A 115,343-nucleotide genomic window follows, 5' to 3' on the forward strand; every position below is an offset into this window, starting at 1 on the left:
AGCCAGGAGATGGCGTCGACCTTGTGATGTTCGAGATGGAATTTGGGCATGAGCGCTGAGCCAGGTAGCATTGAATGGCGCAGATTCTAGGGCGTGGGCGCGGGCAAAGCCACGACAATTAGCAAAAATGAAGACAATTCGCATTAAACCGGGCTCATCTTCAGTGATCCTTGCAGCGCTGACAGCGCTGTAGCCGTCCTCGGCGCGGGCTTGTCTGATGGCGCGGCGTGTGGCAGGCGGCTAGGCTGGGACGCTTTGACCCGAGGAGCGCGCCATGACTATCCGACTCAAACCCATCGCCGACCAGACCATCGTCATCACCGGCGCCAGCAGTGGCATCGGGCTGGCCACGGCGCGCCTGGCGGCGGCCCGGCAGGCGCGTCTGGTGCTGGTGGCGCGCGATGCGCAGGCGCTCGAGCGCGTGGCCGCCGAGCTGGACCCCAGCGGCCGCCGCGTCATGCACCTGGCCGCCGACGTGGCCGACCTGGTCGCACTGCAGGCGGTCGCGGCGCAGGCCGTGGAGCGCTTCGGCGGAATCGACACCTGGATCAACAATGCCGGCATTTCCATCTTTGGCCGCCACGAGGAGGTCAGCCTGGAAGACCATCGACGCCTCTTCGAGACCAACTACTGGGGCGTGGTCAACGGCAGCCTGGCGGCGCTGCCGCATCTCAAGGCCAATCCCGAGGGGGCGGTCCTGATCAACCTCGGCAGCGAATTGTCGGACGTGGCGGTGCCCTTGCAAGGCGCCTATTCGGCCTCCAAGCATGCGGTCAAGGGCTTCACCGATTCCTTGCGGGTGGAACTGGCCGAGCAGGGCGCGCGGGTCTCGGTGACGCTGGTGAAACCCGCCGCCATCGATACCCCCTTCACGCGCCACGCCAAGAACTACATGGACGTGCAGCCCAAGCTGCCGCCGCCGGTCTATGCACCGGCCATCGCCGCCGAGGCCATCCTGGTGGCGGCCTGCGCGGTGCGCCGTGACATCTACGTGGGAGCCGCCTCCAGGCTCTTTTCCTCGGCCAACAAATGCGCGCCCGCGCTGGTGGACCAGTACCTGCAATCCTGCATGTTCGCCCAGCAGCGCAGCGACCAGCCGCGCAGCAGCGAGCCCGACCATCTGCATGCCAGCGCAGCCCGCGGGGCGCTGGCCGAACGCGGCGGCGAGCGCTACGTGATGCCGTGCTCGCCCTATACCTGGGCCAGTTCGCGCGCGCCCATGCTGACCCGGCTGGCGCTGCTGGGCACGGTCTGCCTGGCGCTGGGCCGGATGGGCCGGCGCCAGGGACGCTGAATGGCGTCAGCGCGGCGGCAGGCTTTCCAGCAGGCGCAGCGTCTGGAGGATGGAATGCTGGGCCGCCTGCTCCCTGACTGCCTGGCGGTCTCCGGCGAACTGACGGCGGGCGGTGCGCAGGGTCTTGCCCTGGGGGTGATGGATGATCCAGGCGAAGCAGACCGTGCCGGCCGGCGTGCCGTCAGGGGCGTCATCGGGCCCGGCCACGCCGGTATTGGCAATGGCGACGCGGGCGGCGCTGCCCTCCAGGGCGCCCTGGGCCATGCGCTCGGCGATCTCTTCGCTGGTCAGGCCGTAGCGTTGCATATCCGCCCGCGCTACCCGCAACATCACTTCCTTGGCCTGCTCGGTGTAGGTCACGAACGCGCCTTCGAGCCACTGGCCGCAGCCTTCGACATCGCCCAGGGCGGCCGCCACCATGCCGGCCGTGCAGGATTCCGCCGTCACCAGCCGCATGTCTTGCTGACAGAGCAGTTGGCCCAGCCTTGCGTAGTCTTGTTTCATCTGTGTTTTCCCTTGTGTGTTGTGTTCAGTTCCGCTGGTAGTGCTTTTTCCCCTCGTCTCCCTCCCGAAGGAGTGTTCGCCATGTCAGATCGCAAGCCCAAGCCCGCCATCGCCATCGTTGCCGGCATCATCGCCCTGGCCATCATCGGCGGCATGTTCCTGCTCGGCGTGTTCCATTTCTCCAGTCATAGCTGAACGACCTGCCCCTCAGGGCGGGTTGCCACGATCGGCATCGCGCAGGTAAGCAGCCATGTCGGCTGCGTCCTGCGCGCTCACGCCAAGTTCGGGCATGGCGCCGCCGGGCTTGTAGCGCTTGGGGTGCATGATCCAGCGGGCCAGGTTGCCGGCGGTATTGGGCAGGGCGCCGGAGACGTAGTGCTGGCTGGCCAGGTGCGCCAGGGCGGGCCCGACCTGAGTGTCGGGGCCCACCACGCCAGGGATGCGGTGGCAGGACTGGCAGGCGTACTGGGTGAGCGCGATGCGGCCGCGTTCGATATCGCCGGCCAGCTGCGTTGGATCAGCGTCGTTACCGCTCACCGTCTGTGAGGCCGGCGTCAAGTCCGGCATGGCGCGCAGATAGGCGACGATGTCCCAGCGCTGGGCTTCACTCAGATGGTTCTGCCAGGCGGGCATGCCAGTCATCTTGACGCCGTTGCTGACAATCCAGTACAGCTCCCGATCCTCCCATTTGTGCTCGGCGTCGGCCAAGGGCCCGGGAACCGGCTGCATGCTCAGCCCGGCGGTAGCGGGCGGCAAGCCGGGAGCGCCATGGCAGCTCAGACAGTGCTGACGGTACAGCGCCGCGCCACGCACCGACATGGCGGCATCCTGGGGCGGGGCAACGATGGCGCGGGCGTGATGCCGCACCGATTGCCGCATCGCATATTCCATCAGCTTGAACACGGGCGACCAGTGCTGCGCCACCGCGCTTACGTTGTACCAGCCGCTCCAGACCAGCAAGCCGGCGGCCAGCGTCAACAAGGCCGCTGCGACACCGGTCAGCGCCAGCAAGCGCAAGGGCTGTCTCATCGCTGCCCCCGCTTGGGCGAGACCTGGTAGAGGTAGGCGGCCATGTCGGCGGCTTCCTGTTCGGACAGGCCCAGTTCCGGCATGGCCGACTGCGGGTGGAAATGGCGCGGATGCATGATCCAGCGCGCCAGGTTGGCCTGGCTGTTGGGCAGGATGCCGGCCACATAGCTGGCCTTGGCGACCTGGTCCAGCGGCGGGCCGACCAGCGTCTGCCCCGGCGCAATACCGGGGATGCTGTGGCAGGCCGCGCAGCCGTGTGTGGCCAGCAAGCGTCGCCCCTGCTGGGCGTTGGCGGGCTCGGCCGCCGGGCAGGCGGGCGCGGCCAGGCAGGTCGTCAGCAAGAGCAGTTCAGGCAGGATGGACGGCTTCATCGTCTCCTCCTTTGAGCCAGCGCGCGCACAGCACGAGCGCCACGATCACATAGCTGAGCGCGCCCGGTATCCACATGATCAGCCCGCCCAACTGCTGGTCTTCCAGCGGCGAGATGCCATAGCTCCAGGGCAGCTCCCCGTAGGCCGGATACCACAGCCGCGAGGACAGGGCCAGCAGCGCACCCAGGGCGCTGGTATGCATCATGGTCGAGAACAGGTAGAGCAATGCGCCGTGGTCCGGTTGCGTGCGTCGCCAGCTGGCCAGCACGCTCCACCAGAACAGCAGCGCCGAGACGAAGAAGCTCAGGTGCTGCGTCATATGCAGCGCCTCATGCCTGAGCGCCGCTTCGAAACAGGCCGGCACATGCCAGCCCCAGACGGCGGCGAAATGGATCAGCCAGGCCGGCAGCGGTCGGCTGAGCTGGCGTATCCAGGACAGCCACGCCCGCCGGCCGAACCAGCGACCCACCGGCTTGCGCCAGCCCGCCGGCAGCGCCCACAGCCAGGCTTTCACGGGCCGTCCCGCGATGAGCAACGGGGCCGCCGCGATCATCAGCAATTCGTGCTGCACCATGTGGGCCGCGAAGGAGGCAGCGCCGGCGGTATCGATGGGCGAGAGCAGCGCCGCCGCCAGGCACAGCCAGCCGCTGCCGAAGCAGGCCAGTTGCGCGCTGCTGGCCACGCGCCGCGCCCGCAGGCGCCCATGGCCGCGCAGGTACAGCAGCAAGGACAGCAGCACCGTGCCGATCAGCCAGGGCTCATCGTTCCAGCGCGTCGTATCGGCGGCAGCGATACCCAGCGTATGGGCGGCGCCGGGAAGCGGGCAGGCCACCAGCAGCAGGGAGACGGACCAGGGCAGGCGATAGCGCATGATGTTGCGCGGTTCAGAACCGCGGCCCCCAGTAGATGACGGCATAGATGGCCAGCCAGCTGATGACCACGAAGTACCAGTAGTCGCCATTCTCGCTGACATCGACATAGCGCTTGCTCTCCACCGGCCCGGTGAAGAAGAGCACGGTCAGCACCAGCGTGTCGAAGGTATCGGTGATCAGGTGGACCGTATGCAAGCCCAGCAGCATCCAGGTGATGGAGCCGTAGGCGTTGTGGCTCCAGTTGACATTGAGACTGGCGAACTCGCCGATGCGGCCCCCCAGGAACAGCAGTGAAAACAGCAGGCACAGCACCAGCCCCAGGCGTACGCGCTGGAGGTCGAAGCGGTGCGCGGCCTGGCTGGCCAGATAGTTGGGCAGGCAGGACAGCAGCATGATCACGGTATTGAGACTGCCCCAGAGCAGATCCGGTGGCGCTGAATCCGGTGGCCAGGCCGGCGCTTGACCGCGCAGGTAGAAATAGCTGGCGATGCCCAGCGCAAACACCGTGCTTTCGATGAAGATCAGGCCCAGCGTGGCCCACCAGGTCGTGCTGGCCGGGCCGAAGCCGAAGGTGGGCAGGCCGCTGACATCCAGGGTTGCCGCTGGCTGCTTCATCGTCATGGCCGCACCTCGCTGGCGATGCGCGCCTGGCTGCGCTGGCGGCGCGGCCAGAACCAGATCGCCGTGGCCAGGCCAACGGGCAAGGCGCCCCACACCACCGCCCAGGGACTGAAGATGGAGCCGATGAACAGCGCCGTGGTCGCCAGCGCCGACAAGAGCGGCCAGGGCGAGGGCGTGGGCAACCAGAAGCGATGTTGCGGATGGGCCTCGATGACGCTGGTGATGAGCACTTCGCGCTGGCCATTGTCCAGCCCGCTGACATGGCTGGGCAGGCGCGGCGCTTGCCACAGCGGGTCAGCCGCATGCACCACCGGCACCTCCAGGAAATTGCCCGCCGGCGGCGGCGAAGGCAGGCTCCATTCCAGCGTAGCCGCGCCCCAGGGATTGTCGCCCGCCGCGGCACCCCGCCACAGGCTGTGCACCACGTTGAGCAGGAATAGCAGCACGCTCAGGCCGATCAGGAAAGCGCCGATGGTGGCCGTCAGGTTCAGGCCCTCCCAGCCCATCTGCGCCGCGTAGGTATAGACCCGCCGCGTCATGCCCTGCAGGCCCAGCACATGCATGGGGAAGAAGCAGACGTTGAAACCGACGAAGAACAGCCAGAAATTCCAGCGCCCCAGCCGCTCGTCCAGCATGCGCCCGGTGAACTTGGGGAACCAGTAGTAGAAACCGCCGAAGAGCGGAAAGATGGCCCCACCCAGCAGCACGTAGTGCAGGTGCGCGACCACGAAATAGGTGTCGTGCAATTGCAGGTCCAGCGGCACCGAGGCCAGCATCAGCCCGGTCAGGCCGCCCATGACCAGGATGAAGAAGAAGGCCAGCACGAACAGCAAAGGCGTCTTGAACACCGGCCGTCCCAGCCAGATCGTGCTGATCCAGCAAAAGATCTGCAAGGCCGTGGGCAGGGCGATGAGCAGGCTGGCCGCGGTGAAGAAGAGCTTGCCGGCCTCGGGCAGGGTGGTGGCGAACATGTGATGCACCCATAGGCCGAAGGCGAGGAAGGCTGTGGCGATCAGGGCCAGCACCATGGCCGGATAGCCCACCATGGAGCGACGCGCGAAGGTGGGAATGATGGTCGAGATCATCCCCAGCGGCGGCAGGAAGATGAGATAGACCTCCGGATGCCCAAAGAACCAGAACAGGTGCTGCCACAGCAACGCATCGCCGCCGTTCTGGTGGCTGTAGAACTGGGTGTTGACCAGCCTGTCGGTGATGAGTCCGGTGCTGGCCAGCATCACCGCCGGCATGGCGAAGAGCACCATCACCGAGGTCACCAGCATGGCCCAGGCGAACAGCGGCATGCGGCGCAGGCTCATGCCGGGCGCGCGCAGCTTCATCACCGTGGTAATGATGACGATGGCCTCGATCAGGGCCGAGAGCTCGGTAAAGGTGATCATCTGCGCCCAGATATCCACGCCCTTGCCCGAGGCATAGGGATTCAAGGCCAGTGGCACGTAGGCGAACCAGCCCACGTCCGGCCCGCTGCCGGCCAAGAAGGCGCCATACAGCAGCAGTCCGCCAAAGAGGAAGATCCAGTAGGCAAAGGCGTTCAGGCGCGGGAAAGCGACACTGCGCGCGCCGATCATGAGCGGCAGCAGATAGGCCGCCACGGCCTGCATCACCGGCACGGCAAAGAGGAACATCATGGTCGTGCCATGCATGGTGAAGAGCTGGTTGTAGAGCCTTGCGCCGATCAGCTCAGCGTCGGGGCGCGCCAGTTGCAGCCGCATGGCCAGCGCCAGCATGCCGCCCAGCAGGAAGAACACGAAGGTGGTCACCATGAAGCGGCGCGCAATGGCCTTGTGGTTGACCGCGCAAAGCCAGCCCCATAGTCCGGGCGGGTCCGACCAGGTCTGTTCCAGGCGGCGCGCTTCTTCGGCGCGTGGGTCCGGGGTCATTGCAGGGTCTCCAGATAGTCGAGCAGGGCGTTGAGCTCATCGGGCGGCAGTTGCGCGGGCGGCATGATGACGCCGGTCTTGAGCGAGCGTGCATCGGTGATCCAGCCCGCCAGGAAGCCGCGCTGGTTGGGGAAGATGCCGGCGGCCAGCGTGCTGCGGCTGGCCAGGTGGGTGAGGTCCGGCCCGTTCTGGCCAGCGGCGTCGGTCCCCCGGATGGCGTGGCACTGTGCGCAGCCGCGCTCCATGAAGACCGCGCGGCCGCGGGCCACCGTGGCGGCGGCGTCGGCAACCGGCGCTGCCGCACGTGCCTGGCCGCTCGCCCAGCGGGCATAGTCGGCGGGGGATTCGGCGGTCACCAGCAGGGCCATGCGGGCATGTTCCAGACCACAGAATTCAGCACACTGCCCCCGGTAAGTCCCTGCCTGGTCGGCGCGCAGCCGCAGTTGGGCAGGTTTGCCGGGGATCAGGTCGAGCTTGCCATGCAGATTGGGCAACCAGAGGGAATGGATGACGTCTTCGCTATCGAGATCGATGATGACGGCGCGACCCACCGGCAGATGCAGCTCATTGGCCGTAGTGAAGCCTTGTCCGGTCAGGGGATCGTGGTACTGCGCCTGCCACCACCATTGGCGTGCGGTGAGCTTCACCTGCAACGCCCCGGCGGTGGGCAACTGGTCCAGCGCCCGGCTGGCCACCACATCAGCGGCGAACAGCGCCAGCAGCCCGGTGGCCGACAGGCCCAGCGCCCAGCCTATCGCCCAGGTCAGGCGTGGCGTGGCGGCAGCAGCCTCAGCGCTGTAGCGGCGCCGGCGGAACAGGGCGACGGCACAGGCCAGCAGGGTCAGCAGGAAGACGACGGTGCACAGGCCCAGCGTGACATGCCACAGGCTGGCGATGGTAGCGGCCTGCGGCCCAGCGGGTTGCAGCACATCCTGCCATTGCGCTCGCGCCTGCGCGACTGGGACGGCGCAACAGGCGCTTGCTGCAAGCAGGCGCAACAACAAGGAAGAGGTGGTGGGCATCGCGGCCATCGCTGGTTCACCGGAACATCGGGATGAGCGATTATGGAAAGCCTGAGCCTGCGCACGGAATAGGCGCACGCGGCGATGCGATGTAGGAATGTTGCACCCGGGCCGCTGCCGAGCTGGCGCGGCCCGAGGGCCTTAGAACGCGTTGAGCGGAATCTTGAGGTAGCGCACGCCATTGTCCTCGGCCGGCGGCAATTGCCCGGCGCGCATGTTGACCTGCACCGAGGGCAGCAGCAGGACCGGCATGTCCAGCGTGGCGTCGCGGGCCTTGCGCATGGTCACGAAGCTCTCTTCGCTCACCCCTTCATGCACGTGGATGTTGTGCCGGCGTTCTTCGGCCACCGTCGTGACGTAGCGCAACTCTCGTCCATTGGGGCGGTAGTCATGGCACATGTAGAGCTGGGCATGGTCGGGCAGGGACAGCACCGCCTGGATGGAACGGAACAGGGTCCGCGCATCGCCGCCCGGGAAGTCGCAACGCGCCGTCCCGTAGTCGGGCATGAAGAGCGTGTCGCCGACGAAGGCGGCGATATGCCCGGCCTCTTCCACCACATAGGTGAGGCAGGCCGGCGTGTGGCCCGGCGTATGCATGACGCGCGCCTGCAACTGGCCGATCTGGAAGCGCGCGCCATCGGCGAAGAGCTGGTCGAACTGGCTACCGTCGTGGGCGAAGGCGGCGCCGGCGTTGAACAGCTTGCCGAACACCGCCTGCACCTGGGTGATGTGCTCGCCGATGGCGATGCGGCCGCCCAGTTGCTGCTTCAGGTAAGGCGCCGCTGACAGGTGGTCGGCGTGGGCGTGGGTTTCCAGTATCCATTGCACCTGGGCGCCCAGTTCGCGCACGCGGGCAATGAGCTGGTCGGCGCTGGTGGTGGCGGTGCGGCCGGATTTGGGATCGTAGTCCAGCACCGTATCGATCAGCGCGCATTGGCCGCTGGCGCGGTCCAGCACCAGATAGCTGACGGTGCTCGTGGTGGTATCGAAATGGCCTTCAATGTGCAGCTTGTCCATCATGCATCCTCGTCTTCATCAACCCATGCCGTCGCCGCATGTTATCGCGATCGACGGCGTTCCAGCAGTGCAAAGAGCAGCATGCCGGCCAGCATGGCCAGCACGAATACCAGGCCCTTGAACTGGCCCGCGCCCACCAGTACCAGAGCCGGACCCGGACAGATGCCGGCCATGCCCCAGCCCACGCCAAAGACCAGGCTGCCCAGCACCAGGCGGCGGTCGATCTGGCGCGCAGCAGGCAGTTGCATGGGCTGGCCCAGCAAGGAAGCCTTCATCCTGCGGGCGTGCGCAAAGGCGGGCACGCCCACGGCAATCGCTGCGGCCATGACCAGCATCAGCGAAGGGTCCCAGGCCCCGGCCAGGTCGAGGAAGGCCAATACCTTGGCCGGATCGGCCATGCCGGAGAGCAGCAGGCCGAATCCGAACACCAGTCCGGACAGCAAGGCAGTCAGTGCAGTCATGCGTTTGTCCCTCATTCAGAGGCCCGCCACGTGGCGCAGCAGATAGACGCTCACGAAACCGGCCATCATAAAGCAGACCGTGGCCACCGCCGAGCGCAGCGAAAAGCGCGACAGCCCGCACACCCCATGGCCGCTGGTGCAGCCCGCGCCATATCGCGTACCCAGGCCGACCAGCAGGCCCGCCAGGACGATCTGGCCCAGGCCGGCGTCGATGTGGATGGGCGGCAGGCTTGCGCCCAGGCGCATGAGCAGGGGCGCTGCCAGCAGGCCCAGCAGGAACATCGCGCGCCAGGCGCGATCGCCCGCGCGCGGCTGCAGCAGGCCGCCCAGGATGCCGCTGACGCCAGCCACACGGCCATTGGCCAGGATCAGGATGGCGGCGGCCAGGCCGATCAGCGCACCGCCAGCCAGCGCGGTGACGGGGGTAAAGGCAGTCCAGTCCACTTGCATGTTCACTCCTTGGGGCAGTAAAGGCGATACATCAGGTCCAGCATTTCCAGCAGCCGCGCATCCGCCACCCGATAGTAGATCCGCTTGCCATCGCGCCGCGTGCTGACCACGCCCTCGTTGCGCAGCACGCCCAACTGCTGTGACAGGGTGGGCTGGCGGATATCCAGTTGCTCTTCCAGCTCGCTCACGCACATTTCCTGCTGCGACAGCTGGCACAGCAACAACAGACGGTCTTCATTGGCCAGCACCTTGAGGGCGCCAACGGCCTCGCCTGCGGCCTGGCGCATGCGTTCTGCCGGCAGGGCGAGTGAGGGAACGGGAGCGCGAGCAGTCATCAATATGTGAATTAATAATATATTTAAATATATATTAATGCAGAGACGTCGGGCTGACAAGCCTGGCGTGAGGCGCAAGGGGCAGGGGCGATGGGTGCGGGCGAGCTCAGGAAGCGTGCAGCAAATCGATCATACGGCAGCTGGCCTGGCGCGCAGCGGCCATGGCTTCTTCGGCAAAGGCGAAGGGAGCATCCTGGCCGCAGAACTGCAATTGGCCATTGATATACAAATCCCAGGTCCAGCCCTGGGCGTTGGGACACTTGAGTTCTATCCTGACCAGCTCATCGCGATACCTGAATAGCGCCTTTCTCATCGTTTCCTCGGTCTTGTTCTGGTCGGCCGCTCATTGCCGGGCTGCTGCCGGGCTGAAGGGGGCCGCCTAGAGTGCAAGATTGTCATGCGATTGTCATTTTTTATTTGCTGATTTCTTGCATTGTACCGATTAGTAGAATTTATTGCTGATGAGTAACGCCCGTTTCCCGGGCGGTGGCGGCCGATCCGTTGAGCAGGCGCTCCACCAGTCCGCCGTAATGGTGCTGAGGTGTGGTGATGGCATAGAAGTTCTCGACCAGTTCGGTGGTCTGGCCCACCGTCACCAGGACCCCGTTGCGCAGCTCATCCTGCACCACCACTTCGGGCAGCACGCTGAGCCAGCCGCTGTCGCGCGCAATCAGACGCAGCATGGCCATGTCATCGACTTCGGCGCGCAGCCGCGGGCGCACATCGGCCGATACGCACAGCGCGTCAAAGCGCATGCGCAGCGCATGACGCGGGCCGGGCAGGGCCATGTCGATGCCTTCCAGGTCTTCCGGAATGCGCAGGCTGCCGGCTTCCCAGCGATGCGCCGGGCCCACCACCGAGACCGCCTGGCTGCCCAGGAAGCGGCAGTGCAGGGGACGATCAGGATCAGCCGGGACGGTTTCGTTGGCCAGCACCACATCCAGCTGGTGCTGCACCAGCCGCTCCAGCAAGCCCTCCAGTTGGCCCGACTCCAGCGTGAGCGCCACGCTCGGATCGGACAGCATGGGCCGCAACCAGTTTTCCTGATAGTTACGCGAGAGTGTGGCCACACTGCCCACCCGCAAGCGCGTCACGCCCGCCGAGCGGCCCTCCAGGCGGCCCAGCATTTCCTGGCTGAGTCCAAAGATGTTGTCGGCATAGGTGAACACCAGTTGCCCCGTGTCGCTGAGGCTGAGCCGACGGCCTTCGCGGATGAATAGATCTTCACCTAGATGTTTCTCCAGCTGACGAATCTGAGCGGATACCGCCGATTGCGAGGTATGCAATTCCTCCGCCGCCCGGGTCAAATGGCCGAGCTTGGCCACGCGCCAGAAATAACGAAGATGGTGGAAATTGAGCTGTTCTAGGCGCATCGTTCTGATTTATCAATGAATATGTTCTGATAAATGTAATTTACAGAACGATCGCGCGCAAGCATCATGCGGCCATCCAACCACACGCTGTTCTCTGGCGCTTACATCATGTTCACGCTTTCCCACTTGACTTCGCTGCTTCCCTGGGCGCCACCGGCGGCCATGTTCGTCACGGCGCTGGCGCTGATGCTGGCGCGTCCCACGCCCCAGGGGCTGTGGCGCCTGTTCCAGGCCACCTCCATGCTGGCCCTGACGCTGGCCGTGCTCTCACTGTGCCTGGCACGTGGCGCGACGCCCTGGCCGGGCGTCTTGCAGGTCTCGGTGATCGGGCTGGTGCTGGCCGTGCTGGTGCAAGGACTGGGCGCCGTCATCGGCGCGTTCTCGGCGCGCTATCTGCAAGGCGAGGGCGGCCAGCGCCAGTACGCCGTGGCGCTGGCGGCCGTGCTCACCGCCGTCCACCTGCTGCTGCTGGCTGACCACTGGCTGGTGCTCATCGCCGCCTGGGCGGCGGTCGGGCTGGCGCTGGAGCATCTGCTGTGCTTCTACCCGGAGCGGCCTTTCGCCCGGCTGGCCGCCTACAAGAAGCGCATCGCCGACCGCCTGGCCGATCTGCTGTTGGGCGTCGCCGCGCTGCTGGCCTGGTCGGCCACGGGCAGCGGCAGCCTGTCGGCACTGTGGCAGCACCTGGCCGCGCATGGCATGTCTGCGGGCTTGCAGGTCAGCGCCTTGTGCGTGGTGCTGGCGGTGATCCTGCGCACCGCCTTGCTGCCGGTGCATGGCTGGCTGATCCAGGTGATGGAAGCGCCCACGCCGGTGTCGGCGCTGCTGCATGCGGGGGTGGTCAACCTGGGCGGCTTCGTGCTGATCCGCTTTGCGCCGCTGTTGCAGCAGGCCATCCCGGCGCGCAGCGTGCTGCTGCTCATGGCCGTGGCCACGGTGCTCCTGGCCGGCATGGTGATGCTCACCCGCATCAGCATCAAGGTGCGGCTGGCCTGGTCAACGGTGGCGCAGATGGGCTTCATGCTGCTGGAATGCGCAGCCGGGCTCTACACCTTCGCCGCGCTGCACCTGATCGGACATTCGCTGTACAAGGCGCACGCCTTCCTCTCGGCCTCCTCGGTGGTGCGCGAGACCCGCTTGCAGGCCTTGCACGACAAGGCCCAGCCTTCGGCGGCCAGCGTCATCGTCGCCCCCCTGGCCAGCAGCGCCGTCGTGCTGGCCCTGCAGACGCTGCATGCACACACCGGCTGGCCCTGGTGGTGGAGCGTCGTGCTGGGGCTGGCCTGGGCGCCGCTGCTTTGGCTGCCCCAGGCGAGCACCGTGTCGACTGCGATGCGGCTGCGCAGCTGGCTGCTGGGCCTGACCGGCGCCGCCGGCTTGACGGTGGCGGCCATGCTCCTGCACCTGCTGCCGCTGGGCCTGGATGACTTCGCCCAGCCACTCTTTGGCATGGCCACGCTGGCCGGGATGCTGGCCCTGTATGGCTGCGTGGCGCTGTTGCTGGTGCGCCCGCAGGCCATGACGGCCTGGCGTCGGCGCAGCTATGCCGGCTTCTACCTGGACGAAGCCTATACCCGGCTGGCGCTGCAACTGTGGCCGGCACGCTGGGCGCCGCAGGCGCGCCGAGCGCCACACCGCGCCCCCCCGTCCACCCTGGCCAGCGATACCCAAGGCTGAACCCAATCTCAGGAGAGCAGCATGAACGCCACCACCCAACACACCCAATCGGCCTTGGCCGCCACCCCTGACGCCGCCTGGGAGAGCGCACTGGATCAAGCCTGTGCGCAGGCCTGCGCGGCCATCGCACCGGCCTGGCCGCTGGATCGCGCTATCGCGGTCAACCCGCACTGGTCGCGCATCGGCATGCCCTTGCGCGAGGTCGCGGCGCGCATGGCGCTGCTGGGCGGCATCCAGGTGCTGCCAGCGCGCGCGCAATTGCGCCAGGCGTGGGCCGAGGGCCGCATCAGCGCGGCCGATCTGCACCTTGCGCTAGGCCGCTTGCCCGCGGCGCGCGCGGCAGGACTGGACGCTGCCCATTGTCAGGCCGTGCTGGCATCGGATAGCCGCCCAGCGCAGCTTCCTCTGCTCATCGATGTCCTCGACAACGATCCCCAGCGCCATACCCGGCTGTCCTGGCGCCAGGCCATCACGCACCAGGTCAGCCAGACCTGCGCCGCCTACTTCGACCGCCACCAGGCCGACTGGCAACCCGAGCGCGACAACGGCCTCTACGCCTTCTGGCGCGAGACGCTGGAGCACGACCACGGCATCGGCCTGTTGATGGGCCTGCCGCACATCGCCCATGGCATCCAGGCGCTACCGGCCTGTGCGCGCGAGGCCGAGCGCTGGGTCATGCAGCGGCTGGGGCTGCCCGCCGAGGTCTGGGCGGACTACCTGGAAGCGGTGCTGCTGACCGTCAATGGCTGGGCCTCGTGGTGCGCCTACCTGGGCTGGCAGGCGCGCCTGCAGGGACAGGACGATCCGCACCTGCGCGAACTGCTGGCCATCCGCATGGCCTGGGGCGCCTTGCTGCTGGAGTGCAAGGACGACGACGCCGCCACCCAGGCCTTCAGCACCGTGCAGCAAGCCTGGGGCAGGGCGCGGGAACGCCTGCAGCAGGTCCGCGACGAACTGGTGGTGGATGAAGTCTGGCAACTGGCGCTGGAAGTCGGCTATCAGCGCCAGCTGGCGCAAGCCTTGTTGCAGGATCGCACTGCCGCTGGCGCAGCCATCGAGGTGCAGGCGGCGTTCTGCATCGACGTGCGCAGCGAGCCAATGCGGCGGGCGCTGGAGCGCCTCCATCCGGGCGTGCAGACGCTGGGCGTGGCCGGCTTCTTCGGCCTGCCGGTGGCCTATACGCCGCTGGGCACGCAGGCGGCGCGGCCGCAATTGCCGGGCCTGCTGGCCCCGGCCTATCAGGTGCAGGAACAGATCATTCCCGCCGCAGGCGCAGGGGCAGGGGCCGCGGACAGCACCGTGCTGGCCAGCGCCGCCGCCCGGGCGCGCCACCGGCAACTGGCCGGCAAGGCGCAGTGGCAGGGCAATACGCGCTGGCCGGGCTCGGCCTTCTCCTTTGTGGAAGTGGCCGGGGTGAGCGCGCTGGGCGGCTTGTGGAACTGGCTGCGGCCGGGTCGCGGCGCACGCGCGCGCGATGACCTGGCCGGCTTGCCCACGCGCTACCGCGCGCTGTGCCGCCCGCAACTGAGCGGCGTGAGCGAGGCCGACAAGGTGGCGCTGGCCGCCCGCATCCTGCACGCCATGGGACTGGACCGCGCCGTCGCGCCGCTGGTGCTGCTGGTGGGACATGGCAGCCAGTCCGCCAACAACGCCCACGCCGCCGCCCTGGATTGCGGCGCCTGCTGCGGCCAGACCGGCGAAGTCAATGCGCGCACCCTGGCGCAGTTGCTCAACGAGCACAGCGTGCGTCGCGGCCTGCTGGCGCAGGGCGTCGACTTGCCCGAGGAGACCGCTTTCCTGGCCCTGCTGCACAACACCACCACCGATGAAGTGGAGGCCTTCGACCTGGACCTGCTGCCCGCCCCAGCGCAGCAGCGCTGGGCCGCCATGCGCGAGGTCTTTGCCCGCGCCGGCGAGCAGGTGCGGCGCGAACGCGCAGCACGACTGGGACTGGACGGCGAGCAACCCGCAGCGCGGCTGCTGCAGGCCCTGCGCCGTCGCGCCAACGACGGCGCCCAGACGCGGCCGGAATGGGGTCTCACCGGCAACGCAGCCTTCCTCATCGCCCCGCGTGCGCGCAGCCGCGGCATCGACCTGGGCGGGCGCTGCTTCCTGCATGACTATGACCCTACCGAGGATGGCGAGGGCGCGCTGCTGGAGCAACTGATGACTGCGCCCATGCTGGTGACGCACTGGATCAACTGGCAGTACCACGCCTCCACCAGCGACCCGCAACGGCTGGGCAGCGGCAACAAGCTGCTGCACAACGTCGTTGGCGGCGCCATCGGCGTGTTCGAAGGCAACGGCGGCGACCTGCGCATCGGCCTGGCGCGCCAGTCCCTGCATGACGGCCAGCGCTGGCTGCACGAGCCGCTGCGGTTGACGGTGGTGATCGACGCCCCCGAGGCCGCCATCGAACGCGTCATCGCCGCGCACGCCGTGGTGCGGCAGTTGCTGGAGAATGGCTGGTTGCATCTGTGGCGCTTTGGCGAGGCTGGCTTGCTGGAGCGCGGGGAGCAGGGCTGGGTGGCGGTGTGAGGGCCAAAAGGCGCGCCAGGCCATCGTGAACAGGCCCTAAGCGCGGCCGGTCGCCAGGACGACCGGGCCGCCAACTACGGCGCCGCGCTTATTCCGGGAACCGCACCAGCCGCTTGGCGTCCTTGGGCGCCTGGTACTGCGCCGCATTCATCTGCATGGCCAGCAGCGTGTAGTAGGAATTGACCCCGGTCAGGTCCACCACGCCTTTCTTGCCGAAGCGCTTTTCCGCCCGGGCGAAGGTCTGGTCCGAGACCCGCTTGTTGCGGTGCAGTTCGATCGAAAAATCATAGACGATCGTTTCCTCCTCACTCATCCCCTCCGGACGGCGGCCATCGGCGATGGCTGCCGCAATCTCCGGCTTGATCCCGGCCTTGATGGCGATGGGATAGTGCACATACCACTCGTAATCCTGGGTCCACTCGCGGGCGGTGATGAGGATCACCAGTTCGCTCAAGGTGTTGCCGATCGCCGAGTGATAGCGCAGGTAATCGCCCATGGCGCGTGCCTGCGTCATGACCTGGGGACTATGCATCAGCGGCTCGAAGGGGCCGAATACCGGCACCTTGCGCGCAGCCAGGAATTCATCGGCGGCCTGTTTCTGTTCCGGCGTGTACTGCTCCGGCGGGATGACCGGCAGGCGGTCAGCGGCTTGGGCCAGCGAGCCGGCCAGTAAGGTGGATGCAATGGTCATGGTCAGGGCCTTGTTCATGGGGTTCTTGTCTCCTGGATTATTGGTCTATTGGTGGGGTTGTTGCCTGGTCGGCCTGTGCTCGCTGGTCCGCCTGGATGACCGGACGCCAGCACATCCCCCCGCCTGGCGCGGCAGGGCAAGTCAGGATAGTGCAGGATGAGCTGGCCGTGTTGTTGGCGTCGCACAGCGTGGCGATATGGCTGCCCGAGCTTCATGAGAAAAGCGGATATCGAAGCATGTTTTACTTTGTGGCTCTGCGTGACGGTCTCGCCCACAATCGGGGCTTGGCGGCAGCGACGCAGCATGTGTCTGCCGGACCGCTTCCTCTTTCCCCTTCTCGTCACGGAGTGTTGCATGAAGTTTTCCCATCTGGTGTTCTTGTCGTTGACCGTTCTGTCTCTGCAGGCCGCCCAGGCCGCTGACAAGCTGCGCATTGGCGTGGTGCCGGGCGCCTATGGCGACTCCGTCGCCGTGGCCGCCAAGGAGGCAAAGCGCCAGGGCATCGATGTGCAGGTGGTGGAATTCACCGACTGGACCACGCCCAACGTGGCGCTCGACGCCGGCGACCTCGATCTGAACTACTTCCAGCACCAGCCCTTCCTCGACAACGCCATCCAGAAGAACGGCTACAAGCTGGCCAGCGCCGGCACCGGCATCCTCTCCAATGTCGGCCTGTATTCGCTCAAGTACAAGTCCCTGACTGCGCTGCCCCAGGGGGCCAAGGTCGGCATTGCCAACGACCCGGTCAACCAGGGGCGGGCGCTGCTGTTGCTGCAGAATGTGGGCCTGATCAAGCTCAAGCCCAAGGTCGGCTACCTGGGCAGCATCGATGACATCATCGACAACCCGCGCAAGCTCAGTTTCGTCGAAGTGGAAGGGCCGCAACTGGTGCGCATCACGCCCGATGTCGACCTGGCCCAGGGTTACCCGCACTTCATCGTGGCCGCCAAGGCCTTCGATCCTTCTTCCGGACTGGCCTATTCCGGCATCGAGGACGCGCGCTTCGCCATCCAGTTCGTGACCCGGGCCAATCGCGTCAATGATCCGGTGGTGCAGAAGTTCATCCAGATCTACCAGAATTCGGCCGCCGTCAGGGCCGATATCGGTCGCGCCTTCAACCACGACAGCCGTCTCTATACGCTGGCCTGGCTCAAGAAGTAAGACCTCGCGCCCCCATCCTTCTGGAGACCGCATGGAACTCTCGATCACCGCCCGCCAATCGCTGACTGCCCCCAGCCGCCCCGAGCACGTGCGTGAACCCACCGTGGCCCTGGCCACCCCCGCCCGCGGCGGCCCGCACGGCAAGGTGGCGCTGCGTGGCGTCGGCAAGACCTATGTGTCGGCAGCCGGCCCGGTGCAGGCGCTGCAGGATATCGACCTGGAGATCGCACCAGGCAGCATCTTCGGCATCATCGGCCGCAGCGGCGCGGGCAAGTCCAGCCTGCTGCGCACCATCAATCGCCTGGAACGGCCCACCAGTGGCCGCGTCGAGGTCGATGACGTGGACCTGGCCACGCTCGACGAGACGCAACTGGTGGCGCTGCGTCGTCGCATCGGCATGATCTTCCAGCATTTCAACCTGCTGGCGGCCAAGACTGTCTTCGACAACATCGCCTTGCCTCTGCGCGTGGCCGGTGTGCCGCGTGCGCAGATCACCCAGCGGGTGCATGAACTGCTGGCCCTGGTCGGCCTGCAAGACAAGGCCGACAGTTATCCGCGCCGGCTCTCCGGCGGTCAGAAGCAGCGCGTGGGCATTGCCCGCGCCTTGGCCAGCGGCCCCGAAATCCTGCTCTGCGACGAAGCGACGTCGGCGCTCGATCCCGAGACCACGCAGTCCATCCTGCAACTGCTGCGCGATATCAATCGCAAGCTGGGCATCACCATCATCCTGATCACCCATGAGATGAGCGTCATCCGTGAGATCGCCGACCGCGTGCTGGTGCTGGAACAGGGCCGCGTGGCCGAGCTGGGCGAAGTCTGGCAAGTGTTCGGCAAGCCGCAACATGCCGCCACCCGGGCCTTGCTGGCGCCCCTGCAGCACGGCCTGCCGCAAGAGCTGCAGCAGGCGCTGCAGCCGCAGGCCCCGGCGGGGCGGCATGAACGGGTGCTGCAACTGGAATTCCATGGCGGCGACGGCCTCCAGCCAGACCTGCAGCGCATTGCCGCCGTGCTCGGTGGCAGGGTGCGGGTACTGCAGGCTGGCGTCGATCACATCCAGGGACATACCCATGGCCAGCTCGTGCTGGCGGTGGCCGATGCCCCGGCTTCCCATGACTGGCTGGCGCTGACCCAGGGCGCGCAGGCCATCGCCCATCACATCAAGGAGCTAGGTTATGTCGCTGACCCTGTCCATTCCCATTGAGCGCTATGGCAATGCGCTGCTCGATACGCTGCAGATGGTCAGCGTGTCCGGGGCGCTGGCCTTGGTGGCGGGCGTACCGCTGGCGGTCTTGCTGATCGTCTCGGCGCCGGGCGGTTTTCTCGACTGGCCGCGCCTGCATCGGGTGCTGGGCAGCGTGATCAACGGATTTCGCGCCACCCCCTTCATCGTCCTGCTGGTGGCGCTGATTCCCTTGACCCGCCTGGTGGCCGGCACCACCATCGGCGTCTGGGCCGCCATCGTTCCGCTGGCCATCAGCGCCACGCCGTTCTTTGCCCGCATCGTCGAGGTCAGCCTGCGCGAAGTCGATCCCGGCCTGGTGGAAGCCGCCCAGGCGCTGGGTTGCCGCAAGTGGGACATCGTCTGGCATGTCTACCTGCCCGAAGCCTTGCCGGGCATCGTCGGCGGCTTCACCATCACCCTGGTGGCGCTGATCAGCTCATCGGCCATGGCGGGAGCGGTGGGGGCGGGCGGCTTGGGTGACCTGGCCATCCGCTATGGTTACCAGCGCTTTGATACCCAGGTGATGGTGATCGTGATTGCCATGCTGATCGTGCTGGTATCGCTGGTGCAAAGGACCGGCGACAGCTACGTGCGGCGTCTGCGTAACCGCTGATGGGCTTGATGAAGATGTAGATCCCTCGTCGAGCAAGATGATCCAGGCCGGCCACATAGTCAGACTATGTGGCCGGTTTCTTTTTGACAGCTGAGCTCCAGCAATGACGAAGGGAGGTCCGGAGGCGCCATCCTACAAGGGTATGAGTTGCTGTCCGATGTCTGCGCAGCGCGGCTATTGCTAACTTGAATCAAGCTGGATGTTCGGATACTCCAAAGAACAAGAACCATCCGATCGCCGACTTGATTGCAGATGGCGCGGGTATGCGCACTGACCTCACGCACTCACCTCAAAGAGAGAATAGGCATTGGAAAATCTTCCCCTCACCGATTTTTCTCCACGCATCTATTGCGTCGATCCTTCCCTGGTGGCGTCCCCCGATTGGGATGATCTGCTGGGCCGGTGCGCGGCAATGGGGTTCGATCATGTGCTGCTGTGCGGTGACCTAGTGGATGCCTCGTTTGCAGAAGTCGCCAAGCTCTGCAAGGGCCACCGCTTGCGCCTGCTGGCGGACCTGTCGCTCACGCGCTTCTACGCCGGCGATCCGGTGCTGACCAGTCATGCAGACTGGTTCGCACCGCAGAGCAGCGCCGCGGTAGGCCTGTCGAGCCAGGACCTCGCTTCCGATCCCTTGCCTGATCCCCGCTACCCCAGCGTCATGGATGAGCGTGACGACGAGCTCGTCACGCGCAGAGCGCGCTTCGACGATCCCGTCGCCGCCGACGCCATGCTCGACTGGTGGCGCGCGCGCTTGATGACCCTGGTGGACGCCGGCGTGGCCGGCTTCCGTTGCCAGGAGCCGGCCAGCATCCCGGCGGATTTCTGGCGTCGCCTTATTGCAGGCATACGCCAGCAGCAGGCGGACTGCCGCTTCCTCGCCTGGACGCCAGGCTGCACGCATGATCAGCTTGATGGACTGGCCGGTATCGGTTTTGACGCCGTTTTTTCTTCCGGGGCATGGTGGGACTTCCGGGATCCCTGGTATTTCCGCGAATACCGCAAGCTCGCCGCGATCGCGCCGGTGCTGGCCTTCCCGGAAGATCCATCGGGTCCCCGGCTGGCGCGTGTGCACGGTTTTCGCGATCCGCAGACGCGACGCCTGGGCGCGCTGCGGGCCTTGCAATTCGCCACCCTCAGCGCGGAGGGGTGGATGATGCCGATGGGCTTCGAATTCGGCCTTACCGCGGCGCTGAGGGTCGCGCATCGGGCAGGCAGCGCCACCCGATTGAGCGATCCGGAAGCCTTCAAGCGGGCCTGTGCCGACGCCGATCTTGATTTCACCCGCGAGATCACGGAAGCCAACCGCACCCTCGCGCAACGACGCCAGTCACCCCCCAAATCCTTGGCGCTGCGCTTGACGCCGCTGAGCGCCCCCGATTCGCCATGGCTGCTCATGGAACGTCACGGCGTCAATGTAGAAGATGGTCTGCTCATTGCCGTCAATCCCGCGCTGGATAGACCGGTACGCATCACGGATGACGGTTGGCAGCAGCGGCTGCAAGAGAGCGTCGCGCCATGGCAGGAAGACGGACTTGTGCTGGAACCCGGCGCTGTGAAGGTACTGCCTCTGAAGCCGCTGCAAGGCGTCTCTGGTGAGCTTGATCAGGCCACCCCTGCGCTAGGCGACATGCGTTCCCGCCGTATTGCCATTGAACGTGTTTCACCCGCCGTAGACGACGGCGCTTTCGCCGCCAAGCGCATCGTTGGCGAACATTTCGTGATCGCTGCCGATATCTTCATGGATGGACACGACCATCTTGCCGCCGAGGTGTTGGTGCGGGCTGCCGATGAAGCCCAGTGGCGTCGCATTCCCATGCATCCCGATGTTAATGACCGGTGGCAGGCCCGGGTATCCCTCACGCGCCTGGGACGACATTACTTCTGTATCGAAGCCTGGAGCGATGTCTTCGACACCTTCCGCGATGGCCTGCAAAAGAAGCTGATGGCGGGACAGGATGTGTCCCTGGAGATGGAAGAAGGGCGCTTGCTCATCGCCCGCCTGGTCCAACGCGCGGTGGAACAGGAGCTCGAACCCAGCGTGCTGGAATCCAGCAGGGCCCTGCTCAAGGCGCTCGGAGGCCCGCCCTCGAAAACGCGACGAAGTGCAGCGGGCAAGCAGGCCGACACCGATAAACGGCTGGCCTTCCTGTGTGCGGAAGAGACCCGCCAACTGGTGGAACAACTGACCGGGCTGGCGGGGGAGCGGGCGTTTCTTTCCCGTACCGATGCCGAATATCCATTGGAAGCGGAGCGCAGGTCCGCCGCGTTCTCCAGCTGGTACGAACTGTTTCCGCGCTCCCAGAGCGGGAGCGCCGATGTGCACGGAAATTTCGATGACGTCATCGCCCGCCTGCCGGCGATCCGCGCCATGGGTTTCGATACGCTCTATTTCCCGCCCATCCATCCGATCGGCAAGAAGCACCGCAAGGGAAAAAACAATAGCGTCACCGCCGGACCCGACGATCCCGGCAGCCCTTACGCCATCGGCAGCGAAGAAGGCGGGCATGACGCGATCCACCCGCAGTTGGGGACCTTCGAAGACTTTGCGCGCCTGCGTGACGCGGCGGCGGCCCACGGCCTGGAGCTGGCGCTGGATTTTGCGATTCAGTGCTCGCCAGACCATCCCTGGCTGAAGACGCATCCAGGCTGGTTCGCCTGGCGTCCCGACGGGTCGATGCGCTATGCGGAGAATCCTCCCAAGAAATACCAGGATATCGTCAATGTTGATTTCTATGCCGAGGACGCCATCCCCGAGCTCTGGCTGGCCCTGCGCGACATCGTGGTGTTCTGGGTGCAGCAGGGTGTGTCCGTATTTCGCGTCGATAACCCGCATACCAAGCCGTTCCCATTCTGGGAATGGATGATTGCGTCCGTGCGCAGCCGCTATCCGCAGGTGATCTTCCTGTCCGAAGCCTTTACCCGCCCCAAGCCGATGTACCGGCTGGCCAAGGTGGGTTTCTCGCAGTCCTACACCTATTTCACCTGGCGTCACGGCAAGCAGGAGCTGATCGACTACCTGACCGAGTTGACGACCGACACTGGCCACGCGGCCCAACCGCGCGACTTCTTCCGGCCGCATTTCTTTGTCAATACGCCCGACATCAATCCCTATTTCCTGCAGCGCTCAGGACGCGCAGGTTTCCAGATACGCGCCGCGCTCGCGGCCACCTTGTCGGGATTATGGGGCGTGTACAGCGGCTTCGAGCTAGGCGAGGCCAACGCGGTGCCGGGCAAGGAGGAATACCTCGATTCCGAGAAATACGAAATCCGCAGCTGGGACTGGCAACGCCCCGGCAACATCATCGAGGACATCACCCGCCTCAATCGCATACGTACCGAAAACCCCGCCTTGCAGACGCATCTGGGCGTGCGTTTCCTGCCGGTCAGCAATGATCAGATCCTGTACTTCGTCAAATCCACGCCAGCCGCGCCGTCGGGCAGAGCGGCTGTCGAGGGCGGCCTGCGATTCGGCGACAACACCATCCTGGTGGCAATCAACCTGGATCCTTTCCAATCGCAACAAGGCGAGATCGAACTACCGCTGGCCGGCTTTGGCCTGCCCGAGGGTGCTGAGCCAGCGCATCTGGAGGTGGTGGATCTGCTTGGTGAAGATCGTTTCAAGTGGTATGGCAGACATCAGTCGATCACTCTTGATCCGCGTGAACGCCCGTACCGTATCTGGCGCATTCGCGCAGGGGAGACCTGAGATGGAAAACATCCAAGAGAGCGGCGCTGCCTACCAGGGAGACCCGCTGGCGCAACAGCCCGGCAGCAGCAACGCCTACGCCCGCAACGCCAAGAGCGGCAATCGCAAGCGTCCCAGACAGGCGAAGCAGAGTCGGCCCGGCATGCAGTTTACCCGCGATCCGCTCTGGTACAAGGACGCGGTCATCTACCAGATCCACGTCAAGTCCTATTTCGACGCCAACGATGACGGCATCGGCGACTTCGCAGGGCTGATCCAGAAGCTGGACTACATCACGGGGCTGGGCGTGAACACCATCTGGCTGCTGCCTTTCTATCCCTCGCCGCGGCGCGACGATGGCTACGATATCTCGGAATACAAGAACGTCCACCCCGACTACGGCAACATGAGCGATGTGCGCCGCTTCATCGCTGCGGCCCATGAACATGGCCTGCGCGTGATCACCGAACTGGTCATCAACCACACCTCGGACCAGCACCCCTGGTTCCAGCGCGCACGGCGCGCGCGTCCCGGCTCGGTGGCGCGCAATTTCTACGTATGGTCGGACGACGACAAGAGCTACGCCGACACCCGCATCATCTTTGTCGATACCGAAAAATCCAACTGGACCTGGGACCCGGTCGCCAAGGCCTATTTCTGGCACCGCTTCTATTCGCATCAGCCCGATCTCAATTTCGATAATCCGCACGTCCTCAAGGCGGTGCTCAATGTGATGTCGTTCTGGCTCGATCTCGGCATCGATGGCCTGCGCCTGGACGCCGTGCCCTACCTGATCGAGCGCGAAGGCACCTCCAACGAAAACCTGCCGGAGACGCACGCCATCCTCAAACGGATACGCGCCGAGATGGACAGCAAGTATCCCGACCGGATGCTGCTGGCCGAAGCCAATATGTGGCCGGAAGACGTGCAGCAGTATTTTGGCGACAGTGACGAATGCCATATGGCCTTCCATTTTCCGCTGATGCCGCGCATGTACATGGCGCTGGCCAGCCAGGATCGCTTTCCCATTACGGACATCCTGCGCCAGACCCCGGATATACCGGCGGACTGCCAATGGGCCATCTTCCTGCGCAACCACGATGAGCTGACGCTGGAAATGGTGACCGATGCCGAGCGCGACTACCTGTGGAACCACTATGCCCCCGACCGCCGCGCTCGCATCAACCTCGGCATCCGCCGTCGCCTGGCGCCGCTGGTGGAGCGGGACTGGCGCCGCATCCAGCTGCTCAACAGCTTCCTGCTCTCGATGCCCGGTACGCCCGTGATCTACTACGGCGACGAGATCGGCATGGGCGACAACATCCACCTGGGTGACCGCGACGGCGTGCGCACGCCCATGCAATGGACGCCGGACCGTAACGGCGGCTTTTCGCGGGTGGACCCGGCCCGGCTGGTCTTGCCGCTGCTGATGGACCCGCAATACGGCTACCAGACCATCAATGTCGAGGCCCAAAGCGCAGACCGCCACTCCATGCTCAACTGGATGCGCCGCCTGCTCAACGTACGCAAGCAGCACCAGGCCTTCGGGCGGGGGAGCCTGGCACTGGTCTATCCCAGCAACCGGAAGATCTTCGCCTATCTGAGGGAATTCACCGATCCCAGGCCGGGCGGCGCGACCGAGACCATCCTGTGCGTGGCCAATGTGTCGCAGTCGGCCCAGGCGGTGGAGCTGGACCTGTCGGCCTTCGCCGGGCGCATTCCGATAGAGATGATGGGCGGCGCGGCCTTCCCGCCGATCGGGCAGCTCAACTACCTGCTGACCTTGCCGCCCTTTGGTTTCTACTGGTTCCTGCTGGCGCCGGAGGCCAACATGCCATCGTGGCGCGCCCCCACGCCCGAGCCGCTGCCCGAATACGTGACCCTGGTATTGCGCAAGGGTGTGCAGGAAATCATGGAGCCGCCCGCGCGCAAGCTGCTGGAGCAGGAAGTGCTTCCGCACTATCTGCTCAAACGCCGCTGGTATGCAGGCAAGCAACGGCAGATCGACAAGGTGGAGATGAGGGAAGCGACCACCTTGCCCATGTCCAGGACCCGGCCCGGCGCGCTGCCTATCGTGCTCACCGAGATCGACGTCCACAGCAGCGGGACCGAGGGTGATGCGGGAGCAGGGAGCGTGCAGCGCTATCTGTTGCCCCTGGGTTTCATCCGCGAAGAAGACACGGTCTCCGCATTGCCTCACCAGTTGGCCCTGTCACGCGTGCGACGCGGGCGCAATGTGGGTTTCCTGACCGACGCCTTTGCGCTCGACTCGTTCATCGTCGCCGTGCTGGAGTTGCTGGCCGACAGCGCCAGCATCAAGACCCGTTCCGGGCAATTGCGCTGCATTCCCACGGCAGCGTTCGACCCCGCCATCCTCACCACAGCGCTGGAATTGCGCCGCATCACCCAGGAGCAATCCAACAGCTCGGTGGTCATCAACAACGTGATGATGATGAAGGTGCTCAGGCAGGTCAATCCAGGCATCCATCCCGAAATCGAGATGGGCCGCTACCTGACCGAGCGCGGTTTCGCCAACGTGGCGGCCACCTTGGGCGAGGTGGTGCGCGTGGCCGACGATGGCACGCCCTACGCCTTGATCGTCCTACAGCGCTACGTCGATAACCAGGGCGACGCCTGGCAGTGGAGCATGGACACGCTGGAGCGCGCCATCCAGAGCGAAGCACTGGATGAATCCCAGCGCCAGCCCAACACCCGCCCGCAGGACGCCCAGGGGATCGATGACAATTCCGCCCTGGTCGAGCTGGTGACGTTTTCGCGCTTGCTGGGGCAGCGGCTGGGCGAGATGCATAGCCTGCTGGGCCAGCCCAGCGACGACCCCGCCTTCGATCCGCAGACGATAGGGGAGCCCGTCTGGAGGAGCTGGGCGCAAGGCGCGGCCCAGCAGCTCGAGGCCGCCCTCGACATCCTGCGCCAGAAAGAGGAGTGGCCCGATGCAGCCGAGGCGCACCATGCCGCCCGCTTGCTGGCGCAGCGCGAGCGCTTGCTGGAACGCATCCATCCGCTGGCGCAAGCCGCTGAAGGCTCTCTGGCCATGCGCCTGCACGGCGATCTGCATCTGGGCCAGGTGCTCATTGCCTTCAACGATGTCTATATCGTCGATTTCGAAGGCGAACCGGCGCGTCCACTGGAACAGCGCCGCGCCAAGGGAAGTCCGCTGCGCGATGTGGCGGGCCTGCTGCGTTCCTTCGACTATGCCGCCGCCTTTGGCCACACCATGGGACCCACTGATCTCGATGAGGCAGCGCTGGCCAGCAAGAAGCAGATCCTGCAACGCTTCGCCCCGGCCTGCCAGGCCGCGTTGCTGGAGGGTTATCGCCTGGGCAATCCATTGCTGGAGCAGAGCCTGCCGCTGGACGCACAGGCTCTGCTGCTGGATCTGTTCACGCTGGAAAAGGCCGCCTATGAAATCTGTTATGAAGCGGCCAACCGGCCAACGTGGATGCACGTGCCGCTGCGGGGACTGTACCTCATAGCGAACCGGATACTGGGCGAGGAAGATGGCGCATAGCGACCCGACACGACTGATCGACAAAGGAGCAGCAATGCCAGCGTCACGACGAAAAAGCCTCACTGAAGCCCCAGGCGCGCCGCCATCGGAGGTGGTGCTGGATGAGTCCCTGGTCGCGCGCCTGATGCAGGGACGACTGGGAGACCCCTTTGCCTTGCTGGGACCGCGCGAGATCGCCGACGCGCCGGAGGCGACGCAGAAGGCCAAGGCCAAGCGGCTGCGGCTTTGCTGCTATTTCCCCGGCGCCAGCGCGGTGCAGGTCTATGCCCGTACGTCCGCCGCACCTGACGAGCTTCACGCGCCGGACTCGACGGGTTCGCTGTTGGGCAGCCTGCATGAGTGGTCGCCCGCCACTGGCCAGGGCGAGTCGGATCATGACCAGGAAGCGCCGCGCCAGCGCAGCGGCGTCTTCTTTGGCGAGGTCAAGCTGCCCAGACGTGCAGTGCAGCCCCCGATTCCCTATGTCTTCCACGTCACCTGGCGCGGCGCTGACGGCAGGGAAACGCTGCAGATCACCGAAGACGCCTACGCTTTCGGCCTCTTGCTGAGCGATTTCGATCTGCATCTCTTCCGCGAAGGCCGGCACCGGCAGCTGGCGCGCTGCTTAGGATCGCAAGTCATGCAGATCGACGGCGTAGAAGGGGTGCGCTTTGCGGTCTGGGCGCCCAATGCGCAGCGCGTCTCCGTGATCGGCGACTTCAATCAATGGGATGGCCGACGCAATCCCATGCGCCTGCGTCAGAGCGCCGGTGTGTGGGAACTGTTCGTCCCGCGCCTGGGCGATGGTGCGCTCTACAAGTATGAAATCATCGGCCCCCACGGCGAGCTGTTGCCCGGCAAAGCCGACCCGATGGCGCGGGCGACGGAAGTCCCGCCGGCCACGGCCTCCCGCGTCATCGACGACAGCAAGCTGGTCAGCGGCCGCCGCTGGCAGGATGCGCACTGGCTGCAGCAACGTGCGCAAGGGCAGACCCGGCAAGCGCCGATGTCGATCTATGAAGTCCATGCCGCCTCGTGGCTGCGGCTGCCGGGGGAGGGCAACCGCAACCTCGACTGGAATGAACTGGCGGACCGCCTGATCCCCTACGTCAAAGGCATGGGCTTCACGCATGTGGAATTGCTGCCGGTGATGGAGCATCCCTTTGGCGGCTCATGGGGTTACCAGCCCTTGTCGCAGTTCGCGCCCAGCGCGCGCTTCGGTCCGCCGGCCGAGTTTGCCACGTTCGTGGATGCCTGCCATCGCGCCGGGATAGGCGTGCTGCTCGACTGGGTGCCGGCGCACTTCCCATCCGATCCGCATGGGCTGGCCTATTTTGATGGCACGCCCTTGTACGAGCATGGCGATCCCCGCGAAGGCATCCATCAGGACTGGAACACCCACATCTACAACCTCGGACGCCACGAAGTACGCGGATTTCTGATCGCCAGCGCGCTGGAATGGCTGGAGCATTTCCATGTCGATGGGCTGCGCGTGGACGCGGTCGCGTCCATGCTCTATCGCGACTACAGCCGCAGCAGCGGCCAATGGGTGCCCAACATCCATGGCGGCCGGGAAAACCTGGAGGCCGTGGATTTCCTGCGCGAGCTCAACCAGACCGTCGCCGAGCGCTGCCCCGGGGCGCTGATGATCGCCGAGGAATCCACCGCCTGGCCCGGCGTGACAGCGCCGGTGTCTGAGGGCGGCCTGGGATTCACCTACAAGTGGAACATGGGCTGGATGCACGACACGCTACGTTATGTGGAGCTCGACAGCATCTACCGCCGCTACCATCATCACGACATCACCTTCGGCATGATCTATGCGTTTTCGGAATCCTTCGTGCTGCCGATTTCCCACGATGAAGTGGTGCATGGGAAGGGCACGCTGCTGCAAAAGATGGCCGGTGACGCCTGGCAGCGTTTCGCCAATCTGCGCGCCTATCTCGGCTTCATGTGGACGCATCCCGGCAAGAAGCTGCTCTTCATGGGCTGCGAGTTTGCCGAAACCAGGGAATTCGACCCCGACCGGTCACCGCACTGGGACCTGCTCGACGACGCCCACCACCGTGGCGTCCAGCGGCTGGTGCGAGACCTGAACCGGCTGTACGCAGGCACGCCGGCCCTGTATCGGCATGACACGGAAGCCAAGGGCTTTTCCTGGGTGGTCGGCAATGACGAGCTCAATAGCGTCTTCGCCTATCTCCGCCAGACGGACGATGAAGCGCCGGTCCTGGTGGTGATCAACATGACCCCGGTGCCGCGCCACCACTACCGGATAGGCGTGCCCCCTGGCCAGACCCAGCAGGATCGATGGGAGGAAATCCTCAATACCGATGCAGATTGCTATGGCGGCAGCCACCTGGGCAATGGCGGCCAGTTGAGGGCGCAGGCGCAAGCCTGTCATGGCCACGCCAGTTCGCTGGTGCTGACCTTGCCGCCCTTGTCGACGCTGGTGCTGCGCCGGGGCTGACGTCAGCGCTGACGTCAGCGGTATCCCACAACACATCGTCCGTGCCGCCGATGTTGCCCAGACAGGCTTGAGCGCATCATCTGGTTTCCGACTAACGACGTACTTTGGAGACACTCATGGATAGCCAGGACGCACTTACCCTCTTGCAGGGAGACCATCGCGAAGCCGAAGAGCTCTTTGAAAAATTTGAAGACATCAAGGACAAGGCCAGCGCGCAAGAAAAATTCGAGCTCGCGCAAAAGGTCTGCGGCGCGCTACTCATCCATATGGAAATCGAAGAAAAGATCTTTTACCCGCAGGTGCGCCAGCGCATCGGTGACGATGACCTGATGAATGAATCCGTGGTCGAGCATGCAGGAGCCAAGGATCTGATCAAGCAATTGGGCGAGCTCAAGGCAGACGATCCCATGTTTGACGCGAAAATGAAGGTCTTGAGCGAACAGATCCAGCATCACGTCGAGGAAGAGGAGTCCGAGATGTTTCCCAAGGTCCGCAAGGCCAATCTCGACCTGCAGGTGCTGGGCGCAGAACTGCTCAAGGGCAAGACCCAGATGCAGGAAGAGCAGGGCTTGGCACCTGTGGCGTCTTGAGTCCGCGCCCTATGCACGGCTTGTCAGGATAGCTTGGTCGCAGTGCATAGGGTGGGCGAGGGTCTGAGAGCGGACCGGCGGCGGAAAGCAGGGACGACCGAAAGCTTCAGCTCTTGCCTTTCCAGGGAACCAGCGCGCGTTCCAGCAGGCGCATGCCATAGCTGAAGGCGAACGCGCAGGTGGCGATGAGGGCGATGCCCACGAAGACCGCGTCGGTGGCCAGGAAGTGGGAAGCGGACATGATCATGTAGCCGATGCCGCGATTGGAGGCGATCAGCTCGGCCGCCACCAGCGTGCTCCAGCCCACCCCCAGGGCGATGCGGATGCCCGTCAGGATTTCCGGCAGCGCCGAGGGCAGCACTACTTCGGTCAGCAGTTGCCAGCGCGTGGCGCCCAGCGAGAGCGCGGCATTGACCCGTTCCTGCGGCAGCGAACGCACGCCCGCCTGGGCCGACAGGACCACCGGCGCAAACATGGCCAGGGTCAGCAGCGTGATCTTGGAGGCTTCACCGATGCCCAGCCAGATGATCATCAGCGGCAGATAAGCCAGCGGCGGCAGCGGCCAGTAGAACTCGATGGGCGTGTCCAGCACGCCCTTGACCCAGCGGTTCAGCCCCATCAGCAAGCCCACCGGGATGCCCAGCAAGACCGCGATGACGCCCGCCGTGAGGATGCGCAGCAGACTGGCGCCGACGTGTTCGGCCAGGGTGGCATTGGCATAGCCGTCTTCCCAGATGCTCTGCGCGACCTTGAGCACCTCGGCCGGCGTAGGCAGGAACAGGTGCGGCACCCAGCCGGTCTGCGCGATCAGCCACCACAGCGCTAGGATGACGATGCCGGCCGCTATGCTGATGCGCGCCGTGGAGCCTTCAGCGATACCGAAGCTGCGCATCTTCACCAGCGGTGGCGGCTGGTCGGCTTGGGCTTGTGCGGAGGGATCGGGGCGCAGCGCGTTGAGCAAGGGGAGCGGTTGAACTTGGTCGTTCATGATGTAACAAGGTCCTCGGACTGGTGGACGATGGCGCGGATCTCTTCGCGCAGTTCGGCAAAGGCAGGTTCGGTCTTGATGGCGCGTGCCTCGCACCCGGCGGCGAAGCGGCGCACGAAGTCGGTCTCGAAACGGGCCACGATGCGCCCCGGGCGGGGTGACATCACGATCACTTCAGTGCCCAGGAAGAGGGCTTCCTCGATGGAATGGGTAATGAAGAAAACTTGCTTGCCCGTGCGTGCCCAGACGGAAACCAGCAACTCCTGCATCTGTTCGCGGGTCATGCTGTCGAGCGCACCGAAAGGCTCGTCCATGAGCAGGATCTTGGGGTTGGGGGCCAGGGCGCGGGCCAGGCCCACACGCTGGCGCATGCCGCCGGAGAGCTCATAGGGCGCGGCGCGGGCGAAGTCCTGCAGACCCACCAGGCGCAGCAGTTCTTGCGCACGCTCGCGGCTGTCGCTCTTGGAGACGCCGGCAAACTTCAGCCCCAGGGCGACGTTGTCCTGCACCGATTTCCAGGGCAGCAGGCTGTCCTTCTGGAACACCACGCCGCGCTCGGCGCCCGGCCCCGAGACCGGCTGGCCATCGAGGCTGATGCGCCCTTCGGACAGCGGCAGGAAGCCGGCCATCGCATTGAGCAGGGTGGACTTCCCGCAGCCGGAGGTTCCCAGTGCGACGACGAAGCCGCCGTTGGGAATGTCCAGCGAGACCCGGTCCAGCGCATGGACGCGCTGCTTGTCCCGTCCGGAAAAGTAGACGCTGGCGTTTTCGACTTTCAACATGGCTTGTTCTTTCCAGGCCGTTGATGCGAAAGCGCCGTGCCTTAGTCTTCCTATCGGCACGGCAAGTCCGCAAACGGCATCAATCTACGGGCAGGGTGGCTTACTTCAGTCCGGCCACTGCCGTCGGAGTCACGAAGGCCGCGTAGCTGGGCAGCACGTCGGAGATCTTCTTCTGTTCCTTCAGGAAGACGGCGGTTTCCTTGAGGATCCTGGCGATGCCGGAGTTCTCGCCCCCACCCAGCCAGGTCGGCGAAGCCTGGGCGGCCACTGGCACCAGGTTCAGGTTCTGCAGGCCGGCGGCCTGGTCGGCGGGCGTGCCGCCGAGCAGCTTGGCCAGCAGGCGGGCGTTCTCGCTATCCTTGTTCCAGGCGGCCTTGTCGTTCTGGAAGGAGAGGCTGGCCTTGTCGATCACGGCGCTGAAGGTCTTCAGGAATTCCGGGTGTTCCTTGGCAAAGCTGCCCGTGGCGATCCAGGCCGAGAAGGTCGGCGCGCCCTTGTCGGCCACGTCCTTGGAGGTCACCAGGACCTTGCCGTTCTTCTTCAGTTCGGTCAGCGCCGGGTCCCAGACGAAGCCGCCGTCGATGTCGCCACGGTTGTAGGCGGCAACGATGTCAGGCTGGGGAATGGCGAAGACCTTCACATCCTTCTCGGTCCAGCCCTGGCTCTTGATCAGCGCCAGCAACTGGTAATGGTCGGTGGAGACAGGCGCGGCAGCCAGCTTCTTGCCCTTGAGGTCGGCCACGCTGTTGATGCCCGCGCCATTGCGCACCACCAGGGCTTCATCGGTCCCGGAGATCGAGGCCAGGTAGAAGGCCTTGACGTCCAGCCCGCGCGAAGCCGCAGCCGCCAGCGGGCTCGAGCCCACGTAGCCCACCTGCACGTCGCCGCCGGCAATGGCCGCGATCACATCAGCGCCGGAGTTGAACTTGCGGAAGTCGATCTTCTTTCCGGTCGCCTTTTCGAATTCGCCATTGGCAATGGCCAGGGAGGACGGCAGGGCGTCGCTCTGGTAGCCCACCACGATGGGCTTGTCGGCAGCGTTGGCGCCAGCGCCGGCCAGCAGCAGGGCGGCGATGGCGGTGTTGAATACTCTTCTTGTGATGTTCATTGCTGGTTCCTGTTATTGGTTTCAACGGGGTGTGCAACATTGCGCAGTTGCTGAGTATGCAAAGCAGGTGCGGCTTGCACAACGACCGTTTTCGCCGTTTCTTATGCGGATTTCGCCGATGGCGGCGTGCGTTGATCTGCCAGTGCTCGACAGTCTGCGCATCGGTCCACGGCGTTTTCCAAGGAACAAAAAAAAACGGCCGCACGAGGCGGCCGTTGCAAGTCCTGCAGGAAGGGATCAGCGCCGATGACGCTGGGCCGCCAGCCGGCGCACCACCGTCAGCAGGCAATCGATTTCCTCGAAGGTGTTGTAGAAGGCCAGCGAGGGCCGTACCGTGGTCTCCACGCCGAAGCGGCGCAGGATGGGCTGGGCGCAGTGGTGGCCGGTGCGCACCGCGATGCCTTCCTGGTTGAGCGCCTTGCCGACGTCCTCGGTGCTGTAGCCCTCCAGCACGAAGGACATCACGCTGGCCTTGTGGGCGGCCGTGCCGATCAGGCGCAAGCCCTCGATCTCGCCCAGCTGGTGCATGCCATATTCCAGCAGGGCGTGTTCGTAGGCGGCGATGTTGTCGATGCCGACGCGGTTCACGTAATCGATGGCCGCTCCCAGTCCGACGGCGTCGGCGATATTGCCGGTGCCGGCTTCGAAGGTGTTGGGCAGGGGCTGGAAGATGGTCTTCTCGAAGGTGACATCGGCAATCATGTTGCCGCCGCCTTGCCAGGGCGGCATGTCTTCCAGCACGTCACGCCGGCCCCACAGGGCGCCGATACCGGTCGGTCCGAATACCTTGTGGCCGGAGAAGACGAAGAAGTCCGCGCCCAGCGCCTGCACATCGGTGCGCATGTGCGATACCGACTGCGCCCCATCGACCAGCGTGCGCGCACCGGCCAGCCGGGCCAGTTCGACGATCTGCTTGGTCGGTGTGATGGTCCCCAATGCGTTGGAAACCTGGGTCACAGCGACGATCCTGGTGCGCTCGTTGAGCAGCTTGGCGTATTCATCCAGCAGCACCTGGCCGGAATCATCGACCGGGATCACGCGCAGCTTGGCGCCTTTTTCGGCGGCCAGTTGCTGCCAGGGCACGATGTTGGCGTGGTGTTCCAGGTGCGAGACGATGATCTCGTCACCCGCGCCCACATGCTTGCCGCCCCAGGACTTGGCCACCAGGTTGATGGCTTCGGTGGTGCCGCGCACGAAGATGACTTCGTTGACGTCCGGCGCGTTCAGGAAAGCCCGCACCCGCTCCCGTGCGCCTTCGTAGGCGTCGGTGGCGCGCGCGGCCAGCTCGTGCGCGGCGCGGTGGATGTTGGAGTTTTCGCGGCGATAGAACTCGCTGATGCGGTCGATCACCGATTGCGGCTTGTGCGTGGTGGCGGCGTTGTCGAACCAGATCAGTGGCCGGCCATTGACGCGTTCCTGCAGGATAGGGAAGTCACGGCGCACGGTGTGGACATCGAATGCCGCCGCCTGCTGCGCACCGGCAGGCTGGTGCACCGCGTGCGGCGCTGGCTTGGCCGGCGTGACGTAGCCGCTGGGCAGCTCCACCGCGTGCAGGAAGTAATACTGCGGGCTGCTGGCCGCGCCGGCTGAACTGCTCGAGAGGGGAGCCGCAGCGGGAGCAGCCGCACTGCCGCGCGGATGGCCATGGCCGCCATCGAGGAAGTAATACCTGGCCGTGGAAGGGGCAGCAGGCGTCGATGGTGCGGCCGCTTGCGGCGCACCCGTGACGGCGCCGCCCAGGCGCGGCTCATAGGCGGGCAGGGCGGCAAACACCTTGTCCGGCGTGCCATTGCCGGCTGGTGCTGCTGGCGCCAGTGCAGGAGCCCGGTTGCCCAGGGTCAGCACTTGGTGGGGCGACGAGGGAATCAGGTTCAGGCCCGGCGCCAGTCCTTGCGGGATGGCCGTGCCGGGCACACCCTGGCTGGTCCCTGCCGGACTGGACAGCGGCGAGGCCGGTGGCGTGAAGTTGGCCGGCGGCTGGGCTCCTGGCGCCTGGCCCGGCGTCCAGGCCGGTGCGGTGGGCGCGGCGAACAGCTCGTTGGCCAGGCGCGCCAGCAGCGCCGGGTCGAAGGGCGCTGCCGACGCGTCCTGGCCGGGCAAGCCGCCGCCCTGGGATGCGGGAGTGAGGATGCTCACGTTGGCGGCCTCTTATTTGTAGGTGTCAGGATAGTCGTGGTACTTGTTGACCTCGACATCGTCCAGCACCGCCAGCGCATCGGTGGTCAGCACGGCCAGCGAGCAATAGAGCGAGATCAGGTAAGAGGCGATGGCGTGATTGTTGATGCCCATGAAGCGCACCGACAGGCCCGGACTCTGTTCGCCCGGCAGGCCCGGCTGGTACAGGCCGACCACGCCCTGGCGCTTGTCACCCACGCGCAGGAGCAGGATCTTGCTCTTGCCATCGGCCACCGGCACCTTGTCCGAGGGGATCAGCGGAATGCCGCGCCAGGTGATGAACTGCGAACCGAACAGGCTGATGGTCGGCGGCGGCGTACCGCGGCGCGTGGCTTCGCGACCGAAGGCGGCGATGGCCAGCGGGTGCGCCAGGAAGAAGGCCGGTTCTTTCCATACCTTGGTCAGCAACTCGTCCAGGTCGTCCGGGGTCGGCGCGCCGGTCAGCGGGAAGATGCGCTGTTCGTCGGTCACCTGGGCCAGCAGGCCGTAGTCGGGATTGTTGATGAGTTCGCTTTCCTGGTTTTCCTTGATGGTCTCGATGGTCAGACGCAGCTGTTCCTTGATCTGGTCATGCGGGCTGCTGTACAGGTCGGAGACGCGGGTATGCACGTCCAGCACCGTGGAGACGGCATTGAGGAAGTATTCGCGCGGCTGTTCTTCGTAATCCACGAAGGTGCGCGGTAACTGGTTTTCTTCCTGGCGGGCGGTGCAGGTGACCTTGATCGATTCCGGATTCTTGACCTTGTTCAAGCGATAGATGCCGGCTTCGACCGGCACCCATTGCAGCAGGTGCGTCAACCAGCGCGGGCTGATGGTTTCGAGCTGGGGAGCGGTCTTGGTGGCATTGGCTAGTTGCCGTGCTGCATTATCGCCGAGTGCGGTGGTACCGCCGACAGTTGCGGACATCTGGACTCCGTAAGAGTGAGGTTGCAGGGAAGGGGGGGAAGTGAACAGGCGAAGTGTCGGGGCTCAGGCCGTGCAGCTCAACATGCTATAGCCATCAACTGCAGGCCGCGCACCAGATTCTGCTGGTGGATGCGCTCGCCATGCGTGACCAGGGCCGAGGGCGAGAGCGTGAGCGCGGTGGCCAGCTTCTCCACGGTCACCAGCGAGGCAATGGCGGTGCCGCGCTCGATCTCGCCGATGTAGGAACGATTCAGGTTGGAGTTCTCGGCCAGCCTTTCCTGCGACCAGCCGCGCGCGCGCCGCAGCTGGCGCACGCCGATCCCAAAGCTCTGCACCAGGGCGCTGGAGAGCGCCTCGACATCGGCCTGGCGGGCAGGACGAACGGGCTTTCTCATGCTGCCCCCTCACGCGCCGGCGTTGGCCAGGGACAAGGAATCCTCGCGTGACGCCGCCTGCGAGATATGGGCGCCGGCGGGGACGTCATGCGTGAGCCAGACATTGCCGCCGATGACCGCGCCACGGCCCAGGCGGATGCGTCCCAGAATGGTCGCGCCCGCGTAGATCACCACGTCATCCTCGACGATGGGGTGGCGCGCCCGGCCTTTTTCCAGCTTGCCGTCGGCGTCCGTGGGGAAACGCTTGGCGCCAAGCGTCACGGCCTGGTAGATGCGGACGTTGTTGCCGATGACGGCGGTCTCGCCGATCACGACACCCGTGCCATGGTCGATGAAAAAGCCTGTGCCGATCTGCGCTCCCGGATGGATGTCGATGCCCGTGGCCGCATGCGCCAGCTCGGCGATGATGCGCGCCAGCAGCGGCAGGCCAAGCTGGTAGAGGCGATGCGCCAGGCGGTAGTGGATCATGGCCAGCGCACCGGGATAGCACAGCAGCACTTCGTCCACGCTGCGCGCCGCGGGGTCGCCCTGATAGGCGGCCAGCACGTCGGTATCGAGCTGGCTGCGGATCTGCGGCAGCGAGGCGCCAAAGGCGCGGGTGATGGAAATGGCGTCCTGTTCCAGGTTGGGCGTGGGTCGCCCGGAGAGACCAGCGCTGTACTTCAGTTCCAGCCGCACCTGGCCCAGCAGGGCGTGCAAGGCGGCATCGAGCGCATGGGCGACGTGGAAGTTCTCACTCTCCTGGCGCAGGTCGGGCGGGCCCAGCCGCATCGGGAAGAGCACGCCCTTGAGCGTGGTGACGATGCCATCGAGAGCGTCGCGCGAGGGAAACTCGCGGCCACTGGAATCATTGTTGCGCCGCTGGGCGACCCGCCAGCCCACACGGGCTTCGTGCAGGGACTGGACGATCTGGTGGATGTCGAAATTGGCCATGGAATTCTCTTGACTGTTCTTGTTTGAGGGCCGCAGGCGCACGCAGGCGAGACCGGCTCAGTCCTGCACCCAGGGCAGGCCGTGGAAGCGCCAGCCGTCGGCTTTGCCGCGCTGCTGGGCGGCATCGAGCTCGCCTTCAAAGCCCTCCAGCACATTGAAGATACAGCTCAGCCCGGCCTTGGTCGCGGCTTCCGCAGCGGCGGCAGAGCGCTTGCCGCTACGGCATAGCAGCAGCGCCGGCACGTCCTTGCCGCCCAGCTTGCTTTCTAGTTCGCGCACGAAGCGCGGATTGCGCGACAGCGAGGTGCCGGTGGCCCATGCCACATGCAGGCTGTCGGGAACATGGCCAACGAACTTGCGTTCTTCTGCCGTACGCACATCCACCAGCAGCACCTTGCCAGTCTGCACCAGGGCCCAGGCCTGCTTGGGCGTGATGCCGCCGGCGTACGGGAGACCATCGGCGATGGCCTGTGCGCGGATCTGCGCCAGTTCCGGCGGCAGCTCGCGCTGGCTGGCTTGGGGGGCGGGGGCGCTCAGGGTGGCTACGGACGACAAGGAAGACATCGGGGTTTCTCCATGACAGGGAATTGATGTTCACCGCGCTGCCATTTGGCGGCTATAGACGGCAATCGATGAGCTCACTGTAAAACCGCCCCTGGATCTGGGGAACGAATAAAAAAGAAGCTTGAAAGAAGAAAAACGCATAAGCAGGGCGCGATCGCAGACGATGCCGCTGGCCACGGTGAATGTCCCCGATCGTTGTCAACCCGGGGATGACTCATTAAAATGCGAATAATTACTATTTACAAAGTCGGATGAAGATATGTCGGCTCGCTACGACACCGGCGTCAGGCGCATTTATGCGCCGCGCTGGCACGGCGCGCGCGCAGCCCATCCAGCCGGCAAAAAAAATCGCCAACCGCATTACGGGTTTCGGGCAGCTCGTTCGGCATACAAAGAGAAGCCCCCGATGATTGACCCCGATGCTCCGATGAACGCAAGCCTTTTCCTCCACCTGGCCCATCCCGCGCGTTGCCCGCCGGGCTGCGGCGGCGTGCTGTCCGCGCTGCCGAAGTGGGTGGCTGCGCCGCTGGCGTGGCGCCTGCTGCTGGTCGTGGCGATGCTCTTGCTGTGGCCGGTCGTCACCCAGGCGCAGGGCGCGCCCGAGGCGCGCCGCCACTTCAACGTGGCGGCCGGGCCGTTGGAGGATGCGCTGAACCGTTTTGCGCGCCAGGCTGGCATCACCATGTCCTATGCCTCGGCCCTGGTGCAGGGGCGGCAGGTCACGGCCTTGCAAGGGGAATACTCGGTCAGCCAGGGCCTGGAGGTGCTGCTGGCCGGCAGCGGTCTGCGCGCCGTGCGCTCGGACAACGGCGCCTACGCCTTGCAGCCGCTGGTGCAAGGCGCGCCCGAGCAGGTCGATACCTTGCACCGCCTGGGCAATATCACCGTATCGGGCCGGCGCGACGAGCCCGGTGCGGCCGATCCGGTGGAGGGCTATGTGGCGCTGCGCAGCGCCACGGCCACCAAGACCGATACGCCGCTGCTGGAGCTTGCGCAATCGGTCTCGGTGGTCACGCGCGCCGAGATGGAGGCGCGTGGCGCCAACAGCATTCTGGACGTGCTGCGCTACATGCCCGGCGCCAATACCGAGACCCACGGGGTGGACCCGCGTGGTTATGACTATTTCAACCTGCGCGGCTTCATCAACGCCCAGACCACCAGCAATTACCTCAACGGGCTGCGTCAGATACCGTCCGGTTTCGGCATGTTCCGCACCGAGACCTATGGCCTGGAGCGGGTGGAGGTGCTGCGCGGCGCCAACTCGGCAAGCTTCGGCCAGGCCGATCCGGGCGGCGTCGTCAATCGCGTCAGCAAGCTGGCCGGCAGCGGCGCGCGCAACGAGCTGATGGTGGATGTCGGTTCCTTCCAGCGTCGCCAGGTGGCCGCTGACCTGAGCGGAGACCTCGACCCGGAGGGCAGGGTACAGGCGCGCCTAGTCGGCCTGCTGCTCGATGGCGACACCCAGTTCCGCTACGCCAATGGCCGCGCCGGCGACAATGATCGCCTCTACCTGGCGCCCTCGCTGAAGATCCGGCCCTCGGCCGACACCTCCCTCATCCTGCTGGCCGAATACCTGAAGGACCGCAGCGGCAGCGGACGCTGGACCGCCGTGCGCGCCGATGGCAGCCAGACCCACACGCTGCTGGGCGATCCTGACTTTGACCAGCAGCGCGGCGAACAATGGTCGCTGGGCTGGATGCTGGAACACCGGCTCGACGCCACCTGGACGCTGCGCCAGCACTTCCGCCAGGCGGCGTTGCGTTCGCAGTACGCCGCCGTCAATCCGGGCAGCTTCAATGGCAGCATCCTCAGCCGCAGTACTGCCGTCTACGATACGCAGGTCGAGAACACCTTGCTGGACAACCAGGCCCTGGCCCGCGTCCAATGGGGCCAGGCCGAGCACCAGGTGCTGCTGGGCCTGGACTGGTCGCACATGAGCGCGCGCGAGCAGCGCTACCGTGGCGTCGCCCCCAGCCTGGACATCGACAACCCGGTCTACACGCAGCCCATCCCGGCCGCCACCACCCGCTTCGGCGACCTCGACCAGACCTTGGTGCAGACCGGACTCTACGCCCAGGACCAGATCCGCTACCAGCGCATCGTGCTGACCCTGGGGGCGCGCTACGACCGTTCGCGCGACAGCACCCGCAATGCCGCCAACAACAGCCTCCAGGCTGCCGAAGAGAACGCCTTCAGCGGCCGTGTCGGGCTGTCCTACCTGGTCAGCCCGGAGCTGGCCCCCTATGTCAGCTACGGCAGCTCCTTCCTGCCGCAGGCTGGGCAGGACGTCGATGGCAAGCCCTTCAAGGCCGCCACGGCCAGGCAGATCGAGGCCGGCGTCAAGTACCAACCCGGTCATGGACGCGCCGTCTATACCGCCGCCCTCTACCAGTTGGTCAAGGACAACGCCCTGGGCTCGGACCCGCTGCATGCCAACTTCTCCGTCTCCAACGGCCAGGTCCGTTCACGCGGCGTAGAGCTGGAAGCCAAGGGCGAGCTCCTGCCTGGCCTGAACGTGACAGCTGCCTATACCTATGCGCAAGTGGTCAACACCCAGAACGCCGCCCCCGAACTGATCGGCAAGACGCCCATCCTGGTGCCGCGCCAGGCCGCCTCGCTCTGGCTGGACTACACCGTGCAGCGCGGCGACCTGGCCGGCATGGGCGTTGGCGCCGGGGCGCGCTATACCGGGCGCAACTACGCCACCGCCGCCAATACCGTGGAAAACGCCGCCCAGGTCATCCTCGACGCCATGGTGCGCATCGACCGTGGGCCATGGCGTTATGCATTCAATGTCAGCAACCTCGCCAACCGGCAATACACCTCTTGCCTGGCCGAGCCCACGCTGACCTGTTTCTGGGCGCCGGAACGCACTGCGGTCCTCAGCGCCCGTTATCGTTGGTAGGCCCAGCCGTCGCCATGGCCGCGCATGGCCGGCATCGATGCTGTATCGATGCCGGCGCAATTCAAGGAAGGCAGGACAAGGTGAACCACACAACGTCAACGCAAGCCGCCCGTCTACGGGAGCAATTCATCGAGCATCGCGCACGCCTGCGCGACGTGGCCACGCGCATCCTGGGTTGCCCGCACCGGGCCGACGACGTGGTCCAGGATACATTCATCAAGATCGCCGAAGTCCCTGACGACTTCGATATCAAGCAGCCGGTGGCCTACCTCTACCGCATCGTGCGCAACCTGGCCATCGACCGTCATCGGCGCAGCGCCTTCGAATGCGATGTCTTCACCGAAGAGGAGGATGGCCTGGACGTCCACCAGGAAGGCGATTCGCCCGAAGCCATCGCCATCAGCCGGCAATACCTGTCCATGATCGGCCGCGCGCTGGAAGGCCTGCCGGCCCGCACGCGCCGCGCCTTCGAGCTGTACCGGCTGTCCGGGCTGACCCAGCGCGAGATTGCGGCCGAGCTCAACATCTCTACCACGCTGGTCAACTTCATGATCCGCGACGCCCTGGCCTGCTGCCGCAACCTGCTGCAGAACGAACCGGAACTGGCCGGCTCCTGAGCCCGGAGCGGGCAGGCGAGGACGTGCGCTCTGCATGATCCTTCATGACCTGCGCATGAACTTTCACTGGCGCGACTAAATTTTTCGAGTGCTGCCTCGTCATCGTTAATGAGACACGTTTTTATTTACGATGCAAGCAATTGCGCATGACAGGGAGAGCAGGCCATGAGTTTTGATGCTGACGATGCGGTGTTCCGCGTACTGGTCAATCACGAAGAGCAATATTCCATCTGGCCCGACTACAAGGCCATTCCGCCGGGCTGGACCGATGTGGGCGTCAGCGGCGACAAAGCGACTTGCCTGGCGCATGTCGAGAAGGTCTGGACCGACATGCGCCCGCTGAGCCTGCGGCGCTTCATGGAACAGGAACAGAACGCCGCGGGCTGAGCCATGATGGCTCCGACCTGGCTCCTGTTCTGCCTGCCGTGCGCCGGCGGCAGCGCCAGCAGCTACCTGCGCTGGCGGCGCCTGCTGCCTGCCCATATCCAGGTGCTGCCGCTGGAGCTGCCAGGACGCGGCAGCCGCATGGCCGAAACGGCGCTGCGCGACTTCGATACCCTCAGCATGCAATTGACCGGCCGGGTGGCTGCCGACCTGGCCAGTTGGCCGCAGGCGCGCTATGCCCTCTTCGGTCATAGCATGGGTGCGCTGCTGGCCTACGGGATGGCGCGCCGCCTGGCGCTGCAGCCCGCGCTGCGGCAGCCGGATGCGCTGTTGCTGTCGGCCAGCGCCGCGCCATCTCGCCGTGACACCCATCGTTTCGCGGCCAGCGACACCGCCTCGCTGTTGCACGACCTGCGTCGTCTGGGCGGCACCGATCCGGAAGTCTTTGAAGACCGTGAATTGCTGTCCATGACGCTGGACGTGCTGGCGGCAGACTACGCCGTCTGCGCCAGTTTCATCCGCCATCCCGGCCCGCCGCTGACGATGCCGCTGCAAGTCTATGCAGGGCGCAGCGACGAGATCGATGCCGTCTGCCTGAACGCCTGGCGCGAGGAGACCCGCGCCGCCTTCGACCTGCAGTGGTTCGACGGTGGCCACTTCTATCTCCACGCCCAGCAGGACGCACTGCTGGCGCATCTGGCGGCGCGTCTGGACGGGATTTGCGCGCCGTCTTGCCAGGAGGCCAGCCATGCAGCGTGACATGCCCGCCGAGCTTGCCGCCTGCACCGGCTTGCCGCCTGGCATCGAGGTCTGGCAGTACTGCCTGGCCGATATCGAGACCGGAGCGGACGCCGGCCTGCTCGCCGCCGCACGCGCCCAGCTGAGCAGCGCCGAGCGCGTGCGCATGGACGCCTTGGTCCGTCCCGCCGACCGTCGCCGCTATGCATTGGCGCATGCGCTCTTGCGCCTGCTGCTGGCGCGCCGGCTGGATTGCCCGCCCTCCCGGCTGGACTTCATGGTCGGCCCGTTCGGCAAACCGCGCCTGGCGCAGTGCGACAGCCTGCATTTCAACCTCTCCCATGCCGGCGACTACGTGTTGCTGGCCTTGTCGGAGCAGGGCGAAGTGGGTGTCGACATCGAATACCGCGATCCTGGACTGGACGTGGGCAGCCTGGCCGAACTGGCCTGGTCCGAGCGCGAACGCCGCGATGGCCAGATCCAGCCCTGCGACTTCTTCGCCCGCTGGACCGGCAAGGAAGCCGTGCTCAAGGCGCTGGGCGTGGGCATCGGCGAGCACCTGCAGGCGCTCAGCATCCATCCCCGTGCCGACGGCAGTTACGCCATCGCGCACGACCAAGCCGGCTGGGCCGAGGTCCAGGCCTGCCAACTCGTTTCCCCGCCTGGTTACGCCGCCGCAGTGGCCTGGCTCTCCACGCCCTGAAGAACATGCCTACAGACATCGCATCGGCCCTGCATCCGCAGGCCACCGCTTTTCCCGCCGACCTGACGACGCCTTGGCGCAGCAAGGCGCCGCCCGCCAGCGCGCTGCCGGCGCTGCTGCAAGCGGACGGTCCCGGCCAGCCGCTGCAGCAGGCCTTCGAACACCAGCGCGACTGGATCGACGCCACCGTGCAGCAGGTCGGCGGCGTGCTGCTGCGCGGCTATGCGGTGCCGGAAGTGGCGGTTTTCCGCGCTTTCGCCGCCGCCTTCGGCCATGCGCTGCTGAGTTATGAATTTGCCTCCACGCCGCGCTCGAACGTGTCCTCGGGGGTCTATACCTCCACCGAATATCCGGCGCACCAGCACATCCCGCTGCATAACGAGCAGGCCTACACCCGCGAGTGGCCGATGAAGATCTGGTTCCACTGCGTCACCGCCGCACAGGCTGGCGGCGAGACGCCCATTGCCGACAGCCGCGCGATCTATCGGCGCATGCCAGCGGCCATCCGCGAGCGTTTTGCCGCCGGGCTGGTGTATGTGCGCAACTACGACAGCGACTTCGACGTGCCCTGGCAGCAGGTCTTCAACACCGACGACCGCGCCCAGGTCGAGGCCTTCTGCCGCCGCGCCGGGGTGCAATGGGAATGGAAGGCCGACGGCAGCATGCGCACCATCCAGCGCTGCCAGGGCGTGGAGCGCCATCCGCGCAGCGGCGAGATGGTCTGGTTCAACCAGGCGCACCTGTTCCATCCCTCCAATCTGCAGGCCGATGTGCGCGAGAGCCTGGAAGACATGCTCGGCGTAGACAACCTGCCGCGCAATGTGCTCTTCGCCGATGGCTCGCCCATCCCCGACAGCATGCTCGAGGAGGTGCGCGCCGTGCTGGACCAGGAAACCGTCATCTTCCCCTGGGAAGCCGGCGACGTACTCATGCTCGACAACATGCTGGCCGCCCATGCGCGCACCCCCTTCGAAGGGCCGCGCAAGGTGGTGGTGGCCATGGCCGAGCCGCACGGCAACCTGCACCAGGGCTGATCCGCCCAGCAGCGCCCTCTCTTCGTCAGCAGCGTAACCAGCATAACCAGCATAACCAGCATAACGAGCGCGCGCTTGAACGCCGAAGGCGCGCCTTCTTCACCCTCAGGACCCGTCATGAACCAGGCAGCCTCGCCGACCTTGCCCTTTGACCCCGCCCGGCATTTCTTTGCCGACAACTTCGTCAGCCAGTTCCGCGCCATCGCCGCAGAGGCGACAGAGACTGGCGCAGAAGCCCGTACCCTGGTGGTGGCCGACGCCAGCGGCGAACGCCGCTTCAGCTTTGCCCAGCTCGACCTGCGCGCCCGCGCCTACGCCGCTGCGTTCCAGCAGCGCTGCCCGCAGGGCGCCCGGGTGCTGCTGGTGCTGGAAAACGATGAACACTATGTGCAGGCCTTCCTCGGCTGCCTCTATGCGGGCATGGTGGCGGTGCCGGTGTTCCCGCCGGAATCGGTGCGCCCGCAACATCTCAAGCGCCTGGCCGGCATTGCCGCCGACGCCCAGGCCGCCTGCGTGGTGTTGCCGGAACCCTTGCGCCAGACCTGCGCGCAAGCGGCCCTGTTCGGCGCCGCCGAGCTGCTGGCGGCAGAGCAGGTGGCCGACGCCGACGCCGTCCACTGGCGCGAACATACGCCGCAGCCGCAGGACATCGCCTTCCTGCAATACACTTCCGGCTCCACCTCAGCGCCCAAGGGGGTGATGGTCAGCCATGGCAACCTGATGGCCAACGAAGCCGCCATCAGCGCCTGCATGCGGGTGCGCGAGGACGACATCTTCGTCACCTGGCTGCCGCTGTACCACGACATGGGCTTGATCGGCGGCCTCTTGCAGGGCCTGGTGCGCGGCCTGAAGACGGTCTTGTGCAGCCCCCGTTACTTCCTGGAGCGCCCGCTGCGCTGGCTGGAGCTGGTGGCGCGGCATCGCGGCACGGTCAGTGGCGGTCCCGACTTTGCCTATCGCCTGTGCGTGGAGCGCATCAAGCCGGCCCAGTTGCCAGGCGTGGACCTGTCGAGCTGGCGGGTGGCCTTCTGCGGCGCGGAACCGCTGCGCGCCGACACCTTCCCGGCGTTCATCGAACGCTTCTCCGTCGCCGGTTTCTCTGCAGACGCCGCCTATCCTTGCTACGGCCTGGCCGAGGCCACGCTCATCGTCAGCGGCGGCCCCCCGCATGGCGCGCACGCTACCGCGTTCCATACCGCTGAACTGGCCGCCGGCCGCGCCGTCGAGGGTGGTCCCGACGATACCCGCCTGGTGGCCTGCGGCGACATCGCCCCGCACCATGAGGTGCGCATCATCGAAGACGGACGCGTGCAGCAGGACGGCGCGGTCGGCGAGATCGAGGTCTGCGGACCCAGCGTGACCCAGGGTTACTGGCAGCGCCCGCAGGAGAGCGCCGCCGCCTTCGTCGAGCGCGATGGCCGCCGCTGGCTGCGCACTGGCGATCTGGGCTTCCTGCGGGATGGCCAACTCTACATTGCCGGCCGGCGCAAGGATCTGATCATCGTGCGCGGCCAGAATGTCTATCCGCAAGACATCGAGCGCGCCGTCGAAGACCAGGTCGAGGCCGTGCGCAAGGGCAGGGTGGCGGCTTTCGCCGTGAACACAGGGGACGGCGAGGGGATCGGCGTGGCCGCCGAAATCTCCCGCGGCATGCAGAAGCTCGCCGCTCCCGGCGCAATCGCCAGCGCCATTGCCGAGGCCGTGGCGCAAGCCAGCCTGGAAGCGCCGCAGGTGGTCATCCTGCTCAACCCGGGCGGTCTGCCAAAGACCTCCAGCGGCAAGCTGCAGCGCAGCGCCTGCCGCAGCGGCTGGCGCAATGGCGAACTGGATGCCTGGGCCATCGTCGAGGAGGGCGAGCTCAAGGCCGGACCCAGCGATGCGCAGGGCGGGGAGCTGCTCGCCGAGCCGCCGCAGGGCGACATCGAAACCGCGCTGGCGGCGATCTGGCAGAGCGCGCTCAAGCGCGCCATAGCTGGCCGGCAGGCCGACTTCTTCCGCAGCGGCGGCAGCTCGCTGGCGGCCATGCAGGTGGTGGCGGCGGTGGTGGATCGCTGGCAGGTGGAGTTCACGCCGGCCATGCTGTTCGCCGCGCCGACGCTGGCCGCCAGCGCGGCGCAGATCGCAGCGCTGCTCGAGGCCGGCGCGCAGGCCGCGCCCTTGCCAGCCTGCGTGGACGGGCAGAGCGAGTTTCCATTGACCCAGGCCCAGCAAGGCCTGTGGCTGACCTGGCAGTTGCAGCCCGACAGCGCCGCCTACAACCTGGCCGGCGTGCTGGACCTGCGCGGCGAGCTGCAGGTCGAGGCGCTGGAAGACGCCCTGTGCGACCTGGCCGCGCGTCACGCTGCGCTGCGCACTCTCTTCCCGCTGCGCGACGGTACACCGGTGCAGCAGGTGCTGGACATCGACGAAGCACGCCCTATGCTCTTGCGCAGCGACCTGCGCCGCCAGCCTGCTGACAAGCGCGCGCAGGCCGCCGCCAGCGCCTTGCAACGCTTCCATGCACAAGCCTTCCGGCTCGACAGCGAGACGCCGCTGCGCGCCATGCTGGTGCAGCTGGAACCGCATCATTTCCGCCTCGGGCTCTGCATCCACCACATCGCCGCCGACGGCTGGTCGCTGGGCATCATCCTCGATGAATTGACGGCTGCCTATGAGGCGCGCTGCGCCGGCGCCGCGCCATCCTGGCCGGCGCTGGAATTGCAGCCGGGCGACTACGCCGTGTGGCAGCGCCAGCGCAGCCAGCCCGGTTCGCCCGAGTTCCAGCGCCAGCTGGACTACTGGCGCGCCCGGCTGGAGGGCGCCCCCGCGCTGCTGCCGCTGCCCACCGACCGTCCCCGCCAGGCCGGTGCGCATGGCGGCGAGGGACAGCACCGCTGGCGCTTGAGCGCTGCGCTCTCCACTGCCTTGCGCAAGCTCGCCGCCAGCCAGGGCGTGACGCTCTATGGCGCGGTGCTGGCGCTGTTCACGCTGGCGCTGCAGCGCCTGTCCGGCCAGTCCGACCTGTGCGTGGGCGCGCCGCTGGCCGACCGGCGGCGTCGCCAGACCCAGGCCCTGGTGGCCTATCTGATCAACGTCCAGGTGGTGCGCACCCGCATCGATGAACGCAGCGATTTCCTCGCCCTGATGCGCCAGGTCCAGCAAGCCGTGCAAGAAGCCCAGGCGCACCAGGACCTGCCGCTGGACGCCCTGATGAGCGCGCTGCAACCCGAGCGCGTGGCCGGGGCCAATCCGCTGTTCCAGGTCAAGTGCACCCAGCAGCAGGCCATTGCCACAGTGCGGCGCATGGGTGGGCTGGACATGCGGGTAGAGCTGCAGGCCAATGCCGAATCCCACTTCGACCTCAGCCTGGACTTCACCGACGCCGACGAAGGCATCGATATCCTGCTGGCCTATGCCCCGGCGCTGTTCGATGCCGAGACGGTGGCCGGCTTCGCTGGACTGCTGCAGGCGCTGGCGCAACAGGTGGTGGCCGCACCGGCGCTGGCGCTGGCCGATCTGCAAGCGTTCCCGCCGGTCTCGGCGGCAGATCAGGTGCTTCAGCCCGCCGAAGACGTGGCCGCCTGCTGGCGTCGGCAGGCGCTGGCCCAGCCCGACGCGGTGGCGCTGCGTTGCGGCGCGCAGTTCATCAGCAACGTCCAGTTGCTGCAACGGGTCGATGCGCTGGCGCAGCGCCTGCACGCAGCCGGCGCCGGTCCCGAGAGCCGGGTTGCGCTCTACGCCGGACGCGATATCGACTTCGTCTGCGGCATGCTGGCCGTGCTCGACACGGGGGCGGCCTATGTGCCGCTGGACCCGCAGTTGCCGGCCGAGAGGCTGGCCTGGCAATTGCAGGACAGCGGGGCGCGCTGGGTGCTGCATGAAGGGCAGAGCGCGCCGGCCTGGCTGGCGCAGGCGGGCGTCCCGTTGCTGTCGCTGGAGGCCGCTGGCACAGCACCGGCCAGCCCCTGGACGCCATTCCCGGTCCATCCCGCACAGGCGGCCTACCTGATCTACACCTCGGGCTCCACGGGGCGTCCCAAGGGCGTGCTGGTCACCCGTGGCGGCTTGGCCAATTACGTGGCGGCGGTGCTGGAGAAGCTGGCGCTGCCCGCGGCGGCACGCAGCATGGCGATGATTTCCACTGTGGCGGCCGACCTCGGCCACACCACGCTGTACGGCGCACTGTGCTCCGGACGGCAACTGCACCTGATCACCCACGACCTGGCCTTTGACCCGGACGGTTTTGCCGCCTACCTGCACGAGCACGCGGTCGATGTGCTCAAGATCGTCCCCAGCCATCTGCAAGCCTTGCTGCACGCCGCCCGGCCAGAGCAGGTATTGCCGCGCCATACCCTGGTGCTGGGCGGCGAGGCGACCGGCTGGCCGCTGCTCGAGCGCATCGCCGCCCTGCAGCCCGCCTGCCGGGTCCTGAACCACTACGGCCCCAGCGAGACCACCGTGGGCGTGCTGGTGCAGGAAGCCGCCAGCGCGTCGCGCCGCGCTGCGGTGCTGCCGGTGGGCAGTGCGCTGGTAGGCGTGCAGGCCTGGGTGCTGGACCGCCAGTTGCGGCGGGCGCCGGTGGGGGCCGTGGGCGAACTGTATCTGGGCGGCGCTGGACTGGCGCGTGGCTATCACGGGCGCGCTGCGCTCACCGCTGAACGCTTCGTGGCCCATCCCTTCGCCAGCGGGCAGCGTCTGTATCGCAGCGGTGACCGCGCCCGCTACCTGGGCGATGGCAGCATCGAGTTCCTGGGCCGCATCGACGACCAGGTCAAGATCCGTGGCCATCGCGTCGAACCCGGCGAAGTGCGCCAGCAGCTCCTGCGCCTGGCCGGGGTGGTGGACGCGGCCGTGCTGGCGCTGCCCGCAGCCGATGACGCACAGCGCCTGCAGTTGCATGGATTCATCGTCTGCGCAGCCGGCGCTGTGGCCGACCCGGCGGGATGGCGCGCCACCCTGGCGGCGGACCTGCCCGATTACCTGCTGCCGACCCTGACGCCAGTGCCGGCCTTGCCGCTGACGGCCAATGGCAAGCTGGACCGCCAGGCGCTGGCCGGCCTGATGGCTGGTGCGATGGCTGCGCCCCAGCAGCAGGTGCCGCAGGTGCAGCAGGCGCATCAAGCCGGCGCACCGCAAGGCGAGCTGGAGCACAAGCTGGCCGCCATCTGGGCCGAGGTGCTCAAGCTGCCGCAGGTGGGTCGCGAAGACAATTTCTTCGAACTCGGCGGTGACTCCATCCTGACCCTGAAGATCGTGGCGCGCGCCCGCAAGGAAGGTCTGCGCATCGCGCCCAAGGCCATGATGGAAAAGCAGACCGTGGCCGCCATCGTCGCCGCCGGCGCGGTGCAGGGCCTGCTGGCCGCCACGCCCGCACCGGCGGTGGTCGCCGCCCCTGCCGATATCCCGCTCACGCCGGTGCAGCACTGGTTCTTCGAACAAGGCTTCGCCACCCCGCAGCACTGGAACCAGTCGGTGCTGCTCAACGCGCCGGGCCTGGATGCGGACGTGCTGCGCCGCGCGCTGGCGCTGCTGGCGCAACGCCATGAAAGCCTGCGTCTGCGCTTCGTGCAGGAAGGCGGGCAATGGCGTCAGCGGCGCGGACCGGCATTGCTGCCGCTGGAGATCATCGATGGCGACGAACCCGGCGCCATCGCTGCGGCGGGTGAACTGGTGCAACGCAGCCTGGACCTGGCCCAGGGGCCGCTGATGGCGGCCGCCTGGATCCGCCTGGATGCGCAGGGCAAACAGGGCCGGCTGCTGCTGGCGGGCCATCACCTGGTGGTCGATGGCGTGTCCTGGCGCGTGCTGCTGGACGACCTGGCCGGGCTCTACCACACCCTGCAACAGGGCGGAACCCCGGCCGAACTGCCTCCGGCGACGGATCTGTACACTTGGTCGCAGGCGCTGCGCGCCCATGCGCAACGTCCTGCGGTGACGGACCAACTGGCCTATTGGCGCAGCGTGGTGGACACGCCCGAGCCGCCGCTGGCCGACGCCACCGCCAACCTGGCCGGACGCGCCGCCGATGCAGGCTTCGTGCTCGACGCCGACGTCACGGCCCGGCTGCTGGCGCTGGGAGCGCATGCCGATCCGGCCGTGCGCGTGGCGCCGCAGGACTTGCTGCTGGCAGTGCTGGCGCGGGTGCTGTGCGACTGGAGCGGACGCGACAGCCTGCTGTTCGAACTGGAAGGCCATGGCCGCGAAGACATCCCCGGCGGGCTGGATGTGAGCCGCGCTACCGGCTGGTTCACTGCGCTGTATCCGGTGCGGCTGGCGCCGGGCGCGACGTCGACGTCCATCCCGTCGGCGCTGGAGGCGGTGCGCGCGCAACTGCGCGCGGTCCCGGCCAATGGCCTGGGCTACGGCCTGCTGCGCTACCTGAGCGGGCAGGGACAGGAACTGGCCCAGGGTGCGCAGCCACAGATCACGTTCAACTACCTCGGCCATTTCGACCATCGCATCGAACCGGCCGGCTGGACTCTGGCCGACGAGTACGCCGGCGCCCAGCGCGCCGCCGACAGCCGCCGTCGCTGCCTCTTCGAGGCCATCGCCCGGGTGCAGCAGGGGCGTCTGCAATGGCAATGGACGTATTGCAAGGACCTGCATGCGGCAGCGGAGATGCGCGCCCTGCAGGAACGGCTGCGCACGGAGCTGATGCGCTGGATAGAGGCGCTGGAGGCGCGTGCAGGTAGCGATGCCGCCTATGCGCTCTCGCCGATGCAGGCCGGCATGTTCTTCCACAGCAGCATGAACGCCGGCGATGGCGCCTACATCAACCAGCTACGCCTGGACCTGGCGGGCGTGGACGAGGCGCGTCTTGAAGCCGTCTGGCGTGAGGCGGTGCGCCGCCATCCCATCCTGCGCACGGGCTTCCGCCAGCAGGGCGACGCGCCCGAGCAATGGGTGGCGCAGCCGGTGCTGCACTGGCGCGTGCTGGACCTGAGCGGCCAGCCGCCGCAGCAACAGGCGCAACAGGCGCAGCTGGAGCAGTTGGAGCAACTGGAGCAACTGGAGCAGATAGCAGCAGCGGAGCTGGCGCGCGGCTTCGACCTGGCGCAGCCGGGCCTGATGCGGCTGGTGCTGGCCAAGATGGGGGAGGGCCGTCATCACCTGATCTGGACCCGTCACCACCTGCTGCTGGATGGCTGGAGCAGCGCCCAGCTGTTTGCCGAGATCGTGCGCGCCTATGCCGGTGAGGAGATCGCCGCACCCACGCTCGCCTACCGCCACTACATCGACTGGCTGCAGGCCCGCGACGGCGCCGCCGCCCGCGATTTCTGGCGGGCCCAGTTGCAGCACCTGGAAGAACCGACCCTGCTGGCCGGGGCCTTGCCGCGACCGCGGGAAGACGCCAGCGGCCACGCCGAGCATCTGGCCGCGATCAGCCCGGCGCAATGGCAGGCGCTCTGCCAGGCCGCCAAGGCCATGCGCATCACCCCCGGCACCCTGTTGCAGGGAGCCTGGGCGCTGGTGCTGCAGCGCTGCTGCGGCCAGTCCGCGGTGGCCTTCGGCGTCACCGTGGTCGACCGGCCAGCCGAACTGGAGGGCATCGAGTCCACGCTGGGGCTGTTCATCAATACCCTGCCGCTGGCGGTGCGCCTGCACGCGGCGCAGGACTGCAGCGACTGGCTGCGCGCCTTGCTGCACCAGAACCTGGCCATGCGCGAATTCGCCCATGCGCCCCTGTACGAGATCCAGCGCTGGAGCGGCCGTGCCGGCCAGGCGCTGTTCGACAGCATCCTGGTGCTGGAAAACTATCCGATGGATGAAGCCATCGGCCGCGCCGCCGACTATGGCCTGCATCTGTCCGGACTGCGCCTGCACGAGCAGACCAGCTATCCGCTGACCGTGGTGGCGACGGTGCAGGACGGCCTGTCGCTGCGGCTTGGCTATGACCGCAGCCGCTTCGGCGCGTACCAGGTGGCGCAACTGGCCGACTGGCTGGCGCAGGCGCTGGTGACGCTGACCACTGGCGGCGCGCGCCTGGGCGATTGCGCCCTGGGCTCGGCCACGCAACGGCAACAGGCGCTGGGCTGGAGCCTCAATGGCCAGCGCTTCGATGGCCAAGAGCCAGTGCATCGCCTCTTCGAACAACAGGCGTCGCGCCGGCCCGACGCCATCGCGCTGCAGGCCGATGGGGCGCACTGGACCTACGGCCAGCTCAACGCCGCCGCCAATGCACTGGCGCGCCGGCTGCAAGCCGCGGGCGTCGGTCCCGACACCGTGGTGGCGCTGCTGGCCGAGCGCTCGGCGGCGATGGTGACGGCCTTGCTGGCAGTGCTCAAGGCGGGCGGGGCCTATCTGCCGCTGGACCCCGACTATCCGGCCGAACGATTGGCCTGGATGCTGGAGGACGCCCGTCCAGTCTGCCTGCTGTCGCATCGCGGACTGCATCGCCGACTGGCGCTGCCGGACACTCTGCTGCTGGAACTGGAAGACCAGTTGCCAGGCAGCCAGCGCGGCGACGAGCCTCAGTACAATCCGCAGCACAACCCGCAGCCGCCGCTGCACGGCGAGCACCTGGCCTACGTGATCTACACCTCCGGCTCGACCGGCCGTCCCAAGGGCGCGGGCAACAGCCATCGCGCGCTGTACAACCGGCTGCGCTGGATGCAGCAGGCCTATGCCTTGCAGGAGGGCGACGCGGTATTGCAAAAGACCCCGTTCGGCTTCGACGTCTCGGTATGGGAATTCCTGTGGCCGCTGATGACCGGCGCGCGGCTGGTCATGGCGCCGCCGGGTGCGCATCGCGATCCGGCTGAACTGGCCGCGCTCATCCGCGAGCATGGCGTGAGCACGCTGCATTTCGTGCCATCGATGCTGCAAGCCTTCCTGGCCTCGGGCCAGGCCGCTGCCTGCACCAGCCTGCGCCAGGTGATCTGCAGCGGCGAGGCGCTGCCGGCGGAGGCGCGCGACCAGTTCTTCGCACTGCTGCCGCAGGCAGCCTTGCACAACCTGTACGGTCCCACCGAGGCGGCCATCGACGTCACCCACTGGACCTGCCAGCACGGCGACCGTGGGCCGGTGCCAATCGGCCAGCCCATCAGCGGCCTGCGCGCCGTGGTGCTGGACGCCGATCTCAATGTCTTGCCCTGCGGCGTGGCCGGCGAACTGTATCTGGGCGGTATCGGCCTGGCCCGTGGCTACCTGGGCCGGCCCGGCCTGACCGCCGAGCGCTTCGTGGCCAGTCCCTTCGGCCAGGGTGAACGGCTGTACCGCACCGGCGACCTGGTGCGCTGGCGCGAGGATGGCCAGATCGACTACCTGGGCCGTCTCGACCATCAGGTCAAGATCCGCGGCCTGCGGATCGAGCTAGGCGAGATCGAGGCGCAACTGCTGGCGCTGGACGAAGTGGAGGAAGCCGTCGTGGTGGCCCACGAGCACGGCGCCGGCCCCGTGCTGGCCGGCTATGTGGCCTCGCGCCGCTGGCAGCGCCAGGACGCCGCTACGCTCAAACAGGCGCTGGCAGCCCGTCTGCCGGACTACATGGTGCCGGCGGTGCTGACCCTGCTGCCGACGCTGCCGCTGAACGCCAACGGCAAGATCGACCGCAAGGCGCTGCCCGCGCCGCGCCTGCACAGCGAAGACTTTGCCTACGCTGCACCGCAAGGCCAGGTCGAGCAGCGCCTGGCGCAGATCTGGCAGGCGCTGCTGGGGCTGGAGCGGGTCGGGCGCTTCGACCACTTCTTCGAGCTGGGTGGGCATTCACTCCTGGCCGCCAGCCTGGTGGCGCGGCTGCGTTACCAAGGAGAGGCAGGGGTAGGCGTGGCCTTGCCCTTGCGCCTGGTCTTCGCGTATCCGCGCCTGCATGAGATGGCGGCCTGCATCGAAGGCCAGGCCGCCATTGCCGCCCAGCAGTTGGCGGCTGCACCTGCGCCGCTGCTGCAACCTGGCCAGCGGGGCGCCCAGGCGCTGCTGTCGCCGGCCCAGCATCGGCTGTGGCTGGTGGACCGCCTGTCAGGCGAGGCCGATGCGGCCGCCTACAACATGAGCGCGGCGCTGATGCTGGAGGGGGTGGTGGACGCGGTGCTGCTGGAACAGGCGCTGCGCCTGCTGGTGGCGCGTCACGACATCCTGCGCACCGGCTTTGGCGAAGACGCCGATGGCAACCCCGTCGCTACGCTGCACCCGTTCGATTTCAGCCTGGAACAGCACGATCTCGCCGCGCTGCCACCGCCGCAGCGCGATCTGCAACTGGACCGCTTGCGCCGCAGCCATGCCGCCGCCCGCTTCGCGCTGCGCCAGCCGCCGCTGCTGCGCGCCGCGCTGGTGAGGCTGGCGTCGCAACAGCAGGTGCTGCTGCTGGCGATCCACCATATCGTTGCCGACGGCTGGTCGGTGGCGCTGATGATGGAGGAGATCGCCGCAGCCTACTCCGCCTTGCAGGAGGGCCGCTCCTATGCGCCGCCGCCGTTGCCGCTGCAATACGCCGACTACGCCGCCTGGCAGGTCGCCGGCGCCGGCAGCCGGATGCTGGAAGACAGCATCGCATGGTGGCGCGACGCCCTGGCCGGCGTGCCAGCGACGCCTTACCTGCCGTCCACGCGGCCACGTCCGGCCCGCGCTACGTATGCCGGACAGCGTCTGCGCATGCACCTGCCAGCGCACTTGCGCAGCGGCGTGCAGGCGCTGGCGCGGCGCGAGGGGGTGACCGCCTATGCGGTGCTGCTGGCCTCGTTCGCCTGGCTGCTACACCAGCGCAGTGGCGCGGGCGATTTCGTGGTCGGCACCGATGTGGCCGGTCGCAGCCATCCAGACCTGGAGCGCCTGGTCGGCTTCTTCGTCAATGTGCTGCCGCTGCGCCTGCGCCCTCAGACGCTCGCGCCCCGGGCCAGCTTCGTGGCCTGGCTGCGCCATTGCGCCGACGTCGCAGTCAACGCCTTCGACCACCAGGAACCGGGCTTTGACCGCATCGTCGAGGCCGCTGGCGTGCCGCGCGAGCGACGCTGGAATCCGCTGGTGCAAGTGCTGTTCGTGTTGCAGAACACGCCACGCGCCGCATTGGCGCTGCCGGGCGTGCGCGCCGAACTGCTGGAGCCGCTGGAGAACTGGTCCAAGTTCGACCTGGCCCTGTTCGTCGAGGACCACGCCGGGGCCGGCGATGCCGCGGATGGTCCAGGCTGGCGCGCCGACTGGGTCTATGCCGATGCGCTGTTCGACGCCGCCACCGTGGCCGCGCTGGGGCGCGACTGGCAGCGCCTGCTGGAACAGGTGCTGGCATCGCCCTGGACGCCGCTGGACGCTGCGCTCCCTTCATCCCCCTCCGATACCAAGGCCGAGGTCCCGTCCCAGGTCTTACTTGATGAGATAACCGACATGACGCTCACATCTTCCTCTGCACCTGCTGCGCCTGCCGGCAATGCAGCAGCCTCCAAGCTCGACAAGCTGCGCAAGCTCAAGGGCAGTCCGGCGATCGCCGCCGAGACGCCGCGTGCGCAGGTGAAAACCTCCTTCCTGCAGGCCGGACGGGAATTCCCGCTGGTGATCGAGCCGGCTGCGGCCGGCCTGGACATGGCCGAGTGGGCCAGGCGCGAGCGCGGCTATATCGCCGACATGCTGTGCAAGCACGGCGGGGTGCTGTTCCGCAACTTCGGACTGCGCACGCCGGCCGACTTCGAGAGCTTCGCCGAAGCCATCGAACCCGAGCTCTACGGCGGCTATGGCGACCTGCCCAAGAACGAAGGCGGCAAGAACACCTACCGCTCCACGCCCTATCCGGAAAAGGAAATGATCCTGTTCCACAACGAGAGCGCCCACATGGAGCGCTGGCCGCGCAAGCAATGGTTCTTCTGCGAGTTGCCCTCACCGGTGGGCGGAGCCACGCCCATCGTCGATTGCCGCGAAGTGTACCGCCGCCTGCCGGCCGAGCTGGCGCAGCGTTTCGAGCAGAAGCAGCTGCTCTACATCCGCACCTTCACCGAGCGCCTGGACGTGAGCTGGCGCGACTTCTTCAAGACCGACGACCGGCGCGCCGTGGAAGCGCGGCTGCAGGCGGCCGGCACGCAATACCGCTGGCTGGCTGGCGACGAGCTGCAGACGCGTACGCTCTGTCCGGCCGTGATCACGCACCCGCAGACGGGCGAGAAGGTGTTCTTCAACCAGGTGCAACTGCACCACATCGCTTGCCTGGACCCCTCGGTGCGCCGCGACCTGCTGGCCATGGTCGGCATGGAGCGCATGCCGCGCCACGTCACCTACGGCGATGGCAGCGAGATCGACGAGCAGACCATGGCGCTGGTCGGCCAGCTCTATGAGCAGTGCGCCGTGCGCTTCACCTGGCAGCAGGGCGACGTGGTGATGCTGGACAACATGATTGCCGCCCACGCCCGCGATCCCTATGAAGGGCCGCGCAAGATCGTGGTGGCCATGGGTGCGATGTTCGAACGCAAGGACCTGCTGACGCCGGCCTATTGAGTATCGAGTATCGAGTAGTGAGTCGCCTCACATGTATCCAGCATCACCCTGACTGAAGGGCGCGGCGAGCCAGCGCCGCGCCTGCTACCGGAGAACCCCATGCATCCACAAGAACAAATCCCCTCCGACGACGTCGGCTTCCCCCTCACCGCCGCCCAGCGCAGCTTGCTGCAGCAGGCGGCCCCGGCGCTGCATCTGCGCCTGCGGCTGCCGGCCGCTCTCGATGCAGCCCGCCTGACGCTCCTGCTGGAGCGACTGGCGCGCCGCCACCAGATCCTGCGCTGCCAGCTGCGCCAGGTGCCGGGCTACCGCGAATTGCGACTGGTCGACGGGCCGCCGACGATCCGGCTGGAAGGCATCGCCCATGAGGACGAGAACGCCATCGCCGCCTGGCGCGCGCAAGCGTTCGGCCAGCCGCAGACCGCGCTGTGGCGCGCTGCGCTGCTTGAGCACGCTGGCCACGGGCAGGGCCGGGAACTCTGGCTGGCCTGCTCGCCGCTGGTGGCCGATTACCGCAGCCTGGCCACGCTGGCCGGTGAGCTGATGCAGCCTGAGCATATCGTGGCCGAGGAAGTGCTGCAGTTCGGCGCCTTCAGCGACTGGCTCGACGATCTGGTCAGTGGCGCCGACAACCGCGACGCCGCCGCAGCGGGCCTGGCCTACTGGCAAGCGCAGGCGCAGCCGGCGGGGGAGGCGGCGCCCTGGCCGGCCAGCCGCCGCAACGGCCTGGCGACGGCAGCACCGCGCATCGAACTGTTCGAATGCGCGCTGGATGCGCCGCTGGCGCAGGCCTTGCCCAGCTCGCCTGCCGCTGCAGCCGAGCGCTTGCATGCGGTCTGGCTGGCGCTGCTGGCGCGCCTGTCGCAGGCATTCGGCGAGGACGGCCCGCGCACGCTGGCCAGCGGCTGGCTGCACGATTGCCGCACCGATGAGCACTTGCAGGACATGCTGGAGGGCGCGGTCGGACGGTTCGAGCGAGTGTTGCCGCTGCGCCTGAACCTGGGACCGCAGGCAGGCCTGCGCCAATGGCAGGCGCAACTGGCGCAGGCGCTGCAGCAGCACCGCGAACAACAGGAATATCTGCCGGAAGGCGCGGCCTTGCCGCTGCTCTTCGGCTGGCGCGACGAAGCCGCGCAGCCGGCAGGATGGGCGACACTGGAATTGCCGGGGCCGCCGCCTGGGGCCGAACTGACGCTGCTGGCGCTGCGACGCCCCGAAGGATGGCGGCTGGCCTGGCATTTCGATACGCAACATTACGGGCGGCAGGAGATCGCCGTACTGGCTGGCCAATACCGCCAGTTGCTGGCGCGGGCGCTGGCGGTGCCGGAGCAGCCGCTGTTGACGCTACCGCTGCATGGCGAAGCGCTGGCCGCCGCCACGCTGGGCCAGACCGAATCCTGCCTGCCGACCTTGACCGTCGCCCAGATGATCGCCCACCGGGCGGCGGCCCAGCCGCAGTCGCCGGCGCTGGCCGCTGGCGGCGCGGTGCTGGACTACGCCGGACTGGAACGGCGCGTGGAGCATCTGGCGCATGCCTTGCGCAGCCTGGGCGTGGCGCCGGGCGACATCGTGGCGCTGCAATTGCCGCGCTGCGCCGAGCTGGTGCTGGCCTTGCTGGCGACCTGGCGCTGCGGCGCGGCCTACCTGCCGCTGGACACCGACAGCCCGGTCGCACGCCGCCAGCAGATCCTGCAGGCGGCCAAGGTGCATCTGCTGGTGATGGAAGCCGGCCAGTCCGCCGAGGGCCTGCCCGCCGATTGCACGGCGGTGGCCTGGGATGAACTGGCGAACAGCCCCGTCCAGGCGAGCGCGCCTTTGCCGGGCAGCCGCATGGACGCGACGGCCTACGTGCTGTTCACCTCCGGCTCCACCGGCGCGCCCAAGGGGGTGCTGATCGGCCACGCCCAGCTGGCCGCCTATGTGCAAGGCGTGACCCAGGCGCTGCGCCTGGACGCCTGCCGCCACTGGGCGCTGACCGGCACGGTGGCGGCCGACCTGGGCAACACCGCGCTGTTCGGCGCGCTGGCCAACGGCGCCTGCCTGCACGTGGCCAGCGCCGAGGACATGCGCGACGGAGAACGCTTCGCGAAATTCCTGCGCCAGCACGGGATCGACGCGCTCAAGATCGTCCCTTCGCACCTGGACGCCTTGCTGGAGACACCAGCCCCATACCTGCCCGCGACCCTGGTGCTGGGCGGCGAAGCCACGGCACCCGCGCAGCTGGCGCGCATCCGCGCGCTGGCGCCGCAATGCCGGGTATTCAATCACTATGGCCCGACCGAGTGTACGGTGGGGGTGCTGGTGCACCGCGCCGCAACCGAGGCTGAGGCTGAGGCTGAGGCTGACCCCGGCGCGAGCCTGCCGCTGACCGAGGCCTTGCCGCATGCCTACGTGCGCGTCCTGGACGCACAGCTGCGGCCGACGCCGGCCGGCGCCATCGGCCAGCTCTGGCTGGGTGGAGCGCAATTGGCGCGCGGCTACCTCGATGCACAACAGGACCGCGAGGCCTTCATCGACGACCCCTGGCTGCCGGGCCGTCGTCTCTATCGCAGCGGCGATCTGGCGGTATTGCTGCCGCAGGGTGGGGTCAGGCTGGCCGGGCGCGCCGACCATCAGGTGAAGGTGCGCGGCTTCCGCATCGAACCGGGCGAGATCGAGGCAGCGCTGCGCACCCAGCCCGGCGTGCGTCAGGCGCTGGTGCTGGCCGCCCCCGACGGCGCACTGGCCGCATGCCTGGCCGCCGACCATGGCCAAGCCTTGCCGGCCTGGCGCGCGGCGCTGGCCGAAGTCCTGCCGGCGCAGATGCAGCCTTCGCGCTGGCTGGTCTTGCCTGAGCTGCCACGGCTGGGCAATGGCAAGGTCGATCGCAAGGCCTTGCTTGAGCAGCTTGGCCGTCAGGATAGCGGCACGCCGGACGTCGTGGCGCAAGCGCAGGGTGCGCTGGCGGCGCTGTTGGCCCAACAGATGGCGCAATTGCTGGAACGCCCGGCCATTGCCGCCAACGAAGACTTCTTCGAACTGGGCGCGCATTCGCTGCTGGTGATCAAGCTGATCGCCCGCATCCGCCAGAGCCTGGCGCTGGAAGCCGCTCCGGCGCTGGTCTTCGACCATCCCAACGCCATCGCGCTGGCAGCGGCGCTGCAAGCCGCTGCCCCTGACCCGGACGCGCTGGAGCGCCTGGCGCAGTCGCGCCTGGAGAGCGCCGCCCCCGCGCAGGCCGATTCCATGAACGCCCTGACTGCCTGATTCCCTGCGCGCCACACCCGGATACCTTACCGATCATGAACGATATGTCCCGCCCCCCGCATGAGCACGCGCCGCTGTCCTATTCGCAGCAGCAGCTGTGGTTCCTGCAGCAATACGAGCCCGGCCTGACGGCCTACAACCTCACCCGCGCCTTCCGCCTCACCGGCGCACTCGACCGCGCGGCGCTGTCGGCGGCGCTGGATGCGCTGCAGGCCCGCCACGCCATCCTGCGCACGCGCTTTGCCGAGACCGACGGCCTGCCGTATCAGCAGGCCGTGCCGCCGTTCCCGGTGCAACTGGCCTGGCTGGACCTGCGCCAGCTGCCGCCGCAGCAGCGTGAGCAACGCTTGCAAGAAGAGCTGCAGGCCGCCGCCGCGCACGTGTTCGACCTGGGCCAGGCGGGCCAGCTCGATGTGCGGCTGATCGCGCTGGGGCCGCAAGAGCATGTGCTGGTCATCGGCATGCATCACATCGTTTCCGACGCCTGGTCCAATCCGCTGGTCATCCGCGACCTGGCCGAAGCCTATCGGCAGGCGCGCCGCGATGGCCAGGCGCAGTTGCCGGCCTTGCCGATGCAGTATGCCGACTACGCACACTGGCAGCGCCAGCGCGTGCAGGGCGCCTGGCTGGCCGACGAGCTGCGCTATTGGGACGACTACCTCGGCCCCGTCAACAGCAGCCTGGACCTGCCCACGGATCGTCCGCGTCCGGCGCGCCAGAGCTTCCGCGGCGCGGTCCACGCCTTCACCCTCGATAGCGCGCTGGCGCAGCAGATGCAGGCCTTCTGCCGGGCCCAGCATTGCACTCCCTTCGTGGCCTTGATGGCGGCCTGGCAGGTACTGCTGAGCCGCTACAGCGGCCAGTCCGATTTCCTGGTGGGCGCGCCCAATGCCGGTCGCAACCATGCCGAGCTGCAGGACCTGGTGGGCTTCTTCGTGACCACCCAGCTGTACCGGGCGCGGCTGACGCCAGAGCTCACGGTGCGCGAGCTGGTGCGCCAGGTGCGCGGCGACATGCTGGCCGCGTTGGAACACGGCGACTTGCCCTTCGAGGCCTTGCTGGAGCACCGCAAGGTGGAGCGCGACCCTGGCCGCAATCCGCTGTTCCAGGTGATGTTCGGCCTGCAGATGGTGGGCGAGGGCGCCAGCGCACTGGCCTTCGATGACATCGTGACCGCACCGCTGCCGCTGGCGCAGGACAGCGCCAAGTTCGACCTGTCGCTGGATGTGAAGGTGATCAAGGGCGAGGTGCATTGCCGCCTGGAATACGCCAGCGACCTGTTCGATGCAGCCACCATCGCCGCCATGGCCGGCCATTACCGGAACCTGCTGCGCGGTTTCGCGGAAGCGCCGGAGCGTCCGGTGGCGCAACTCGCGCTGCTGGACCAGGACGAACAGGCCAGGCTGCGCAGTTGGGGCGATCCCCAGCTACGTGAGGCATTGCCGCCCACTTCGAGCGCGAGCCTGGCCGGGCTGATCGAAGCGCAGGCCGCCGCGATTCCCGACGCGGTGGCGGTGGTCTGCGGGCCGCAGCAGATGAGCTACGCCCAGCTCAACCGCGCCGCCAATCGCCTGGCGCACCGCTTGCTGCAACAGGGCGTAGGCCTCGAGGACCGCATCGGCCTGGCCGCGCCGCGCTCCCTCGAGATGATCGTCGGCCTGCTGGCCATCCTCAAGGCTGGCGCAGCCTATGTGCCGCTGGACCCGGACTACCCGGCCGACCGCCTGGCCTACATGGTGCAGGATGCCGGCGTCACCCTGGCGTTGACGGCGGGCGAGGGTGTCTCTGCCTTGACCGCGCAAGGCCTGCGCACACTGGAGATCGCCCCGGCCCTGGCCGATGACGCTGCACCGGCGCACAATCCCGGTGTCGTGCTGCACCCCGACAACCTGGCCTACATCATCTACACCTCCGGCTCCACCGGTCGTCCCAAGGGGGCGCAGCTCAGCCACGCCAACGTACTGCGCCTGCTGGGCCAGACGGCGGCCTGGTTCGACTTCGGGCGCGAGGATGTGTGGACCCTGTTCCATTCCTACGCCTTCGACTTCTCGGTCTGGGAAATCTTCGGCGCGCTGTGCTACGGCGGCCGGCTGGTGGTGGTGCCGTTTGCGGTCAGCCGTTCGCCGGAAGACTTCCTGGCGCTGCTGGTGGAGCAGCGCGTCACGGTGCTTAACCAGACGCCCTCGGCGTTCCGCCAGTTGCTGCAACTGCCTGCGCTGCGCCAATTGCCAAGCGAGGCGCTGGCGTTGCGCACCGTCATCTTCGGCGGCGAAGCGCTGGAGCCGGAAATGCTGCGGCCCTGGATCACCCAGTTCGGTGACCAGCGTCCGGCCCTCATCAACATGTATGGCATCACCGAGACCACCGTCCACGTGACCTACCGACGCCTCCTGCGCGCCGACCTGGACGCCAGCCGCAGCCCCATCGGCGCGGCCATTCCCGACCTCGGCCTGTATGTGCTGGACCAGCAGCTGAACCTGGCTCCGGCGGGCGTGCCTGGTGAACTCTATGTCAGCGGTGCGGGGCTGGCGCGGGGCTACCTGAACCGGGCGGCGCTGTCGGCCGAACGTTTTGTCGCCAACCCGTTCGCCCGCGCCGGCGAAGAGGGCAGTCGCCTGTACCGCACCGGCGACCTGGTGCGCTGGCGTCATGATGGCCAGATGGATTACCTGGGGCGCATCGACCAGCAGGTCAAGATCCGGGGCTTCCGCATCGAGCTGGGCGAGATCGAGGCCCAGTTGCTGGCCCAGCCCGGCGTGGGCGCGGCCACCGTCATGGTGCGCCAGGACGCCGCCACGCCACGCCTGGTCGGCTACCTCTCGCCGCAGGCGGGGATAGCGCCTGAAGCGCTGGATACGGGCGCACTGCGCACCGCGCTGGGTGCGGTCTTGCCGGACTACATGGTGCCAGCGGCGCTGGTGATGCTGCCGGCGCTGCCGCTCAATATCAACGGCAAGGTCGATCGCAAGGCGTTGCCCGCGCCCGAGCTGGCGGCCCGGACCGCCTACGCCGCGCCCCAGGGCGCGCTGGAAGAGCAACTGGCGGCGATCTGGCGCGAGGTGCTCAAGGGCGGTGCAGTGGGACGCGATGACAACTTCTTCGAACTGGGCGGCGATTCCATCCTGAGCCTGCAGATCGTCTCGCGGGCGCGCCGCGCCGGCATCGCCATCACGGCGCGCCAGATGTTCGAGCGCCAGACCGTGGCCGAGCTGGCCGCCGTGGCCAGCGAGGCCGTGGCGGCAGCCACCCCGCGCGCGATCACGCACACGGCGCAGGCAGGGCAGGCGTGCCGTCTGCTGCCGATCCAGCAGGATTTCTTCGAGGCCGATATCCCCCGTCGCGCCCACTGGAACCAGTCGGTGCTGCTGCACAGTGACGCGCCCATCGACCCGGCGGCATTGGCCGCAGCGCTGCAGGCGCTGATGCAAGCCCATCCGGCGCTCACGATGCGCTATGCACAGCACAGCGACGGCTGGCGCCAGCTGCACGGCGAGCTGCCCACTCTGCAGGCCATCGCCGAGCGCATCGTGAGCGCACGCGCCGCCGACGCTGAACAACTGCTGGCGCTGTGCGAGAGCGCGCAGCGCAGTCTGGACCTGGAACACGGCCTGGTGTTGCGGGCCGTGCTGGTGGACATGGGTCAGGCCGGTTGGCGCTTGCTGCTGGTGGCGCACCATCTGGTGATCGACGGCGTGTCCTGGCGCGTGCTGCTGGAAGACCTGCAGCACGCCTATGCGCACGCCTGCGCCACGCCGCATGAAGCCCCTCAGCTGCCCGCCGAAGAAGCCGGCCCGGCCGAATGGGGCGAGGCCTTGGCCGCCTACGCGCCAGTGGCGGCGCAGCGCATCGACCACTGGCTGGGGCTGGCAGGCTGCCCGGTACAGTTGCCCAGCGATCCCGCCAGGGCAGGCGAAGAGGGCGCCAGCGCGCGCCTGGTCGACCAGCAAAGCGTGCTGCTGCGCCTCACGCCAGCACTGACCCAGACCCTCATCGGCGAGGCCCACAGCGCCTGGCGCACCCAGGTCAATGACCTGTTGCTGGCCGCGCTGGCGCGGGCGCTGGCGGCCTGGGGCGCACCGCAGCCGCTGCTGGTGGACCTCGAAGGCCACGGCCGCGAGGCGCTCGGCGACGGCGCTGCCACGCCGGACCTCTCGCGCACGGTGGGCTGGTTCACCTCGGTGTTCCCGCTGGCGCTGGAGGCTTCCGGCACGCCGCTGGCGACCCTGCTGCGCACCAAGGAAAGCCTGCGCGCGCTGCCCAACAAGGGACTGGATTTCGGCGTGCTGCGCCGCTTTGGCACCGCCGAACAGCGGGCCGCCTTGCAGGCGCTGCCGCGCGCGCAGGTGGCGTTCAATTACCTGGGGCAGTTCCAGTCGGGCGAGGAGGGTGGCTGGCGGCTGGCCAGCGAATCGGCCGGCACACCGATGGATCCGCAGGCGGCCATGCGCCACGCGCTGACCATCAACGGCCAGGTCCACGAAGGCGTGTTGCAATTGCGCCTGAACTACTGCAGCAAGCGCTATGGACGCGCCATGGTGGAGACCCTGGCCGCGCATCTGCAGGCGCAGCTGGAAGAGCTGGCCGCACTGTGCAGCCAGCATGCCGGTGGCCTGACGCCGTCCGACCTGCCATTGGCGGGCCTGGACCAGGCCCAGCTGGACGCCTTGCCGCTGGCTGCACGCAACGTCGACGATATCTATCCCCTCTCGCCGATGCAGGCAGGCATGCTGTTCCACAGCGTCTTTGAACCGGGCGGCAGCGCCTACATCAACCAGTTGCGGGTGGATATCGACGGCCTGGATGCGGCGCGCTTCGAGCAAGCCTGGCAAGACACGGTGGCCGCCCACGACATCCTGCGCACCGGTTTCCTGCACCAGCCGCGGCCGCTGCAATGGGTGGCGCGTCGCGTAGCCTCGCCGCTGTCGCAACTGGACTGGCGCGACGCCGCCGCCGGGCAGTCGCTGGGCGGCGAGCTTGACGCCCTGGCCCAGCGCCAGCTGGCGCAAGGCTTCGACCTCGCTGCGCCACCGCTGATGCGGCTGGTGCTGGTGCGCACCGGCGCCCAGCGCCATCACCTGATCTGGACCGTCCACCATCTGCTGCTCGATGGCTGGAGCACCTCGATGCTGCTGGGGGAAGTGCTGCGCCGCTACGCGCAAGCTACGGCAGCCGGGCAGGCCAAACCGACGAAGCTGGCCCTGCGTTACCGCGATTACATCGGTTGGCTGCAAGGACGTGACCAGGAAGCCACGCGCCGCTTCTGGGAAATCCAGCTGGCCCGGCTGCAACAGCCCACCCGCCTGGCCGACGCCATGCCGCGCCCGAGCACGCCCGAGAGCGGCCATGGTGAACACCGGGAACTGCTCGATGCCGCGCTCACCGCGCGCCTCAATGAAGCCGCCCGGGCCCAGCGCATCACCTTGAACACCCTGGTGCAGGCGGCCTGGGCGCTGCTGCTGCAACGCTATACCTATGCTGCGCACGACCAGGGCGTGGTCTTCGGTGCGACCGTAGCGGGCCGACCGGCTGAGCTGACCGGGGTGGAGCAGTTGCTGGGCCTGTTCATCAACACCTTGCCGGTGATCGTGGCCACGCCCCCGCACCAGCCGGCGGGCGACTGGATGCGCGCCCTGCAGGCGCAGAACCTGCAGGCGCGCGAGTACGAGCATACCCCGCTGGTGGATATCCAGCGCTGGTCGGGGCAGGGCGCGCAAGCGCTCTTCGACAGCATCCTGGTGTTCGAGAACTATCCGGTCGACGCCACCCTGAGCCAGGGCGCGCCGGCGGGACTGGCCTTCTCGTCGGTGCGGCACCGCGAAGAGACCAACTATCCGATGACCGTGGTGGTCAATGCCGGCGACACCCTGCAATTGCAGCTGCGCTACGCCCGCGCCCAGTTTGCCCACGAGATGGTGGAGCGCATCGGCGCACACCTGCGCCATCTCTTGCAGGTGCTGGCGGAGCATCCCCAGCAAGCCATCGGCAGCCTGGGGCTGCTGCCCGGCGATGAACTGGCGGCATGGCGCGAGAGCGGCGTGAACCGCGAGCTGCACGCCTTTGATGCCCCGGTGCATCGCCTGATCGAACGCCAGGCTGCGGCGACGCCGTCGGCCGCGGCCCTGCTGTATGAGGATCTGGTGCTGGACTACCGCAGCCTCAACCAGCAAGCCAACCGCCTGGCGCACCGCCTGCTGGCCGAGGGTGCGGGGCCGGAGCGCATCGTCGGCGTGGCGGCGCGGCGTGCGCCGGAGATGGTCGTGGCGCTGCTGGCCGTGCTCAAGGCGGGTGCGGCCTACCTGCCGTTGGACCCGGACCTGCCGCCGGCGCGGCTGGCCGACATGATGGCCGATAGCGGCCTGTCGCTGCTGCTGACGCAGACGGCGCTGCGCGCCGAGCTGACGGCCCCCGCCGCCGTGCGGGTGCTGGAACTGGATGCGCCCGGACAGCCCTGGGCCGAGGGCATGCCAGACCATGATCCCGGTATCGAGGTCGCGCCCGATGGCCTGGCCTATGTGATCTACACCTCCGGTTCCACCGGCAAGCCCAAGGGCGCGGGCAATCGCCACGTATCGCTGCACAACCGGCTGGCCTGGATGCAGGAAGCCTATCCCATCGGCCCCGGCAACACGGTGCTGCAAAAGACCCCGTTCGGCTTCGACGTGTCGGTGTGGGAGTTCTTCTGGCCGCTGATGACCGGGGCCCGCCTGGCGCTGGCCGCGCCTGACGAGCATCGCGATCCGGCGCTGCTGGCGGCGCGCATCCGTCGCCACGCCGTGGATACGCTGCATTTCGTGCCGTCCATGCTACAGGGCTTCGTCGCCCATCCTGACAGCGCGCAATGCCACAGCCTGCGCCAGGTGATCTGCAGCGGCGAAGCCTTGCCGGCCGAGCTGCAGGAACAGGCCTTTGCGCGTCTGCCGCAGATCGCGCTGCATAACCTGTACGGCCCCACCGAGGCCGCCATCGATGTCACCCACTGGACCTGCCGCCCAGGCGAGCGCAGCGTGCCGATCGGGCGGCCGATCTCGCACACCGCCGCCTATGTGCTGGACGGCGGCCTCAACCCGCTGCCGCACGGCATCGCCGGCGAGCTCTATCTGGGCGGGATCGGCCTGGCGCGCGGTTACCTGGGGCGCCCCGGCCTGTCGGCGGAGCGCTTCGTGGCCGACCCCTTCGCCGCCGACGGCAGCCGCATGTACCGCACCGGCGACCTGGTGCGACGCCGCGCCGATGGCGAGATCGAGTACCTGGGCCGTACCGACCACCAGGTGAAGATCCGTGGCCTGCGCATCGAACTGGGCGAGATCGAGGCGCAACTGCTGGCCCAGCCCGGGGTGGCGGCGGCGGTCGTGGTCGCTCTGGTGGAGCCAGGGCGCCCGGCCCGCCTGGTGGGCTATGCGGCCGACCCGGGCGGTATGCTCGAGGCAGAGGCCTTGCGCGCTGCGCTGCTGCAAAGCCTGCCGGACTACATGGTGCCGCAGCGCCTGATCCTGCTGCCGGCGCTGCCGCTGAACGCCAATGGCAAGGTGGACCGCAAGGCGCTGCCGCGTCCCGACTTCAACGAGCAAGGCGGCTACGAAGCGCCACAGGGTCAGACCGAAATCGGGTTGGCGGCCATCTGGGCCGAGGTATTGCGCTTGCAACGGGTCGGCCGCCACGACAATTTCTTCGAGCTGGGGGGGGATTCCATCCTCAGCCTGCAGATCGTGGCGCGGGCCCATGAGCAGGGATGGCCGCTGACGCCGCGCCAGCTGTTCCAGAGCCAGACCGTGGCCGAGCTGGCGCAGCAATGCGACCAGCTGCAGCCGCCCGCGCCGACACAGGCTGTGACGGCTGCGCGCGGCCGGCTAGAGGATTACCTCAGCGCCGCGCAGACCGCACAGCTGGCGCTGCAGGGCGAGCTGGAGGACGTCTATCCGCTCTCGCCGATGCAGCAGGGCATGCTGTTCCACACGATGGAAAGCCCGGGCTCGGGCCTGTACGTGAACCAGCTCAGCGTGCGCGTGGAGGGCCTGGACGAGGCGCGTTTCGCGCAGGCCTGGCAGAGCGTGCTGGCGCGTCACCCGGTGATGCGCACGGGCTTCCTCTGGCAGGCGGACTATGCGCAACCGCTGCAGGCGGTGTGGCGCACGCTGGCGTTCGGCATCGAGGTGCAGGACTGGAGCGCCCGGGCGGACGATGCCGAGCTGCCGCAGGCGATTGCCGCCTTTGCGGCGGCCGATCTTGCGCGCGGCTTCGACCTGCTGCAACCGCCGCTGGTGCGCGCGACCCTGCTGCGGCTGGGACCGGGACAGCACCAGCTGGTCTGGACCATGCACCACATCCTGCTGGACGGCTGGAGCACCTCGGCGCTGATGCAAGAGCTGATGCTGGCCTATGGCGGCCAGCCGCTGCCCGCACCAGGACCGGACTATGCCCAGTACATCGGCTGGCTGGCCACGCTCGATCCGCAGGCGGCGCAACGTTACTGGATGGGTGCGCTGCAGGCGCTGGACGGTCCCAGCCTGCTGGCCGAAGGGGTGCGCCCGGATCCGGCGCGGCGCGGTTTCGGCAAGCTCTACGGCCATTGCGACGCCGCCGCCACGCGCCGCCTGGAACAATTTGCGCGCAGCCAGCGCGTGACCCTCAACACGCTGGTGCAGGGCGCGTGGTCGCTGGCCCTGGCGCGCCACAAGCGCAGCACGGCGGTGGCCTTCGGCGCGACCGTCTCGGGCCGGCCAGCCGCCTTGCCCGGCGTGGAGAAGAGCCTGGGCCTGTTCATCAATACCATTCCCATCGTGGTCGAGGTGGATGGCCAGCGCCGCGTCGGCGACTGGCTGCGCACGCTGCAGCAGACCAACATCGACAGCCGCGAGCACGAACACACGCCGCTCTACGACATCCAGCGCTGGAGCGGCATGGCCGGCCGGGCGCTGTTCGACAGCATCATCGTGTTCGAGAACTTCCCCATCAGCCGTTCGCTGGAAGCGCGCGCCCAGGCCGGCCTGCGCTTTGGCCAGGCCGAGGGCGAGGGCCTGACCGGCTTTGCCATGGATCTGCAGGTGGTGGCCCGCGAGACGCTGGACATCGAGTTCTGCTACGACCGCAGCCTGTTCGGCGACGCCGAGGTGGAAGCCCTGCGCGAGCAGGTCATGCTCAACCTCGATGCGTTGAGCGCCAGTGGCGAGCGCGCCCTGGGCGAGCTGGCGCGGCTGTCGCCGCAGGCGCTGGCGGCGGTGCTGGAACTGGGACGCGGCGCCCACGACTATCCCGCCGACCTGCCGGCGCACCTGCTGATCGCGCAGCGCGCCGCGCAGACGCCCGACGCCATCGCCCTGGTGCTGGAGGAGCAGAGCCTGTCCTATGGCGAGCTCAATGTCCGCGCCAACCGCCTGGCGCATCACCTGATGTCGCTGGGTGTGGGCGCGGAGCAGCGCGTGGGCGTGGCGGTGGAGCGTTCCTTCGACATGGTCGTCGGCCTGCTGGCGGTGATGAAGGCCGGCGCTGCCTACGTGCCGCTGGACCTGGACTATCCCCCCGAGCGACTGGCCTACATGGTGGCCGACAGCCGTATCCGGGTCCTGTTGACGCATGCGCGCGCACGTCGGCTGCTGGCCGCACAGGCGCAGCCGGGGCTGCGCTGCCTGGCGCTGGACGACGCCGACCTGGCCGCGCAACTGGCCGGCCTGCCGGCGCACGACCCGGTGGTGGCCGTGGCCCCGCAACAGATGGCCTATGTGATCTACACCTCGGGTTCGACCGGCCAGCCCAAGGGCGTGGCGGTCAGCCATGGGCCGCTGGTCATGCATTGCCAGGCCACCGCCGCGCTCTACGAGATGACCCCGCAGTGGCGCGAGCTGCAGTTCATGTCCTTCTCCTTCGATGGCGCCCACGAACGCTGGATCACCACGCTCATCAGCGGCGCCGCGCTGGTGCTGCGCGGTCCCGAGATGTGGAGCATCGAGCAGAGCTGGCAGGCGCTGCACCAACAGCGCGTGAGCAATGCGGTGTTCCCGCCCGCCTATCTGGGCCAGTTGGCGCAGTGGGGTGAACAGCATGGCGACGCACCGCCGCTGGAACTGTACGTCTTCGGCGGCGAGGCCATGCCGCGCGCCTCGTTCGAGCGGGTGCGCCGCCATCTCGCGCCGCGCCTGCTGATCAACGGCTATGGTCCGACCGAGACGGTGGTGACGCCGCTGATCTGGAAGGGGACGAGCGCGGCTGGCGTCGATTTCGACGGGCCCTTCGTGCCGATCGGCAAGCCGGTGGGGCGGCGCAACGCCTATATCCTCGATGCTTGCCTGCAGCCGGTCGCGCCCGGTGAGGCGGGCGAGCTCTACATCGGCGGCGACGGACTGGCGCGCGGCTACCTGGAGCGGCCGGCGCAATCGGCTGAGCGTTTCGTGGCCGATCCGTTCGGGGAGCCGGGTGCGCGCATGTACCGCACGGGCGACCTGGCGCGCTGGCTGCCGGACGGCAATGTGGAGTACCTGGGACGTCTCGACCACCAGGTGAAGATCCGCGGCTTCCGCATCGAACTGGGCGAGATCGAGGCGCTGCTGCGCCGCCAGCCCGGCGTGGCCGAGGCAGCGGTGGTGGTGCGCAGCGACGGCCAGGGCGAGGAGACGGTGCGCCAGCTGGTGGCCTACGTGGGAGCGCCACAAGCCGTGGCTGCGCCCGAGACCGCACAACGCGACTTCAGCGACAGCCTGCGCGCCGCGCTTCGGGCGGGCTTGCCGGAATACATGCTGCCCGCGCACTTCGTGCTGCTGGCGGCGCTGCCGGTGACCCATAACGGCAAGCTGGACCGCAAGGCCCTGCCAGCCCCGCAGGCCGCCCCCGCACGCAGCTACGTGGCGCCGGCGACGCCCGCTGCGCAAGCGCTGGCCGAGATCTGGCAGACCGTGCTCAAGCGCGAGCGTGTCGGCCAGGAAGACAACTTCTTCGAACTGGGCGGCGACTCGCTGCTGTGCCTGCAGGTGATCGCCCGTGCGCGCGGCCAGCGCCAGTGGAACTTCAACTTCAAGCTGGCCGACCTGATGCAACGCCCGACCATCGCCGCCTTGCTGGGCCTGGAGAGCAGGCCGGCTGACGGCCCCGCACTGGTGGCCATGAACGCCGGTCCGCAAGACGTGGCGCCGCTGTTCTGCCTGCATGCGGGCATGGGAACGGTATTCGACTACCGCCCGCTGGCGCAGGCGCTGCAGGGTCGCCGCCGCGTCTATGGACTGCCGTGCGCGATGCTGCAGGACCCTGCGCAAGCTGCGCCCACCCTGGCGCAACTGGCCGACCATTACACCGCGCAGTTGCGCTCGGTGCAGCCGCAGGGGCCGTATCACCTGCTGGGCTGGTCGCTGGGGGCGACGCTGGCGGCGCAGGTGGCGCAGCGCCTGGAGGCGCAGGGAACGCAGGTGGCTTTCCTGGGCCTGGTCGATGGCTATGTTCCGCAGAGTGAAGCGGCCGATGCCCGCGACTGGCTGGATGACCTGCAGGACTTCGTGAGCGTGATGCTGCCCGCAAGCTGGGACGGCGCCGCCGGCAGCAAGCGCTGGCTGGCCTTGCAGGCGCTGCAGGCGCGTCAATCCGGAGCCTTGCCTTCGGAAGCAGCGGCGCTGGCGATGCTGTCGGCGATGCTGGAACAGGCCGGCGAACTGCCGGCATCGCTGCCCTCGGCCGGGGAGCTGGCGCGCATCTTCGTGGTGGCGCGCCATCTCAGGCAGATCTCGGCGCAGGCGCCGGCGCTCGAGGCAGTCGCCGCCAGCCCGCACTATTGGTGGATTGCGCGCCGCAAGCCGGCGCACCGGGCCGAGCTCAAGCGCCAGCTGGGGCAGACGGGTTGCGCCGAGGTATTGCTGGAGACGGACCACTTCAGCATCATGAAGCAAGCGCGCTTGCTGGACGAGGTGGTGCAGGCGCTTGAGGTGCTGGCGGGGGATTGCGCCGATATTGCCGGTGCGGCGATGGGCCGTTCTTCCTGAGCTGTGGCGTAGCGGCATAGCCGCGTATCGAAGGGGCTGCTCAGGCGCGCCTTCGATACGGCCCTGACGGGCCTACTCAGTCCGAACGGTTTGTGATGGCCGGAGTAACGGCCATCGCTGCCCTAAACAAATCGCCGCTCCTGGGTCATCCAGGGCGGCGATTCTTCCTTCAGCGATTCAGTGAACGGGCTAGCAGCGCGGGCCGCATGGCCCTTCTTCAGCGCATCGCCGCAGCCAGCCGGGCGGCGATAGCGGTGCGCGCCTGGTCGGCTTCGGCCACCACCATCCCCAGACGCAGGAAGTCATGCACCATGCCGGGGTGGATGTCGAGCTGGACCGGCACGCCCGCCTGGCGCAGCTTCTCGGCATAGGCCATGCCTTCATCGAGCAGCGGATCGTGGTCGCCGATGACCACCAGCGCCGGCGCCGCACCGGACACGTCGGCAGCCTGCAGGGGAGCGAAGCGCCAGTCCTGGCGCTCATGGTCGCCGTTGAGGGTGTGGCCGAACATCCATTGCAGGGTTTCCCCTTCCAGCAGGTAGCCGGTGGCGAAGCGGCGATGCGAGTCGCCGTCCTGATGGGCGCTGGTGCAGGGATAGAGCAGCACTTGCAGGCAGGGCGCGCGGGCCGCCTGGCGGGCGCGCAGCGCCAGTGCGGCGGCCAGGGTGCCGCCGGCGCTGTCGCCGCCTACGGCCAGGCGGTTGGTCGCCAGGCCCAGCGCCGGGCCGTGTTGCAGCAGCCAGTCGTAGGCGTCGGCGGCATCCTCGAAGGCGGTCGGGAAGCGGTGTTCCGGAGCCAGCCGGTAATCTACCGCCAACACGCAGCAGGGTGTGCGCGCCGCCAGTGCGCTGCACAGGGTGTCGTGCGAATCGAGGCTGCCGACGCAGTAGCCGCCGCCATGGAAATACAGCAGCACCGGCTGCGGCGCAGCGGCATCCAGTGGGGCGGGGGCATACAGACGTGCGCCGATGCGCGCGCCGTCGCGGGTGGGGATCTCCAGAGCGCGGCGTTCGGCCAGGTCGTCTGGCGGCAGGTCCAGCATGGGCGCGGCGGCTTCGTAGTCGGCTCGCGCCTGGTGCACGCTCTTGCGGTGCATGGGCTGCTGGCGGCCGCTTTGGATGCCGGCTTCTACCAGGGCCAGGAAGGCGTCCAGATCAGGGTGCAGTGGCATGGGGTCCTCAGGGAAAAAAGCCGGCGCGAGGCCGGCTGTCAGGTGGGAGTGGGGAAAGCTGTTCGGCTTGCCTGTCATGCCTCGGGTATTACCAGCGATAGCGCGCGCTCAGGATGGCCGTGCGCTCGGCGGCCCAGAAGCAGGTCGTGGTCGGCTCGGCCAGGCAGGAGGTGTACTCCTTGTTGGTGATGTTGCTGATGTTGAGGGCATAGCGCCAGCGGTTGAGGTTGTAGTGGAACACCGCGTCGAAGACGGTCACGCCGCCATTCTTCACGGTGTTGGCGGCGTCGGCATAGTTGCTGCCGGTGTAGCGAGCACCGCCGCCGATGCCAGCGCCAGCCAGCGGGCCGCCTTGCACGGTGTAGTCAGCCCAGACCGAGGCCGCCTGGCGCGGCACCAGGATGGGCTGCTTGCCCAGCAGGGAAGCCGTGTTGTTCTGGGTGTTCTTGACGTCGGTGTAGGTGTAGGAGGCCGACAGGTTCAGGCCCTTGACGATTTCACCCTTGGCTTCCAGCTCCAGGCCGCGCGACTTGATCTCGCCGCTGAGCACGTTGAAGTTGGTATGGGCCGGATCCGGCGTCTGCACATTGGTCTTGGTCAGCTCGAACAGGGCGGCGGTGAACAGGGTCTTGCCATCGGCCGGCTGGTACTTGATACCCACTTCGGCCTGACGCGCCTTGGTCGGATCGAAGGGCTTGCCGTTGAAGTCCGAACCTGTCTGCGGCAGGAAGGAAGTGGCGTAGCTGACGTAGGGCGCGATGTCGCGGGTCACCAGATAGGACAGGCCGATGCGTCCGCTCAGGGCGCTGTCGTCGCTGCGGGTGGTGGTCCGGTTGAAATAGTTGCGGGTCTCGTCCTTGACCTTGTCCCAGCGCCCACCGAGGGTCAGGGTCAGGCGCTGGTCGAACTTGATCTGGTCCTGCGCATACAGGCCAGTCTGGTTCATGTTCTCTTCCAGGTTGCCGAACAGGGTGGTGGCCGCCGGGATGGTGACGCCATAGACCGGATTGTCGATGTTCAGGCTGGGCGCGGCGCCGCGATAGCGCACCTCGCGGTCATACATGCGTGACCAGTCCAGGCCGAACAGCACCGTGTGCTCGGTCGCACCCCACTTGAGGCGGCCTTCCAGCTGGTTGTCCACCAAGGTATTGTCGACCTGGCTGTTGTAGACCGTGGTGCCGCGGGTGAGCACGGAACCGGTCAGCGTGCCAGGGTTGAGCGCGGCATAGACCGACTTCAGATTGGCCTGGCGGAAGTTCTGGCGGAAGGTCCAGGCATTGTCGAACTTGTGCTCGAACTGGTAGCCGAAGGACCACTGGTCGTTGCTCTGGCGGTCGAAGTTGGGGTCGCCGATCAGGGTGTGGGTGAGCACATTGCCGGGCCGTACGGCAGTCCAGCGGCTGCTGCCGGAGCGGTCGTTCATGTAGTCGGCCATCAGCGTCAGCGAGGTGCTGGCCGAGGGACGCCAGGTCAGCGAGGGCGCGAGATAGAAGCGGTTGTTGTCGCCCGACTGGCCATTGTTGAATTTGTACTGGTTGTTGCTGTCCAGGCCCAGCCCGACCACGCGCCACAGATACTCGCCGTCCTGGGTATGACCATTGAGATCGGCCACGACCTGCTTGCGGTTGAAGGAACCGATGTCCACGCCCAGCTCGTTGGGGATGTCCATGCCGGGCAGCTTGCTGACGCGGTTGATCACGCCGCCCGGATCGGCCTGGCCGAAGGTCACCGAGCCGGGGCCGCGCAGCACTTCGATGCGTTCCATGCCATAGGTTTCGGTGCGGAACTGGCCGAAGCCGCCGGGAATCTGGCGCAGGCCGTTGAGGAAGTTGCTGGTGACCTGGGCATTGATGAAGCCGCGCAGGTTGAAGTATTCATAGCCGCGCGGATCCACGCCGTGGGTTTCCGAGTTGGCGCCGGGCATGTAGCGCAGCACGTCCAGCAGCGATGTCACGCCGCGCGCATCCATCTCGTCGCGCGTGACCACCGAGACCGATTGCGGCACTTCCAGCACGGGCGTGTCGGTCTTGGTGGCGCTGGCGGTCCGCTTGGCGACGTAGCCGTTGACGGGACCGTTGGCAGTCTCCGCGTCGGCCTTGATTTCGACTTGTGGCAGCGCTTGCTGTTGCGCCCAGGCCGGCGCGGCCAGGGTCAGCAACGCGCATTGCACGGCCAGGAAAGTCAGCGTTGGCCTGTTGGCAGGCATCCCCTTATATTGTTGTTTCATGATGGTGGAGGTGGTGGTCGATTGAAGAGCGCCGGCAACGCCGGCATGGCAAATCGCTTAAAGCGAAAACTGTGGGCTGCCACGGCTGGCCGCGGCGATGCTGGCGACCATGGCGCGCCGCGCCGCGAAGGGAGCGTTCTCGTCGCGCTCGCGCAGGGCCTGGCCAATCTCGGCGGTGCGGATGGCGATCACCGAGAGCAGGGTGTCGCTGATGCCGTGGGAGGGCTCGCAGCTGCCCTGCAGGAACACCGCCGGCTCGAACTCGGGAGTGCTCTGCAGGCGGTAGTCGCGGCCCACCGCGAAGTGCGGCAGGTAGGACGCCAGCGGCGCCAGCAGGTCCTTGTGCAGCTCGCGGGTATAGCCGGTGCCCAGCACGACGGCGTCGTAGCGGCGCGTCTGGGCGCTGCCGCCGTCGAGATCGTGCAGGTCCAGCCAGACGCCATCGGCCTCGGCGCGGGCGCGCTCGACGTTATGGCAGCGCAGCAGGCGGTGGCGCTGCTGGCCAGTCACCTTCTGCTTATAGAAGACCTGGTAGACCTGCTCGATCAGCGCCAGGTCCGGCGCCGAGTAGTTGGTCTGCATGAACTCCTGCATCAGTGCGTGACGGGTCGGCTCGTCCTGGCGGTAGACGTAGTCGGTGTATTCGGGGTTGAAGACTTCATTGACGAAGGGACTGTCGTCGGACGGCTTGATGTTGCGGCTGCGCATGATGAAGTCGACCTCGTGACCGGCGTTGCGGGCGTGCAGGTCGAGGAAGATCTCGGTGGCGCTCTGGCCGGCGCCGATGACGGCGATGCGGGCGGGCTTGTCGAACGCGGCGATATGGCGCAGGTAGCTGCTGGAATGGAATACGCGCGCATCCTCGCGCAGCCCCCGGAAGGTCTCGGGGATATTGGCCGAGCCGCCCACGCCGATCACCAGATTGCGCGCCAGGCGCTCCGTGATGCGGCCATCGCGGTGGCGCGAACGCACGCGCAGCAGCCGCACCTTACCCTCCTGCAGTTCAGGCTGCACCTCGATGACTTCTTCGCCATAGCTGCAGCAGGCGCTGAACTGGTCGGCGGCCCAGCGCAGGTAGTCGCTGAACTCGTGACGGCTGGGGTAGAAGGTCTTGAGGTTGATGAAGTCGCTCAGCCGCTCTTTCTGGTGCAGGTAGTTGAGGAAGGTGAACCGGCTGGCAGGATTGCGCAGCGTGGCCAGGTCCTTGAGGAAGGAGATCTGCATGTGCGAGTTGTCCAGCAGCATGTCGCCGTGCCAGGCGAAGCTGTCCTGTTTCTCGATGAAGAACATGTCGGCAGCGCCGGCATGATGCTGTTGCTCTTGCAGGGCGATGGCGAGTGCGATGTTGGAGGGGCCGAAGCCGATCCCGATCAGCTCATAGGTTTGCATGTCGTGGTCCTGTGGTCCTGGTCAGTTGGCGCTGGCGGCGCCCGGCATCCAGAGTCGTTCGCCGAAGAAACGCTCGCGCGAAAGCATGCCGAGCATGGCTCGCTTGTGGGGGAAATCGAATTCTTTGAGCAGCGCATAACCGCTGCGCTGCAGGCTGCGCAGCATCTTGCGGTTGTCCGCGCGCGGCTCGATCCAGAGGCGTTCGGTGCGCACGTCCTCCAGCAGCAGGTAATGCGACACCGACGGCATCCAGGCGCTGACAAACGCGCGCCCGCGATAGGCCGGCTCACCCACCAGCACATGCCAGCCACGGTCGTGCTCACCCGGATCGGCGAAGGGCGCGATGCGGTCTTCGCGCGCCCAGTAGATCTCGAAGTAGGCAAAGGGAAGCTCATCCAGGCAGGCGATGAGCGGGTAGGCGTGCGGATCGTCGGCCAGCCTGGCGAGATAGTGGCGGTGATGCTCGAGGTCGCCCTGTTCTTCCCAGAAATAGGCCACGTCCGGATCATTCATCCAGCGGTTCAGCCGCACCAGGTCGTCTTGCCCCTCGAAGGCGCGCAGCGACAGCGTCTGGCCCAGCCAGGGGATATGACGGCGATACACCGTGCCCGCCGGCTTGGGCGGACGCTGCGGATGGCGCTTGCCCGCGCTGATGCAATGGCGTAGCGGCAAGGGCGCTTGCGGCTGGGTCAGCCAGTTGCGGCTCTGTTGCCAGAACATGCCCGGACAAGCCCAGGCCGGCGCGCCGCCATCGGGCAGGATCAGCTGCTGCGCCAGGCCGTGCTGCTGCGACCACAGCGCCTCCAGCGCCGCCAGCTCAGCCGGGTGCGCATCGTAGCGGGGCGTCGGGGCCGGTGCGGCAGAGTCCAGCGTGGCCAGGGACTGCAGCCGCCAGGCGTGGCGCTCCCCGGAGGGCAGACGCACGCGCACCACGTCACCGTCGAGCTCCACCGCATAAGGGTGGCCATCGACATGGGCGAGATAGGGCGCGGCGGGTAGGGCGGTAGTAAGGACTGCTTGTTCCATCTGTCATCAGCTCCTGGTCGGCCGCGCTGTCGCAACAGGATGCGCAGGCCGTCATCAGAAAGACGAATGGAAATCACTTTTGTTTAGATTGGCGCTGTCGCCCAGCTAATCAGACGCTCGTTTGTCATGCCTGGAACGCAACGGGCAGGCCGCGCAATAGTCCTCGCCCGGCAGACGGTAATACATGCAGCAATTGCGATGCAGGTAGTCCACGCCCGCAGGCGGCACAGCGCGGCGGTGATAGAGCGGATTGGTGCGGCCATCGGGCCAGAGAGGGCTGTCCAGCAACAGCCGGCGATCCTCGGCCAGCCCCTCCTGCGAGGGCAGGGCCAGCAGCACGCCGCGCTGCAGGACCGCATGGATATAGCGCACCGCGTTGCCCCAGAGAACCGCCGAGGGGGTCCGGAAGCGCTTGTTGAGCGCCGCAATCACCGGCGCCAGATGCTGCCAGACCAGCTCTTCATAGCGTTCTGGCGGGCTCGCCTGCGGCCACGGATGCCCCGCGTGCGGCAGGCAGACCTGCGCCATGCCGCCGTGGGAAGCCAGCACCACCCGCACCTGGACCGCCGCCAGCGGCAGGTGATGCCGCAGCACCGCCGCAGCCGCCATGGCCGGCACCAGCATCGCCGCGAAATAATCCAGGCACCAGGCCGAGGCCACCGCGCGCAGGTCATCGCTGCGCCAATGGGCCGCATGGAGGCGCACGGCGTCGTCCAGCGCTGCCCCCTCCAGCAGCGCCGGCAGCGGCAAGGCCTGCGCATAAGAAGACACATCGCAGACCAGCCGGGCGGCATAGGCGGCGGTGCGCTGGTCGAACAGGGGAGCAAGGATGGGCAGCACGGAAGAGGGCGCAAGTTGAGCCGGCTCAAACGCCGGCGCTGTCATGGAAGGTGACGAATGGCGCGCAGATTTGTTCAGCCCGGTCAAGCCAGGGCAGGGCAGCGGGCCAGTTAGAACCCATTTCACCAATAGGCGTGAGATGCGTTCTGCCCAGAAAGGGCGCTGAAATGGGTTCTAAATATTTGCCGACGCGGTTCGTCACATTGATACCGGCCCTTGGCGGCCGTTCCCTGGAGTGACGGTGTTCAAAGAACTGATCAGGCAATCCCGCGGCTTGCTGGCCGCCGCAACCGCCGCCAGCGTGGCGCGCGGCGTATGCAGCATCTTGATGGTGACGCAGATCACGGCCACGCTGGCGGCCACGCAGGCGCCGGGTTGGCAATCCACGGCGGCCCTGCATTTTGCGCTGACCGTGCTGGCCCTGTGGCTGGCGCACATGACGTGCAACATCCTCTTCGAGCGGCTCGCCCACGGCGTGCATGCGCAGTCGCGCCGCTTCATCTGCGAACGCGTGCTGCATGCCGACTACGCGCGCCTGGAGCAGGTCGGCGCACCGGCCATCCAGGCCGCGCTGACCGAGCACAGCACCAATGTATCGACCTTCTTCGTCAGTTTCCCCGCGATCCTGACCAATGCCATCGTGGTGAGCGGCTGCATGATCTACATGGCCACCCTGTCGGCGCAGGTGTTTGCCTGCGCGGTGCTGGTGATCGGCCTGGGCGCAGCAGGCTACCACCTGGCCCACCTGCGCGCCATCAGGCACCTGCGCCAGGCGTCCGGCGAACAGGACCGCCTGTTCAGCCATTTCCGCTCCATGCTGGACGGCGCCAAGGAACTGCGCCTGAACGGCAGAAAGCGCCGCCTGTTCGGACGCGAGGTGCTGGGCCAGTCCATCGACCGGGTGCGCCATGAACGATCGCTGGGGATGGCCATCTTCGTGGCGGCCACCAGCTGGGGCAATTTCCTGATCTATGCCTTCATCGGGCTGGTGCTGTTCGTGCTGGTGGGCGACGTACCCGACCGCAACCGCATCCTGACCGGTTACGCCGTGCTGTTCATCTACATGATCACCCCGCTGGAAATCCTGCTGATGAACGCCCCGCGCGCCAACCTGGCCAAGGTCTCGGCCCGCCGTATCGACGAAGTGGTCCAGGCCCTGGACAATGGCCGCCCGCGCGCGCCGGCGGCAGCACTGCCGCAGCAGCATCAGCCACATCAACCAGCCCCCGAGCTGCAGCGCCTGCAGCTTTCCGGCGTGCTGCATCGCTACTACCACGAACAGCACGACGAATTCTTTACCATGGGCCCGATCGACCTGGCCTTCGCGCCGGGCGAGGTGGTCTTCCTGGTGGGCGGCAACGGCAGCGGCAAGACCACGCTGGCCAAGCTGCTGGCGGGGCTGTATCGCCCCGGCGAAGGCCATATCCTGCTCAATGGCCGACCCGTGTCATGGCAGCCGGACGTGGAGGGCGAGGGAGAGGCGAGGGTGCCGGATGAACAATACCGGCAGCTGTTTGCCACGGTGTTTTCGGACTTCCATCTGTTCGAGAGCCTGCTGGAGACGGGTGGAGCGGAACTGGACGCGCGCGGCAACGAGCTCCTGGCAAAGCTCTACCTGCATCACAAGGTACAGATCCGCGACGGCGCATTCACCACGCGCGCGCTGTCGATGGGCCAGCGCAAGCGGCTGGCGCTGGTGGTGGCGGTGCTGGAGGATAGGCCGTTCTTCATCTTCGATGAATGGGCAGCGGACCAGGACCCGGTGTTCAAGAAGGTCTTCTATCACGAGGTGCTGGGGCAGCTGCGCGCGGCGGGCAAGACGGTGCTGGTGATTTCGCATGATGACCAGTATTTCCATCTGGCTGACCGGATGGTGCGGATGGATAACGGGCGGGTGGTGTTTGATGGGCGGTGGGAAGGCTAGTCCTTGCTCGGTCCTTGCTCAGTCATTGCTATTTTTTTGCAGACCGAAGCGAGTTTTGAATTGCAATACACTGCGGTTCCAAAAAAACAATTAGAGAATAACTGGAACCGCGATCCGCGCCTCAACACCTATATCGCAATGGTGTATGCGGGCATCCGCGCAACTTGAAGGCAAACAGCGTTTTGGACGGGGGTTCGATTCCCCCCACCTCCACCAAATGCCGCAATGGAAGGGCGCTTGCCATCCGGCATCTGAAGGGGGTGACCTGGTTTCGACAAAGCGGCCAGTACCCGGAGACACACCACGTCAGGCGACCGACGTAAACAGCGCGAAATCCTGATTGCAAATGAATCGCAATTTATTGCTTACGGTACCTGATTACCGCTAGCCGAGTTGCCGGCCCCTTCTCGCGAAGGCTTGGGAACAGAAAGGCCGGCCCGATTTCCGATTGCTGCGAGAGCAAACGTCGAGCGTGAAGTGAGTCCTTCGGGAGGGCTTGTAGTCGACGGCCGTAGAGGGTGCAACCTGTAGATTGGGGACATTTAGAAATTTGAATTGCGGCGCTAATCCCTTCCTATTCTTCCAAACGCAGCCCAGCATGGTTTCCGTGAGGGAATTATGTTTTCGGGAATTTCAAATTCGATTAACAACGCAGTTAACCTCGAAATTCCATCGGCTTTAGTAGCGCCAATTCCTAAGTCCCACCTCTTGCTGACCGCGGGAAAGCAGCGCCGTACATCAGCGCAACGGCGAAAGCGATGTGGCCGCCAAAGCTATCATTTCTTGCGCTCAATCTGGGCCGATGTTGTTGGTCGCGATGATAGCGGTCGCTCTATGAATATGGATGTCGGGAATCATGCTAAGTCGGGTTCGGCGAAGAAGGAGGGCGTAAGCTAGCGGCCTACATTGCAAGATATTGTGCCAAGAACATGTCGTGCTGAACGCTTGATCAGAAACACCATTTTTGCTCTCGCGGCATTCCTAAGCCTGAAGTCACCGTGTGGCCGCTGTTATGGCCGCGAACTATTGATGCCGTTCGCACGGCCTTTTATATTGCTGAGTCCGAGCAGTTAGATACTGTTCAATTCTGGTATAAAAAAGGCTTAGGGGCCATGTGATAGCCACATGCAGACCTAATGCATCAGAGCGGATTCATGCGCCATATTAAGTTATTTTTCAAAGGAAGATATTGTGACACCAATTCCTCCGCCACCTGGATGGGGTGAAGATATTCTTTCAGAATTTCAAGCTAGCGCTATTCAGAACGAATATGCAAGTTACGTTCATCTTAGAGGATGGCAAGAAGCGTTCACTAGGTGCACCACTGCTCTTAGGATGATCATGGACTATTCAATGTCCCTGGCGTATTCCGCCGATGGAACTTCTCATCTACTATTTATTGCTGCGCACAATCATTTTTTAGGTGCTGTGCGCTTGACACTATCAGGACAGGCCTTGCCTACTTATCCGGTAGGCAGAGCATGTATGGAATCTGCCCTCTACGGCTATTATCTAGCAAAGGTTCCAGAGGCAACTGCTAGATGGCATTGCAAGCCCACTGAGCGTGCGGCACTCAGAGAATGGTCTAGGGAATTTAGCGTCTCTAGTATTTCGGCTCATCTGAACGCTGGGCAAGCAAAGTGGGCAAAGTACCTCCATCAGACCGCAATTGACTATGGGGCACATCCGAATACTCAGGCTCTTTATTCAAATATGTCCCAGAAAGAATTAGCCGACGGAAGTATTCAACTCGAAAAAATAATTCTGCATGAGTGGGGTCTAAGCTCCGCAAATTCAGCAAAGTTTGCTTTAGAAGTAGGTATGTTTACCATGGCGTTATTTGCCACTGTTTATCCCGAGGCTGATGAGAATTATTCGCTATCCGCTGTTAACCACTCCTTAGCCTGCACTCTAGATGTGCTGAAAAGCGAATTCAGCGAGTAAGCCACGGTTTCGGTTCTTGATTTATGTAACAGGCGGCTTGTGGAATGGCCTCAATTCCTAGGCGAGTTGTGCTGCTTTTTTGCGCAGCTGCTTCCTCTGCCTGAATTACCGTCCGACGCTTTGCTTCCTAGGCCCGGCCATTACCCCCAAGCAGCGCAAGCCAAGGGGCGAATCAGAGAACCGAGAACGCAATGACGAAACCGCCGGTCGCGCCGCCAAGAAACGGGTGCGTCAAGCCTGCAAGACCATCGGCGCGGATCGGATGATCACCCTGACATATCGGCAGAACATGATCGACCGGGATACGGCCTTGAAACATTGGGGCCGGTTCCGCCGCCGCATGGGCAAGCATCGTCAATTTCTCTATGTCGCCGTGATCGAAGAGCAAGAGCGCGGCGCAATTCACTTTCACGTCACGGTGCATGGTCGTCAGCGCTATCACCTCTTGCGAGGTATTTGGGCGCAGGTCGTTGGAAAGGATGGGGCCGGCCGGTCCATGTCCAATATCGACGTACGCAACCCGCCCAAGTTCGGTTTCGGCAAGGATGGTGTTCACAAGCTGGCCGCATACATCGCCAAATACTGCACCAAGGATATGCCGTGTCGGACGCTCAATCAGAAACGCTATTTCTGCTTTCGTGGCATTCCGAAACCTGAAGTCACCGCATGGCCGCTGGCTTGCACGCAAGCCGTCGATGCGGTTCGCACGGCATTTCTGATCGCGGAAGGTGGATGCATGGAAGGCGTGCAGTATTGGTACAAAAAGCGATTGAGCGTGATGTGGATCGCAACGCCACCGTGCCTTGAGCAGGCATCACCCGCTCCGTTCTAGCGGCAAAAAAGTTCAAATAGGTTAAAATTAAGGCGGGGATTATTAATAAAAAGAAAGATTACTTACTATGGCGGCAAGCACTAGCGTTGAAGAAGTAAAAATCAACTTCTATTCGATTAACAAATGCGGGTTCTATTTTCGGGGCAATGATAATCCAGATTTTGGTGGCATAGATGATGTGTTGTCTCAGCTCCAAAAATGGAGTAAAGGCATCGACTTGTCGCTTACCAAGATAAGTGATCCATCAGCTTCGGCAGATCAATTGCCGGTCTATTTGTTCGGCCTTCACAATACAACGGACTCTTGGGTCATGGCTACATGGAATGAAGTTCCTGCTACTGAGTCTGGAGTTCCATCGATAAGGCGCGACTCGAAGGTCGGCGCGCCCCAAGTTCAGTTCAGTGCCGTAGGAGCAAACGATATTCCTGGCTATGCGACATATTTTTGGTTTGTGCCAAGCGCGAATGTCGTTGCTAGTATCCAATTTAATAGGCGACTCACTGGTCAGACTGCGATGCGTGACTATATCGGTCGGTTCATGTCCTCCTTTACGAGCTATACGGTTGTTTCGCCGGCAAAAGCTCCGGATGGCTCTCCGATAGTAGTTGGCTATACAAATTTGCCTGACCGGAAACCGAAGGCTGGACTTCGACCTGTGTTTAAAACGAGCGCATTTTCGAAGCCCGGAGAGAAGCGTTTTATCCTAAAGAATTTCCAGAAAATCAGGAAAGTAGTTAGGCGAGGGCAAATAACTTCATTGAAAACGCGCGACAAGGCTTTGTGGCAAAGTGCTCTTGGCTTCTTCTACTTAGATGCAAAAACTCTGCCCGCAATGCAAGTGTCCCAAAAAGCATATGTTGAGCTGGAATTTAGGCCTTCGTTGAAAGAAGTTACGGACATGATTGTGGCTGAGGAAAACGACCCTGATGTCTCGGGTTGGGATGATATGGGATTTATTCTGGATGGAGATCCCAAAACGCATTGGCTCGGACGAGAGGCTGCTAGTGGAGAATTTAGTTTGCCTATAAAGCGTGTAAATGATGAGCAAGTTGATTTAGCATTTTTACTTTTATCGCTAGAGTCACATCGAAAGGCGATACTGCAAGTGCTCAAATAATGCTTAGGACACTTTCTATCTCGCTCGTGGTCATTCTCTGTGCATGTTTCTGCTGCGCAGGGTTTTACTATGGGCGACAAATCCCATTCGCACAGCAGTGGCCTCTTTTCGAGGCTTTAAGAAATACAGCCGCGATTATTTTCGCTGTGGTCGGTGCATGGTTAGCAATTATCTATCCAGAACGGCTCAAAATTTCTTTCGGGAAAAAGGCAAGTCCAGACTCTTCTAACGGGAATATGGGCCTATTATTAACGCCTGCTGTTCACTCTACCGTTATTTTAGTTTTTCTTCTATTGATCGGAATTGCTGCACCAATCCTTAAGCAAATTTCTCAACTTCAACAGTATCTGAGCTTGTTCAGGGGATTATCGTTTTTGTCCTTAACCATTCTGACGCTATGGCAAATTTTGATCGTTTTGATGACTGTCATTCCCGCAGATTTAGTTAAAAGGCTTGCTGATGATGAGCAGATAGTTAAGGATGTTAAGAGCCATTATTCCAAACTTTACGATAAATGAAAAGCCCCGGAAAACCGGGGCTTTTCATTTGGAAAGCAGGGCGCTTGTCAATGGAAAATCTTGAACAATATTCCTACAGTGCCAGCCAACATAAATCCCCGCATCCACTTCAGTAGTTCAAACTGACCACCTCGGCGAAGCTAGTAGCGCCTTCGGCACGGAATTCGTTCAGATCAGATTTGTTGACCAATTCGTTGTTCATGGCTTCGGCTAGGGCGGTTGCGTGAGCTTCGGCTTGTTCTGTGGGAATTCCGGTTGCCGTTTGGCGATGACTTTGACGGAACGGCCTTGCATCAGAATTCTAATTCGCCGTGGTGGCCATAACGGGTATTGGGATATCTCATGGCATCATTTCTCATTGTTGTCCGCTGGAAAGATGAGTGGTTGGAAGCTAATTTCAGTTCGCTTCAGCCTCCAGCACTCGCTTTTTCTTTGCTCATTGAATTCGCATAATTTGTAGCAGGTTCATCGGCAGCACTTACCTCATGCCACCGCGCCGAAAGTCAGGCTAGGCGCGGGCTGCGGCGTGGCATGAGGGCATCAAAAGACTTGGAAATTTTTTCCAGAAGGCCCATCCAAAGAGCCTTCATTTCGGGCGTCTTGGCTCGCTCGATATTCGCGGTAGCGATCACCTCAAGCGGGTCGCGCCCGATCAGGTTTGCCAGCTTCAGGGCAACATCATCATCAATGCGGCTGCGGCCAGCACGGTATCCGCTGATCGTCGGTTGGCTCACCTTCAAAGCCTTCGCCAATGCATAGTCGGAAGGCAGGCCAAGCCTGTTCTTCGCTTCGTCCAAATATTCCAGGGTATTCACGGTTGCTCTCCTAGGGCTAGGCCCGCCTAGGCGTAGGCGGACAGGTACGGTGCATAGAATAGGTCAAAGCATCGACACCTACAAGCATAGCGAGTTCAATGCATAGAGCTTGACATGCATAGAGAGCTCTATGTATTCTCCGTCCCTATCGACCGGGGAATCTCATCGCTCCCCTAGGCATAGCGGCCCAGCCGCCCCCGGTCGAGTTTCGCCGGGGGAGGGCCAAGACCTAGGGGGTCTCATGTCGAAAAGCAACAAAATCAAGGACGCTTTCATGTGTGCGGTAGGCTTCGGCCTGCTGTGCTCAGCAACCATCCTGGCCGCCCTGGACGTGACCAAGGGGTAAGCCATGGTGGCACTCACTTTCACCCTGTCGGGACAACAACATGCACAGTGCATAGCGGCCCTGAAGGATAAGGCCGGCTGGTGCCACTTCCAGGCAGAGGATTGCCGCGCTGCTGGTCTACATGACACTGCGCGCCGCTGGTCAGACATCGAAAAAGACTGTTTGGCGATTGCTGATTTTCTGAGCCAGCCGGTGACCGCATGAGCCTGCATGAGGGACAAATCGCAGTGATAGGCGCGGGCCTGGAACTGCATGCCGCTGTGCGCCGCCGCCTGGAACTTGAGGTGGCGGCGCTGAAGGAAGCCCGCGTACAGGTGCCGGTGGCGCTGTTCGAACAGGCACAGCGCGCCCTTGAGGAACTCAATGACGGCCTGCATCGCGTCATTCTCTCGGGCATTGAGGCGCACTGATGCCAACCATCCGGCAAGAGAACGGCATCCGGACAATCGCGGGCTTGCCCCCGCGCTGGGGCCGGAAGGCGTACCGCGAGTTGCATCAGGCTCGCGGCGGCGTCGTGGTCGGTCAATTGCCGGCGCGGTATCTGAAGCTGTCGGCGCTGCTGGATGAAATCACCGCAGCGCCGATCCCGTTGGATGCGACGGATTCGCAGTTGTGCGTGGCCGCGCTGCATCGCTCGCAAGAGTGCATGTCCATGTCGGGACGGATTCATGACAAGGCCGCGCTGCGCCAGCGCATGCAGGTCATGTGTGACCAACAGGGCGTACCAGCGCCAGGGGTAGACGATGACGTTCAATTTATTGCGCGCTGCTGCGATCCCGCCTGGTGGCGGCGACAGTTTCGCAAGGTGTTTGGCCGGACTTTCGAGCATGCCGCCGTCCGCCTGGGGCTGGTTTCTGTGCGGGCTGGTGCTTATGCCAGCGATGAAACCGTGCTGCGCCGCCTGGACCAGAACCGCCGTAACGCCAAGATACTGGATTCGGTCCAGATGGCGAACGATCAGGGACAAGAATATGCGTTGGCTGATCTTGTGGCAAAAAGCGTTGCAAACCGAAAGGTGCGGCGCGGGGAGCTGATGCTCCGCATGCGTGGATGCGAGGAGATTGCCAACGAACTCGGCCACGTAGGGGTTTTTGTCACGCTGACATGCCCGTCAAAATTTCATGCCGTGCTGGCGCAGTCCGGCACGGCCAATCCGAATTACAACGATGCCACCGCCCGCGAGGCGCATGCATACCTGCAAACCATCTGGCAGCGCATCCGCGCCGCCTACGCCCGCCAGGATGTGCAGCCCTACGGCTTTCGCATCGCTGAACCGCACCACGATGGTTGCCCGCACTGGCACATGCTGCTTTTCATCGCGAAGGATGACGCACAGGTGTTCATCGACACCATGAAGGAATATGCCCTGGAAGAAGACGGCGACGAACCGGGAGCCAAGCGCAACCGGGTCAAGATCGTCCGAATCGAGGCAGGGAAGGGGACTGCGGCAGGCTACATCGCAAAGTACGTGGGCAAGAACATTGACGATGAGCACGTGCCTGAACACAAGGCCCGCGACGGCGCTGTGATTGAGAAAGACCTGATCGGTGATGAGGTGATCCGGCCATGCCAGCGCGTGGAAGCCTGGGCGGCCTGCTGGGGCATTCGCCAGTTTCAAGCCATTGGGCAACCGCCTGTCACGGTCTGGCGCGAGCTGCGCCGCGTGGCCGCAGACAAGGTGGAAGGCGCGAGCGAGCACGTGCGCCAGGCGCATGCCGCCGTGCAGAAGACAGAAGAGAAGCCGGCCGACTTCGCCGCCTACATCCGGGCGCAAGGCGGCATCGGCATAGGCCGGAATTACCTGATTGCCGTGGCGAAGGAACTGCGCACGGTGCAAGGGAAATACGGCGTGTATGAGGGCGAGAAGCCCGCGGGGATTTTCGATAGGGCGAGGCCGGAAGCCGGTATCTATGCCTCGACTCGGTATGAGTGGCGCGTGGTCGGAAAAATGCGCGCCGTTGACGTTCCTTGGACTCGTGTCAATAACTGTACGCCGCCAGCCTGGGCGGCGGAAGTGAAAGGCACGAATCCGATAGCCAAATTCGATGACTCGGGCTGGTTCGCCAGCGACGAATACCGAGACATCGCCATCAGTGAGGGTCGGATGCTGGATTTGATGGACCACGCCCAGCAGCAGGCCCGTGAACATCGCAAATATGGGGGAAACCATGCGCGAAAAAATCAGTAAGGCCCTGGGCCTGTTCGGCTTTGCATTGCCGGGCGCGGTTCGGGAAGTGTTGACAGACCTGGGCGCGGAAATCGACCGCCTGCGCGCCGAAATCGAGGAAATGAAGCGGTCGAACTTCAACGACGGGAAATGACAATGAACACCATCCAAGAATCGAAAGGCCGCTTGCGCCAGCTCCTGGCCGCCCTGCTGACCATCCGCGACAACTACGGTATCACCAGCGCGCAATCAACCAACTTCGCCAGCGCCAAGGACGAGCTGGAAGACATCATCGCCAACATGGCCGACATGCCGCCGCCTCAACCCGTCACGGTTGATTCCGTGGTGGCCGGCGTGATGGCCGGAATCAGCGGCCTGCAATCGGAAATCGACAACTCGACCAACGCGGCAGTGCATGACCTGGGCGAGAAGATTGATTCCCTCATCGCCCTGGCCAATGCCCACGGCGAGACGCAACAAGCTGCGCAAGCGGCGTAAGTTTTTTCCAAGGGGCGGCGGGCTCACGAGGTCCGCCGTCGCCGCCAACTGGCCGCGCCTTACCGGGCGCGGCAAAAGGGGACCACATGGCATCAAAAATCCTGGGCCGCACGGCATGCCCGTGCTGCGATCATGACGCCGCCCACGTCAAACTCAAGACCGACAAGGCCGAAGGCCAGACGGCTTATCCCTACGTGCATTGCCGCGACTGCGGAATCCAGATGCACACCCGCACCCAGCACCAGGCGGAACACCTCCTGAAGCGCACCCGCGCTGAAAAGCTGGACCAGCCGGCACCAGCGCCAGAACCGGCCCCGGCCCCGGCACCTGCGCCCGCCGACCTGCACCCCGCACCTGTCCCGCCGAAGCCTGGCCGCCAAATGTTCGGAGGGCTCTTCCGTGACTGAGCAAGATATGCAAGCCCTGATCGCGCAGGGCGACAACATCGACGCAGGCACAGCGCAGCAGGCGCAAGCCGCCATCGCCGGACCCGCGCCCATCAACCCCGACGCCGCCGCGCTTGAGTGGATGATGATCCCTGAAGCCCTGGCCTTCGTCATCTGCGGCATGTTTCCCGAGGTGGCTCCGGCCTATACGGATGAGGCAAAGCTCAACCTGGCGCGCAAGATTGCGCCCGTGGCAGAAAAACACGGGTGGAACGGGCCGGGCGACTCGCCGGAACTCATGCTGGCCGTTGGTGCTTTCGGGTTCTCTATGCCGGCGATCATGGCCTATCGAGCGCGCAAGGCCTTAGCCGACAAGAAACCGGAAGAAGGCAAGACCGATGAGCGTACAGAATAAGGCCCAAATCTGGGCCGTGATGGGGCAATCGGGGACCGGCAAGGGGGCATGGGTCAAGGCAGAGCTAAAACGCCGCAAAATGCGCAGGATTTTGATTCTGGACCCCCAGGACGAATATGGCGCGTTCGCTCAACCAGTATCGAAGGCCGGCGACATGGCGCGCATCGTGGCGGCGGCAGGCGAGCGCGGCGCGTTCGCGGTGCGCTACGTCTTTCCCAAGATGTGCAGCGCCGACCACTTCGCGCAGATATTCGACCTGGCCTGCCAGCTGACCTATGGCGCTCGCAACTGCTGTTTCCTCGTTGAGGAACTGTCGAACTTCACCACGGCGCAGCATGCCCCGCCATTGTGGCGGCGCATGTGCAATTCGGGGCGGCATGAGGGCGTCCATGTCATCGGCTGCAGCCAGTTCCCGGCGCAGATCGATAAATCCTTCCTGTCAAACGCAACCCTGATCCACGTCGGATTCCTGGGCGAAAAGCCGCACCGGACGGCGGTCGCCCAGCGCATGGACATCAATCCGGACCTGATCCGCGATTTGCCCGACCTGCACTATCTGGAATGGCACCGGGAGGGCCGCAACATCGTGCGCGGCACGATTCACCCGGCATCGGGCCGGATCAACGAAAAACCGTTGCAGGCAGGCGACGAAAAGACCAGCCAGGTACGCAGTGCTACAGGAAGGAAACGCGCCTAGGCGTAGGGGTATCCGTAGGTGCAGGGGAGGGGGCTGTTTACGGCACCGGAAAACTGGTGTCATGGGGGCTCATTCAATGAATTTGAAACGGGCATGAGTAAGTACCTTCCATCGCTGGAAAAAATCTCGCAAGAGGTCATCGCTACCGCCATCGCTGTTGTAGGCGTGGCGTGGCTGGTTTCGCGAGTGCCGGCGCTCAAGGCCTTGGTCAAGTCCTACGACTCTTAATCCTGGGGAAACCATGAAGACCTACATCAAAGAAGCCGCTTTCATCCTGGCAGTGATCGCTGTCGCCAAGCTGGCGAAAAAGTCCGTCACTCTGCCTGCCGGCATCGCTGACCTGCTGCCCTGATCGCGCCATGCAAGACGCCATCAAGACCGCCCTGGTGACGCTGGCGGTTATCTACGTGCTCAATCGCGTGAGCGTCACGCGCCCGCTGGTGCAGGAAGCACTGGCATAACAAGGGAACCGAAAGAAAATGATCAACTACCCTCTGCAACAGCCCGTCAACGTCGCGCCCGGCGCAATCTCGACGCTGACCATCCCGACGGGTGGCTCCCAGACTCTGGTGGGCATCAAGCTGCGCCTGTCCGGCACCACCTTCGACAAGACCAAGGTGGACAAGGTCAAAGTCAAGATCGGCCCGCGCCTGATCTGGGACTTGACCATGGACCAGCTCAACAAGATCAACAACTACAAGGGCAACGCCGACAACGCCGCGTACATCTACCTGGACTTCACCGAACGTGACCAGGCGATTTTCCCGGTCAAGGAAATCGGCGGCATCGACCTGCTGGCCGCCATGGCCATCGGCAATGTCATCGTGGAAGTGACCATCAACGCGGCCGCCGTGGCACCCAAGATTGATGCGGTGGGCTACTTCGAGCCAAGCCAGGGCAATCCGTTCGTGCTCAAGTATCTGAACTATCCGGCATCGACTGCGGTGGCCGGCAAGTTTACCCTGCCGCTGTCGTTCCGTGGCGCGCTGCTGAAGCGTACGCTGCACTTCTACACCGGCACGAACTTCAGCGCCACCACCGACGGCAACATCAACCGTATCGAGGTCAAGAAGAACGGTGCGGTCGTGTTCGATCAGACCTGCCGCGATGCGCGCTTCGATCAGGTGCAGCAGAAGAAGACCCCGCAGGCGCAAACCTTCGTGGTCGACTACATCATCGACAACAACCACGATGCGCAGATGACCACCATCAGCAAGAGCGCGGGCGGCGCGCAGGTCTTCGATACCTTCGAAGTCAATGCCTACCTGACCGCCTCGGACTCGATTCAGACCGTGGTCGAGGCAATCGACGTCATCAACAACCTGTAAGGCCTGGCCATGACTGACGTGATTAACGCGGCGGTCTGGCCGGATGGCACGTCCTACCAGATGTCGCCGGCGCAGTTCAACGCGCAGGCGGGAGACTGGACAGACGTGCTGTCCCTGGGGCTGGCGGGGGCGGCGGTGAATGCCGCTTACAACCTGTCCAACACGGTCGGAAATCCGCCGCAGACCATCGGTATCTCGGTCGGCACCCACGGCAACTTCATGCCGCTGCTGATCCTGGGCGGCCTGGCCTGGGTGCTGTTCTCGAAAAAGGGGTAAGCCGTGACGATGCCCATGAGCATTTCAGGCTCGGGCGGCCAAGCGTCTTCCGGGTCGAGTTCCAACGCAGGGGTAAGCAATCCGGTATCGACACCGTTTGTCTTCGATAACAGCGGCTGGAATGTGAGCATCCACGGCAGTGGGGACCAGTCCGCGCGCGGATCGTCGGGGGCGAACGATGGCGCGGGCGCATCAAGTGCGCTCACGAACACAAACTGGATGATGCTCGCGGCTGGGGCGCTGGTGGTATGGCTGATTGCGCGCAATTCCTGACCTTCGAGCCATGCCAAGCAGCAGAAGTGGCTGACTGGCTGGCTCTGGCTGAAAAGCGAGGGCGGGCAGAGGGGGCGGAAGGGGTAGTGAGCCTGGCCAGCCGGGGGCAGTGCTTCCGGCTGATGATCGCCGGCCAGACGGTGGGGGCCTACCTGCTGCAAGCCATGGATGACGAGGTTTTCATCCTGGCCGCAGCGGGGCGCGCCGACATCGATATGACGGCGGCCATTGACAAGGCCGTGTGCCAGCAGGCGCAGAACTTCGAGACGGTCGCATTCCGGACGGTTCGGCCAGGCCTGATGAGAAAGACTGCGGCACTTGGCTACAAGCGGGAAGGCAACATTTTTAGAAAACGAATCCGGCCATGAGCATTTTGAAAATTTGGGTGCGGTGGTTCTGTGCGGCATGGATGCCGATCTATTTCGGCGGTGATTCGAGTAGTGACTCGTCCACGCGCACCGAGACCACGACCACCAACAACACCACCACGGAAGACCGCCGCGTGGTTGGCGGAGACAACTCGCTAGGCGTGTCCGGCAACGGAAACACTGTGGTGATGACCGATAACGGCGCGGTCAAACAGGCGATCGAACTGGCCGGCACCAGTAGCGTGCACATTGTGGACGCGCTCAAGGCCATGGCCACGGCGAACCAGGCCAGTTTCGAAAAGACGCTGGCACTCGTCGGAGACAACACCGAGAAAACCAACGCTGCCTTTGCAAAGGCCAATGAAGAAGTGAACGGCAATCGAACCCTCGTCATCGTCGGAATGGTGGCGGTTGGCATGATCGCCATGCAACAAGGAATTTTCAAATGATCCTACTGCCAATCAAGATCGATCCGGGCGCGGTCGTCCCAGTGGCCGCCTATGGGCAGTTCGTGTATTTCGAATCCGCGACAGGGCCAGGTGATACCAGCATCGTCGTGAAGGCACAAGGCGGCTCGGGGGTGGACTACATACTCAAGGTGGGCCAGGGCTTCCGTACCGATGAGGCGTTCTCGCAACTGATCATCAGCAACAACAAAGGTGAGGGGACCATTACCGGTGTGGTAGTGGTGGCCGACCAAAACTTCTTCGACAACCGGGTTGTCGGGACGGTGAGCATCGCCGGCACCGTGGGCGTAAATGGCGTGGTCGAAGTCGTGGACGGTGGCCGCGCACGGGTGCTGGCAAACAAGGCATTCATGGCCTATGCAGACATGGGCGCTGCCGACAAGCCGGTGCATCAGTTGTGGAATCCGGCAGGCAGCGGGAAAAATGTTGTGATCGAGTCGGTAACGGTCAGCTCGGGCAGCGTCAACACGGTGCGAATTGCCTTTGCAAGCGCTGCGGCAGCGAACATGGCAGCGCAACCGGCATTGAGCAAGAAGAACGGTGTCGCGGGATCGATTGCCGAAGTGCGACAGGTGATCAACCCAACATTCCTCACGAACCCGATCTATGTTGCCTATGTCTCGACGGCTGCACAGGTGTTGGCGCCGAAAGAGCCTTTCGTGCTGACGCCGGGGAATGGCCTGAGTGTCCAAGGACAGAATGCAAACGGCAACATGGTGACGATCTTCGAATATTACGAAGAGGCTGTGTGATGCGCGATGAGGTCATCGTTGTGGCGCTGCTACTGGCGGCCTACTGGATTCTGACCGACGACAACGGCGGGCAGGGCGGCGGCTCATCAAATTGGGACGGAATTTCCGAGTCGGTGCTAACTACCTTTGATGAGGTGGTGGGCTCTTTCTCTAATCAGCCATTGGAAGATATGAAAACATCTCAAAACGGTATCGACATGCTGAAGCGGCGCGAAAGCCTGCGCCTCACGCGCTACACGCTTGGCGACGGCGGGTACACATGGGGTTACGGACACTTTGACAAGAATCCGAACGCGCTGCCGGTGAACATCACCGCGGATCAGGCAGAGGCGATCTTCGCCGACGATCTGGTAAATCGCGGGGAAAAGTGGGTAAAGCTCTACGTGAGCGTGCCAGTGTCGCAAAACCAGTTCGACGCCCTGGTTTCCATCGCCTACAACATGTCGCCGCAGTCGTTCAAGAAATTCGCCGATCAGGTCAACGCCGGAAACGGCATCAACGCCATCGCAGACACCTCTGTTGGCTGGGTGGCATCGAACCTGCAAAACGGCATCCGCAATCGCCGCGCAGAGGAAAAGCGGCTTTTCAATGAAGGGATTTATGCATGAGCAAGGCAATCGGAAACGGCGGTGGCAACGACCTGATGTTAGTTGCGGTGCTGATCGTGGGTGCCATGATGTACACGCGCATGCGCGGCGCTGTGGCTGGCAACACCCCTCGTACCGTCTATGTGCCGGCCAGCGCGCCGGCATCGAACGGCAGCGGCGTGGCACAGGTGGCAACCGGCATCGTGGGGGCGCTGGGCAACTGGTTCTCCAGCCCAGGCACCAACGGTCTGCCGGACACCTACAACGGCACCGACACCACCAAGAACAGCTTCGGCTTGTACGGACCCATCGGCGGAACGGCGGAAGACCCGTGGTATGGATAAAACCGGCCTGATTGTCGCGGGCGCGCTGCTCGTCGGCGCGGTCGGCGTGGCGTACTACGCAAAGAAGAAGATCGGCAACATGATTCCGCCCGTGGTGCAGGAAGGCGTGGAGGCGGCGGGACTCATCGGGTCGAACTTCGGCAACATGATCACGAACCCGCTGGAGGCCTTCGGCATCCGCAAGCCGGTCAACAACATGTGGATCTACACGACGCCTTGGGAAAACACAGACGACGTGGTGAGCAACAACAGCAGCGGCATCAACTTCAACTACTTCTGAGAGGAAAACATGGATCGAATAAAAGAGCCAAGCACCTGGGCAGGCCTGGGCATCCTGGCGCAAGTTCTGAAGGGCATTTTCCCGGCGTACGCGCTGGCATTGGACGGCGTCAGCGCTGCTGCCGGTGCGCTGGCCGGCGTGCTGACCGAGAACAAGGGCAAGGCCGCCTGATGGAATTCACGCCGGAACTGCTCGGCCAGGTGCTGACCGCAGTGGCTACCGGGTCCGGCGTGTACGCGGGCATCCGTGCCGATATCAAGGCACTGCGGGAAAAGGCCGACCGCGCCCAAAAGACGGCCGACACCGCGCACAAGCGCATCGACACGATCCTTTATCGGAGAGAAAAATGACCAAACGACGCACGCCGCCGCGCAAGGCCAATGGCCAATTCCGCAAGCGCAAGAAGAAGTAAGCGGGCAAGAAAAAACCGACCTGGCCAGGTCGGTTTTTTTTTCGCCATGGCGCCAGGATCAGGCGGCGCAGGAAAAGAGGAGGGTGACTTCGTAATCGTCGTCGCCGGACAGCGTAGGAACCCAGCTGCCAGCCCATGCGGCCAGGTCGCCGGCGGCCTTCAGGTTACGGTTAGTGGACTCGCTCACGACGCCCTTGTACTTGGTCTGGCTATTGACCACCTCGAAGCGCTTGCCTTGCTTGTTACAGGCGGCGTCAGCGGCCTTGAGCGCGGCGGCCTGGGCGTCGTTCTCGGATTCACCGAAACCGGTAGTACGGTACTGGCCGCCTGCCATGGGCATCACGTTAGCCGGCTTGCTCGATGCGCAGGCCGTCAGGATCAGCGCCAGGCCGAGGGATGACAGGAACTTGATTTTCATGTTGTGAGTCCTTCAGGGTTGGAAACTGGATAACGTCGCCTGAGACAATCGCAAGGCGGCGGGGAAAGCTGGTGAAGCCCATTTGCCTATGGCGCTCGCGGGCTTCCATCTGCCGCAAGCGTAGGAGTTCGGGAACCCACCAAGGAATTTTCGATTTGCCATCAAGCCAGTCTTTGACGGATCGTTCCGACCGGCGCAGCATGCGGGCAAGAGTCTTCGGGGACTTGCCGTCCGCATAGAACACAAACTCGTCGCGGTCCCCATACCGCAAGTTTGGCATTTTCATTATCTTCTTATTAATTTTTGGTCAGGAGATTGTAAGGACGGAGTGTGAATCCGTGTTAAGAAAAAGCCGCCTAAAAAGGCGGCATTTCTCAGAATTGCTGTGCTGCCGGTGAACCTGAAACTTCGCATAATTTTTATTATGTAAAATATCGTTTGCAGTTTGTCGATCCCAGATGGCTTCCAAGCAACTCCACTGCTAGCTATTAAAACCCCACACCATTGTCACTAACTGAGCAGCCTGATCCAGGAGCGACTGGACGGCGGCACCGTCCTCTTCATCCAGGGCACGAATTCCTCTGCGCAACCTGATCCATCTACGTAATCACTTCGCTATTCAAAGCTTGAACCGGCAGCCTCGCCCCCAAGTCCAATCAGCCTACTCCCTCACATTGCCCGTTCAACTTCAACACTCAACCACGGAGGCAACATGGCAGGACTGAACAAAGAAATCTTGCGCCAGGCGAATGCCGCGATCAGCGCAGGCGACCACGAAGGATTCCTCTCTTTCTGCGCAGACGATATCGTGTGGTCTACCGTGGGTGGCGAGACCCTGCGCGGGAAAGAAGCCGTCCGCGCCTGGATGGCTGGGGAATATACCAAGCCGCCCGAATTCGACGTCCAGGAGATGATCGAAGACGGCGATTTCGTAGTGGCAATCGGAACGATTGCCACTGAAGAAAACGGCGCGAAGATCGCAAATTCCTACTGTGACGTTTGGAGCGTAAAAAATGGCCGTTTGGCTCAGCTAAGAGCTTTCGTTATCAAGGACAGCGAAAGATCAAACTGAAATCCTCTCCCGCAGAATAATAAGCTCGCTTCAGCGGGCTTATTTCCGGCAGCTGCCATGCCTGCCCGCAATACGCATGGTGTTCCCTCCCCTTTGCTGACACCAACTTCATTGCGCTGACAAGTTCATTCTTGTCCAGGTGAACTTGATATAAATCAGACGGCTTCATCCCGAGAGCATTACCGTAGCTTGTACTGCCGAGTTCTTTCGATGACTTGCTGCGGGCGATGTCGATCCGAATGACTTCTCTACGTTATCGACTTTAAAGGGATGATGCGTCATGAAACTTGCTCTTAGGCTATTAACGTTGGCTTTCTCGCTCAGCGCATTATCGGCCGCCGCGCAGCCTGGCGTGGGATTCGGCGACGATCCGAACACCTGGCGCGGCAGGCCCCACGGATTCCGCTTCGATCGCGACAATACGTTCGGCTGGGCCATGATGAGCCAAAGGGAGCGCATCGAGCACCGGAAAAAGCTGATGGCCGTCACCAGTTATAACGACTGCAAGGCATATATGGCTGAGCATCACCAGCAAATGCAGGAACGCGCGGCGGAACAAGGAAAATCTCTTCCCGCAGCCCCGTCCGATGTCTGCGATCAGATGAAGGCGTCCGGTCAGTTCAACAAATAGCGGCCCGCTGACTAAAAGGCTAATGAGCAGCTTTGAAGTGTTTCGTGCTCGCGCACGCTTGGTCTGGCAGGAACAAGGCGCCACCTGAGAGGGGCATGATGCAGGATTCAAACGATGATCACCACGGCCTTTCTCATTCCGAGGTGACGCGCCTGCTTGCCGAGGACGGTCCCAATGTGCTCCATTCAGACCAACGTCGAATGGGGCGGGTCCTGATGAAGGTGATCAGGGAACCGATGTTCATGCTCCTGCTGTCGGCTGCCGCAATTTATCTGACCTTGGGAGAACTGCGCGAAGGCTTGTTGTTGCTGTTCATGGTTGCGCTTACGGTTGGGCTGACGCTCTATCAGGGCGGAAAGACAGAGCGTGCGCTGGCGGCACTGCGTGTACTGAACAGCCCCACCGCTCGGGTGATCCGCGACGGCCGGACGATGCGCATAGCTGCCGCGGAACTGGTTCGCGGCGACCTGATCCTGCTGGAAGAAGGCGCGCGGGTGCCTGCGGATGCGGGCGTGCTCGAAGCCAGCAATTTGCAGCTCGATGAATCATTGCTGACTGGAGAGGCCTGTCCCGTTGAAAAGTTCGCCCCGTCCACGAAGCCTGAACCGCATGCATTGCCCTCTGGGCAGACGGACAGTGCGACGCTGGTACGATCAGGCACGCTGGTGGTACGTGGTAGCGGCATCGCCAAGGTGACCGCTACCGGCGCCAGGACCGAACTGGGAAAGATCAGCAGTCTTTTGCATGAACTGGTCGAGGAACCGAGCCCGATGCAACGGCACATCGCTCGTATCGTCACGGTCTTGGCGGTCACCGGTCTGATGCTGAGCGCCCTTCTCGTCGTTCTCGAAGGCTATTCGCATGGTCGCTGGACCGAGGCACTGTTGATGGGAATCGCCTTGTCGATGTCGCTGCTGCCGGAAGAGCTTCCCATTATCCTGACAATCTTTCCGGCGATCGGAGCATGGCGCATGGCGCGCGCCAATGTGCTCACGCGCCGCCTGTCAGCCATCGAGACGCTCGGCTCGATTTCGGTGCTATGCACCGACAAGACAGGCACGCTGACGGAGAACCGGATGCGGGTCGTGCAAGGGATGATCGCCGGCCGCCACATGTATTTCGATGAAAGCGACATCGGAATCACCTCTCCGGAATGGCGCACGCTATTGGAAACAGCCGCCCTGGCGAGTAGTCCGCGTCCGACCGATCCCATGGAGAAAGCCTTTCACCAGCTAGCCGGGGAAAGCGCCAAGCGCTTTGCGCCGCCAGCTCTTACCCAGTTGTTGCAAGAGTATCCTTTCACTCCCGCCTTGCGGGCCATGACGATGGTCTGGAAAGGTGACGACGATGCTCCCTTGCTGGTAGCGACCAAGGGAGCCCCGGAGGCCATTGCGTCCTTGTGCGGACTGACACCGGCCGAGGTACAGCAGATGCAGAACGATATCATGCACCTGGGCAGCCATGGTCTGCGTGTGATCGCGGTCGCCGCCTGCAACTGGAGCGGCGCGCTGCCGGCTTCGCAGGCGCAATTCGGACTGCGCTACCTCGGGCTGCTGGCACTGGCTGATCCGCTGCGTCCGGGTGTGCCGGACGCCATCCAGAGATGTCATCAGGCCGAGATCAGAGTCATCATGATCACTGGCGACCATCCCAGCACTGCGCAGAACATTGCAAGACAGGCAGGGATAAGCGCAGATCAGGTATTGCTGGGAGATGAAGTGCAAGCCATGGCCGAACACGAGCTGGCTCGACGGCTGCGCACGACCAACGTCTGTGCGCGCATTACTCCCTTGCAGAAGCTGCGCATCGTGGCCGCGCTGAAGGACGACGGCGAGATCATCGCCATGACCGGTGACGGCGTCAACGACGCGCCCGCGCTCAAGGCCGCACATGTTGGGATTGCCATGGGTGCGCGCGGTACCGATGTCGCACGGGAAGCCGGTTCGCTCATCCTGCTGGATGACAACTTTGCTTCCATTGTGGAAGGCATCCTGATGGGGCGGCGCATTTTTTCCAGAATGCGCGGCGCAATGATCTATGTCCTGGCGATGCACATGCCTATCGCTGGCATGGCTTTATTGCCCGTGGTCTTCGGCTGGCCTTTGATCCTCTATCCGATGCAGATCGCGTTCCTGGAACTGATCGTCGATCCTGCCTGTACGCTGGCTTTTGAAAATACAGGATCGGACTACCGGGAGCGTCAGGCGCCACGCCGCCACGGCGCCGCCCCGCTGCTCGACGCGCGAATCATCATCCTGGTTCTGGTTCAGGGCAGCGTCGCCCTGCTCTTCGCCGTTTCGGCATATCTCTGGTTTCTCGAACGGCTCACTCACAGCCAGGCCCGCGCAGCAGAGTTCATCGTGCTGGTCTTGGTCAATCTCGGGATGATGTTTTCTGCCCTTGTTCCTGATCGCTATTTCTTCCGGGCATTCTGCCCCGGCAATTATGCAGCGCTCATCATCTCGATTATCGCCGTGATCATGTTGCTGGCCACGGTGTACCTGCCGGCACTGGCCAATACCTTCCATTTTTCTCCTCCGCCCGCCCTCGACCTTGCAATGGCGTTTGCCTGGGGCGCGCTTGCATTGCTTGCCTACGAATGCGCCAAGTTACTGATCAACCGGATGCAGACTCCATCTGCTGCCACGAAGGTGTGACAGGATTGCCATCCTCCACCGGTCATGACCCTCTGGTCTTGCCAAGCGTCTCAGCCCCAACCTGGTGCGGAAAACGAGGACTCCACGCGCGGCCATGTCATGCGCCCTCCTCCTTGATCTCCGCGACGACATCTCCGTCCATTTCCTGCAAAAAGCGCCATTGATGGCGGCAATGGCAATCATGGTTTTGGCGCAATCGACGCCGTCAGTCTCTCTACTATTTGTCTTGCCGGAGATCACACAGATCGGAGCAGCGCGCTGGAGGCGCACGTCCTGACAGCATTTCTCGCATGCCCCCTTCAGATCACGGCCGATATTGACCGCGCTGCCATGCATGCCTCGCAGTGGCTGGTGGCCGCAGTTGGCGTCGAAACTCAATCGTCTGAATAGGAGCACGCAATGAAGAAGATTTATCTGGCTGCAATGATCGTCTCTACCTTTACCGCATCGGCCATGGCATTCCAGCTGCCGGGCCGCCCCACCCCGCCGGCTGCGTCCACCACGCGCATCACCAACCCTGTCGTGGTCGCCAACGGCGGTAACGGCGGCGCCGGCGGCAGCGCGCTCGCCGGCGGCGCCAGCGCTGGCGCCACTACCGGCGGCAATGCCACTGGCGGTGGCGCCAGCCAATCCAATACCGGCGGTGTCGCCAATACCGGAGGCAATCTGACCTCCACCGGCGGGACCACGGCAATCGGTGGCGTGACCACCTCCGGCGCCCTGGCCAACACCGCGAACCGGCTGCCGTACCATTCCACCCCGAGCAACGTCCAGACCGCCAATGGCAATGCGGTAGCAGTCGGTGGCGGCACGACCTCCTCCACCGGTTCGGCTAACGCCTCGGCTGGCGGCAACTACAATGCGGGCGGCGCTGGCGTGTCCACCACGATCGGCGGAAGCGCCCAAGGTGGCCAGGCCGTAGCTGGCAATGGCGGCAATGGTGGCGGCGCGACCGCAACGGCAATCGTCCACTGACTGAGCAGCACAACTTTAGCGGTAGGCGGGGGAGTCCTGCTCCCCCACTCACTAGAAAGGGGGCTAGCGTGAACAGGATCTTTGCGGTGCTGATATGGACAGCACTGATGGCGCCATCGGCCTGGGCCGATACGACGGCGACGGCAAACGGCGGTTCGGGAGGTGCGGGCGGTGTTGCCACGGGTGGCAACGCCGCTGGCGGGTCGGCAAGCGGCAATACGTCCAACGTCTCGGTGGTGGTCGGCAGCGGCGCCGGTGGGGCGCTCGGCAGCGCCGCGAGCGCAACAGACCCGGCCAGTGGCGGCGCTCCCACTACCATCAACTATGGCGGCAGCTATACGGTGCGCACCAACCCGGCCATTGCTGCGCCCTCTCTGACCTCGACCTTCTCCGACACCTGCATGGGATCGTCCTCGTTCGGTCTGAGTATCGTCGGCTTCGGCGCCACCGGCGGCACGACGATGGTCGATGACGCCTGCGTACGGCGTCTCGATTCGCGGGAATTCCGCGCCATGGGGATGGAAGATGTCGCGCTGGCCTTGTTATGCCAGAGCGCCGCCAATCAGAAGGCGGTCGAGGCTACGGGACGCAGTTGCCCGGGCAGGGTGACCGCCCTCCCCAGCTCGCCTGGCGCCGCTCCGGCGGCCGAAGAATACTCCGATCCGATCGTGCGACGACGTCTGGGCTTGGCGCCTATCTCCAATGACAGTGCGAAGCTGCCAGTCAATGCTTCGGTATCGTCACTGAGCAAATGATCCTGTTCGGGTGGGGACGCGCGATGGATGGAAAACTCATTTCGTGAGACCAGGTCTTGTTCGGCAGTGTCAGGGCATCGGATATCGACCACGCACCCGGACATTGCTCGGAGATTTTTGATACCCATCAAAGATTCACATTTTGCGCTGCACCAGGTATCGCTATGATGAACAAAGCAAGATGGAGCCGGAACCCTACGAACCCGGACCAGAGCAGGCCGGGGGGCTATGGCGCTGGGGAAACCTAGCTCTTGCTGCAAGCAACGGAGGACCTTGCAAATGCATTCTCGTCAATCAAAAGAATTAAACGAAGATTGCAGTTCAGTTAAGCATATAGGCGTCATCGTATCAGAGGGAGTCATCCTGGCCGACCTGGCCGAAATCGCGGAAGTGTTTTTCGTGACCGACAAGATGCTCTCCTCCATGTTTTCGCAAGGCAACGGTTATCACTTTTCATTGCTCTCGGTCAGAGGGGGAATGATCACCACCTCCAGTTCAGTACAGATCGGGACATTGTCCTTGCAACACCACGATATCCGCGCATTCGACAGCATCATCATTGCAGACGGTCGAGGCAACTTTGCGGACTGCAACGACCCGCAACTGCTCAACTGGCTGGCAACGGCGGCCTTGCATGCCCCACGGATTGCAGCCTTATGCACGGGAGTCCTCGTCCTGGCCGAAGCGGGCTTGCTCGACAGAAAAAAGGTGGCCGCGCATTGGGCATTGCGTGACAGGCTTCAGCGGGAATTCCCTGATATCCATGTCGAGCCAGGCGACACCCTCGTCCAGGACCAGAATGTCTTCACTTCCGCAGACTCCGGCACGGGTGCGGAAGTGGCGCTGGCGCTCATCGAGGATGATCTCGGCAGCAGCTTCGCGCATCGCATCGAGCAGTCTCTTACCGTCCGACAACACCATCAATTCAAGCACTCCCTCTCCAGAGGCAGCGAAATCAGGCCAGGAGAAAAGCGGCATCGAAGTGAGCGCATTCAAAAAGCGCTGATCTGGCTGGATGAGCATATGTCCTCCTCCATCAATATGTCCGAGGCTGCTGATCATGTCTCCATGAGCGAACGTAACTTCCAGAGGGAATTCAAGCGAGAGACCGGCGAGACGCCTCATTGCTTCCTTACCAAGATCCGTATCGAGGCGGCCTGCCTCTACCTAAAGGAAACCGATCTGCCGATCGAGAAGATCGCACGCAGATGTGGCCTGGTCAGCGGCGAACATCTGGCCCGACTGTTTCGCAAGCATCATGGCGTCTCCCCGGGAGAATATCGCAAGAAGGAGAACGCTCCCCGTCCCGCTCCGATCGTTTCGGTTGGCTCCCCTCTTCAGGTCCACAGATCATGAAAATCGCACCGTTCTTCCGCTTCTATCATTTCTACCGGCGCAGCGGCAATTCCATGCGCCTGTCTGCGCGCCTGGCATGGAACAAGATCCTCAGCAGCTATTACTGATTGCTGAATTGTTAGGAAAGGCAGTCCGCTTTTCAGTCCACCGCTGTCCCGCCACGGTCCTTTGCGCAAGCTCATCCAGGCGGTGAGAGTTAGTGTGCATTCACTGCCATGTTCCACAATTGACCTAGATCAGTTCGGCTGCCTGCGCGTTTTCCCAGGGCCTGCATGCTTTCACTATCTTTAAAGAAGGCCCTGCGGTTCGCACAAAAACACGTGCCCGATGCTTTCTTGAAGCCCTGCCCTTGCCGGCAGACAATGACACGAACTTCGCGCTGTGCTAACACCTCGGGGGCCTGGAGCCGCTATGAGCAAGTCCGACAATGACCTGAGTAAGCGTTTGTTTCCCGTCTTGACATGCCGAAACTGCATCGTCAAGAAACACTGCTTTCCTCACGACCTCAGCCCCGAGGAAACGGCACAGTTCGAGCAGCTGGTCGTCAGACGGCGGCGCGTGCTGCGTGGTGAGTTCGCTTACCGGGCGCATGACGAATGCTCCAAGATCTTCATCGTTCGTCTCGGCAGCTTCAAGACCGTGCGGGTGTCCCGCTATGGAGGAATGGACGTGATTGCCTTCCACCATACCGGGGACCTGCTGGGGATTGAAGGCGCCTCGCATTCTGCCTACGAAGTGGACACCATCGCCCTGGAAGATAGCCAGATATGTGAGTTGTCGTTCGTGGGCCTGGAGGAATTGTCGAGAAAGATACCGAGGCTGCATCAGCAGGTATGGCGGCGACTGAGCAATGAAGTCACGCTGATGCAACAGCAAAGCCTCCTGCTGAAGGCCAGGTCGGAACAGCGATTTGCGTTCTTCTTGCTGGACCTGTCGCGCATCTCATCACGCTGCGGCAATGCCTCGACTGAATTCTCGCTGCGGATGAGTCGGACCGACATCGGCCTGTTTCTGGGCCTGACCAATGAAAGCATGAGTCGCCTCATCAGCAAGTTCAGAAAAGCGGGGCTGATCGACGTGAGCGTGCGCAAGGTGCGCGTGCTATCCCCATCCACGCTGGAGGAATTGGCAAGCGGCGCCACTTCATGGGAACAATTGGAACAGCAGGAGATGAATTTGCCGTGCCAGAGGAACCTGGATTTGGACAAACGAATATTCAACTGCGGCTGAGTCGAATCTGCCTGCTGATCATCTAGATGGCCGCGTCAAACTCTCCCGTGAGCGGGATCATCAATTTCCGTGCGTTGGCGGACATGAGGATCGTGGCGGTCCAGTCGCTACCGGTAGGCTTCAGCATTTCGCCCACCTCGAAGGCAATCGCAATACGACGCAGTATCCAGCTCTCATCCCGAAGGGCAAGGCGCGTGCCGCGCAGGCCCGCGACCACAAGAGGAACGTTGGCCTTTGACGCGGCCATGAAAGCGCCAAAGTGAAAGGCGTTGAGGCCTGCATTTCGTGTGAATGTCCCTTCTGGAAAGACCAGGATATTTTCACCACGCTTGAGGGCTTCCACCATGGAGTCAACCTCCGTCCTGCTCTGTGAGATGTCCGAGCGATCCACAAACAGCACGCCAAGACCGCGCAGAAACCGACGAATGATCCAATGTGCTTCGAGTTCGCGCTTTGCCGCCAGGCAATAGCCCGGAACGGGAGGAAGCGCGGCCAGCAAGATGAGGCTGTCAAGATAGCTACTGTGATTGACCACCAGCACATGCGGTCCGGATGGCAGGTGATCGGTTCCTGCAATACTCACTTGCAGGGCGAGTAAGCGCACCAAGAGTTGAGAACCATGATGAGCAATGCGACGCCCCTGCCTCGGTCTTTGCAAGATGACCACGGCTGGCGCCAGGATGGCTGTCAGCAATCCGAAAGTCACCCAGGCGTAAAGCGCATAAGCTAGCCTGCCGGTCGTCCTCGCCATCGTCGCGATACGTGCGGCGACGGCCCTTGACGCCAGACCTGCAGTAGTCTGCCAAGACATACTGAAGCGATGCGATACCCTGCCCTCTTCATATGCCGCTTTACACGCAAGGCGTCTGATCTTTCCGCTGGAAGTCCTCAATACCCAGTGTGGCGGAACAAAAACGACATCATCAGGCGGCTCTCCGATGACATCAATCGAAGCTTCATGCACAGCGCGCCGCATGGAGGCCTGCAGCTTCGTGTCCTGTATCTCGGTTTCGGCAACAATGACCAGGCGTTCAGCCCCGTTTTCGGGATCGTTGCTGCCAAACACTGCGACACCCCCCCTACGAATACCCCGGACATGGCTAACTGCCTGCTCCAGATCATAGGGATAGAGATTTCTTCCGCCACGCTTGATCAGATCCTTGATGCGGCCCACGATATAGACCTCCCCTTCCGCGAGGTAAGCATAGTCTCCCGAATCAAGCCAGCCGTCGTGAAACAGGTTTGCAGTGGCTTTCGGATTGCGATAGTAGCCATGTGTTGCAGAAGGCCCCCTGAACTCCAGACGCCCGACGCAGCGTGATGGCAATTCAAATCCGGCATCGTCGACCACCCTGATCTGGTGTCCGGGCAGTGCTGGTCCGCATGAAGGGACTTTTATTGTGTCGGCAGCATCAGCACTGTCTGGATGGAGGGCCTTTCCTTCACGCGCCAATAACTGACGCGAGATGCTGTCTATCCGCGGATCTGCGTCCAAGACCGGGAACGACAAGCCGACCGAACATTCGGCAAGGCCATAGACAGGCGTCATGGCGCGATATCGGAGACCACATCCCTCGAAGCGTTTCGCAAAGGAAGCCAGCGTTGTGGCGCTGACGGGTTCCGATCCATTGAGCGCAAGCCGCCAGCAAGACAAGTCCAGCGAGGACAGCAATGCGTCATTGACATGGCGCAGACACAACTCGTAGGCGAAATTGGGTGCAGCGGAAATCGTGCCGCGATGACGAGACAACTGATCCAGCCAGATCGAGGGTTGCGCCAGGAAGGTCATCGGAGACATCAGCACCAATGGAATGCCATGGTACAAAGAGCCGAACCATGCGCCGATAAGTCCCATATCGTGATACAGGGGCAGCCAGGAAACGAAGATGTCGCTTGGACTAACCCTCGATACCTTCCCCAAGGCCCTGACGTTGGAGAGCAAGTTTGCATGCGTGAGCGTGACGCCCTTGGGATCTCCTGTGCTTCCGGAGGTATATTGGATAAACGCGATGTCGTCTCGAGAAGGACGATAGCGTAGAAAGCCAGCTGAGGATTTCAATTCTGCCGGCGTCAGTATGGACATCAGACCCGGCAACTTTGCCTGCAACATCCGCGCAAACGGTTTTGCTTCAGCGAGAGTGACAATGAAGACCGCCTCGGAATTCGACAGTATATGGTGATGACGTCGCAGTTGATCGTCGATGCGACTCAGCCGTGCTGGAGGATATATGGGCACCGGTATGCCACCGGCAAACAATATGCCGAAAAAGCAGGCCAGATAATCCCGGGATGTCGGCAACATCAATGCGACAGTCTGCTTCGGCAGCAGTCCTCCTTGCAGCAAGGCGGTGGCCACCATCTTTGCGTCATCAAGCAGGTCGCAGTAGCGGATTTCCTGTTCGCGATGCTGTTCATCGATCAGCAAGATATGGACCTTGCCGGCCTGATGATCCGCATGCCACTCCAGCATCTCCAGCAACGTCTGGGCATGATCCGGCACGCCGACGGTTGGCGCCTTATCTAGAGCGCTGGATGCACGCGGCTGTCGTGACGCTGTGGTTCCTATGAAGCGCAGAAGATCTTGTGCCGAGTCCACCTCCGAGAGCATGGCTGGCGATGTTTCCACGCCGAAGGCGCGCCCGACACGCAACATCAGTTCCACGCGCGACAGACTGTCCAGTGCCAGATCTTTTTCGAATGAGGTATGTGGTGTGATTACGTAATGGCGGTTTGGAGCAGTCTCGTCCACCATCTGCTGTACAAGCTGCAGGACTCGATCCAGGGCCGAGTCTTCCGGTGATGGCTTAGTCGGATCAGGCACGGTAGTCTCACAATGGAAGAGGATGGTCCAGAGTCGAGGAAGACCCTCAGTAAAGTGACAAAAGCATGGGTTAGGTTGTTTGATTGGATGCTAAGTACGAACGGCGCTTGGATCTTGACTTAGATCACGCAAGAGGAGCTGATTTGAATTAATTTGAATTAATTAATTAATTAATTTTAATTGTGCATTCTTTTGATCGCTTCTCAACTTGCCGCCCCTTCCCTCGTGCCGATACTTAATTCAGATGTTGCGAAGATCTTTGAAGAGATCGCCGATCTGCTGGAGATCAATGATGAAAATCCGTTCAGGATTCGCGCCTATCGCTCTGCAGCGCGCACGATCAGGAATTTCAAATTCCAGTTCCACACCTTGATCGGGCAAGGCCAGTTTCCGAAATTGCCAGGGATAGGCCAGGATCTGGAGGAGAAAGTACGGGAGATCATTGCCACCGGTCGCTGCCTCCTGCTTGAGGCGCTCAGACGGAACTTTCCTCCGCATTTCAACGATCTGCTTGCGATCCCCGGCCTGGGCCCCAAGCGGGTTCAGAGACTGAACCATGCATTGGGTATCTCGTCGATCAAGCAACTCCGCGAGGCCGCCATAGCGGGGAAAGTCAGGGATATCCCAGGCTTCGGCCCAAAAACCGAGCAATCCATTCTCAGCGCGATTGCCGTGCAGGCCGTCCACAGCGGAGGCTTTATCAGACAGACAGTAATGCCTCAGGCCACGGCCCTTGCCTCTTATCTGTCTGAATCAACCCACATTGACCGAATAGCGATCGCGGGCAGCTGCCGCCGTCTCAAGGATGTAGTCGGTGACATCGACCTGCTAGCGACTGGGAGTGACAGCGGCGAGTTGATGGAACGCTTTCTCTCCTACGGCGATGTCAAAGTCGTCCTCATGCGAGGGCCGATACGCGGTAGCGTCATTCTGGGCAGCGGCATTCAAGTCGATCTTCGATTCGTCCCACCGGAAAGTTACGGGGCTGCGCTGCACTACTTCACCGGGTCCAAGCCGCATAACATTGCGCTTCGCCAGATCGCACTCGCGCAGAAGATGAAGCTGAATGAATACGGCCTCTTCAAGGATGGGAAGCGTATCGCTGGCGATACGGAAATCTCCGTCTATCAAGCCCTCGGCCTGCCATTCATCCCTCCCGAACTCAGAGAAGATCGCGGGGAAATTGCCGCTGCCCGCGCAGGAGCCCTGCCCAATCTCATTGCTTACAATGACCTGCGTGGTGACCTGCATGTGCATACCCATTATCCCGATGGCAAGAACACGATCATAGAGATGGCCTCTACGGCAGCTCTGCTGGGACTCGAATACATCGCCATTACCGATCACCCTGAACAGAGGGTCGGCGTGAATGGCTTTCGTCGAAATGATTTGATCAGGCAGTTTTCCGACATTGAAGCCGCCCGCAAACTCCATCCGGAGATCACGATTCTCAAAGGAATAGAGACAAAGATATTGGAAGACGGCTCCCTCGATGTGCCGGACTCCCTCCTGCGGGAGCTCGATATCGTTGTGGCCGCAGTGGATGGGAATTTCGATCTTTCACGTGCATCGCAAACGCAGCGCTTACTGCGTGCACTGTGCAATCCGCATGTCAATATTCTGGCCCACCCCAGCAGTCGGCTTCTCCCGGATCGCCCGCCGTGCGAGGTGGACATGCTGGCGGTGATGCGGTCTGCAAAGGAGCGGGGTATTGCGCTTGAGCTTAATTCCCAACCTGACCGGCTTGATCTCGACGACCTCCATTGCAAAATGGCACACGAGGAAAAGGTTCTTATCGCCATTGATTCCAGCGCCCGCAACAGCGCAGAACTGGGTTATCTGCGACTGGGCATCGACCAGGCGCGTCGTGGCTGGATCGAGTCCTGCGACGTCATCAACACGCAACGTATCGAGAAGATCAGAAGCTGGCTGGCGCAGCCCAAATTGCCGCAGTCTTCGCCAAGTCACCTTGTCGGACACTGCGGTTCTCAGGCCGAAAGGCCGTGAAAGATTTCTTCCTCTTGCGCAAAATGCAGACGCAGAACAGCATGAAGCGCATAGAGCGTGCGCCGCACTTCCAGCATGAAAGCGTCATCCTGCTGCTCATCGTCAGGCGCCTGGGTGGCCAGTCTGTCCACGGTACGACTTAGGCGATAGATTTCGCGGTGCATGCTGCTCATGGCGCCCATCGGGTCCTCCCCGCCTATCAGCTGTGCGAGGCGGGGATACAAGACACCATCGTCCTGGGCCTCATGCTGCAGGAGATTGCCTTGAAGCTGGGCGCTCAGGAGAACCAGTTCTTCCCGCATCGCCGCGCTGGAGAGATCTTCCACCCTGTCCGCCAGCCATACAAGCCGATCAATGATGGGCTGCAGTCGCACGTGTTCCTCGCGCAGCGTCTGGCAATCTTCTGCCGAGAGGCGGTCGCTGAGGTTTCCCCTTTCCACGTAGAGCACGCGCAGGGCGTTCAGGATGACCGCAACGTCGATGAACTCCTGCAGGATCGCCCCGGCGACCGGAGGCAGATAGCCGAAGGCCGCGGCCAGCATCGCGCATCCGGACAACCCCATGCCCGCCACCACGCTTTGCAGCGCGATCTTCCGGGCCTGTTGCGCCATCCGCACGGCAAATGCCAGGCGGTCCAGGCGATCCACCAGCAGCACCACCTGTGCGGATTCGGCCGCTGCAGCCGCGCCTCGGGCGCCCATGGCCACGCCAATATCAGCGGCAGCCAGCGCCGGCGCGTCATTGATGCCGTCACCCACCATCATTGTCACGCCCTCTCGGCTCGCCTGCTTGATGGCCGCCAGTTTCGACGCCGGGCTCTGCTCCGGCATGACGTCATCAAAACCGAGTGAGCTGCCGATCGTCATGGCGACGTCGCGGCGATCCCCGGTCAGCATGACGATACGCTTGGCCCCCAATGCGCGTAACTGGCGCAGGGCGCGCGGCGTGTCGAGGCGGATGTCGTCAGCCAGGTAGAGCACGCCGCAGAGCTGTCCATCCACCGCGACACAGACGCCGGCGCCGCCTTCGTATTTGAGACGGTCCCTGAGTCCACTCGTCCAGGGCGGCGCAGCGCTGGGGCCGATGACATATTGCATGGCGCCAACACGGACCAGCTTGCCATCTACCCGGCCCGATAATCCCGCACCCGGCTGCTCCTGTACTTGATCCGGAATCGACAAGACCAATGCGCGCTCTATCGCCGCACTGACCACTGCCTGGGCAATGACGTGATTGGACATCTGCTCCAGCGAGGCCGCCAGCCTGAGCAGCTCGTCGGCCTGTATCGACGGGGTGGTCACCATGTTCATCAGGCGCGCCTTTCCCGCGGTCAGGGTGCCTGTCTTGTCGAAGAACAGGGTGCGGACCTGCGCCAGCTTTTCCAGCGCTCCGCCGTGCTTGATCAGCACACCGCGTTGGGCGCATCGCGACATGGCGCAGACGATCGCCACAGGCACTGCCAATATGAGCGGGCAAGGCGTGGCGACCACCACCACCGCCAATGCACGGCGGGGATCGCCAGTCAGCAGCCACGACAGCGCGGCCATTGCCAGCACCAGCGGGATGAACAGCAAGGCATAGCGGTCCGCCATCCTTGCCGCCGGCGCCTGGGACGCCTGGGCAGCCTGGACCAGACGCAGTACCTGGGCAAATGTGCTGGACTGGTCGGTGCTGGTGGCTAACAGATCAAAGGCGTTGCCCGCATTGACGCAGCCACTGGCCAGCGTCGCTCCCTGTGGATGGGAGACCGGCAGGGACTCGCCAGTGAGCATGGATTCGTCCACCACGGCGGGGCCAAGCAGGCGGCCATCCACGGGGACGGGCTCGCCGGGGCGGACCAGCAGGCGATCCCCCGGTCGGACCAGGTTCAGACCAATCGTGACGATGCGTTCTCCCTCGTAGCGATTGGCGACATGGGGCGCCTTGCCGAGCAAGGCGGACATTTCCTGCTGCGCGCGCCTCTGCGCAACACTTTCCAACGCGCGGCCGCCCGCAAACATCAACGCGATGACCGCCGCCACCAGGTCTTCGCGCAACAGGACGGCGCCCGCGATCGAGACCAGCGCGATGAGGTCGAGCTTCATGCCTCCGCGCCGCATCGCCATCGCGGTATCGGCCAGCACCGCCATCAGCACGACAAGCGGACCCGCCAGCCAGGCCCATTGCGCCAGCGCTTGCAGGCCCATCCATCGGCCCAGGATGCCCACTGCCAAGGTGACGGCGCAGAAGACGAGGATGGCCTGATAAAGTCGATTGCTGACACTCATAGGCAAGCCTCTCGCGAGGGAAATGGATAGGGGACGCAACGAAGAGCAATATCTTTCCAGATTAGATGTCCTGCGGGCCCTTCCCTCTGATCCAGGTCAAAGGGAATTGGGCGAATCCAGCGAAAAGGCTGCGGCCAAGCGGGCAGATGTTCCAACCAGCAGACCGGTCCTGTCGGGGACGACGTTGCCCTGCTTGCTCAGCCTTGTGCAACACGGATTTCTTGACGTACGTCATTTCTGCATCGCCATGCTGTTCCATCATCTTCAACCAGAGCCTACTTCCAGTCCGTCTGGTCCGCTCGGAGAGATGGGAGAAGATCCACTGGCACGCATGCATCCGACGCACTCCCGAATCTGGAAGTCCACCTTCACAGCAGGGGCGCGCATGCAGCCTGTGGCAGGAGAGATGATGCCGGACAAAGTCGAGTCGTTCGCCACGAGGCCGGACGCTGTCGTCGCCGACAGGCTGGTCAAGTATTTCGGCCAAGGTAACGCACGGGTGCTCGCCATCGACCATGCTTGCCTGTCGGCAGCCTTCGGCGAGATCCTGTTCATCGTCGGCCCTTCGGGCAGTGGCAAGACCACTTTCCTGAGTATCATCTCCGGCATTCTTCGCCCGGACGGCGGCGTTGTCAGGGTCAATGGCGTCGACCTCTGGAATTTGCCAGAGGACCAGCTCGCCGACTTTCGCCTCAACACCATCGGTTTCGTTTTTCAGGACTACCATCTTTTCCCGAGACTGACCAGTGCCGAGAATGTCGCTATTCCTCTGATATTGAAAAACGTCGATTGGAAGTCCGCGCTTGCATCGGCCAACATGTTTCTTGACGTGGTGGGACTGAAAGGCTGCGGCGATGTCTTTCCCCTCAAGCTTTCCGGCGGCGAACAACAACGGGTCGCCATTGCTCGCGCCATTGTCTCCTCGCCTCCCATTCTCATTCTTGACGAACCAACGGCCTCGCTCGATGGAGATACCGGGCGCATGATCATCGCGTTTCTGCGAGAGAAGATCCTCAATCCGCGGCGCTGCATCCTGATCGTGACCCATGATCCGCGAATCAGCGAATTCGCAGACCGCATCGTCCATATGGCCGACGGCAAGGTGACCGGCCTGGACAAGGAACTGCGATGAAAAGCCGGGCCATCTTCGTCCTGGCTGGCGTGGGCCTGGTCATCGGGCTGGTCGTCGCCTGGCTGTTCAGCCAGGAGCGAAAGCCGCAACCCCCTGCCTTCGCTCCCATCGCCAACCCGTATGGGAATGCCATCCATGCCAACGGCATCATCGAAAGCGAACAAGGCGGCGGAGTCAATATCCCGGTCTATCCCGAATTGCCCGGCCGCGTGATCCGCGTCTTGGTCCATGAGGGGCAGCACGTCAGCTCAGGCGCTGTCCTGATCATGCTTGATGATACCGTGCAGCGTGCAAGCACCGAGCAGGCCCGTCTGCAGGCTGAAGCGGCGCAGGCGCAACTGGCTCAGCTCAAGGCCCAGCCACGTCCCGAAGCGCTGGCAGTGGCCCGCGCCCAGGTAGTGGCGGCGGACGCCAACCGCAAGACTGCTCAGGATCAGTTCGAAAAGCGCCGGGCCATGGCAGAGCTGGACGCCCGCACGATCAGCAAGGACGCGCTCGATACGGCCGAGAATGCATGGCGCCAGGCACAGGCCAGCCTGGAGGTGGCGCAACGACAATATGAGCTGATCAGGGCCGGTAGCTGGAGCTACGATCTTCTTTCTCAGCAGCGGCAGGTGGAGGCGTTGACGCAAAGCTACGATGCTGCCACGGCCCTGCTGCAGAAATACACGATACGGGCAAGCGGGGACGGGATCGTACTGGCCCTCAATGTCGCGCCAGGCTCCTACGTCTCTGCGCAGGGCGTCTACGATGGATATACCCAAGCCATGGCTCCGCCTGTACTCATGGGGTCGGTTCAGGAGTATCTCGCGGTGCGCTGCTACGTCGATGAGATGCTGGTCTCGCGCCTGCCCCCGGTCGAGCGCATCGATGCCAGGATGGCGCTGCGCGGCAGCGACATCATGATGCCGCTCCAGTTCGTCCGCATTCAGCCTTACGTCTCGCCAAAGATCGCTCTATCGAACCAGCGCCAGGAGCGCGTGGACCTGCGAGTGCTGCCTATTCTCTTTCGCTTCCGCGCCGATGGTCGGATCAAAGTCTATCCCGGCCAATTGGTTGATGTGTTCATTGGGCAGAAAAAATGATGAATCTACCGGTTTCGCTCATGCGCAAATGGCTGGCATGGATGCTGCTGGCCACCCAGGCAGGCTGCTTGGTGGGCCCGGATTTTGTCGCGCCGACGCCACCCAGGGTCAGCCAATATACACGTGATCCGGTGCTTCTCGACAGGATGTCGGAGCCTGACATGTCGCAGCAACTGCTGATGGGAGAGAACCCGCCCGCACGCTGGTGGCAGCTGTTTGGCTCGCCCGAACTGGATGCCGCCGTCACTCAGGCGCTGACCAGGAATCCGACCCTGCAGGCCGCCGTCTCCAACCTCCTGCTTGCCGAGGACAATTTGCGCGCCGGAGGGGCCGTCTTCTATCCGCGACTCGACGCCAACATGATGGCCGAGCGTACCCGCAGCGCCTCCCTGGTGCAAGGCTCAAGTGCACCGGACAAAGTCTTCAGTGTCGCCACACTCAGTGGCGCGGTCAGTTATGCAATCGATCTCTTCGGGGAAAAGCGGCGCACGCTGGAACAGCTCGAGGCGATGGTGGACGTGCAGCAGCAGCTTCATCATGCAGCCTACCTGACCCTGACAGCCAACGTCGTCAATGCCTACATAGCGCGAGCCGGCTATCTCAGCCAGATCAGCCTGGTCCGGCAGATCATCGCCCTGGAGGAGCTGCAGTTGGAGGCGATCCAGGCCAGGGTCGACACGGGCGTCGCCCCGCTGGCAGACCTGCTCAGTCAAGCCAGTCTGCTCGCAGGAAACCAGGCCCTGCTCGCGCAACTGACCCAGCGCCTCTATCAAATCGAACATCTGCTGGCGCAATTGCAGGGGGAATTCCCTGCGCAGGCCAGTCTGCCAGAGCTCGTCCTCGCTGATCTGCATCTGCCCTCTGACATTCCGGTCAGCCTGCCCTCCGCATTGGTGCGCCGGCGTCCTGACATCCTTGCCGCAGAGGCGCGGATGCACGCCGCCAGCGCCGCCATCGGGATGTCCAGCGCTGCGCAGTATCCCAGCCTGGAACTGACGGCCACCTACGGCGTGGCCGCGCGCAATCTGTCGCAGCTGACCGGGCCGGCTACATCGTTATGGAGCTTCGGGCCATCGCTGAGCACGCCATTGTTCAACGGCGGAAGATTGCGGGCCCAGCGTGACGCCGCAGTCAATGCATTTGAAGCTAGCCAGTCGGAATACCAGCAGACTGTCCTGACAGCCTTCGAGCAGGTTGCCGACGCGCTGCGGGCATTGCAGGCCGACGGACATATCGTCAGTGCGCAATCCGCCGCAGCGCGCTATGCCTATGACACCCTTCTGCTGCAACGGGCCAGTTATAGCGCTGGACTCTCATCCTATGCCGACATGCTGCTCTATGAGGTGCAATACCGCAGCGCAGCCATCGCCAGCTTGCAGGCGACGGTCCAGCGCTACCAGGATACCGTCGCCCTGCTGGTGGCCTCGGGCGGCGGATGGCTCGATACGGCTGCGCAGCGGCGCTGAATGAGCATGAGAAAAAACATGAAGAAGAGCGGCATCCTGAGGATAGGTCTCAAACTGCTGATCAGCGACAAGACCAAGTTCAGCGCACTGCTGATCGGGATCTCCTTTGCGGTCTTCCTGATGACGCAGATGACCGCAATGTTCGCCGGCATTCTCAACCGGGCGCATTCCACGGTCACCAACATCGGCGCAGCAATGTGGATCATTGATCCGGCGGTCAATACCCCCACCAGTTCGGTACCGCTGCCGGACTATCTGCTGGACATCATGCGCAGCATGGAGGGCGTCGAGTATGCCTTGCCCTTGTTCATCGGAGGTGCGCAACTCAGGCTCGCTAGCGGCACCTATCAGGGCGTCACGGTCGTCGGCCTGGATGACGCCAGCCTGTTCGGACGCCCTGAGCTTGAGCAAGGTCAGCTGCAGGACATCTATGCCGACGATTCATTCTTTGTGGTCAACGACGCCGAATACGGCAAGCTGGAAAATCCCGCCTTGGGCAGCACCTTCGAGCTGAACGATCATCGCGGAGTGATTGCCGGCATCGCCAAGGTGGCCTCCAACGGTCTGAACGGCGTCCCAACGCTCTACACCACCTATAGCCGGGCTATCGAATACATTCCGTCCACCCGCTTTACGCTCTCCTACATCCTGGTGAAACCCAGCAATGCCGAGGCGATCGCCAATATCAAGCGCAACGTGAGCCAGCTCGGCTACCTTGCGCTTACCCGCGAAGAATTCAGCAAGCGCATCACCGATTTCTATACCTACAAGACGGGCATCGGCACCAACATCTTGCTCATGACAGTCATCAGCTTTTTGGTCGGTCTGTCCATTTCCGGGCA

88 protein-coding genes and 1 other RNA gene (2 of these 89 running past the window's edge) are annotated in these 115,343 nt (G+C 64.4%); 57 read left to right on the top strand and 32 right to left on the bottom strand.

What is annotated here, in order from left to right:
- Nucleotides 1–50, bottom strand: partial view of a VIT1/CCC1 transporter family protein gene (locus tag ACP92_RS11500; protein ID WP_041310702.1) — the beginning only. The gene continues 646 nt to the left of window position 1, outside the view; only the first 50 of its 696 coding nucleotides appear in the window; its start codon is at nucleotides 48–50; the stop codon falls past the left edge of the window.
- Between the two features lie 224 nt (nucleotides 51–274).
- Here ACP92_RS11500 and ACP92_RS11505 point away from each other — a divergent pair, with 224 nt between their 5' ends.
- Complete coding sequence (locus ACP92_RS11505) at nucleotides 275–1,294, top strand: SDR family oxidoreductase (protein WP_013234283.1); 1,020 nt, start codon at nucleotides 275–277, stop codon at nucleotides 1,292–1,294.
- 6 nt (nucleotides 1,295–1,300) lie between these two features.
- On the opposite strand, the gene ACP92_RS11510 is transcribed toward ACP92_RS11505, so the two are convergent.
- The 13 genes from ACP92_RS11510 to ACP92_RS11570 all read right to left on the bottom strand — a co-directional run bounded on the left by ACP92_RS11510 (nucleotide 1,301) and on the right by ACP92_RS11570 (nucleotide 11,247).
- On the bottom strand, nucleotides 1,301–1,798 hold the full coding sequence (locus ACP92_RS11510; protein ID WP_013234284.1) for a CinA family protein: 498 nt from the start codon (nucleotides 1,796–1,798) through the stop codon (nucleotides 1,301–1,303).
- Nucleotides 1,799–2,005: 207 nt separating this feature from the next.
- Complete coding sequence (locus ACP92_RS11515) at nucleotides 2,006–2,827, bottom strand: c-type cytochrome (protein WP_013234285.1); 822 nt, start codon at nucleotides 2,825–2,827, stop codon at nucleotides 2,006–2,008.
- A complete protein-coding gene (locus ACP92_RS11520; protein ID WP_013234286.1) occupies nucleotides 2,824–3,198 on the bottom strand; it encodes a c-type cytochrome in 375 nt (124 codons plus the stop codon). Before ACP92_RS11520 ends, ACP92_RS11515 begins: the two co-directional genes overlap by 4 nt.
- The gene (locus tag ACP92_RS11525) at nucleotides 3,176–4,069 is read right to left on the bottom strand and encodes a cytochrome c oxidase assembly protein (protein ID WP_013234287.1); all 894 of its coding nucleotides are present in this window, start codon (nucleotides 4,067–4,069) and stop codon (nucleotides 3,176–3,178) included. The genes ACP92_RS11520 and ACP92_RS11525 overlap by 23 nt, the downstream gene beginning before the upstream one ends.
- A gap of 13 nt (nucleotides 4,070–4,082) precedes the next feature.
- Nucleotides 4,083–4,685, bottom strand: coding sequence for a cytochrome c oxidase subunit 3 (locus tag ACP92_RS11530; protein ID WP_013234288.1), 603 nt, complete (start codon nucleotides 4,683–4,685; stop codon nucleotides 4,083–4,085).
- Between the two features lie 2 nt (nucleotides 4,686–4,687).
- Nucleotides 4,688–6,589, bottom strand: coding sequence for a cytochrome c oxidase subunit I (ctaD, locus tag ACP92_RS11535; protein ID WP_013234289.1), 1,902 nt, complete (start codon nucleotides 6,587–6,589; stop codon nucleotides 4,688–4,690).
- A complete protein-coding gene (locus ACP92_RS11540; RefSeq protein ID WP_240727343.1) occupies nucleotides 6,586–7,611 on the bottom strand; it encodes a cytochrome c oxidase subunit II in 1,026 nt (341 codons plus the stop codon). The genes ctaD and ACP92_RS11540 overlap by 4 nt, the downstream gene beginning before the upstream one ends.
- A 141-nt stretch (nucleotides 7,612–7,752) precedes the next feature.
- A complete protein-coding gene (locus ACP92_RS11545; protein WP_041311806.1) occupies nucleotides 7,753–8,628 on the bottom strand; it encodes an MBL fold metallo-hydrolase in 876 nt (291 codons plus the stop codon).
- A gap of 41 nt (nucleotides 8,629–8,669) precedes the next feature.
- Nucleotides 8,670–9,089, bottom strand: a complete 420-nt coding sequence (locus tag ACP92_RS11550) for a YeeE/YedE family protein (RefSeq protein WP_013234292.1) — start codon at nucleotides 9,087–9,089, stop codon at nucleotides 8,670–8,672.
- A 15-nt stretch (nucleotides 9,090–9,104) separates the two neighbouring features.
- Nucleotides 9,105–9,539 (bottom strand): YeeE/YedE family protein, encoded by a 435-nt coding sequence (locus ACP92_RS11555; RefSeq protein ID WP_013234293.1) that lies wholly within the window; start codon nucleotides 9,537–9,539, stop codon nucleotides 9,105–9,107.
- A 2-nt stretch (nucleotides 9,540–9,541) separates the two neighbouring features.
- The gene (locus ACP92_RS11560) at nucleotides 9,542–9,874 is read right to left on the bottom strand and encodes an ArsR/SmtB family transcription factor (protein ID WP_013234294.1); all 333 of its coding nucleotides are present in this window, start codon (nucleotides 9,872–9,874) and stop codon (nucleotides 9,542–9,544) included.
- Nucleotides 9,875–9,980: 106 nt separating this feature from the next.
- On the bottom strand, nucleotides 9,981–10,187 hold the full coding sequence (locus ACP92_RS11565; RefSeq protein ID WP_041310707.1) for a hypothetical protein: 207 nt from the start codon (nucleotides 10,185–10,187) through the stop codon (nucleotides 9,981–9,983).
- Nucleotides 10,188–10,326: 139 nt separating this feature from the next.
- Complete coding sequence (locus tag ACP92_RS11570) at nucleotides 10,327–11,247, bottom strand: LysR family transcriptional regulator (protein ID WP_013234296.1); 921 nt, start codon at nucleotides 11,245–11,247, stop codon at nucleotides 10,327–10,329.
- A gap of 108 nt (nucleotides 11,248–11,355) precedes the next feature.
- On the opposite strand from ACP92_RS11570, the gene ACP92_RS11575 reads away from it, so the two are divergent.
- Nucleotides 11,356–12,924: an NADH-quinone oxidoreductase subunit L gene (locus tag ACP92_RS11575; RefSeq protein ID WP_041311809.1), complete on the top strand. Its 1,569-nt coding sequence runs from the start codon at nucleotides 11,356–11,358 to the stop codon at nucleotides 12,922–12,924.
- Between the two features lie 21 nt (nucleotides 12,925–12,945).
- Nucleotides 12,946–15,462 carry a YbcC family protein gene (locus ACP92_RS11580; protein ID WP_013234298.1) on the top strand — a complete coding sequence of 839 codons (2,517 nt, stop codon included), beginning with the start codon at nucleotides 12,946–12,948 and terminating at the stop codon, nucleotides 15,460–15,462.
- Nucleotides 15,463–15,550: 88 nt separating this feature from the next.
- Here the strand turns inward: ACP92_RS11580 and ACP92_RS11585 are convergent, their stop codons facing one another.
- Nucleotides 15,551–16,171 carry a carboxymuconolactone decarboxylase family protein gene (locus ACP92_RS11585; RefSeq protein WP_013234299.1) on the bottom strand — a complete coding sequence of 207 codons (621 nt, stop codon included), beginning with the start codon at nucleotides 16,169–16,171 and terminating at the stop codon, nucleotides 15,551–15,553.
- Nucleotides 16,172–16,507: 336 nt separating this feature from the next.
- Here ACP92_RS11585 and ACP92_RS11590 point away from each other — a divergent pair, with 336 nt between their 5' ends.
- From ACP92_RS11590 to ACP92_RS11620, 7 genes are all read left to right on the top strand, one after another.
- Nucleotides 16,508–17,314: a MetQ/NlpA family ABC transporter substrate-binding protein gene (locus tag ACP92_RS11590; RefSeq protein ID WP_013234300.1), complete on the top strand. Its 807-nt coding sequence runs from the start codon at nucleotides 16,508–16,510 to the stop codon at nucleotides 17,312–17,314.
- A 31-nt stretch (nucleotides 17,315–17,345) separates the two neighbouring features.
- On the top strand, nucleotides 17,346–18,515 hold the full coding sequence (locus ACP92_RS11595) for a methionine ABC transporter ATP-binding protein (protein ID WP_013234301.1): 1,170 nt from the start codon (nucleotides 17,346–17,348) through the stop codon (nucleotides 18,513–18,515).
- Nucleotides 18,487–19,149: a methionine ABC transporter permease gene (locus tag ACP92_RS11600; protein WP_041310709.1), complete on the top strand. Its 663-nt coding sequence runs from the start codon at nucleotides 18,487–18,489 to the stop codon at nucleotides 19,147–19,149. Before ACP92_RS11595 ends, ACP92_RS11600 begins: the two co-directional genes overlap by 29 nt.
- 307 nt (nucleotides 19,150–19,456) lie before the next feature.
- Nucleotides 19,457–22,855 carry an alpha-1,4-glucan--maltose-1-phosphate maltosyltransferase gene (locus ACP92_RS11605; RefSeq protein ID WP_013234303.1) on the top strand — a complete coding sequence of 1,133 codons (3,399 nt, stop codon included), beginning with the start codon at nucleotides 19,457–19,459 and terminating at the stop codon, nucleotides 22,853–22,855.
- A 1-nt stretch (nucleotide 22,856) separates the two neighbouring features.
- The gene (treS, locus tag ACP92_RS11610) at nucleotides 22,857–26,363 is read left to right on the top strand and encodes a maltose alpha-D-glucosyltransferase (protein ID WP_013234304.1); all 3,507 of its coding nucleotides are present in this window, start codon (nucleotides 22,857–22,859) and stop codon (nucleotides 26,361–26,363) included.
- Between the two features lie 34 nt (nucleotides 26,364–26,397).
- The gene (gene glgB, locus ACP92_RS11615) at nucleotides 26,398–28,812 is read left to right on the top strand and encodes a 1,4-alpha-glucan branching protein GlgB (RefSeq protein WP_041310711.1); all 2,415 of its coding nucleotides are present in this window, start codon (nucleotides 26,398–26,400) and stop codon (nucleotides 28,810–28,812) included.
- Nucleotides 28,813–28,928: 116 nt separating this feature from the next.
- On the top strand, nucleotides 28,929–29,402 hold the full coding sequence (locus ACP92_RS11620) for a hemerythrin domain-containing protein (RefSeq protein WP_013234306.1): 474 nt from the start codon (nucleotides 28,929–28,931) through the stop codon (nucleotides 29,400–29,402).
- 106 nt (nucleotides 29,403–29,508) lie between these two features.
- On the opposite strand, the gene ACP92_RS11625 is transcribed toward ACP92_RS11620, so the two are convergent.
- The 8 genes from ACP92_RS11625 to ACP92_RS11660 all read right to left on the bottom strand — a co-directional run bounded on the left by ACP92_RS11625 (nucleotide 29,509) and on the right by ACP92_RS11660 (nucleotide 37,253).
- A complete protein-coding gene (locus ACP92_RS11625; protein ID WP_013234307.1) occupies nucleotides 29,509–30,390 on the bottom strand; it encodes an ABC transporter permease subunit in 882 nt (293 codons plus the stop codon).
- Nucleotides 30,387–31,172, bottom strand: coding sequence for a taurine ABC transporter ATP-binding protein (locus ACP92_RS11630; RefSeq protein WP_013234308.1), 786 nt, complete (start codon nucleotides 31,170–31,172; stop codon nucleotides 30,387–30,389). The genes ACP92_RS11625 and ACP92_RS11630 overlap by 4 nt, the downstream gene beginning before the upstream one ends.
- Before the next feature lie 100 nt (nucleotides 31,173–31,272).
- Complete coding sequence (gene tauA / locus ACP92_RS11635; RefSeq protein ID WP_013234309.1) at nucleotides 31,273–32,280, bottom strand: taurine ABC transporter substrate-binding protein; 1,008 nt, start codon at nucleotides 32,278–32,280, stop codon at nucleotides 31,273–31,275.
- A 237-nt stretch (nucleotides 32,281–32,517) separates the two neighbouring features.
- Nucleotides 32,518–34,416, bottom strand: a complete 1,899-nt coding sequence (locus tag ACP92_RS11640) for a family 2A encapsulin nanocompartment cargo protein cysteine desulfurase (protein ID WP_048348542.1) — start codon at nucleotides 34,414–34,416, stop codon at nucleotides 32,518–32,520.
- A gap of 12 nt (nucleotides 34,417–34,428) precedes the next feature.
- Complete coding sequence (locus ACP92_RS11645; protein WP_013234311.1) at nucleotides 34,429–35,361, bottom strand: family 2A encapsulin nanocompartment shell protein; 933 nt, start codon at nucleotides 35,359–35,361, stop codon at nucleotides 34,429–34,431.
- A gap of 77 nt (nucleotides 35,362–35,438) precedes the next feature.
- Entirely contained in the window at nucleotides 35,439–35,756 is a 318-nt protein-coding gene (locus tag ACP92_RS11650) for a helix-turn-helix domain-containing protein (RefSeq protein ID WP_013234312.1), read from the bottom strand.
- Between the two features lie 9 nt (nucleotides 35,757–35,765).
- Nucleotides 35,766–36,689, bottom strand: a complete 924-nt coding sequence (gene epsC, locus ACP92_RS11655; RefSeq protein WP_013234313.1) for a serine O-acetyltransferase EpsC — start codon at nucleotides 36,687–36,689, stop codon at nucleotides 35,766–35,768.
- A 57-nt stretch (nucleotides 36,690–36,746) separates the two neighbouring features.
- Nucleotides 36,747–37,253: a rhodanese-like domain-containing protein gene (locus ACP92_RS11660; protein WP_013234314.1), complete on the bottom strand. Its 507-nt coding sequence runs from the start codon at nucleotides 37,251–37,253 to the stop codon at nucleotides 36,747–36,749.
- Nucleotides 37,254–37,680: 427 nt separating this feature from the next.
- On the opposite strand from ACP92_RS11660, the gene ACP92_RS11665 reads away from it, so the two are divergent.
- The 9 genes from ACP92_RS11665 to ACP92_RS11705 all read left to right on the top strand — a co-directional run bounded on the left by ACP92_RS11665 (nucleotide 37,681) and on the right by ACP92_RS11705 (nucleotide 71,230).
- Nucleotides 37,681–40,158, top strand: coding sequence for a TonB-dependent siderophore receptor (locus ACP92_RS11665; RefSeq protein WP_156181776.1), 2,478 nt, complete (start codon nucleotides 37,681–37,683; stop codon nucleotides 40,156–40,158).
- A gap of 80 nt (nucleotides 40,159–40,238) precedes the next feature.
- Entirely contained in the window at nucleotides 40,239–40,775 is a 537-nt protein-coding gene (locus tag ACP92_RS11670) for an RNA polymerase factor sigma-70 (protein WP_013234316.1), read from the top strand.
- A 165-nt stretch (nucleotides 40,776–40,940) separates the two neighbouring features.
- Nucleotides 40,941–41,162, top strand: a complete 222-nt coding sequence (locus ACP92_RS11675) for an MbtH family protein (RefSeq protein ID WP_013234317.1) — start codon at nucleotides 40,941–40,943, stop codon at nucleotides 41,160–41,162.
- Between the two features lie 3 nt (nucleotides 41,163–41,165).
- Nucleotides 41,166–41,918, top strand: coding sequence for a thioesterase II family protein (locus tag ACP92_RS11680; RefSeq protein WP_041310714.1), 753 nt, complete (start codon nucleotides 41,166–41,168; stop codon nucleotides 41,916–41,918).
- Nucleotides 41,908–42,600: a 4'-phosphopantetheinyl transferase family protein gene (locus tag ACP92_RS11685; RefSeq protein WP_049788059.1), complete on the top strand. Its 693-nt coding sequence runs from the start codon at nucleotides 41,908–41,910 to the stop codon at nucleotides 42,598–42,600. Before ACP92_RS11680 ends, ACP92_RS11685 begins: the two co-directional genes overlap by 11 nt.
- Before the next feature lie 5 nt (nucleotides 42,601–42,605).
- Nucleotides 42,606–43,634, top strand: a complete 1,029-nt coding sequence (locus ACP92_RS11690) for a TauD/TfdA family dioxygenase (protein WP_013234320.1) — start codon at nucleotides 42,606–42,608, stop codon at nucleotides 43,632–43,634.
- A gap of 117 nt (nucleotides 43,635–43,751) precedes the next feature.
- Nucleotides 43,752–56,027, top strand: coding sequence for a non-ribosomal peptide synthetase (locus tag ACP92_RS11695; RefSeq protein WP_053075621.1), 12,276 nt, complete (start codon nucleotides 43,752–43,754; stop codon nucleotides 56,025–56,027).
- Nucleotides 56,028–56,126: 99 nt separating this feature from the next.
- Entirely contained in the window at nucleotides 56,127–59,273 is a 3,147-nt protein-coding gene (locus tag ACP92_RS11700) for a non-ribosomal peptide synthetase (protein WP_048348543.1), read from the top strand.
- A gap of 35 nt (nucleotides 59,274–59,308) precedes the next feature.
- Nucleotides 59,309–71,230: an amino acid adenylation domain-containing protein gene (locus ACP92_RS11705; RefSeq protein ID WP_082147456.1), complete on the top strand. Its 11,922-nt coding sequence runs from the start codon at nucleotides 59,309–59,311 to the stop codon at nucleotides 71,228–71,230.
- Nucleotides 71,231–71,447: 217 nt separating this feature from the next.
- On the opposite strand, the gene ACP92_RS11710 is transcribed toward ACP92_RS11705, so the two are convergent.
- From ACP92_RS11710 to fhuF, 5 genes are all read right to left on the bottom strand, one after another.
- Entirely contained in the window at nucleotides 71,448–72,401 is a 954-nt protein-coding gene (locus tag ACP92_RS11710; RefSeq protein WP_013234322.1) for an alpha/beta hydrolase, read from the bottom strand.
- 88 nt (nucleotides 72,402–72,489) lie between these two features.
- Nucleotides 72,490–74,628 carry a TonB-dependent siderophore receptor gene (locus ACP92_RS11715; protein ID WP_156181777.1) on the bottom strand — a complete coding sequence of 713 codons (2,139 nt, stop codon included), beginning with the start codon at nucleotides 74,626–74,628 and terminating at the stop codon, nucleotides 72,490–72,492.
- 57 nt (nucleotides 74,629–74,685) lie between these two features.
- On the bottom strand, nucleotides 74,686–76,017 hold the full coding sequence (locus tag ACP92_RS11720) for a lysine N(6)-hydroxylase/L-ornithine N(5)-oxygenase family protein (protein WP_013234324.1): 1,332 nt from the start codon (nucleotides 76,015–76,017) through the stop codon (nucleotides 74,686–74,688).
- 21 nt (nucleotides 76,018–76,038) lie between these two features.
- Complete coding sequence (locus tag ACP92_RS11725; RefSeq protein ID WP_013234325.1) at nucleotides 76,039–77,043, bottom strand: GNAT family N-acetyltransferase; 1,005 nt, start codon at nucleotides 77,041–77,043, stop codon at nucleotides 76,039–76,041.
- A gap of 105 nt (nucleotides 77,044–77,148) precedes the next feature.
- Nucleotides 77,149–77,883 (bottom strand): siderophore-iron reductase FhuF, encoded by a 735-nt coding sequence (gene fhuF, locus ACP92_RS11730; protein WP_041310716.1) that lies wholly within the window; start codon nucleotides 77,881–77,883, stop codon nucleotides 77,149–77,151.
- A gap of 241 nt (nucleotides 77,884–78,124) precedes the next feature.
- Between fhuF and ACP92_RS11735 the strand changes: the two genes are divergently transcribed.
- The 6 genes from ACP92_RS11735 to ACP92_RS11745 all read left to right on the top strand — a co-directional run bounded on the left by ACP92_RS11735 (nucleotide 78,125) and on the right by ACP92_RS11745 (nucleotide 84,218).
- Complete coding sequence (locus ACP92_RS11735) at nucleotides 78,125–79,807, top strand: cyclic peptide export ABC transporter (protein WP_013234327.1); 1,683 nt, start codon at nucleotides 78,125–78,127, stop codon at nucleotides 79,805–79,807.
- Between the two features lie 124 nt (nucleotides 79,808–79,931).
- Nucleotides 79,932–80,253, top strand: a transfer-messenger RNA (tmRNA) gene (ssrA, locus tag ACP92_RS24270).
- Nucleotides 80,254–81,148: 895 nt separating this feature from the next.
- Entirely contained in the window at nucleotides 81,149–81,751 is a 603-nt protein-coding gene (locus ACP92_RS24565) for a hypothetical protein (protein WP_156181778.1), read from the top strand.
- Between the two features lie 79 nt (nucleotides 81,752–81,830).
- Entirely contained in the window at nucleotides 81,831–82,583 is a 753-nt protein-coding gene (locus ACP92_RS11740; RefSeq protein ID WP_013234330.1) for a rolling circle replication-associated protein, read from the top strand.
- A gap of 67 nt (nucleotides 82,584–82,650) precedes the next feature.
- On the top strand, nucleotides 82,651–83,700 hold the full coding sequence (locus ACP92_RS24570; protein ID WP_013234331.1) for a hypothetical protein: 1,050 nt from the start codon (nucleotides 82,651–82,653) through the stop codon (nucleotides 83,698–83,700).
- A complete protein-coding gene (locus tag ACP92_RS11745; protein ID WP_013234332.1) occupies nucleotides 83,700–84,218 on the top strand; it encodes a hypothetical protein in 519 nt (172 codons plus the stop codon). Before ACP92_RS24570 ends, ACP92_RS11745 begins: the two co-directional genes overlap by 1 nt.
- Nucleotides 84,219–84,721: 503 nt before the next feature.
- Here the strand turns inward: ACP92_RS11745 and ACP92_RS11750 are convergent.
- A complete protein-coding gene (locus tag ACP92_RS11750; protein ID WP_048348544.1) occupies nucleotides 84,722–85,033 on the bottom strand; it encodes a helix-turn-helix domain-containing protein in 312 nt (103 codons plus the stop codon).
- 349 nt (nucleotides 85,034–85,382) lie between these two features.
- Here ACP92_RS11750 and ACP92_RS24575 point away from each other — a divergent pair, with 349 nt between their 5' ends.
- The 20 genes from ACP92_RS24575 to ACP92_RS11825 all read left to right on the top strand — a co-directional run bounded on the left by ACP92_RS24575 (nucleotide 85,383) and on the right by ACP92_RS11825 (nucleotide 94,567).
- Nucleotides 85,383–85,583: a hypothetical protein gene (locus ACP92_RS24575; protein WP_156181779.1), complete on the top strand. Its 201-nt coding sequence runs from the start codon at nucleotides 85,383–85,385 to the stop codon at nucleotides 85,581–85,583.
- On the top strand, nucleotides 85,580–85,789 hold the full coding sequence (locus ACP92_RS11755) for a hypothetical protein (protein WP_048348545.1): 210 nt from the start codon (nucleotides 85,580–85,582) through the stop codon (nucleotides 85,787–85,789). Before ACP92_RS24575 ends, ACP92_RS11755 begins: the two co-directional genes overlap by 4 nt.
- Entirely contained in the window at nucleotides 85,789–87,567 is a 1,779-nt protein-coding gene (locus ACP92_RS11760) for a replication endonuclease (RefSeq protein WP_048348546.1), read from the top strand. The genes ACP92_RS11755 and ACP92_RS11760 overlap by 1 nt, the downstream gene beginning before the upstream one ends.
- Nucleotides 87,548–87,700, top strand: coding sequence for a hypothetical protein (locus ACP92_RS24580; protein ID WP_156181780.1), 153 nt, complete (start codon nucleotides 87,548–87,550; stop codon nucleotides 87,698–87,700). The genes ACP92_RS11760 and ACP92_RS24580 overlap by 20 nt, the downstream gene beginning before the upstream one ends.
- 2 nt (nucleotides 87,701–87,702) lie before the next feature.
- The gene (locus tag ACP92_RS11765; protein WP_240727344.1) at nucleotides 87,703–88,044 is read left to right on the top strand and encodes a hypothetical protein; all 342 of its coding nucleotides are present in this window, start codon (nucleotides 87,703–87,705) and stop codon (nucleotides 88,042–88,044) included.
- A gap of 86 nt (nucleotides 88,045–88,130) precedes the next feature.
- Nucleotides 88,131–88,451: a hypothetical protein gene (locus ACP92_RS24960; RefSeq protein WP_208857378.1), complete on the top strand. Its 321-nt coding sequence runs from the start codon at nucleotides 88,131–88,133 to the stop codon at nucleotides 88,449–88,451.
- 7 nt (nucleotides 88,452–88,458) lie between these two features.
- Nucleotides 88,459–88,845 (top strand): hypothetical protein, encoded by a 387-nt coding sequence (locus ACP92_RS11775; RefSeq protein WP_048348549.1) that lies wholly within the window; start codon nucleotides 88,459–88,461, stop codon nucleotides 88,843–88,845.
- The gene (locus ACP92_RS11780; RefSeq protein WP_048348550.1) at nucleotides 88,829–89,542 is read left to right on the top strand and encodes a hypothetical protein; all 714 of its coding nucleotides are present in this window, start codon (nucleotides 88,829–88,831) and stop codon (nucleotides 89,540–89,542) included. The genes ACP92_RS11775 and ACP92_RS11780 overlap by 17 nt, the downstream gene beginning before the upstream one ends.
- 93 nt (nucleotides 89,543–89,635) lie before the next feature.
- The gene (locus ACP92_RS25195) at nucleotides 89,636–89,770 is read left to right on the top strand and encodes a hypothetical protein (protein ID WP_013234342.1); all 135 of its coding nucleotides are present in this window, start codon (nucleotides 89,636–89,638) and stop codon (nucleotides 89,768–89,770) included.
- 251 nt (nucleotides 89,771–90,021) lie between these two features.
- On the top strand, nucleotides 90,022–90,870 hold the full coding sequence (locus ACP92_RS11785) for a major capsid protein P2 (RefSeq protein WP_048348551.1): 849 nt from the start codon (nucleotides 90,022–90,024) through the stop codon (nucleotides 90,868–90,870).
- Nucleotides 90,871–90,879: 9 nt separating this feature from the next.
- Nucleotides 90,880–91,146: a hypothetical protein gene (locus ACP92_RS11790; RefSeq protein WP_041310726.1), complete on the top strand. Its 267-nt coding sequence runs from the start codon at nucleotides 90,880–90,882 to the stop codon at nucleotides 91,144–91,146.
- A 15-nt stretch (nucleotides 91,147–91,161) separates the two neighbouring features.
- Nucleotides 91,162–91,419, top strand: a complete 258-nt coding sequence (locus ACP92_RS24590) for a hypothetical protein (RefSeq protein ID WP_156181781.1) — start codon at nucleotides 91,162–91,164, stop codon at nucleotides 91,417–91,419.
- A gap of 86 nt (nucleotides 91,420–91,505) precedes the next feature.
- Nucleotides 91,506–91,787, top strand: a complete 282-nt coding sequence (locus tag ACP92_RS11795) for a hypothetical protein (protein WP_156181782.1) — start codon at nucleotides 91,506–91,508, stop codon at nucleotides 91,785–91,787.
- Nucleotides 91,784–92,236, top strand: coding sequence for a hypothetical protein (locus tag ACP92_RS11800; RefSeq protein WP_048348553.1), 453 nt, complete (start codon nucleotides 91,784–91,786; stop codon nucleotides 92,234–92,236). The genes ACP92_RS11795 and ACP92_RS11800 overlap by 4 nt, the downstream gene beginning before the upstream one ends.
- Nucleotides 92,233–93,006: a hypothetical protein gene (locus ACP92_RS11805; protein ID WP_048348554.1), complete on the top strand. Its 774-nt coding sequence runs from the start codon at nucleotides 92,233–92,235 to the stop codon at nucleotides 93,004–93,006. Before ACP92_RS11800 ends, ACP92_RS11805 begins: the two co-directional genes overlap by 4 nt.
- Nucleotides 93,006–93,614, top strand: coding sequence for a lysozyme (locus ACP92_RS11810; protein WP_048348555.1), 609 nt, complete (start codon nucleotides 93,006–93,008; stop codon nucleotides 93,612–93,614). Before ACP92_RS11805 ends, ACP92_RS11810 begins: the two co-directional genes overlap by 1 nt.
- Nucleotides 93,611–93,937: a hypothetical protein gene (locus tag ACP92_RS11815; RefSeq protein WP_048348556.1), complete on the top strand. Its 327-nt coding sequence runs from the start codon at nucleotides 93,611–93,613 to the stop codon at nucleotides 93,935–93,937. The genes ACP92_RS11810 and ACP92_RS11815 overlap by 4 nt, the downstream gene beginning before the upstream one ends.
- Nucleotides 93,930–94,217, top strand: a complete 288-nt coding sequence (locus ACP92_RS11820) for a hypothetical protein (protein ID WP_013234349.1) — start codon at nucleotides 93,930–93,932, stop codon at nucleotides 94,215–94,217. The genes ACP92_RS11815 and ACP92_RS11820 overlap by 8 nt, the downstream gene beginning before the upstream one ends.
- Before the next feature lie 9 nt (nucleotides 94,218–94,226).
- Complete coding sequence (locus ACP92_RS24595; protein WP_156181783.1) at nucleotides 94,227–94,388, top strand: hypothetical protein; 162 nt, start codon at nucleotides 94,227–94,229, stop codon at nucleotides 94,386–94,388.
- Nucleotides 94,388–94,567 (top strand): hypothetical protein, encoded by a 180-nt coding sequence (locus ACP92_RS11825; protein WP_048348557.1) that lies wholly within the window; start codon nucleotides 94,388–94,390, stop codon nucleotides 94,565–94,567. The genes ACP92_RS24595 and ACP92_RS11825 overlap by 1 nt, the downstream gene beginning before the upstream one ends.
- A 120-nt stretch (nucleotides 94,568–94,687) precedes the next feature.
- On the opposite strand, the gene ACP92_RS11830 is transcribed toward ACP92_RS11825, so the two are convergent.
- Nucleotides 94,688–95,047, bottom strand: coding sequence for a hypothetical protein (locus tag ACP92_RS11830; RefSeq protein WP_240727347.1), 360 nt, complete (start codon nucleotides 95,045–95,047; stop codon nucleotides 94,688–94,690).
- 712 nt (nucleotides 95,048–95,759) lie between these two features.
- Between ACP92_RS11830 and ACP92_RS11835 the strand changes: the two genes are divergently transcribed.
- From ACP92_RS11835 to ACP92_RS11870, 7 genes are all read left to right on the top strand, one after another.
- Nucleotides 95,760–96,119 (top strand): nuclear transport factor 2 family protein, encoded by a 360-nt coding sequence (locus tag ACP92_RS11835; protein ID WP_013234352.1) that lies wholly within the window; start codon nucleotides 95,760–95,762, stop codon nucleotides 96,117–96,119.
- A gap of 280 nt (nucleotides 96,120–96,399) precedes the next feature.
- The gene (locus ACP92_RS11840) at nucleotides 96,400–96,750 is read left to right on the top strand and encodes a hypothetical protein (RefSeq protein ID WP_013234353.1); all 351 of its coding nucleotides are present in this window, start codon (nucleotides 96,400–96,402) and stop codon (nucleotides 96,748–96,750) included.
- A 95-nt stretch (nucleotides 96,751–96,845) separates the two neighbouring features.
- Nucleotides 96,846–99,407: a cation-translocating P-type ATPase gene (locus tag ACP92_RS11845; RefSeq protein WP_013234354.1), complete on the top strand. Its 2,562-nt coding sequence runs from the start codon at nucleotides 96,846–96,848 to the stop codon at nucleotides 99,405–99,407.
- Nucleotides 99,408–99,806: 399 nt separating this feature from the next.
- On the top strand, nucleotides 99,807–100,382 hold the full coding sequence (locus tag ACP92_RS11855) for a hypothetical protein (protein WP_013234355.1): 576 nt from the start codon (nucleotides 99,807–99,809) through the stop codon (nucleotides 100,380–100,382).
- A gap of 68 nt (nucleotides 100,383–100,450) precedes the next feature.
- Nucleotides 100,451–101,137, top strand: coding sequence for a hypothetical protein (locus ACP92_RS11860; protein ID WP_013234356.1), 687 nt, complete (start codon nucleotides 100,451–100,453; stop codon nucleotides 101,135–101,137).
- Between the two features lie 279 nt (nucleotides 101,138–101,416).
- Entirely contained in the window at nucleotides 101,417–102,493 is a 1,077-nt protein-coding gene (locus ACP92_RS11865) for a GlxA family transcriptional regulator (protein WP_041310734.1), read from the top strand.
- Between the two features lie 411 nt (nucleotides 102,494–102,904).
- Nucleotides 102,905–103,723 carry a helix-turn-helix domain-containing protein gene (locus ACP92_RS11870; protein ID WP_013234359.1) on the top strand — a complete coding sequence of 273 codons (819 nt, stop codon included), beginning with the start codon at nucleotides 102,905–102,907 and terminating at the stop codon, nucleotides 103,721–103,723.
- Nucleotides 103,724–103,745: 22 nt separating this feature from the next.
- Here the strand turns inward: ACP92_RS11870 and ACP92_RS11875 are convergent, their stop codons facing one another.
- Nucleotides 103,746–106,544 carry an AMP-binding protein gene (locus ACP92_RS11875; protein WP_013234360.1) on the bottom strand — a complete coding sequence of 933 codons (2,799 nt, stop codon included), beginning with the start codon at nucleotides 106,542–106,544 and terminating at the stop codon, nucleotides 103,746–103,748.
- Between the two features lie 192 nt (nucleotides 106,545–106,736).
- On the opposite strand from ACP92_RS11875, the gene polX reads away from it, so the two are divergent.
- On the top strand, nucleotides 106,737–108,551 hold the full coding sequence (polX, locus tag ACP92_RS11880) for a DNA polymerase/3'-5' exonuclease PolX (protein ID WP_216665952.1): 1,815 nt from the start codon (nucleotides 106,737–106,739) through the stop codon (nucleotides 108,549–108,551).
- Here the strand turns inward: polX and ACP92_RS11885 are convergent.
- Nucleotides 108,533–110,818 carry a heavy metal translocating P-type ATPase gene (locus ACP92_RS11885; RefSeq protein ID WP_171941738.1) on the bottom strand — a complete coding sequence of 762 codons (2,286 nt, stop codon included), beginning with the start codon at nucleotides 110,816–110,818 and terminating at the stop codon, nucleotides 108,533–108,535. The two genes, polX and ACP92_RS11885, sit on opposite strands and share 19 nt — an antisense overlap.
- 409 nt (nucleotides 110,819–111,227) lie before the next feature.
- Between ACP92_RS11885 and ACP92_RS11895 the strand changes: the two genes are divergently transcribed.
- The 4 genes in view from ACP92_RS11895 to ACP92_RS11910 are tightly spaced (at most 20 nt apart) and all read left to right on the top strand, a layout consistent with a single transcriptional unit that may run on beyond the window.
- On the top strand, nucleotides 111,228–111,950 hold the full coding sequence (locus ACP92_RS11895; RefSeq protein WP_013234364.1) for an ABC transporter ATP-binding protein: 723 nt from the start codon (nucleotides 111,228–111,230) through the stop codon (nucleotides 111,948–111,950).
- Nucleotides 111,947–113,035 carry an HlyD family secretion protein gene (locus ACP92_RS11900; RefSeq protein ID WP_013234365.1) on the top strand — a complete coding sequence of 363 codons (1,089 nt, stop codon included), beginning with the start codon at nucleotides 111,947–111,949 and terminating at the stop codon, nucleotides 113,033–113,035. The genes ACP92_RS11895 and ACP92_RS11900 overlap by 4 nt, the downstream gene beginning before the upstream one ends.
- A 20-nt stretch (nucleotides 113,036–113,055) precedes the next feature.
- On the top strand, nucleotides 113,056–114,501 hold the full coding sequence (locus tag ACP92_RS11905) for an efflux transporter outer membrane subunit (protein WP_048348558.1): 1,446 nt from the start codon (nucleotides 113,056–113,058) through the stop codon (nucleotides 114,499–114,501).
- Between the two features lie 18 nt (nucleotides 114,502–114,519).
- A protein-coding gene (locus tag ACP92_RS11910; RefSeq protein WP_041310737.1) for an ABC transporter permease crosses the window boundary here: on the top strand, nucleotides 114,520–115,343 show its 5' portion. The gene runs 319 nt beyond the window's last position; only the first 824 of its 1,143 coding nucleotides appear in the window; it begins with the start codon at nucleotides 114,520–114,522; the stop codon falls past the right edge of the window.

The organism is Herbaspirillum seropedicae, from assembly GCF_001040945.1.
Lineage (GTDB): Bacteria > Pseudomonadota > Gammaproteobacteria > Burkholderiales > Burkholderiaceae_D > Herbaspirillum > Herbaspirillum seropedicae.

Excerpts from the sequence above, each read along its gene's own strand:
- ACP92_RS11505 (WP_013234283.1), top strand. The coding sequence starts at position 275 with ATGACTATCCGACTCAAACCCATCGCCGACCAGACCATCGTCATCACC.
- ACP92_RS11510 (WP_013234284.1), bottom strand. The coding sequence starts at position 1,798 with ATGAAACAAGACTACGCAAGGCTGGGCCAACTGCTCTGTCAGCAAGAC.
- ACP92_RS11515 (WP_013234285.1), bottom strand. The coding sequence starts at position 2,827 with ATGAGACAGCCCTTGCGCTTGCTGGCGCTGACCGGTGTCGCAGCGGCC.
- ACP92_RS11520 (WP_013234286.1), bottom strand. The coding sequence starts at position 3,198 with ATGAAGCCGTCCATCCTGCCTGAACTGCTCTTGCTGACGACCTGCCTG.
- ACP92_RS11525 (WP_013234287.1), bottom strand. The coding sequence starts at position 4,069 with ATGCGCTATCGCCTGCCCTGGTCCGTCTCCCTGCTGCTGGTGGCCTGC.
- ACP92_RS11530 (WP_013234288.1), bottom strand. The coding sequence starts at position 4,685 with ATGAAGCAGCCAGCGGCAACCCTGGATGTCAGCGGCCTGCCCACCTTC.
- ctaD (WP_013234289.1), bottom strand. The coding sequence starts at position 6,589 with ATGACCCCGGACCCACGCGCCGAAGAAGCGCGCCGCCTGGAACAGACC.
- ACP92_RS11540 (WP_240727343.1), bottom strand. The coding sequence starts at position 7,611 with ATGCCCACCACCTCTTCCTTGTTGTTGCGCCTGCTTGCAGCAAGCGCC.
- ACP92_RS11545 (WP_041311806.1), bottom strand. The coding sequence starts at position 8,628 with ATGGACAAGCTGCACATTGAAGGCCATTTCGATACCACCACGAGCACC.
- ACP92_RS11550 (WP_013234292.1), bottom strand. The coding sequence starts at position 9,089 with ATGACTGCACTGACTGCCTTGCTGTCCGGACTGGTGTTCGGATTCGGC.
- ACP92_RS11555 (WP_013234293.1), bottom strand. The coding sequence starts at position 9,539 with ATGCAAGTGGACTGGACTGCCTTTACCCCCGTCACCGCGCTGGCTGGC.
- ACP92_RS11560 (WP_013234294.1), bottom strand. The coding sequence starts at position 9,874 with ATGACTGCTCGCGCTCCCGTTCCCTCACTCGCCCTGCCGGCAGAACGC.
- ACP92_RS11565 (WP_041310707.1), bottom strand. The coding sequence starts at position 10,187 with ATGAGAAAGGCGCTATTCAGGTATCGCGATGAGCTGGTCAGGATAGAA.
- ACP92_RS11570 (WP_013234296.1), bottom strand. The coding sequence starts at position 11,247 with ATGCGCCTAGAACAGCTCAATTTCCACCATCTTCGTTATTTCTGGCGC.
- ACP92_RS11575 (WP_041311809.1), top strand. The coding sequence starts at position 11,356 with ATGTTCACGCTTTCCCACTTGACTTCGCTGCTTCCCTGGGCGCCACCG.
- ACP92_RS11580 (WP_013234298.1), top strand. The coding sequence starts at position 12,946 with ATGAACGCCACCACCCAACACACCCAATCGGCCTTGGCCGCCACCCCT.
- ACP92_RS11585 (WP_013234299.1), bottom strand. The coding sequence starts at position 16,171 with ATGAACAAGGCCCTGACCATGACCATTGCATCCACCTTACTGGCCGGC.
- ACP92_RS11590 (WP_013234300.1), top strand. The coding sequence starts at position 16,508 with ATGAAGTTTTCCCATCTGGTGTTCTTGTCGTTGACCGTTCTGTCTCTG.
- ACP92_RS11595 (WP_013234301.1), top strand. The coding sequence starts at position 17,346 with ATGGAACTCTCGATCACCGCCCGCCAATCGCTGACTGCCCCCAGCCGC.
- ACP92_RS11600 (WP_041310709.1), top strand. The coding sequence starts at position 18,487 with ATGTCGCTGACCCTGTCCATTCCCATTGAGCGCTATGGCAATGCGCTG.
- treS (WP_013234304.1), top strand. The coding sequence starts at position 22,857 with ATGGAAAACATCCAAGAGAGCGGCGCTGCCTACCAGGGAGACCCGCTG.
- glgB (WP_041310711.1), top strand. The coding sequence starts at position 26,398 with ATGCCAGCGTCACGACGAAAAAGCCTCACTGAAGCCCCAGGCGCGCCG.
- ACP92_RS11620 (WP_013234306.1), top strand. The coding sequence starts at position 28,929 with ATGGATAGCCAGGACGCACTTACCCTCTTGCAGGGAGACCATCGCGAA.
- ACP92_RS11625 (WP_013234307.1), bottom strand. The coding sequence starts at position 30,390 with ATGAACGACCAAGTTCAACCGCTCCCCTTGCTCAACGCGCTGCGCCCC.
- ACP92_RS11630 (WP_013234308.1), bottom strand. The coding sequence starts at position 31,172 with ATGTTGAAAGTCGAAAACGCCAGCGTCTACTTTTCCGGACGGGACAAG.
- tauA (WP_013234309.1), bottom strand. The coding sequence starts at position 32,280 with ATGAACATCACAAGAAGAGTATTCAACACCGCCATCGCCGCCCTGCTG.
- ACP92_RS11645 (WP_013234311.1), bottom strand. The coding sequence starts at position 35,361 with ATGTCCGCAACTGTCGGCGGTACCACCGCACTCGGCGATAATGCAGCA.
- ACP92_RS11650 (WP_013234312.1), bottom strand. The coding sequence starts at position 35,756 with ATGAGAAAGCCCGTTCGTCCTGCCCGCCAGGCCGATGTCGAGGCGCTC.
- epsC (WP_013234313.1), bottom strand. The coding sequence starts at position 36,689 with ATGGCCAATTTCGACATCCACCAGATCGTCCAGTCCCTGCACGAAGCC.
- ACP92_RS11660 (WP_013234314.1), bottom strand. The coding sequence starts at position 37,253 with ATGTCTTCCTTGTCGTCCGTAGCCACCCTGAGCGCCCCCGCCCCCCAA.
- ACP92_RS11665 (WP_156181776.1), top strand. The coding sequence starts at position 37,681 with ATGAACGCAAGCCTTTTCCTCCACCTGGCCCATCCCGCGCGTTGCCCG.
- ACP92_RS11675 (WP_013234317.1), top strand. The coding sequence starts at position 40,941 with ATGAGTTTTGATGCTGACGATGCGGTGTTCCGCGTACTGGTCAATCAC.
- ACP92_RS11680 (WP_041310714.1), top strand. The coding sequence starts at position 41,166 with ATGATGGCTCCGACCTGGCTCCTGTTCTGCCTGCCGTGCGCCGGCGGC.
- ACP92_RS11685 (WP_049788059.1), top strand. The coding sequence starts at position 41,908 with ATGCAGCGTGACATGCCCGCCGAGCTTGCCGCCTGCACCGGCTTGCCG.
- ACP92_RS11690 (WP_013234320.1), top strand. The coding sequence starts at position 42,606 with ATGCCTACAGACATCGCATCGGCCCTGCATCCGCAGGCCACCGCTTTT.
- ACP92_RS11695 (WP_053075621.1), top strand. The coding sequence starts at position 43,752 with ATGAACCAGGCAGCCTCGCCGACCTTGCCCTTTGACCCCGCCCGGCAT.
- ACP92_RS11700 (WP_048348543.1), top strand. The coding sequence starts at position 56,127 with ATGCATCCACAAGAACAAATCCCCTCCGACGACGTCGGCTTCCCCCTC.
- ACP92_RS11705 (WP_082147456.1), top strand. The coding sequence starts at position 59,309 with ATGAACGATATGTCCCGCCCCCCGCATGAGCACGCGCCGCTGTCCTAT.
- ACP92_RS11710 (WP_013234322.1), bottom strand. The coding sequence starts at position 72,401 with ATGCCACTGCACCCTGATCTGGACGCCTTCCTGGCCCTGGTAGAAGCC.
- ACP92_RS11715 (WP_156181777.1), bottom strand. The coding sequence starts at position 74,628 with ATGAAACAACAATATAAGGGGATGCCTGCCAACAGGCCAACGCTGACT.
- ACP92_RS11720 (WP_013234324.1), bottom strand. The coding sequence starts at position 76,017 with ATGCAAACCTATGAGCTGATCGGGATCGGCTTCGGCCCCTCCAACATC.
- ACP92_RS11725 (WP_013234325.1), bottom strand. The coding sequence starts at position 77,043 with ATGGAACAAGCAGTCCTTACTACCGCCCTACCCGCCGCGCCCTATCTC.
- ACP92_RS24565 (WP_156181778.1), top strand. The coding sequence starts at position 81,149 with ATGGACTATTCAATGTCCCTGGCGTATTCCGCCGATGGAACTTCTCAT.
- ACP92_RS24570 (WP_013234331.1), top strand. The coding sequence starts at position 82,651 with ATGGCGGCAAGCACTAGCGTTGAAGAAGTAAAAATCAACTTCTATTCG.
- ACP92_RS11745 (WP_013234332.1), top strand. The coding sequence starts at position 83,700 with ATGCTTAGGACACTTTCTATCTCGCTCGTGGTCATTCTCTGTGCATGT.
- ACP92_RS24575 (WP_156181779.1), top strand. The coding sequence starts at position 85,383 with ATGGTGGCACTCACTTTCACCCTGTCGGGACAACAACATGCACAGTGC.
- ACP92_RS11755 (WP_048348545.1), top strand. The coding sequence starts at position 85,580 with ATGAGCCTGCATGAGGGACAAATCGCAGTGATAGGCGCGGGCCTGGAA.
- ACP92_RS11760 (WP_048348546.1), top strand. The coding sequence starts at position 85,789 with ATGCCAACCATCCGGCAAGAGAACGGCATCCGGACAATCGCGGGCTTG.
- ACP92_RS24580 (WP_156181780.1), top strand. The coding sequence starts at position 87,548 with ATGCGCGAAAAAATCAGTAAGGCCCTGGGCCTGTTCGGCTTTGCATTG.
- ACP92_RS11765 (WP_240727344.1), top strand. The coding sequence starts at position 87,703 with ATGAACACCATCCAAGAATCGAAAGGCCGCTTGCGCCAGCTCCTGGCC.
- ACP92_RS24960 (WP_208857378.1), top strand. The coding sequence starts at position 88,131 with ATGGCATCAAAAATCCTGGGCCGCACGGCATGCCCGTGCTGCGATCAT.
- ACP92_RS11775 (WP_048348549.1), top strand. The coding sequence starts at position 88,459 with ATGCAAGCCCTGATCGCGCAGGGCGACAACATCGACGCAGGCACAGCG.
- ACP92_RS11780 (WP_048348550.1), top strand. The coding sequence starts at position 88,829 with ATGAGCGTACAGAATAAGGCCCAAATCTGGGCCGTGATGGGGCAATCG.
- ACP92_RS25195 (WP_013234342.1), top strand. The coding sequence starts at position 89,636 with ATGAGTAAGTACCTTCCATCGCTGGAAAAAATCTCGCAAGAGGTCATC.
- ACP92_RS11785 (WP_048348551.1), top strand. The coding sequence starts at position 90,022 with ATGATCAACTACCCTCTGCAACAGCCCGTCAACGTCGCGCCCGGCGCA.
- ACP92_RS11790 (WP_041310726.1), top strand. The coding sequence starts at position 90,880 with ATGACTGACGTGATTAACGCGGCGGTCTGGCCGGATGGCACGTCCTAC.
- ACP92_RS24590 (WP_156181781.1), top strand. The coding sequence starts at position 91,162 with ATGAGCATTTCAGGCTCGGGCGGCCAAGCGTCTTCCGGGTCGAGTTCC.
- ACP92_RS11800 (WP_048348553.1), top strand. The coding sequence starts at position 91,784 with ATGAGCATTTTGAAAATTTGGGTGCGGTGGTTCTGTGCGGCATGGATG.
- ACP92_RS11805 (WP_048348554.1), top strand. The coding sequence starts at position 92,233 with ATGATCCTACTGCCAATCAAGATCGATCCGGGCGCGGTCGTCCCAGTG.
- ACP92_RS11810 (WP_048348555.1), top strand. The coding sequence starts at position 93,006 with ATGCGCGATGAGGTCATCGTTGTGGCGCTGCTACTGGCGGCCTACTGG.
- ACP92_RS11815 (WP_048348556.1), top strand. The coding sequence starts at position 93,611 with ATGAGCAAGGCAATCGGAAACGGCGGTGGCAACGACCTGATGTTAGTT.
- ACP92_RS11820 (WP_013234349.1), top strand. The coding sequence starts at position 93,930 with ATGGATAAAACCGGCCTGATTGTCGCGGGCGCGCTGCTCGTCGGCGCG.
- ACP92_RS24595 (WP_156181783.1), top strand. The coding sequence starts at position 94,227 with ATGGATCGAATAAAAGAGCCAAGCACCTGGGCAGGCCTGGGCATCCTG.
- ACP92_RS11825 (WP_048348557.1), top strand. The coding sequence starts at position 94,388 with ATGGAATTCACGCCGGAACTGCTCGGCCAGGTGCTGACCGCAGTGGCT.
- ACP92_RS11830 (WP_240727347.1), bottom strand. The coding sequence starts at position 95,047 with ATGAAAATCAAGTTCCTGTCATCCCTCGGCCTGGCGCTGATCCTGACG.
- ACP92_RS11835 (WP_013234352.1), top strand. The coding sequence starts at position 95,760 with ATGGCAGGACTGAACAAAGAAATCTTGCGCCAGGCGAATGCCGCGATC.
- ACP92_RS11840 (WP_013234353.1), top strand. The coding sequence starts at position 96,400 with ATGAAACTTGCTCTTAGGCTATTAACGTTGGCTTTCTCGCTCAGCGCA.
- ACP92_RS11845 (WP_013234354.1), top strand. The coding sequence starts at position 96,846 with ATGATGCAGGATTCAAACGATGATCACCACGGCCTTTCTCATTCCGAG.
- ACP92_RS11855 (WP_013234355.1), top strand. The coding sequence starts at position 99,807 with ATGAAGAAGATTTATCTGGCTGCAATGATCGTCTCTACCTTTACCGCA.
- ACP92_RS11865 (WP_041310734.1), top strand. The coding sequence starts at position 101,417 with ATGCATTCTCGTCAATCAAAAGAATTAAACGAAGATTGCAGTTCAGTT.
- ACP92_RS11870 (WP_013234359.1), top strand. The coding sequence starts at position 102,905 with ATGAGCAAGTCCGACAATGACCTGAGTAAGCGTTTGTTTCCCGTCTTG.
- ACP92_RS11885 (WP_171941738.1), bottom strand. The coding sequence starts at position 110,818 with ATGAGTGTCAGCAATCGACTTTATCAGGCCATCCTCGTCTTCTGCGCC.
- ACP92_RS11895 (WP_013234364.1), top strand. The coding sequence starts at position 111,228 with ATGCCGGACAAAGTCGAGTCGTTCGCCACGAGGCCGGACGCTGTCGTC.
- ACP92_RS11900 (WP_013234365.1), top strand. The coding sequence starts at position 111,947 with ATGAAAAGCCGGGCCATCTTCGTCCTGGCTGGCGTGGGCCTGGTCATC.
- ACP92_RS11905 (WP_048348558.1), top strand. The coding sequence starts at position 113,056 with ATGCGCAAATGGCTGGCATGGATGCTGCTGGCCACCCAGGCAGGCTGC.